Origin of the sequence: Clostridium sp. DSM 17811 (assembly GCF_018861905.1) — a bacterium.
Lineage (GTDB): Bacteria > Bacillota > Clostridia > Clostridiales > Clostridiaceae > Clostridium_AD > Clostridium_AD frigoriphilum.
This window is the reverse complement of sequence record NZ_JAHLDU010000001.1, coordinates 229,707-345,049: the sequence shown is the minus strand read 5'-3', so window position 1 is coordinate 345,049 and position 115,343 is coordinate 229,707. Positions and strand designations below refer to the sequence as shown.

General features: G+C 31.3%; 85 protein-coding genes, 1 other RNA gene, 1 riboswitch and 1 other annotated feature (2 of these 88 cut by a window edge). Of the genes, 72 read left to right on the top strand and 14 right to left on the bottom strand.

The window, feature by feature from the left end; genetic code table 11:
* Both KPL44_RS01610 and KPL44_RS01605 read left to right on the top strand, forming a co-directional pair.
* Positions 1-141, top strand: the final stretch of a protein-coding gene (locus KPL44_RS01610; protein WP_216246787.1) for an NADPH-dependent oxidoreductase. 609 nt of this gene lie to the left of the window's left edge; 141 of the gene's 750 nt are visible here — the last part of the coding sequence; its start codon lies off the left edge, out of view; its stop codon occupies positions 139-141.
* A gap of 506 nt (positions 142-647) precedes the next feature.
* Positions 648-1,286: a hypothetical protein gene (locus KPL44_RS01605; protein WP_216246785.1), complete on the top strand. Its 639-nt coding sequence runs from the start codon at positions 648-650 to the stop codon at positions 1,284-1,286.
* Between the two features lie 84 nt (positions 1,287-1,370).
* Here KPL44_RS01605 and KPL44_RS01600 read toward each other — a convergent pair whose 3' ends face one another.
* The gene (locus KPL44_RS01600) at positions 1,371-3,194 is read right to left on the bottom strand and encodes a MutS-related protein (protein ID WP_216246784.1); all 1,824 of its coding nucleotides are present in this window, start codon (positions 3,192-3,194) and stop codon (positions 1,371-1,373) included.
* A gap of 259 nt (positions 3,195-3,453) precedes the next feature.
* Between KPL44_RS01600 and KPL44_RS01595 the strand changes: the two genes are divergently transcribed.
* Positions 3,454-3,999: a cytidylate kinase family protein gene (locus tag KPL44_RS01595; RefSeq protein WP_216246782.1), complete on the top strand. Its 546-nt coding sequence runs from the start codon at positions 3,454-3,456 to the stop codon at positions 3,997-3,999.
* A 37-nt stretch (positions 4,000-4,036) separates the two neighbouring features.
* Here KPL44_RS01595 and KPL44_RS01590 read toward each other — a convergent pair whose 3' ends face one another.
* Entirely contained in the window at positions 4,037-4,492 is a 456-nt protein-coding gene (locus tag KPL44_RS01590; protein ID WP_216246779.1) for a DUF441 domain-containing protein, read from the bottom strand.
* 352 nt (positions 4,493-4,844) lie between these two features.
* On the opposite strand from KPL44_RS01590, the gene KPL44_RS01585 reads away from it, so the two are divergent.
* Both KPL44_RS01585 and KPL44_RS01580 read left to right on the top strand, forming a co-directional pair.
* A complete protein-coding gene (locus KPL44_RS01585) occupies positions 4,845-5,972 on the top strand; it encodes an ABC transporter ATP-binding protein (RefSeq protein ID WP_216246778.1) in 1,128 nt (375 codons plus the stop codon).
* Positions 5,972-7,564 (top strand): ABC transporter permease/substrate-binding protein, encoded by a 1,593-nt coding sequence (locus tag KPL44_RS01580; RefSeq protein WP_216103730.1) that lies wholly within the window; start codon positions 5,972-5,974, stop codon positions 7,562-7,564. The genes KPL44_RS01585 and KPL44_RS01580 overlap by 1 nt, the downstream gene beginning before the upstream one ends.
* A gap of 78 nt (positions 7,565-7,642) precedes the next feature.
* Here KPL44_RS01580 and KPL44_RS01575 read toward each other — a convergent pair whose 3' ends face one another.
* On the bottom strand, positions 7,643-7,975 hold the full coding sequence (locus KPL44_RS01575; protein ID WP_216246776.1) for a winged helix-turn-helix transcriptional regulator: 333 nt from the start codon (positions 7,973-7,975) through the stop codon (positions 7,643-7,645).
* A gap of 251 nt (positions 7,976-8,226) precedes the next feature.
* Between KPL44_RS01575 and KPL44_RS01570 the strand changes: the two genes are divergently transcribed.
* Positions 8,227-8,862 (top strand): flavodoxin family protein, encoded by a 636-nt coding sequence (locus tag KPL44_RS01570; protein ID WP_216246773.1) that lies wholly within the window; start codon positions 8,227-8,229, stop codon positions 8,860-8,862.
* A 336-nt stretch (positions 8,863-9,198) separates the two neighbouring features.
* On the opposite strand, the gene KPL44_RS01565 is transcribed toward KPL44_RS01570, so the two are convergent.
* Positions 9,199-11,001 carry a diguanylate cyclase gene (locus KPL44_RS01565; RefSeq protein WP_216246772.1) on the bottom strand — a complete coding sequence of 601 codons (1,803 nt, stop codon included), beginning with the start codon at positions 10,999-11,001 and terminating at the stop codon, positions 9,199-9,201.
* Between the two features lie 202 nt (positions 11,002-11,203).
* On the opposite strand from KPL44_RS01565, the gene yidA reads away from it, so the two are divergent.
* The 39 genes from yidA (at position 11,204) to KPL44_RS01370 (ending at position 61,808) form a co-directional block, all read left to right on the top strand.
* Positions 11,204-12,028 carry a sugar-phosphatase gene (gene yidA, locus KPL44_RS01560; protein ID WP_216246769.1) on the top strand — a complete coding sequence of 275 codons (825 nt, stop codon included), beginning with the start codon at positions 11,204-11,206 and terminating at the stop codon, positions 12,026-12,028.
* Between the two features lie 153 nt (positions 12,029-12,181).
* Positions 12,182-13,084, top strand: a complete 903-nt coding sequence (locus KPL44_RS01555; RefSeq protein ID WP_253201575.1) for an N-acetylmuramoyl-L-alanine amidase — start codon at positions 12,182-12,184, stop codon at positions 13,082-13,084.
* 209 nt (positions 13,085-13,293) lie between these two features.
* Positions 13,294-13,890, top strand: a complete 597-nt coding sequence (locus KPL44_RS01550) for a hypothetical protein (protein ID WP_216246767.1) — start codon at positions 13,294-13,296, stop codon at positions 13,888-13,890.
* A gap of 368 nt (positions 13,891-14,258) precedes the next feature.
* Positions 14,259-14,612 (top strand): DUF6514 family protein, encoded by a 354-nt coding sequence (locus KPL44_RS01545; protein WP_216246765.1) that lies wholly within the window; start codon positions 14,259-14,261, stop codon positions 14,610-14,612.
* 213 nt (positions 14,613-14,825) lie between these two features.
* Positions 14,826-15,242: a holo-ACP synthase gene (acpS, locus tag KPL44_RS01540; RefSeq protein WP_216246763.1), complete on the top strand. Its 417-nt coding sequence runs from the start codon at positions 14,826-14,828 to the stop codon at positions 15,240-15,242.
* Positions 15,243-15,366: 124 nt separating this feature from the next.
* Positions 15,367-15,981, top strand: coding sequence for a germination lipoprotein GerS-related protein (locus tag KPL44_RS01535; RefSeq protein ID WP_216246762.1), 615 nt, complete (start codon positions 15,367-15,369; stop codon positions 15,979-15,981).
* A gap of 37 nt (positions 15,982-16,018) precedes the next feature.
* Positions 16,019-17,179 (top strand): alanine racemase, encoded by a 1,161-nt coding sequence (alr, locus tag KPL44_RS01530; protein ID WP_216246760.1) that lies wholly within the window; start codon positions 16,019-16,021, stop codon positions 17,177-17,179.
* Between the two features lie 137 nt (positions 17,180-17,316).
* Positions 17,317-17,637 (top strand): CopG family transcriptional regulator, encoded by a 321-nt coding sequence (locus KPL44_RS01525; RefSeq protein WP_216246758.1) that lies wholly within the window; start codon positions 17,317-17,319, stop codon positions 17,635-17,637.
* Positions 17,597-17,944, top strand: a complete 348-nt coding sequence (locus tag KPL44_RS01520) for a type II toxin-antitoxin system PemK/MazF family toxin (protein ID WP_071614469.1) — start codon at positions 17,597-17,599, stop codon at positions 17,942-17,944. Before KPL44_RS01525 ends, KPL44_RS01520 begins: the two co-directional genes overlap by 41 nt.
* A 249-nt stretch (positions 17,945-18,193) precedes the next feature.
* Positions 18,194-18,880, top strand: a complete 687-nt coding sequence (gene ftsE, locus KPL44_RS01515; RefSeq protein ID WP_216246756.1) for a cell division ATP-binding protein FtsE — start codon at positions 18,194-18,196, stop codon at positions 18,878-18,880.
* Positions 18,870-19,754: a permease-like cell division protein FtsX gene (gene ftsX / locus KPL44_RS01510; protein WP_216246753.1), complete on the top strand. Its 885-nt coding sequence runs from the start codon at positions 18,870-18,872 to the stop codon at positions 19,752-19,754. The genes ftsE and ftsX overlap by 11 nt, the downstream gene beginning before the upstream one ends.
* Positions 19,755-19,947: 193 nt before the next feature.
* Positions 19,948-21,228: a S41 family peptidase gene (locus KPL44_RS01505; protein WP_216246751.1), complete on the top strand. Its 1,281-nt coding sequence runs from the start codon at positions 19,948-19,950 to the stop codon at positions 21,226-21,228.
* A 114-nt stretch (positions 21,229-21,342) separates the two neighbouring features.
* Entirely contained in the window at positions 21,343-22,731 is a 1,389-nt protein-coding gene (locus KPL44_RS01500) for a PDZ domain-containing protein (RefSeq protein WP_216246749.1), read from the top strand.
* 325 nt (positions 22,732-23,056) lie between these two features.
* A complete protein-coding gene (locus KPL44_RS01495) occupies positions 23,057-23,485 on the top strand; it encodes a hypothetical protein (protein ID WP_216246747.1) in 429 nt (142 codons plus the stop codon).
* A 216-nt stretch (positions 23,486-23,701) separates the two neighbouring features.
* Complete coding sequence (locus KPL44_RS01490; RefSeq protein WP_216246745.1) at positions 23,702-24,505, top strand: lipid II flippase Amj family protein; 804 nt, start codon at positions 23,702-23,704, stop codon at positions 24,503-24,505.
* A 185-nt stretch (positions 24,506-24,690) separates the two neighbouring features.
* Positions 24,691-26,676 carry an excinuclease ABC subunit UvrB gene (gene uvrB / locus KPL44_RS01485; protein WP_216246744.1) on the top strand — a complete coding sequence of 662 codons (1,986 nt, stop codon included), beginning with the start codon at positions 24,691-24,693 and terminating at the stop codon, positions 26,674-26,676.
* A gap of 54 nt (positions 26,677-26,730) precedes the next feature.
* On the top strand, positions 26,731-29,553 hold the full coding sequence (gene uvrA, locus KPL44_RS01480) for an excinuclease ABC subunit UvrA (protein ID WP_216246742.1): 2,823 nt from the start codon (positions 26,731-26,733) through the stop codon (positions 29,551-29,553).
* Positions 29,554-29,620: 67 nt separating this feature from the next.
* Positions 29,621-30,049, top strand: a complete 429-nt coding sequence (locus KPL44_RS01475) for an FHA domain-containing protein (protein ID WP_216246740.1) — start codon at positions 29,621-29,623, stop codon at positions 30,047-30,049.
* Between the two features lie 26 nt (positions 30,050-30,075).
* Entirely contained in the window at positions 30,076-31,320 is a 1,245-nt protein-coding gene (locus KPL44_RS01470) for an FtsW/RodA/SpoVE family cell cycle protein (protein WP_216246738.1), read from the top strand.
* Entirely contained in the window at positions 31,313-32,734 is a 1,422-nt protein-coding gene (locus KPL44_RS01465) for a peptidoglycan D,D-transpeptidase FtsI family protein (RefSeq protein ID WP_216246736.1), read from the top strand. Before KPL44_RS01470 ends, KPL44_RS01465 begins: the two co-directional genes overlap by 8 nt.
* A gap of 284 nt (positions 32,735-33,018) precedes the next feature.
* Entirely contained in the window at positions 33,019-34,884 is a 1,866-nt protein-coding gene (gene uvrC, locus KPL44_RS01460; protein WP_216246731.1) for an excinuclease ABC subunit UvrC, read from the top strand.
* A gap of 154 nt (positions 34,885-35,038) precedes the next feature.
* Positions 35,039-36,004 carry a UDP-N-acetylmuramate dehydrogenase gene (murB, locus tag KPL44_RS01455; RefSeq protein ID WP_216246717.1) on the top strand — a complete coding sequence of 322 codons (966 nt, stop codon included), beginning with the start codon at positions 35,039-35,041 and terminating at the stop codon, positions 36,002-36,004.
* Positions 36,005-36,288: 284 nt separating this feature from the next.
* Complete coding sequence (gene rapZ, locus KPL44_RS01450; RefSeq protein WP_216246715.1) at positions 36,289-37,173, top strand: RNase adapter RapZ; 885 nt, start codon at positions 36,289-36,291, stop codon at positions 37,171-37,173.
* Positions 37,170-38,495 carry a gluconeogenesis factor YvcK family protein gene (locus KPL44_RS01445; protein WP_216246713.1) on the top strand — a complete coding sequence of 442 codons (1,326 nt, stop codon included), beginning with the start codon at positions 37,170-37,172 and terminating at the stop codon, positions 38,493-38,495. The genes rapZ and KPL44_RS01445 overlap by 4 nt, the downstream gene beginning before the upstream one ends.
* A 57-nt stretch (positions 38,496-38,552) precedes the next feature.
* Positions 38,553-39,503: a DNA-binding protein WhiA gene (whiA, locus tag KPL44_RS01440; RefSeq protein ID WP_216246712.1), complete on the top strand. Its 951-nt coding sequence runs from the start codon at positions 38,553-38,555 to the stop codon at positions 39,501-39,503.
* Positions 39,504-39,510: 7 nt separating this feature from the next.
* Positions 39,511-40,815: a DRTGG domain-containing protein gene (locus KPL44_RS01435; RefSeq protein WP_216246709.1), complete on the top strand. Its 1,305-nt coding sequence runs from the start codon at positions 39,511-39,513 to the stop codon at positions 40,813-40,815.
* A 39-nt stretch (positions 40,816-40,854) separates the two neighbouring features.
* A complete protein-coding gene (locus tag KPL44_RS01430; RefSeq protein WP_216246701.1) occupies positions 40,855-44,436 on the top strand; it encodes a DNA polymerase III subunit alpha in 3,582 nt (1,193 codons plus the stop codon).
* Between the two features lie 406 nt (positions 44,437-44,842).
* The gene (pfkA, locus tag KPL44_RS01425; protein ID WP_216103759.1) at positions 44,843-45,802 is read left to right on the top strand and encodes a 6-phosphofructokinase; all 960 of its coding nucleotides are present in this window, start codon (positions 44,843-44,845) and stop codon (positions 45,800-45,802) included.
* A 71-nt stretch (positions 45,803-45,873) separates the two neighbouring features.
* Positions 45,874-47,634, top strand: coding sequence for a pyruvate kinase (gene pyk / locus KPL44_RS01420; RefSeq protein WP_216246700.1), 1,761 nt, complete (start codon positions 45,874-45,876; stop codon positions 47,632-47,634).
* Positions 47,635-47,883: 249 nt separating this feature from the next.
* Entirely contained in the window at positions 47,884-48,243 is a 360-nt protein-coding gene (locus KPL44_RS01415) for a DUF1540 domain-containing protein (RefSeq protein WP_216246698.1), read from the top strand.
* Positions 48,244-48,367: 124 nt separating this feature from the next.
* Positions 48,368-49,753 carry a 23S rRNA (uracil(1939)-C(5))-methyltransferase RlmD gene (gene rlmD, locus KPL44_RS01410; protein ID WP_216246696.1) on the top strand — a complete coding sequence of 462 codons (1,386 nt, stop codon included), beginning with the start codon at positions 48,368-48,370 and terminating at the stop codon, positions 49,751-49,753.
* A 234-nt stretch (positions 49,754-49,987) separates the two neighbouring features.
* Positions 49,988-51,235, top strand: coding sequence for a hypothetical protein (locus KPL44_RS01405; RefSeq protein WP_216246694.1), 1,248 nt, complete (start codon positions 49,988-49,990; stop codon positions 51,233-51,235).
* Between the two features lie 214 nt (positions 51,236-51,449).
* Positions 51,450-52,859: an alanine/glycine:cation symporter family protein gene (locus tag KPL44_RS01400; RefSeq protein WP_216246693.1), complete on the top strand. Its 1,410-nt coding sequence runs from the start codon at positions 51,450-51,452 to the stop codon at positions 52,857-52,859.
* Positions 52,860-53,052: 193 nt separating this feature from the next.
* Positions 53,053-53,568: a signal peptidase I gene (lepB, locus tag KPL44_RS01395; RefSeq protein WP_216246691.1), complete on the top strand. Its 516-nt coding sequence runs from the start codon at positions 53,053-53,055 to the stop codon at positions 53,566-53,568.
* A 633-nt stretch (positions 53,569-54,201) separates the two neighbouring features.
* Positions 54,202-56,124: an OPT family oligopeptide transporter gene (locus KPL44_RS01390; RefSeq protein ID WP_216246689.1), complete on the top strand. Its 1,923-nt coding sequence runs from the start codon at positions 54,202-54,204 to the stop codon at positions 56,122-56,124.
* Positions 56,111-56,461 carry a PqqD family peptide modification chaperone gene (locus KPL44_RS01385; protein WP_216246687.1) on the top strand — a complete coding sequence of 117 codons (351 nt, stop codon included), beginning with the start codon at positions 56,111-56,113 and terminating at the stop codon, positions 56,459-56,461. The genes KPL44_RS01390 and KPL44_RS01385 overlap by 14 nt, the downstream gene beginning before the upstream one ends.
* Before the next feature lie 342 nt (positions 56,462-56,803).
* A complete protein-coding gene (pepV, locus tag KPL44_RS01380) occupies positions 56,804-58,195 on the top strand; it encodes a dipeptidase PepV (RefSeq protein WP_216246685.1) in 1,392 nt (463 codons plus the stop codon).
* A 271-nt stretch (positions 58,196-58,466) separates the two neighbouring features.
* Positions 58,467-59,555: a dipeptide epimerase gene (locus KPL44_RS01375; RefSeq protein WP_216246683.1), complete on the top strand. Its 1,089-nt coding sequence runs from the start codon at positions 58,467-58,469 to the stop codon at positions 59,553-59,555.
* A 54-nt stretch (positions 59,556-59,609) separates the two neighbouring features.
* Positions 59,610-61,808, top strand: a complete 2,199-nt coding sequence (locus KPL44_RS01370) for a HelD family protein (protein WP_407934998.1) — start codon at positions 59,610-59,612, stop codon at positions 61,806-61,808.
* A gap of 262 nt (positions 61,809-62,070) precedes the next feature.
* On the opposite strand, the gene KPL44_RS01365 is transcribed toward KPL44_RS01370, so the two are convergent.
* Both KPL44_RS01365 and KPL44_RS01360 read right to left on the bottom strand, forming a co-directional pair.
* Positions 62,071-62,436 (bottom strand): DUF4363 family protein, encoded by a 366-nt coding sequence (locus KPL44_RS01365; RefSeq protein WP_216246681.1) that lies wholly within the window; start codon positions 62,434-62,436, stop codon positions 62,071-62,073.
* Positions 62,437-62,459: 23 nt separating this feature from the next.
* Positions 62,460-63,164: a DUF421 domain-containing protein gene (locus tag KPL44_RS01360; RefSeq protein ID WP_216246677.1), complete on the bottom strand. Its 705-nt coding sequence runs from the start codon at positions 63,162-63,164 to the stop codon at positions 62,460-62,462.
* Between the two features lie 224 nt (positions 63,165-63,388).
* On the opposite strand from KPL44_RS01360, the gene ssrS reads away from it, so the two are divergent.
* The 14 genes from ssrS (at position 63,389) to KPL44_RS01290 (ending at position 83,317) form a co-directional block, all read left to right on the top strand.
* A non-coding RNA gene (gene ssrS, locus KPL44_RS01355) (6S RNA) lies at positions 63,389-63,577 on the top strand.
* A 160-nt stretch (positions 63,578-63,737) separates the two neighbouring features.
* Positions 63,738-64,541, top strand: a complete 804-nt coding sequence (locus KPL44_RS01350) for a hypothetical protein (RefSeq protein WP_216246676.1) — start codon at positions 63,738-63,740, stop codon at positions 64,539-64,541.
* A gap of 14 nt (positions 64,542-64,555) precedes the next feature.
* Positions 64,556-65,674 carry an ATP-binding protein gene (locus tag KPL44_RS01345; RefSeq protein WP_216246675.1) on the top strand — a complete coding sequence of 373 codons (1,119 nt, stop codon included), beginning with the start codon at positions 64,556-64,558 and terminating at the stop codon, positions 65,672-65,674.
* A gap of 8 nt (positions 65,675-65,682) precedes the next feature.
* Positions 65,683-67,047 carry a vWA domain-containing protein gene (locus KPL44_RS01340; protein WP_216246674.1) on the top strand — a complete coding sequence of 455 codons (1,365 nt, stop codon included), beginning with the start codon at positions 65,683-65,685 and terminating at the stop codon, positions 67,045-67,047.
* A gap of 358 nt (positions 67,048-67,405) precedes the next feature.
* Positions 67,406-68,146 (top strand): tRNA pseudouridine(38-40) synthase TruA, encoded by a 741-nt coding sequence (gene truA / locus KPL44_RS01335; RefSeq protein WP_216246673.1) that lies wholly within the window; start codon positions 67,406-67,408, stop codon positions 68,144-68,146.
* 676 nt (positions 68,147-68,822) lie between these two features.
* A complete protein-coding gene (locus KPL44_RS01330) occupies positions 68,823-69,263 on the top strand; it encodes a MarR family winged helix-turn-helix transcriptional regulator (RefSeq protein ID WP_216246672.1) in 441 nt (146 codons plus the stop codon).
* Between the two features lie 29 nt (positions 69,264-69,292).
* Complete coding sequence (locus tag KPL44_RS01325) at positions 69,293-71,068, top strand: ABC transporter ATP-binding protein (protein WP_216246670.1); 1,776 nt, start codon at positions 69,293-69,295, stop codon at positions 71,066-71,068.
* Positions 71,065-73,068: an ABC transporter ATP-binding protein gene (locus KPL44_RS01320; RefSeq protein ID WP_216246669.1), complete on the top strand. Its 2,004-nt coding sequence runs from the start codon at positions 71,065-71,067 to the stop codon at positions 73,066-73,068. The genes KPL44_RS01325 and KPL44_RS01320 overlap by 4 nt, the downstream gene beginning before the upstream one ends.
* A gap of 253 nt (positions 73,069-73,321) precedes the next feature.
* Positions 73,322-74,164, top strand: coding sequence for a BglG family transcription antiterminator LicT (gene licT / locus KPL44_RS01315; RefSeq protein WP_216246667.1), 843 nt, complete (start codon positions 73,322-73,324; stop codon positions 74,162-74,164).
* Between the two features lie 198 nt (positions 74,165-74,362).
* Positions 74,363-76,204, top strand: coding sequence for a beta-glucoside-specific PTS transporter subunit IIABC (locus KPL44_RS01310; RefSeq protein WP_216246666.1), 1,842 nt, complete (start codon positions 74,363-74,365; stop codon positions 76,202-76,204).
* Positions 76,205-76,271: 67 nt separating this feature from the next.
* Positions 76,272-77,693, top strand: coding sequence for a glycoside hydrolase family 1 protein (locus KPL44_RS01305; protein WP_216246662.1), 1,422 nt, complete (start codon positions 76,272-76,274; stop codon positions 77,691-77,693).
* A gap of 255 nt (positions 77,694-77,948) precedes the next feature.
* Entirely contained in the window at positions 77,949-79,394 is a 1,446-nt protein-coding gene (locus KPL44_RS01300; protein WP_216246661.1) for an ATP-binding protein, read from the top strand.
* A 138-nt stretch (positions 79,395-79,532) separates the two neighbouring features.
* Positions 79,533-82,247, top strand: a complete 2,715-nt coding sequence (locus tag KPL44_RS01295) for a chemotaxis protein CheB (protein ID WP_216246659.1) — start codon at positions 79,533-79,535, stop codon at positions 82,245-82,247.
* Between the two features lie 86 nt (positions 82,248-82,333).
* On the top strand, positions 82,334-83,317 hold the full coding sequence (locus KPL44_RS01290; RefSeq protein ID WP_216246657.1) for a DUF3231 family protein: 984 nt from the start codon (positions 82,334-82,336) through the stop codon (positions 83,315-83,317).
* Between the two features lie 214 nt (positions 83,318-83,531).
* Here the strand turns inward: KPL44_RS01290 and asnB are convergent, their stop codons facing one another.
* On the bottom strand, positions 83,532-85,373 hold the full coding sequence (gene asnB, locus KPL44_RS01285; protein ID WP_216246654.1) for an asparagine synthase (glutamine-hydrolyzing): 1,842 nt from the start codon (positions 85,371-85,373) through the stop codon (positions 83,532-83,534).
* Positions 85,374-85,545: 172 nt separating this feature from the next.
* Positions 85,546-85,717, top strand: a riboswitch (Lysine riboswitch).
* Between the two features lie 165 nt (positions 85,718-85,882).
* On the opposite strand from asnB, the gene KPL44_RS01280 reads away from it, so the two are divergent.
* Both KPL44_RS01280 and lysA read left to right on the top strand, forming a co-directional pair.
* The gene (locus tag KPL44_RS01280; protein ID WP_216246652.1) at positions 85,883-87,082 is read left to right on the top strand and encodes an aspartate kinase; all 1,200 of its coding nucleotides are present in this window, start codon (positions 85,883-85,885) and stop codon (positions 87,080-87,082) included.
* A gap of 29 nt (positions 87,083-87,111) precedes the next feature.
* Positions 87,112-88,410 carry a diaminopimelate decarboxylase gene (lysA, locus tag KPL44_RS01275; protein WP_216246650.1) on the top strand — a complete coding sequence of 433 codons (1,299 nt, stop codon included), beginning with the start codon at positions 87,112-87,114 and terminating at the stop codon, positions 88,408-88,410.
* Between the two features lie 298 nt (positions 88,411-88,708).
* Here lysA and KPL44_RS01270 read toward each other — a convergent pair whose 3' ends face one another.
* Complete coding sequence (locus tag KPL44_RS01270) at positions 88,709-88,984, bottom strand: DUF2651 family protein (protein ID WP_216246648.1); 276 nt, start codon at positions 88,982-88,984, stop codon at positions 88,709-88,711.
* Between the two features lie 235 nt (positions 88,985-89,219).
* Entirely contained in the window at positions 89,220-90,404 is a 1,185-nt protein-coding gene (locus KPL44_RS01265; protein ID WP_216246646.1) for a cation diffusion facilitator family transporter, read from the bottom strand.
* Positions 90,405-90,577: 173 nt separating this feature from the next.
* Here KPL44_RS01265 and KPL44_RS01260 point away from each other — a divergent pair, with 173 nt between their 5' ends.
* Positions 90,578-91,879, top strand: a complete 1,302-nt coding sequence (locus tag KPL44_RS01260; RefSeq protein WP_216246644.1) for a M18 family aminopeptidase — start codon at positions 90,578-90,580, stop codon at positions 91,877-91,879.
* Between the two features lie 165 nt (positions 91,880-92,044).
* On the top strand, positions 92,045-100,675 hold the full coding sequence (locus tag KPL44_RS01255) for a GH36-type glycosyl hydrolase domain-containing protein (RefSeq protein WP_216246642.1): 8,631 nt from the start codon (positions 92,045-92,047) through the stop codon (positions 100,673-100,675).
* 125 nt (positions 100,676-100,800) lie between these two features.
* Here KPL44_RS01255 and KPL44_RS01250 read toward each other — a convergent pair whose 3' ends face one another.
* A complete protein-coding gene (locus KPL44_RS01250; RefSeq protein ID WP_216246640.1) occupies positions 100,801-101,007 on the bottom strand; it encodes a hypothetical protein in 207 nt (68 codons plus the stop codon).
* A gap of 260 nt (positions 101,008-101,267) precedes the next feature.
* On the opposite strand from KPL44_RS01250, the gene KPL44_RS01245 reads away from it, so the two are divergent.
* Both KPL44_RS01245 and trpS read left to right on the top strand, forming a co-directional pair.
* Positions 101,268-101,642 (top strand): desulfoferrodoxin, encoded by a 375-nt coding sequence (locus tag KPL44_RS01245; protein ID WP_216246638.1) that lies wholly within the window; start codon positions 101,268-101,270, stop codon positions 101,640-101,642.
* 623 nt (positions 101,643-102,265) lie between these two features.
* Positions 102,266-103,264: a tryptophan--tRNA ligase gene (gene trpS / locus KPL44_RS01240; protein ID WP_216246637.1), complete on the top strand. Its 999-nt coding sequence runs from the start codon at positions 102,266-102,268 to the stop codon at positions 103,262-103,264.
* Positions 103,265-103,419: 155 nt separating this feature from the next.
* Here trpS and KPL44_RS01235 read toward each other — a convergent pair whose 3' ends face one another.
* Positions 103,420-104,016 (bottom strand): YdcF family protein, encoded by a 597-nt coding sequence (locus KPL44_RS01235; RefSeq protein ID WP_216246635.1) that lies wholly within the window; start codon positions 104,014-104,016, stop codon positions 103,420-103,422.
* 216 nt (positions 104,017-104,232) lie between these two features.
* On the bottom strand, positions 104,233-104,361 hold the full coding sequence (locus KPL44_RS25670) for a hypothetical protein (RefSeq protein ID WP_301182907.1): 129 nt from the start codon (positions 104,359-104,361) through the stop codon (positions 104,233-104,235).
* 250 nt (positions 104,362-104,611) lie between these two features.
* Between KPL44_RS25670 and KPL44_RS01230 the strand changes: the two genes are divergently transcribed.
* Positions 104,612-106,207, top strand: a complete 1,596-nt coding sequence (locus tag KPL44_RS01230; protein WP_216246632.1) for a peptide chain release factor 3 — start codon at positions 104,612-104,614, stop codon at positions 106,205-106,207.
* 93 nt (positions 106,208-106,300) lie between these two features.
* Here the strand turns inward: KPL44_RS01230 and KPL44_RS01225 are convergent, their stop codons facing one another.
* Positions 106,301-106,456 carry a DUF5670 family protein gene (locus tag KPL44_RS01225; RefSeq protein ID WP_162855532.1) on the bottom strand — a complete coding sequence of 52 codons (156 nt, stop codon included), beginning with the start codon at positions 106,454-106,456 and terminating at the stop codon, positions 106,301-106,303.
* Positions 106,457-106,648: 192 nt separating this feature from the next.
* Here KPL44_RS01225 and KPL44_RS01220 point away from each other — a divergent pair, with 192 nt between their 5' ends.
* Positions 106,649-107,191, top strand: coding sequence for an ECF transporter S component (locus KPL44_RS01220; RefSeq protein WP_216246630.1), 543 nt, complete (start codon positions 106,649-106,651; stop codon positions 107,189-107,191).
* 84 nt (positions 107,192-107,275) lie between these two features.
* Here the strand turns inward: KPL44_RS01220 and KPL44_RS01215 are convergent, their stop codons facing one another.
* Positions 107,276-108,358 (bottom strand): endospore germination permease, encoded by a 1,083-nt coding sequence (locus KPL44_RS01215; protein ID WP_216246628.1) that lies wholly within the window; start codon positions 108,356-108,358, stop codon positions 107,276-107,278.
* Positions 108,359-108,519: 161 nt separating this feature from the next.
* Between KPL44_RS01215 and KPL44_RS01210 the strand changes: the two genes are divergently transcribed.
* The 5 genes from KPL44_RS01210 to KPL44_RS01190 all read left to right on the top strand — a co-directional run.
* Positions 108,520-109,926, top strand: a complete 1,407-nt coding sequence (locus KPL44_RS01210) for a spore germination protein (RefSeq protein WP_216246626.1) — start codon at positions 108,520-108,522, stop codon at positions 109,924-109,926.
* Positions 109,919-111,040, top strand: coding sequence for a Ger(x)C family spore germination protein (locus tag KPL44_RS01205; RefSeq protein WP_216246624.1), 1,122 nt, complete (start codon positions 109,919-109,921; stop codon positions 111,038-111,040). The genes KPL44_RS01210 and KPL44_RS01205 overlap by 8 nt, the downstream gene beginning before the upstream one ends.
* Positions 111,041-111,166: 126 nt before the next feature.
* Positions 111,167-112,312, top strand: a complete 1,146-nt coding sequence (locus KPL44_RS01200; RefSeq protein ID WP_216246623.1) for an AlbA family DNA-binding domain-containing protein — start codon at positions 111,167-111,169, stop codon at positions 112,310-112,312.
* A 110-nt stretch (positions 112,313-112,422) separates the two neighbouring features.
* Positions 112,423-112,641 (top strand) — a binding site (T-box leader).
* A gap of 59 nt (positions 112,642-112,700) precedes the next feature.
* Positions 112,701-113,921: a tyrosine--tRNA ligase gene (tyrS, locus tag KPL44_RS01195; protein WP_216246620.1), complete on the top strand. Its 1,221-nt coding sequence runs from the start codon at positions 112,701-112,703 to the stop codon at positions 113,919-113,921.
* A 177-nt stretch (positions 113,922-114,098) separates the two neighbouring features.
* Positions 114,099-115,343, top strand: partial view of a hypothetical protein gene (locus KPL44_RS01190; RefSeq protein WP_216246618.1) — the 5' portion only. It continues 1,074 nt past the right edge of the window; only the first 1,245 of its 2,319 coding nucleotides appear in the window; the start codon lies at positions 114,099-114,101; its stop codon lies off the right edge, out of view.

Genomic DNA, 115,343 nt, shown 5'->3' with positions numbered 1-115,343 from the left:
GTTAAAGATCATATGATAAAAGTAACGAATGGTAGACTTAGCAATTCATGGAGCCAAGATATATCAGGAACATATAAATATTTTTATTATCCAAAAGTGAAAGAATCACTTGAAAAACAAGGATTTAAAGGTAATAAATAAAAAATAAATTAAATATTTTAAAAAAATTGTATAAACTTCCCTTAAGGACAATTATATCCTTAGGTTAGTATATACAATTTTTTTAATTTTTTTGTATTTTATTGAATCATTCAGCTAAGACTAGATAAACACCATATTTATCTTTATAGTCTTTGGTTTTGCTGGCAAAATCGGATAAAAAGTAACCTTTAAAAAGAGCGATTATGGAAATTAGTATAATAAAATTTTTTAACTTTGAATTAATTTTCATAAGATTACATTTCTCCTTTCTCTCTATTACTATGTTACTATTTTGCTCTAAAATAATATTAAAAACCTATTGAAACATAGGTAAATTGCTAAAATATATACATGGTTAAATTGTTAATCAAAAATGCTTGTGGTAATTTTATTATTTAAAAAGTTACACTAAAACATGGATAAATTTTTTGTTAACAATCTGTAGCAAAGTGTAAAATGATTATAAATATGATAACATATTGATATTAAGCAGAAAAAGGGGAAATATGACGAAAAACAAAAGAATAAAAAAATATAATCAAAGAAAGAAAAAAATATTATCATTGTTTTTGATTATTTTATTAGGAGTATTTGTCGTCTTTTTATCTATAATATCAACTAATAGTAAAGTAAATCTTAGGAAAATCAATTCAACAGAGGGTTTAAATAAAAATAAGAATACCCTGGTAAAAGGTGGTGTTCTTAAGATAACTCAAAAGGATATAGATGAGAGTAAAAAAGCAGAAGATAAAACTTCGGGTATTGATAAAAAGAAAGAATTAGAAATTATAAGAGAGGAGGTTGAAAAGTCTAAATATGTTACTCAAGAAAAAGAAAAAAACACTAAAGATGTTCTAGTGCAAGCTGCAAATAAGCGCCTTTTATTAATAAAAGTGCATGGAAAGCTAAAGAACGCATATTCTTTAGTTGAGTCACAAAAAGAGAAACAGGTGATATCAATAATGATTTCAACTGTGGGCAAACTTGAAACTAATCCTTCCTATGATTTTAAGGCAAATCAAGCTAGTATTAAATCTACTTATAACAAGCTTGATTCCCATAGTAAGAGTAACATCAAGAATGCAATACTTTGCAATATTGATGGAGGTAGTATAACACAATTGAAAAAATCTTTCGGATTATAAAAAATAAAAAAAACTATCAAAATATACTACATGCATTTTGATAGTTTTTTTAAAAAGAATAATAAATATTAAAAAAAGTTGAGTTTATTTAGGAAGGTCGATATCGCTAGGAATTTCAAGTCCTGCCATTTTCATTAAGTATAATGCATTTCTAGTGGTAGAAACACCGGTTCGTAATTTATAGTCAAAGTATAGTTTGTCATCTTTATAATATTCACGAAGGTGATAATTCCTAACTTTTCTATTTGTCTTTTCTATGTCACCAAGTTCTAGGTCATGGGTAGATACAAAACCTAAAGCATTTTCATTACTTAGTTTTGAAACTAAAACTTTAGCACCAGTATGTCTATCAATAGAGTTAGTTCCTTTAAAAATTTCATCCAATAAGAAAAAAATGGGGGTATTATCTTCTGTTGCAGTTACAAGTTTTTTTATTCTTAAAAGTTCTGCATAGAAGGAGGAAATATTTTTTTCTAAATTATCACTTGTCCTCATGCAAGTATAAATATCCATTATAGAGCAGGTAAAACTTTCACAGCATACGGGAGCACCGGAATATGCTAAAACCAAATTAATGCCTGTTGTACGAAGTAGTGTGCTTTTACCTGACATGTTGGAACCTGTTATTAAAATAATGTTCTGTGACTTGTCTATATGAATATCATTGTATATTCTCTTATCTCCAAGTAATGGATGACCGAGTTTTTTAGCGTCGAATATAGGTGGACTATCTTGGAATTTTGGCATAGCCCAATCACTGTGTTCAAAGGCTATGGTTGATAAACTATTTAAAGCCTCCATTTCACCTATAACTTCAAGCCATGTTTTTAAAGAGGATGCACTAGCTTTTTTAAAGCGTTGTAGATTAATTAAACACTGATAATCCCATAGAGTAAGTATATTTATAGGAAAATAGTAAATATTTTTTCTGTCAGATATTACGGTTACTAGATTTGCCAACTTTTTAATCTGAGTGGAAGCTTTCATTCCATCTTTATTTATAAGCTTTTCTCTTAATTTTATTAAGTACTCTGAGTTAAACTTCTTCGTTTCTATGTGCTTAAGTAACCTATTATATATAAGAATAGAATCTTTATATTGATACACAGTGTCCAAATTCCTACTTACTTCTTTATATCCAACTAAAAGAAGTATTATCTGGAGGACTATTGCTAACATAAATATTCTATATGATATTAATGATAAAATAAAAGAGGCTACTAGAAGAGATAAAGTTATTATCGGCAATATTCTTATTACAGCAATGACTATTGGTTTTAGGAAAAATTCATTTTTATCCTCTGCCCACTTAAATAACTCGTCTGGGTCATGATTCTTATTTTCACTAAGTATTGCTTCTGTTTCGAATCTTTGTGTCCATCCAATATTTTTAGCGAGCTCTTTTACGGCTTGCTGCCTTTTGTATATCTCTTCGATATTATACTTAGGTTTTTGGAGCGTTTCCTTAAGTTTTTGACGTCCTAGGTAAGTTATGCAGGTGTTTATCCATTGAAAGATGGAGTTATCACCAAATATATCTAGGTCTCTTGAGTAGCTGTGAGTTTCATCGACGAAGTCCTGACCACTATCAGAAAAACCCTTCCAATTATTATCGAGACGTTTTAGGCAATTTTCATTAATTTCACATAAAATAGTACAGCGAATTTTATTATACTTTATTTTTTTATGTTTTATTGCAAGTGTTATGAATGTGATAAGTGTTGTAATTAATACAAAAACACTTAAGTAATAAGTAGCTCGCATATAGAAGAAAATTGAAAAACCTAGTCCGGCTACAAAGATTATTAATCTCAATAAGCTTATAAAACTTATGGTTTGGGTTTGTTTTTTTAATAAATCTTCATAATGTTTCTTTCGATTTGCGTAAGATGATTTTTGTCTTTCCATAATAACCTCCTAGATGATTACTTTATTAAATACATAATACCATATTAAAGGCTCAGTCCGCAATTTTCTATATTAGTATAATATTGTAAAATAAAGTGAATTTTTTTATTTGGACTTTAAAATATAGTAATTGTGGTAATATATAAGAATGAGAACAAGGAGGAGATAGGGCTATTTCCGCTGGTGACAAAAAGTATTAGAATTTAAGAAAATAAATTATTTGTCTTAATATTTCTTAAGTATAGGAGATGAAGTTAAATTGAAAATAACTATAACTGGGGACTTATATTCGGGAAAGAGCAGTGTAGCTAAGGGTGTATGTGAGGTAATGGATTATACCTATTTTAGTGTGGGTGAATTACAAAGAAAGCTTGCGGTAGAAAAAGGTATGTCTATTATGGAATACAATGATTATATGTTTTGCAACAATTTAGATCATGAGGTTGACAATAGAACTATGCAAATTGGGAGAGAAAGTGATAACTTTATTTTTGATGCCAGACTTGCATGGCATTTCATACCAAACTCCTTTAAGATTTATTTCAAAGTAGGTATAGATATTGCAGTAGAACGGGCTATGAAAAGTAAGAGAGGGAAGTCTGAGGATTATACTTCTAGGCAAGAGGCTAAAGCGAGGATAATTGGAAGAAGAAGACTCGAGGTAACAAGGTTTAATGAAATGTATAACATTGATATAGATAATGATAGTAACTATGATTTAGTTATTGATACTTCCCACATGACTATGGAAGATGTAATTGAAAAAACTATAGAGAAGTTGCGAGAATGTAGTGATAAAAAGTAATACGCGTATTTAAATAAATGCGCGTATTACTTTTTATTCATTTATGAATAACTTTCACAAATACTGCCAGCATTCCAGATGTAATAAGTGGTCCTACAGGTACTCCACCTAAAAATGATGCAGCTGCGACTGCTCCGACTATCATGGCAGGCATTATATCGCTATGACCCTGAACAGTAAGATAGTTTAAACCTTGTCCGCTTAAATATGTTGTTAAAAAAGAAAGAACTAAAGCTGTTATGCCTATCCAGGATGTAAATACACTTTTTATATTTACGGATGTAATGGTACCGTTAGCTATAGGTATCATAATGGCAGCTATAAGAAGTATTAATCCACATGTCATTCCGCTCTTTTGAAGAGGTGGATACACATATTTGTCTAATCCTAAAAGTTTTGCCATAAGTAAAAAACATGTTGCAATGGCAACCGAATTTGCTTTGCCGAATATGGCAGCGGCAAGAATCAACAATAAAATAATAGTTGGATTCAAACAAATCATCTCCTGAAATATATTTATTTCAATATTAAGATAAATTAAACATTAATAATATATTATTCCTTTCATGCAATATTAATTCTATAATGTTTTTTAAAATGAAAGAAGGTTTTCAAAAACACAAATTGACTATGAAAACGCCATATAGCCAATAAACGCACTAATACGTAGCATATGAACCGTTTTTATGTATATATCGACTGTACCCTAATATTGATAGAACTGCCACATCTATTCACAGTTTATGGAGTTTTCCAAACAGACACGCCTATGATATCATATAAGTTGTTAGTTCTAATTGGTGTAAATTAGCTAACGATGCATTATTATATTGAGGAGAGGTTATATGTTAGAGTTTAGGAATTTAAGGAAGGTTTTTAAGAATAAAACCGTAATTAACGACATTAATTTTACTGTAAATAAGGGAGAATTTGTAGTTATAGTAGGACAAAGTGGTTGCGGTAAAACCACAACCTTAAAAATGATTAATAAATTAATTTTACCGACATCAGGAAGTATAAACTTAGATGGTAAAAATATATTTAAGGAGGATACCATTAAGCTTAGACGGAATATGGGATATGTTATACAGCAAACAGGACTTTTGCCACATATGACTGTAGGGGAGAATATTGGAATAATACCAATGCTTGAGAAATGGCCAGAAGAAAAGATACTTGCAAGGACAAATGAACTCTTAGAAATGGTGGGAATGAAGCCAGAAGAGTATATAAACAGATATCCATGTGAGTTAAGTGGAGGTCAACAACAAAGAATCGGAGTTGCAAGAGCTTGGGCAACAAATCCGGATGTAATTCTTATGGATGAGCCTTTTAGCGCATTAGACCCAATTACCAGAAATCAGCTTCAAGATGAATTGTTTAATCTTCAACAAGAGTCTAAAAAAACAATAGTTTTTGTAACTCATGATATGGATGAAGCACTTAAGCTTGGCGATAGAATTTGTATTATGAAGGACGGAAACATTGTTCAGTATGATACTCCAGAAGAAATTCTAAATAATCCTGCTAATGATTTTGTTAAAGAATTTATAGGGAAAAATAGAATATGGCAGCAACCGGGGTTTATAAAAGCCAAGGATATTATGATTACGGAGCCAATAACAACTAGTGGAAGCAGGACAGTAGTACAAGCTTTAGAAATTATGAAGGCAAACAAAGTAGACAGTTTGTTAATTATTAATAAAGAAGATAAGCTAGAAGGAATTGTTACAATAAAAGATATTATAAGGAATTACACAGGTTCTCTAAAGGTAAATACTATTATGGGCACAGAAATTAAAACTGTTAATCTAGAGGACTCTTTAGTAGATATATTAAATCTAATGAATGAACTTAAAATCGGATATGTGCCAGTTGTAGATGATGGTTCAAAGTTAGTTGGGCTAATTACTGAGAGTAGTTTGTTAATTGTTTTAAGCAATCAGTATATTAACCAGGAGGATGAGGAGTAATGGGAATAATACGTTCAATAGTTGGTTTTAAAGATTTTGTATTTCAAACACATGGGCAGATAATAGATTTAACACTTCAGCATATAGAATTAACAGTATTTGCTGTGCTTATAGCAATAATTATTGGAATTCCTTTAGGTATATTAATATCTAGAGTTAAGAAGTTAGCGGGGCCAGTTATAGGTCTTGCTAATTTAATACAAGCGGTACCTAGTTTAGCATTACTCGGATTTCTAATACCAGTAATGGGAATAGGCAGTGCACCGGCGATACTAATGGTGTTTTTATATTCATTACTTCCTATTATAAAAAACACATATACCGGACTTATGAATATAAATCCAGATGTAATTGAGTCATCTAAGGGTATGGGAATGACGAGTAAGCAAATACTTAAGCTAGTTCAATTACCACTTGCGTTTCCTATAATTATGACAGGAATAAGAATATCAGCAGTTACAGCTGTTGGGCTTATGACAATTGCAGCATTTGTAGGTGCAGGTGGACTTGGATATATGGTATTCTCAGGTGTGCAAACTGTAGATAACAATATGATTCTAGCCGGAGCGATTCCTGCATGTTTACTTGCACTATTAATGGACGCTGTTGTAGCTAAAATCGAAGAAGGGGTTACACCTCCAGGAATTAGAAAAGCAGATGGTACAATTAAACTGTCTAGGAAAAAAAGATATAAATTTAACAAAACACAAAAAATCATAGCTAGTTGCTTAGTAGTCGTGTTAGTAGGTAGTGGTATATTTATGGCCACAAGAAAAACCGACACAATTGTGGTGGGGTGTTACAACAGTTCAGAACAAATTATATTAGGTAATATGTTAGCAACGTTAATAGAAAAAAATACAAAAATTAAAGTAGAAAAAAAGTTGAATTTAGGCGGTTCGGGGCTGGCATATACAGCATTAAAAACTGGTAAAATAGATATGTATCCTGAGTATACTGGAATGAGTTTGGTTGGTATTATGAAGAGAGCACCAATTAATGATCCAGCTAAAGCATATAAAGTGGTAAGTGATTATTATCTTAATAACTATGGTATAATCTGGCTCAAACCTTTTGGATTTAACGATACTTATACATTGTCAGTAAGACAAGACACAGCAAAGAAATATAATCTAGAGACTATTTCAGACCTTGCAAAGGTGGGAGATAAGCTTAAACTAGGTGCTACATTAGAATTTTGTAATAGAGCAGATGGGTATTCAGGAATAAGTAAAGTATATAATTTTAAATTTAAAGAATTTAATTCAATTGATGGGGGACTAAGGTATACAGCTATAGGGAATAAAAAAGTAGATGTTATAGATGCTTTTACGACAGAAGGATTATTAAAGTCATATAAACTTAAGGTTTTAAAAGATGACAAACAATTCTTCCCAAATTATGATTGTGTACCGATAGTCAACAGTAAAACCCTTCAGAAATATCCACAACTTAAGCCTTTAATTAACAAATTAGGCGGAAAAATTACTGAGGAAAAAATGATAGAATTAAATTATAAGGTTGACAAACAAGCGGTGCCTCCAGCAAAGGTTGCAGAAGACTTCCTTAGAGAAAATAAATTGATTAAGTAGTTTTAGTTTAAGGAAGATATAATTAAAATGGTCCGTTTCTACAGTTTATGTAGGGAGGGGCTATTTTAATATTAGCTATTATTTCAATAAGTGAGAATAATGATTGATAGACCAAGTTTCAATTTCTTTAATAATTTTAGTTAGCGCGTTTCCTCGATCAGTAAGATAATATTCAACTTTAGGGGGAATCTGCGCATATATTTTCTTGTTTACTAATTCATCATTTATTAATTCTTTGAGGTTTTCATTTAATACCTTTTGACTTATACCTATTGTTATTCTTTGAAGTTCTAAAAATCTTTTAGGTTCATCATATAAATGACATAACAAAACTGCCCTCCACTTGCCTCGTACAAAATCCATTGCATAATCTAATAAACATATATATTCTTTACCTTTACAGTATATCATTAGGGTACCTACCTTTAATTGTTTTTATATTTAGGATCTTCAATGAGAGTCATAACATATTAGAGCTAATTATATAGGAGCAATTTAATATAAGCAAACTTATACATAATGTTAAATAAGTATAGATATTTATAAGAATCTTACCTAAAGGTAAGGTAACTAACTAAATAGTGCGTACTAGCAAGTTAAATAGGGAAGCCTTATAATGAACACAGGTTTAAATAAATGAAGATTATATGGAGGTATATATTATGAAAGTACTTGCTTTTAACGGGAGTCCTAATAAAAATGGGAATACATATGAGGCTATCAAGGCTGTAGCTACAGAACTTAAAAAAGAGAATATAGAGGTAGAAATTATTCATGTAGGAAATAAAGAAATACGTGGATGTTTAGCCTGTGGCGGATGTAGTAGAAACATGAATGAAAAGTGTGTTATTAAGAATGACGAGGTTAATGAATGGATTCAAAAAATGAAAGAGGCTGATGGAATTATTTTAGGATCACCTGTACATTACAGTGCAATAGCTGGAACTATGAAATCATTTTTAGATCGTGCATTCCTTGTAACATCTACAAATGGAGGTATGCTTAGACATAAAGTAGGAGCTAGTGTTGTCGCAGTAAGGCGTGCGGGTGGAATTCCAACATTTGATCAATTAAATAATTATATTAATTATTCAGAAATGGCAATGCCTACATCTAATTATTGGAATGTAGTTTTTGGTACTGCACCAGGCGAAGCAACTCAAGATGAAGAGGGAATGCAGATTATGAGAGTCCTCGGCAAAAATATGTCATGGCTTTTAAAACTTGTAGATGCTGGTAAAGATAAGATAGAAGAACCTAAAGTTGAAGACAAGGTATTTATGAACTTTATAAGATAGTGACTAAAATTAGTCACTAATTTGTTCCACAGTCATTTACCGGAATAAAAAAGCATGAAATTTATCCGTAATGATTTGCAAATAGAGGCGAATGAACTATTGAAATTTAGTTTAGAAATTCTTCTTTTGCGATTATAAAATTCTCGTAAGCCTGACAGGTTGCATAACAATTAATAATTGTTATGTCCCCCAGAGAACTACCCAGAGGCCCAGGCTAATGAACTTGAGACAGGACGTCGAGTGTGAATGATAGAGAATTTTATATAAGCAAAAGATTAGAATTCCTTAATTAAATCTCTAGTTTAGAGCTCGATTGGCAAAGTATTACGGATTTCTTCATGCTTTTTTTTGTATTCGCAGATCTAAATTTATTGACATAACTTTATTTTTACCCATAGCTTTTGCTTGGTACATAGCTTTGTCTGCTGATGTAAATAAATATTCTAGATTCTCAGTAGTAGGAGTGATAGATGCAACTCCAAGGCTTGAGGTAATTGGTATTGTATCTGATTTTCTAATAATTAAAGGATTGTTTTCTATTGCATGTCTCAAATTTTCTCCAACCATTTCGGCCTTTTTAAAGGAGGTGCCGGGTAATAACACAATAAATTCTTCACCACCGAAACGCCCTAAAATATGACTCTCATCTAAATTCTGTGAACAAATTTTTGAAAGCCGTTTTAACACTAAGTCACCAGTATGATGACCTAGGCGATCATTTATTTTTTTGAAATCATCTATGTCAATCATAATGGAAGAAATAGGTTGCATTGATGATTTTGCTTTATCGAAGATTTTATTAGCAAGTTCAAAAAAACTGCGTCTATTATATAAGCTTGTTAGAGGGTCAATGCAAGCTAGTTGTTTTGTTTTACCATGTAATTTAGCATTTTCCACAGCAACACCTGCATTGAAGGCAAAGGATAAAGCTATGTCGCAGTGATTTTTAGTATAAATATTCTTTTTACTCGAATCTAAGGTTAGTAGGCCAACAATTTTATTATTGAAAATCACAGGTATTCCTAGCCAACTTTCAATATCTGTTAGATTTATATAATGATTAAAACGATTATCTTCTTTAACATTAGTAACTAATAATGTAGTGTAAGTTTTATATATTTCTTTAAATAGCAGGTCTTCGTCTTTATTTATACGAATCTTGTATATAGCATTTATATTTTTGAAACCATAGGCTGATTTAACAATAAATTGGCTATTTTCTTCCATAAAGAATGATGCACTGTCATATGGAATTATTTGTTTTAAACTTATAAGTAACTTGTCTAATACCTCGTCTAAATTTAAAGTCGAATTTAGGGAAAAAGTAGCAGAACAAAGTTTTTCTCTTAAACAATATTGTTCCTTTTGCTTAGCTAAGGTCTCGATTTTTTTATATGCTTTAGATTGATTTTTTGCTAGTATAAAAATATTTAAAAGTATAAAAAAGAAGAAGATTAGCAGTGAGTAATCATTGACATTATTTATACCTAAATAATGTAGCATGGACATAGAGATGATTACAATAGTTGTAAGAAAGGCAATTAGTATGATTATGATTTTTTGATTTTGGCTTCGATATGCCTTTAATATAATATAAGTAGCATATACAATGAGTAACATACTAGAAAATTGAAATATTATAAGCAACTTTGATGCAAGTATTGGGGAAATGAAAATAGTAGTAGCTATAAAGAATAAACAAAACAACTTGCATATATTATTAATAGTTTTTGAAGAACTTTCCTTAAAAAGTATAAACATAAAACTAAGTATAAAAAAAACTGCCAGATAGATGCTTAAGTATTGCAGTTTAATAACTAGAATGTAATTTAAGGTGGGATATAAGGATAAAAAATATTTGTTGCCAACAATTAAAGTCCTTAAAGACATAATTATACACAGGCAACCAAAATAAAGCTTAGAAATGTCCTCTGTTCTAAAAATATATAAGCATAGGTGATATAAAGCGACAATAAGAAATACGCCAAAGTATAAGAAATTAAGTACACCGTTTTTAGAATTAATATTTGAGGATGAAGTAGGCACATTCAATTTATTTAAGGAGAAAATAACATATAATAATGCTACCAAAATAATAGTGGATAGAATAATAGTCAATGATTTTTCTTTTTTTAGCATTATGTATATAACCCCTTTCATTATATTATTGTAATCATATTACCTTAGTATAACAAAAATGTCATTATTTATTTAAAAGGCGGAATTATTTGAGTCATATGTATAATCAATATAAAGTTTATAAAACATGTAATCCATTACTTACAAAATTCTATGATATACTATATTTAGTTTAAGAAAAGTGGTTACGTGGGGGTAAAAAATGTATAAATTAATAGCAATAGACATGGATGGAACCTTATTAAATAGCGAAAAGAAAATTTCAACAGCTAATTTTAATGCAATACAACAAGCAAAAGATATTGGAGTTAAGGTTGTACTGGCATCAGGAAGACCTCTAATTGGATTTAAAAGATATCTAGAAGAACTTAATTTAGTTTCAGAGGATAATTATGCAGTAGCATTTAATGGAGCACTTGTCCAGAACTGTGAAGGTAATGAGATAATATCTAAAACAACATTAACTCTTGAAGATTATAAATATATATATAGTTTAAGCAAAAAGCTAAATGTTAATATACATGCATTAACGGAAGATTCAGTAATTTCTCCCAAAGACACAACATTCACTAGGCACGAAGCAGAAATGAATCATATTCCTAATGAAATAATTGCTGTAGAGGATGTACCAGCAAGTACTACTATAGTTAAGGTTATGTTTGTAGACAAGCCAGAAGTTATAGAAGATGTAATGGGAAAGATTCCAGAGGAAGTAAGTGATAAATACACAGTAGTTAGAAGTGCAGCTTTCTACTTAGAGTTTCTCCCTAAATCAGTTAATAAAGGTGCGGGAGTGGCAGCGCTTGCTGAAAAATTAAATATTAAACAAGAAGAAGTTATATGCATAGGCGATGCAGGCAATGATATCCATATGATTAAATATGCTGGACTTGGAGTTGCTATGGGAAATGCATATCCAGAGGTTAAAAGAGTTGCTAATTTTATAACTAAAACTAATGATCAAGATGGTGTAGCATTTATTATTAACAAATTTATTTTGAATCCACAAGAAGAGTTTGCGGTATAATACTATAAAATAAAGCAAGCAAATTCCTTAGGAATTTGCTTGCTTTGTTTTTATAGTAAATTGTTAATAACAAAAATAAAATGTGTTAACAAAAAAATGGTACAATAAGCATACATTATTTATATTTTTACAGAAAGAATCCAGGAGGGTAAAATGAGTAAAACTAAAAAAATATTATTAGCTTTTATGTGTCTTGTTATTATAGGTGGAGTATTATATAAAGTAAATTATGTAGAAAAAGAACATGAAAAATCGGTACAAGCTATAAAAACAAATGAGCAAAATAAAAAGTTGAATAAGATCGCTAATGAAAAGTTGCTAGCAAAAGCAAAAGGAGTAAAAGAGGCAGAGGCAGTAAAAGATGCAAAGGTGCTGCTTAAAGTTAACAAAGATAAAGAAATTTTAAAAAAGCAAAAAGATTTGGACAAAAATTTGGCGAAGGTAGTTGTTATAGACCCAGGACATGCAAGTATTACTAGTTTCGAGCAAGAAAAGCAATCACCAGGCTCAACAATAATGAAAATAAAGGAGCCAGGTGGAGCTCAAGGAATTAATACAAAAACGCCTGAGTATGTGGTTAATATGGCGGTAGCAGTTAGACTAAAAGTTTTGCTTAGTAAAAAAGGATATACTGTAAAAATGACTAAGACAGAGAATAAACAAATGCTTGGGAATATTGCAAGGGCTCAGGTCGGAAACAATTCTAAGGCAAATTTAGTTATACGAATTCATGCAGATTCAAATGATAATTCATCTGTTAGTGGAGCGTCAATGCTTGTACCTACGGATACTAAAGATACAGATCCAATATATAAGTTGAGCAAACAATATGGACAAGTAGTTTTTAGAAATCTTATTAATGATGTAGGAATGAATGATAGAGGCGTTGTTGAAAGAGATGATATGACAGGATTTAATTGGTCTAAGGTCCCTGTTATTTTAGTGGAGATGGGTTTCTTATCGAATAGTAGTGAAGAAAGGCTTCTCATAACTGAATCTTACCAAGATAAGTTAGCAAGGGGTTTGGCAGATGGGATTGATGCGGCGTTAAAGTAAAGGTATCGAATCTCTTGAGTGACTTGCAATACGAACTCGAAACATGAAATTCCATTAAGAAATAAAAATTTTTTAAATGTTTTTTTATAAAAATTATTAGTATTTATTTTCATGTTATTTGGTATAGTTTATATGTATTATGCCACACTAAATGTAATACAATTGAGAGTTGTTTATTAATTTATTTTGGTGAAGAGAGAGATGTGATTATGAGAGATATGGAGAATAATGATAAAAAGCATTTAAAGAAAATTTATAAAAATTTTTCTGACTTAGTTTATGTTGTTGCTACAACGGAACTTGAGTCTTTTATTACTAAGGGTGAATTTACTAGTTTTTTCAATTATAGGATGAAACAAATACTTTCAGAGATTAATGAAAAAAGTGGGATTTTAGATGCTGGTGTTTTTTTTAATACAAAAGGTGAAATAACACTTATTGATGTGGGGGTAGTAGGCAAATTTATAGAGAATAATTATAATTTGAAAATGCTGGAATATTATAAGAATACTTTTTTAAATAACATTATTAGGGGAGTGGTTAATGGGTCCGAAAAGTCAAAAGTAGATTTTATTTTAATTTCATATTCAATATTATATGATACGCTAAATGAATTATATAAAACTATTAGTTGTAAGCAAGTGAATAAGATTATATATATAAATCGATATGCTTTAGAGGATTACAACAAAGAGGATTGCACTATGGTTCTTGCTACACTATTAATACTAGAAGATTTATGCAGATATATTGGTGTTGATAGACATAAAATGGTAAATGGATTAAAGAATAAAATTTACAAATAATAAAGTTAAATTAAAAAATAAATAAAATTACATGTAAAATTTTAAGATAATATGATAAATGTTTACAAAATAACAATATTTTGCATTGAATTGAGGGCTTTTTAAAAAACGATTATAATTTGTTTAAGAATATTCAATTTTATATAAAAAACTTTTAGCTATATTTATTATAATTTCGACAAATAAACTACTTCATATAAAATCTAACCTATTGCTATTCTTTCTTAATCGTGACTTTATGGGTGTATAGGGTTGAAGTTGTCATTAAAAAGAGATAAGATAATGTAAACGTATTTCACAAAATGACATATTTTTTTTGAAAGTAATGGTACTGTATTCTCATAAGAAAGTATGGGAGGCAAACGCATATGGTAATTATAGAAAATTTGTATAAAGAAATAACAGATGGTGATGTGAATTATAATTATGCTTACAGATTGGTAAAAGATAACATGTCTGTAGTGATGTATGGTAAGCTTACTGAAATACAAGCTTATGGCATTGAAATAGAAAGGCAAGATATTACCAATGGTACAGTTGTAAGAATACAAAGAGACTGCGCAAAACATATAAGTCCACAAAGGTATAAAGTTAAAAATCTTTTGAAAATATTATACGATAATACTGTATCACCTATTCATATGATTGACATATTGGGTGAGTATATTGATGAGTATACTAGTGACTTTGATGAAGTGTTAGCGAGTATAGCTTCTTGTTAATAATTTATGTTGACCTAACATATTGATGAGAATATTCCACCTTTAGAGGACGATTATTCTCTTTTTTCTATAATGGAAAATTACAAAATTATAGAGTATAATACTATAAATGGTCATAGTTATAATATAACGGTATACCATTGAAATATAATACAATAGCTTACTAAAGCTTTAAATTTGTAAACATAGATTAACAAGTGGGAGTTGATAAGTATGATTCTAGGTGTAGGTACTGATATAGTTGAAATCAGACGAATAAAACATGCAATGGAAAGCAACAATAAATTTTTAGAAAAAATTTTTACAAGTTCAGAACTAGAATATCTTAAAAGTAGAAATTTAAGGGCTGAATATGTGGCTGGAAGATTTGCTGCAAAAGAAGCTGTAGCAAAAGCTTTAGGAACAGGCTTTAGGGGGTTTGATTTTAAAGACATTGAAGTTGATCGGACAACCCTTGGAAAACCAGTAGTAATTTTAAAAGGGAAAGCAAAGTTAATAGCTAAAAAAGAAGGTCAATATAATATTCATCTTAGCATATCTCATGGGGAAGAAAGTGCAATTGCTTATGCTATATTAGAAGTTGAAAAGAAAAATGAAGAAGTTGTGGGAATAGCAAAGGTATCTGATTAATTATAATTAATTGTTTTAGTAATAGTATGTAATCATTAGTAATAGTATAAGTAGTAGAGTAAGCTAATAAGGCTTGCAACAATAATAATTGTTGTATCTCTAGAGAAATGCTAGGAGGATAACAATGAAAAAAGTATCGTTATTATTTTTAAGTCTTTTGTTCGTTTTAAGTTCGGTGCTATTTACTTCTTGTGATAAACCCCCAAAGGATACTAATGACATTACAACTTTTTTAAAAAATATGGATAGCTATACTACAAATATGAACATGGATATAAAGAATGATAAGCAGACAATTAACTATAAGGCAAAACAATCCTATTTAAAGGGAGGCGGATATAAACTAGAGTTAAACAAAAACAGGGTGTTTATATATAAATCAGATGATAAAATTTATATTAATGATAAAAATAATGGAAGGTCATATATACAAAGTAAAAGTTTTGATGAAGTACTTAAACTAAGTTTTATAGGTGAATACATAGGATTATTGTATACTAATGAGGAAATAAAATATGTTACTAAAAACGTTAATAATATTGAATACACAGTAATTAATTTATTTATACCTGGTAATAATAAAAATATTAATAATGCACTTTTATATGTTAATAATAAAAGTATGTTGCCAGAAAAAATGATTATTTATGATACTAGTGGTAAAGAAAAAATTAATATAACATATACTAATTTTATTGCCAACTTAAAGATTGAACCTAAAGAGTTTAATGTTCCATAATGTATATTAAATTTTAGTAACAAATGAGGTGAAGGTAATGTTTAAACATTTAAGACCAGCATGGGCTGAGGTTGATTTAGATAAACTAGCACATAACATGCGTGAGATTAGACGAATAACGAAAAGTAAAAAAATTATGGCAGTTGTAAAGGCAGACGCTTATGGGCATGGGGCTGTAGATGTAGCCCCAGTACTACTTGAAAATGGTGCAGATAGTTTAGCCGTTGCAATGTTAAGTGAAGCAATGGAACTCAGGCGCTCGGGTATAGAATGCCCAATAATGATATTAGGTTTTACGCCACCGGAACTTATAGACAATTTATTAAAATATGATATTGAACAAACTGTATTTTCATATGAATTTGCAAAACAATTATCAAAGATGGCTCAAGACGAAAATAAAATAGCAAAAATACACATAGCCCTAGATACAGGGATGGGTAGAATAGGTTTTTTACCAAATGATGAAAGTGTACAAGAGGTATATAAGATAAGTTTATTACCTAACATAACTTTGGAAGGAATTTTTTGCCATTTTTCAACTGCAGATGAAAAAGATAAGACATATACTAATATCCAAGTGGAAAAATTTGATGAGTTTTATCAAAAATTAAAAGCAAAAAAAGTTTACATAAACACAAGACATATTGCCAATAGTGCAGCTATCATAGATTTACCTGAAATCCATTATGAGGCAGTACGGCCAGGAATAATAATTTATGGTTACTATCCATCTGATGAGGTAAATAAGGAAAAGTTAGATTTATTACCAGTCATGACTTTAAAAACAAATGTTGTACATATAAAAACGTTGCCACCTGGAGAATATGTGGGTTACGGAAGAAAATATAAAACAGATAAAGAAAGTGTTATAGCAACACTTCCAATTGGTTATGCTGATGGATATACACGGCTTTTATTTCAAAAGGCAAAGGTTATTATAAAAGGTGAATTTGCTCCAGTTATAGGGAAAATTTGTATGGATCAGTGCATGATCGATATTACAAGGATCAATGAAGTAAAAGTTGGGGACGAGGTTATACTAATAGGTGAAGATGGAAATAATAAATTTAATGCAGACATTGTCGGCGGACTAATAGATACTATAAGTTATGAGATAGTTTGTATGATTGGGAAAAGAGTTCCGAGAGTATATATCAAGCAAGGTGAAGTTGTAAAGATAAAAGAGTATGTATAATAATACCATTTTATGTAAAATAACTTGTTGAAAAAAGGCGAAAAAACGAATAATTTCTTTGACAGATTGACATAGATTGAATTATAATAATTTTATACATATTGTTGTTTTACTAAATAGGAGGTATTAAATTTTCTATGTCGACTTCAAAGAAATTAGTAATAAACCTCTCGGAGGAACTTTACATTGAATTTAATAAGACACTTAAAAAAGATTGTAAAAAAAGAAGTGTATTTATTAGGGATGCTATAATACTATATATTGAGGAAAAGAAAAGACTTAATTATATAGATAGAATGAAACAAGGATATTTAGAAATGGCTGAGTTAAATTTAAAAATAGCTAATATGGGTTTTGAAAAAGATATTAAAGAGTTTAAAGAATACGAAGTTAAGCTTTCGGAGAGTGATTTGTCAAATGACAACAATAGTAAAAAGAGGAGATATATTTTATGCTGATCTGAGCCCGGTTGTAGGCTCAGAGCAAGGCGGGATTAGACCAGTAATTATACTTCAAAATGACATCGGCAACAAGTACAGTCCCACTATTATTATTGCAGCTATTACTTCTCAGATAAATAAAGCAAAACTCCCTACTCATGTTGAAATTTCTTCAGAAGAGTATGGTCTAAACAAAGATTCTGTGGTTTTGCTGGAACAAATAAGAACATTGGATAAAAAAAGATTAAAAGAAAAAATTGGTCACATGACTGATGGTGATATGAAAAAAGTAGATACAGCACTTTTGATAAGTGTAGGTTTATAAAATAGATAAGGGTATTTAATGCCCTTATCTATTTTATTGAACTATATAGAGGTTATTAAAATAGAGAAATAATAAAATAATGTAGAAGTTCTTATCATAAAGGGTGAGCTTACTACTAGAATACATAATAATTTAAAGAATATTCACGAAATTTTTATATTAAAATTTATTAAGGCATTGTCATTATGTTATAATGTTATTAATGATTTTACTGTAATGATTATATAAACGTGGTAAGGAGATTTTAATATGATACAAGTGAAAAAAGTAACTAAGATTTATGATAATAATGTAATAGCTTTATCGAATATTGACATTACGATTGAAAAGGGGGAATTTGTATTCCTTGTAGGACCTAGTGGAGCGGGTAAATCTACTTTTGTTAAAATACTTTTAAAAGAGGTAGAACCAACTACAGGTAGTGTTATTATAAATGATGTAGATATAACAAACATACTTAGAAAGAATATACCGTATTACAGAAGAAAGATTGGAGTGGTTTTCCAGGATTTTAGATTAATTGATACCTTAAATGTTTATGAAAATGTGGCATTCGCACTCAGGGCTACAGAATGTTCTGCAAAGGATATTAGAAAAAGGGTACCTTATGTCTTAGATTTAGTTGGACTGTCGAAAAAACATATGGCTTTCCCTAATGAAATTTCAGGTGGAGAAAAACAAAGAGTTTCTCTTGCAAGGGCTATAGTAAATAATCCCACTTTGCTAATAGCAGATGAGCCAACAGGAAATTTAGATCCAGAAACTGCATTAGGAATTATGGATATTTTAAATGATATTAACAAAGCAGGTACCACTGTAGTTATGGCAACGCATGCTAAGAATATAGTGGATGCTATGAAGAAAAGAGTGCTCGCTATAGAAAAAGGTGTTTTAGTTAGAGACGAGCAGAGGGGAAGATACGGTTATGAAGATTAGTACAATTAAATATTTTATCATGGATGCTTTAAAGAGTTTAAAAAGAAATAAAACCGTTAGTATAGCGTCGGTAGCTACAGTTGCAGCTACGCTATTTATTTTAGGCGTATTTTTGCTAATTGTTTTTAATGTTAACGCAGGAGTTCAGGAGTTAGGAGCTAAGCTTGAAGCTACGGTTTATCTTAAAGATAATATAACAATAGCAGACAAGTCAGCTGTAGAAAGAACTTTGAATGGAGTAGAGGGAGTTTCAAGTATTAAGTTTGAAGATAAGAATGATGCACTAAACAATGCAAAGAAACAATTTGGTAAGGAAAACGAATCCTTAACTAAAGGAATGGAAAAAGTTTTTCCAACTGCATATGTTGTAAAGGTAGAAAAGCCTGAGATGATAAGTAATGTTGTTAAGGCTGCTACTGGATTAAAAGGTATAGAGAAAATTAAGGATGGACGGGAAATCGTTGATAAGGTTATAAAAATAACGAATACTCTTAAAATTGTAGGGAGTGTATTATTTGCAATCCTAATAAGTGTATCTTTATTTTTAATTGGAAACACAATTAAACTTACAGTATACTCTAGAAAAAAAGAAATAGGAATTATGAAATTCGTTGGTGCAACTGATTGGTTCATAAGATGGCCGTTTATTATTGAAGGAATGCTTCTTGGCATATCAGGAGCAATTATTTCTACTGGGGTATTGTATTATGCTTATAAACTAGTTTTTGAGAAGGTTACTAGTGCGTTACTCGGAATTACATTAATTAATCCTTATATTATATTAAGCACAACTTTATGGCAGTTTATGTTAGGTGGCTTAATTATTGGAGCGTTAGGAAGTTCTATATCAATAAGAAAGTTCTTGATTGTATAATATTAAAGTTTAATTTGTAAAGTTTTTAATGATATGCGAAGCTATTTATATTATAGAAACTTTAAAACTAACGATTTTAGAAGGGAATTAGTTCCCTTCTAAAATGTCGTTAAATATGTTTATTTAATATTAGTGTTATAAATTATATATAATTACATAATAATATATAGAGAATCACAAAGAGGTGTATAAAATGAGTGATGAAAATAAGTTTAATAGTTTTAAAACTGTTGGAAATGATAGTGAAGGATTTAAAGGGAGAAAAAAGAAACAAATTATATGGATTGTAGTGTTACTTATTATTACTAATTGTATAACTTTGTTTGTTTCAAATCAGATTTCTTTAGGAACCCCAAACGGTAAAGTAATAATTGCAAGAGATGATTATGAACAAGTATTAAAGTTCCAAAAACTATTTTTAGTCAGGAATAAATTATATCAGTATTATGATGGTAAAATTAGTGATGATGTTTTAGTAGAGGGAGCTATAAAGGGTATGACTAATTCCTTAAATGATCCTTATACAGTTTTCATGAACAAAAAAGAGTATACAGATTTTAATACTACAACAGTAGGTGCTTACACTGGTCTTGGTCTACAAGTGGGAGTTAAAGACGATAACATAGTTGTAATTTCAACATTTGATGATTCACCAGCTAAAAAGGCAGGAATAATTTCTGGGGATATCATAAAAAAGGTTAATTCAACTGAAGTGACTGGGAAAGAATTAGAAAAGGCAGTTGCTATGATGAAAGGTAAAGAAGGCGGGGCAGTTACATTAACACTTAGTAGAAAAGGAAAAGCTAATTTTAATGTTAATATGAAACGTGCTACTATCGATTTAGTAACAGTTAAGGGTGAGATGTTACCAAATAAAATTGGATATATCCAACTTACAATGTTTGATGAACATACTGCTGCTAATTTCAATAAAAAATTAGCGGAATTACAAAGTAAGGGAATGAAGAGTTTAATAGTAGATGAAAGAGGGAATCCAGGCGGACTTTTAGATCAGGTTGTAGAATTAACATCTAATTTCGTACCTAAGGGAAAGAATATAGTATATACAATAGACAAAAACAAGAAAAAAACTGAGTATAAGTCAAAGGGTGGCATAGCAATAGGAATGCCATTAACTGTACTAACGGATTCGGGATCAGCAAGTGCTTCAGAAATTTTTGCAGGTGCTATAAGAGACTATAAAGTTGGTACGCTGGTTGGAGAAAAAACCTTTGGTAAGGGTATAGTTCAAACTATGCTTTCTGGAAGTAATAGTGGGTTTAATGATGGTACTGCATTAAAGGTAACTATATCAAAATATTATACTCCAAATGGTGAAAATATACAGCATATTGGAATTAAACCAGGAGTGGCAGTAGTGTATCCACAAGCACTTAAAGAGAAGGTATATAATAGAGCTTTAGATCCACAATTTAAAAAAGCTTTGGAGATAGCTACGGATAAAATCAAGTAATAATTAACAAATATCTACCAATAATATGGTAGATATTTGGTTTTTAAGAACATTTTTGTTAATGAGGCTATTACTTTAATAAACTTCATTAATATGGGAGGAGAATTTTATCCAATGGAGATTGCAATACATACTTTAAGAGCAGTTGCATATGCAATTGCGGACCCTTCAAATGCGTTTATTTTAATAATGATTGCATTGATTTTTTATAATAAAAACAAGAAAATTGCTGCTATGCAGAAGATGATAATGGGAGAAAGTTTAGACTCACCATTTGAATTAACTATTTCTCAAATTGTAATAGGTATTTTTGCTGGGGCTGCAGCTAGTCTAATATTTACGTACGCAGGATTAGTTTTTGATGAAAACTCAAACATTTATTTATTGTTTATGGTTTCGTTATTTTTTATGGCATTTAAGCCTAGATTTATTTGCTTTTCTTATTCTGGTGCAATACTAGGTATAGCCAGTTTATTGTTTAAATATGCAGCCAATAAATTAAATATGCCACAATTAGATGTTATAAACATTGATATTTTGACTTTAATGACACTGGTTGGAATATTACATATTGTAGAGGGAAGTCTAGTAATGATAGATGGTTCAAGAGGAGCTATTCCGGTATTTACCAACAGAGATAACAAAATTGTTGGTGGGTTCGCATTAAAAAGATACTGGGCGTTACCGATTGCACTACTTATACTTTTAAGTGCAACTTCATCGAATTTAGTGGTTGGACAGAGCGTAATGATCCCTGAATGGAGACATTTAATAAAGGGTGATATAATAGATCAAATTGTGAAGAATTCGGTTATAGCCTCGATTGCATTGTATGGGGTCATAGGTTATAGTGGCATTACGTTTACTAAGAGTAAGAGGGCGAAGACTCTTACTTCAGGTGCTTTAATTATGGTTTATGGATTATCGCTAACAGCCGTAGCACAACTCGCAGTATTAGGTACGGCGTATAAATTTTTTATTCTAATATTTGCGGCAGTAGTACACGAGGCAATGCTTAGACTAGAAAAGCATATGGAGTTCACGATGAAACCTAAATTTAGCAGTAGTGATGAGGGAATTATGGTTCTTGCAGTAGCCCCTAAATCTCCTGCTTTTCAAATGGGAATTGAAAGTGGAGACTTGATAGTTGAGCTTAATGGTAAAGCAATAGAGGCTGAGGAAGAAATCTTTAATATAATTAAAGGGAATTTTAGTTCGCTATCTTTAAAAATTAAGAAACCCTTTGGAGATCTTAAAAATGTAAATTATAGCAATATAGCTTCGAACAAAAGGCTAGGAATAGTAATAGTACCTAGGGAGATACCTAAAGATACCGCTATAGTTAATATGAATGATGAGACATTTAAAGAGGTAATTGACAAAATAAAAAATAAAGATAAAGATAAAGACATAAAACAAGATAAAGACATAAAACAAGAGGAAGATCAAAACAAAGGTCAAGATCAAAATCAAGACCAAAATCAAGATCAAGACAAAAAATAAAGATGAGTTTTAAATCTTTCATAGAGAATTCTACAACTAAAAGTATATATTGCTGAAATACGTTCACATCGCTAAGTAATTCTAAAATTCATTTTGTTTTCAGTTGCTAAAAAATGCAAACTCGCTTCACTCAAACATGCATTTTTCTTCACGCATCTGAAAATAAAATAAATTAAGAATTACTAAGGCTTGTTCAAACGTATTATGCGCAATATATACTTTTGTTAGCATTCTCTAAGAAAAGTATAGAATTCATAATAAATATATATATGTTATTGCAACATATATATATTTATTATGGGGATATTAATAACGGGTGATGTTTATGAGTAAAAAAATATTAATAATTATGTCCTTATTTATTATGTTATTGCATTCAACAGTGGCTTCTGCTATAGGATTTAAATATGTTCAAATTTTTGATCCAAAACAAGATAAGGTAGTAAAGGTAGTTCAGTTAAATGATGAAATTCATAATATGGTTGTAAGCTCGATAAAGGATGTGGATAGTTTATATGCTAAAAATAACCCTCTTACGGATGATGGGTATGCAATTAGAGTTCCGATTTACCCTGCTGTTATGGTACAGGGAAAATGTTTAAACGCACTTGTAGATAATGTTTTTATAATAATTCCACAGCATGATGCACCATTTTTTATGATATTTGAAGATGATAATAAACTACTTTGTTTCCCTTTCAAAGGCAATGTAAATAATTTGTCAAAAGTTCTAGATTTTAAATTGAAAGGTTAATAAAGTTTCTTTTGATTGCAGTATTAATATTGACGCAATTATGAAAGCAGTACTAAATGATAGAATAGGGGCCTAGTACCCTATTCTTTTTATAGATTTTATTTATATTAGAGTGGATAATTAGTAATATATACTTGGTAGGTGTGTTATTATGAAGTTTATAAATAACGATAATTAAATACGTAATTGTATTCTAAAGTTGATGGAGGAATATAAATGTCTACACAAGTAATAATAGTTTTAATACTTACAACAATCATTTCTATAATTTCAACGTTAGCTTATTCCGTTAGAATTGTTGGGGTAAGAACAGGGAGAATAGCAGTATCTTTTGCGGTATTTAATATTTTTGCATTGGTTTCTAGAACTGCAAACAGCATTCAAGCGCCGTTACTTGCTAAAACAATTGAAAGTACTATAAAAACAGGAAACCCTCAGAGCTTATTATCTACATTTAGGTGGATACTATTTTCTACAACGGTTGCAACAATTATTGGTTCAGCACTTATGCCAACGTTTATAAAGGTTTTTGGAAAAGTAGTAGAATCGTTTAGTATTAATCGTTCTATACCTAAATTATTACTGCATGCTTTCTCAAAATCAGGAATAGAGCAGTTCAAAGGTAGCGTTACAAAACCTAGAAAAGAAAATTTTGCACAATTGAAAAATTTCAAAACAATGCCTAAAAAAATAATATTACTTAATACTATAGCTTTTTCTATATCGACTGTTGGTGTCTTGGCATCATTGTATGCAGGATGTTTAAATCCAGAATTAAGAACCACATGCAGCACATTATCAGCTGTTATAAATGGTAGTGCAACAATACTTATGGTTATATTTATAGATCCATTTATATCAATTTTAACGGATGATGTAATAAATGGAGAGTGTAGTCAGGTACAGTTTGATAGATGTATAATTTTTATTGTTGGAGGATTAATAGTAGGAACAATATTAGCTCAGTTTTTATTAATCCCAGCAGCACAGGTAATATCTTTTATAGCAAAATTAATTTAGAATTGTGTATGGATTCTACTTCGTAATGGACACTAAACAATTATTAATTGATTGATATCCTATATGTCGAACTGACATGCGCTAATATAGAATTACAAATACTATATTGACATATTAAAAACTTATAGTTAAAATATAAAGTAACGAACAAACGTTCATATAATGATAAACAAGGCGGTGATTTTATGTATGAGTTTAAGTTACATTCAAAGTTTAAGCCAACAGGTGATCAACCACAGGCTATTGATAGCCTCGTGAAAGGAATTGAAGAAGGTGAAAAGTTCCAGACACTTAAAGGGGTAACTGGTTCAGGTAAAACTTTTACCATGGCTAATATTATTGAGAGAGTTCAAAAACCTACTTTAGTGCTGGCTCATAATAAAATCCTAGCTGCACAACTTTGCTCAGAGTTTAGGGAGTTTTTTCCTGACAATTGCGTTGAGTATTTTGTGTCATATTATGATTATTATCAGCCTGAAGCTTATATCGCACAGACAGATACATTTATAGAAAAAGATTCATCCGTTAATGATGATATTGATAAATTAAGACATTCAGCTACATCTGCATTACTTGAGCGTAATGATGTTATTGTGGTTGCTTCAGTTTCATGTATATATGGTCTTGGTAATCCAGAAGAGTATAAAAAACTTACAGTGTCGCTTAGGGAAGGTATGGAAAAGGATAGAAATGAAGTAATAAGACATCTTGTAGACATACAGTATGAAAGAAATGATATGAATTTTATTCGTGGAACTTTTAGAGTACGAGGAGACACTATTGATATATTCCCTGCATCGTCATCCAGTGAGGGGATTAGGGTAGAATTTTTCGGAGATGAAATAGAGAAAATTAGAGCATTTGATGCGCTTACAGGAGAAACTATAGGAATTCGTAAACATGTATCTATTTTTCCGGCTTCTCATTTCGCGACATCGAAGGATAAATTAGAAATCGGTATAGCTCAAATAGAACAGGAACTTGAAGAGAGATTAAAGGAACTTATTTCGGAGGATAAGGCGCTCGAGGCGCAAAGGCTTAAACAAAGAACTAATTATGATATTGAAATGATGAGAGAAGTTGGTTACTGCACTGGTATAGAGAATTATTCTAGAATTTTAGATGGTAGACCTTCAGGAACAGCGCCTCAAACATTGATGCAATATTTTCCAAAAGATTTCTTGATGTTTATAGATGAGAGCCATGTAACTCTTCCACAGGTTAAGGCTATGTTTGGGGGAGATAAATCAAGAAAAACTAATTTAATTGATTATGGGTTTAGACTTAAATCAGCTTATGATAATAGGCCATTAACTTTTCCGGAGTTTGAGAAGAGCATGAATCAAACAGTATTTGTAAGCGCGACTCCAAGTGTTTATGAGGAAGAACATAGTGGAAATATTGCAGAACAAGTAATAAGACCTACAGGATTATTAGATCCTGAGATTCTTATAAGGCCAGTTAAAGGACAAATAGATGATTTATATGCTAGAATTCAGGACACAATAAAAAAAGGCTTTAGAGTTTTGGTTACAACGCTAACTAAAAAAATGTCAGAGGATTTGACTAAATACTTTAGAGAAATGGATATGAAGATAACTTATTTGCATTCGGATATTGATACAATAGAAAGAATGAAAATCATTCAGGATCTTAGGCTTGGCAAATTCGATGTGTTAGTAGGTATAAATCTTTTAAGAGAGGGATTAGATATTCCAGAGGTAGCACTTGTTGCGATACTTGATGCAGATAAGGAAGGATTTTTGCGTTCTGAAACATCATTAATTCAAACAATAGGAAGAGCCGCAAGAAACTCAGAGAGTAGAGTAATAATGTATGCAGATAGAATTACAAAGTCTATGAAAAAGGCTATGGATGAAACTACAAGAAGGCGAAAACTTCAGATGGAGTATAATGAAGAACATGATATAGTGCCAACTACTATAGTAAAAGATATTAGAGATGTAATAGGATCTATAACGGTAGCCGAGGATGAAGAGGTATATGAAACTCTTGAGGCGGCTAAAGAAGCAAATTATGATGAAACTAAAAAATTAATGGATAAGTATGAAAATGAGATGAAGCAGGCAGCTAAGGATTTACATTTTGAAAAAGCTGCTCAACTTAGAGATATAATTTATAAACTTAAAAAGCAGATTAAAGATATTTAAATTTAATTTAAAAAAATATGAGGATTTGATTGTTTTGTTACTGAGGAGGAGACCATGAGAGATAAGATTTTTATAAAAGGCGCTAAGGTTCATAATTTAAAAAACGTTGATTTGGAGATACCAAGAGACAAGTTAATAGTGTTTACTGGACTTTCGGGATCGGGTAAATCATCTCTTGCTTTTGATACATTATACGCAGAGGGACAAAGACGATATGTAGAGTCATTGTCGGCTTATGCAAGGCAATTTCTAGGCAATATGGATAAACCAGATGTCGAATATATAGAAGGATTATCCCCTGCTATTTCTATAGATCAGAAAACTACTAATAGGAATCCACGTTCTACTGTGGGTACTGTAACTGAAATTTATGATTATTTGAGACTGCTTTATGCTAAAGTGGGAACACCACATTGTCCTAAATGTGGCAAGGAGATTTCTCAGCAGACTGTAGATCAAATGGTGGATAGAATAATGGAGATGCCACTAAAAACTAAGATTTCGATCTTGTCTCCAATCATAAGGGGAAAAAAGGGCGAACATGTTAAAATTATAGAGAACATTAAAAAAAATGGTTTTGTTCGTGCTAGAATAGATGGCACTACTGTAGAACTTATGGAAGAGGATATAAAACTTGCGAAAACTAAGAAACACAGTATAGAGATAGTAATAGATAGAATTTCTGTAAAAGAGGAAGTACGTAGTAGACTTACTGAATCTTTAGAAAGTGCATTAAAACTAGCAGAGGGTACTGCAATTGCTAGTGTTGTTGATGGTGAAGATATACTCTTTAGTGAGCATTTTGCTTGCATAGATTGTGGTATTAGCATTGGAGAGTTGGCCCCTAGGATGTTTTCTTTTAATGCTCCTTATGGTAAGTGCGACAATTGTGATGGACTTGGTACCCTTATGGAAATTGATGAGGATCTTATAATACCAGATAAAAGCAAGAGCATTAAAGGCGGGGCAGTTATGTCTTTTGGGGAAGGTAGCCTTAAGGAAGATTCATGGACTTTTTCAGTACTAAGGGCTTTAAGTGAAAAGTACAAATTTAGTTTAGATACACCAATTGAGGAATATGATCCAGAAATTCTTAAAATACTATTATATGGAACAAATGGCGAAAAAGTTAAGGTTAATTATGTTAAAGAATATAGATCGGGTACTTTTAATCATGCATATGAAGGCATTATAAATAACTTGAAAAGAAGATATTTTGAAACATCTTCTGATTATATAAAGAGAGATGTAGAGCAATATATGGGTGATAATGCATGTCCTAAGTGTAAGGGCGCAAGGTTAAGCCCAGAGGTTCTTGCAGTAACAGTTGGTGGTAAAAATATAAGTGAATTTTGTCAATTATCTATTATAGATGAGGTTATATTTCTAAAAGATATAAAATTATCAGAGAAAAATAAAATTATATCTAATCAAATATTTAAAGAGATAAATGATAGACTTAATTTTTTAAAGGATGTGGGTCTTGATTATTTGAACTTAGCTAGATCAGCAGCTACATTATCTGGTGGAGAAGCACAGAGAATAAGACTTGCAACCCAGATAGGTTCTAGTCTAATGGGCGTTTTGTACATATTAGATGAGCCAAGTATTGGTCTACATCAAAGGGATAATGATAAACTTATAAAGACATTAAAACACTTAAGAGATATAGGGAATACTGTAATTGTTGTAGAGCATGATGAGGATACTATGAAGGCATCAGATTTTATTGTAGACGTTGGTCCAGGCGCTGGTGAACATGGTGGAGAAGTTGTCGCTACCGGAACAATCGAAGATATAAAGAATTGTGAAAGGTCTATTACAGGTCAATATTTAAGTGGCAAGAAAAAGATTGAGGTTCCAAGCAAAACAAGAGGATCGAATGGCCACTGTATAAAAATACTTAATGCAAGGCAAAATAATCTAAAGAATGTTAGCATAGATTTTCCATTAGGTGTATTTACTTCAGTTACTGGTGTTTCAGGCTCTGGAAAGAGTACTTTGGTAAATGAAATTTTATTTAAAGGTCTTAATAAAAAATTGAATCATTCTAAAAAAAATCCTGGACTTCATAAAGATATCTTAGGATGGGAAAACATAGATAAAATTATTAATATAGATCAAGGTCCTATAGGGCGTACTCCTAGGTCAAACCCAGCTACATATACTGGCGTTTTTGATGTGATTCGTGATGTTTTCTCCATGAGCTCTGAGTCGAAAATCAGGGGGTATAAACCAGGAAGATTTAGCTTTAATGTGAAGGGTGGAAGATGTGAAGCCTGCCACGGTGATGGAATAATTAAAATAGAAATGCAATTTTTATCTGATGTTTATGTTCCCTGCGAAGTTTGCAAGGGTAAAAGATATAATAGAGAAACTTTAGAGGTTAAGTATAAGGGGAAAAACATTGATGATATTTTAAACATGACGGTTGAAGAGGCTGTTAAGTTTTTTGAGAATATTCCGAGAATTTATAGTAAACTTAAAACACTAATGGATGTTGGTCTTGGTTATGTAAGACTTGGGCAACCTTCAACACAGTTATCAGGTGGCGAGGCTCAGAGGATTAAACTTGCTTCAGAATTATCTAAGAGGAGCACTGGTAAGACGTTTTACATTTTGGATGAGCCAACTACAGGCCTTCATATCGATGATGTTAGTAAACTTATTATAATACTTCAAAGACTTGTAGATTCAGGAAATACAGTTGTTGTAATTGAGCATAATCTAGATGTTATAAAGTGCTCAGACAACGTTATAGACTTAGGACCTGAGGGCGGAGACAAGGGTGGGAGCATTTTATGCACTGGTACACCAAAAGAAATATCTTTAAATGTAAATTCATATACAGGACATTATCTAAAAAAAATGTTATAATTTATATAAGGCTAGCATAAAGTGAATGCTAGTCTTTGACTATTTTTTAAAGAGGAGAAAGTGTATTATGGCTGAGATAAGCAAGATTATGAAATATGCTATTATAGCGATTATTTACATTATAATAATATTTGCATTAAGAATAATGTATAAGGACATAAAAGGTGGTGCAAAAAAGAAACCAGTTATAAAGAAAACTATGGGTCTTGAAGTTATGGAAAGAGGAGACAATCTTAATTTAAGGGTCGGCGCAGTTATACCTTTAAATGATCAACTTTCAATAGGCAGAAAGGCAGATAATCTTTTAATTCTGGGAGACAAATATGTGTCTTCTCAGCATGCAAAAATATATTTGAAAAATACAAATTATATTTTGCAGGATTTGAGAAGTACTAATGGTACTATAATGAACAACAAAGCGGTTAAGGATACAGTGTATATAAAAAAAGGTGACGTAATTAAAATAGGAACTTCAACCTTTAAGGTTATAGGGTAAATTATGAGTGCAAGCGGGGTGATATTATGGATAGTATAAAACAAGAGAGAAAGCTGCTACGGTATACCTATCTTTTATGTATAGTTTTATTTTTGAATATGTATCTTATTGGGAAAAATGAGTTTGATAAAAATGCTTTAATAATGGGCGGGATAATATGCTTTGTTTTTGCAGCTTCACATTTTATTATAAGAAGATTTTTTCCGGATGGTGATAAATATATTTTACTGTTTTCAAATGTACTGGCGGTTATAGGTATAGGAATGTTATATAGGCTGGACTCACCTGTTGCGGTTAAACAACTTATTTTTTATGCAGTTGGAATAGCTGTATTTATTCTGGTGGTAGTTCTTTTCCCAAGCTTAAGTAAATTTGGAAAGTATAAATATGCTTATATGATATGTACTCTTATTCTTATGTCTTTGGGAAGTATAATGGGAGCTAAAACCTATGGAGCTAAAAATTGGGTAAAAATAGCTGGGTTCACTTTTCAACCGACAGAATTTGGTAAATTATCTTTGGTGGCGTATTTAGCAGCGTCACTGCAGTATTATGGAATAAAAACCGATGGGAAATCAGAAATTTCTAAATTTAAGGCATTAATTGAACCTGGAATAGTAGTTATGATATCACTTGGACTTATGGTAGTTCAAAAAGACTTAGGTTCGGCCCTTCTATTTTTCGCTATATCAATAACCATGTTATATATTGCTACTTCGAATTTTAAATATATTTTAATATGTTTAGTATTATTTATGATAGGTGGATTTATAAGTTATAAAATGTTTGACCATGTGCAATTGAGGTTTATGATTTGGGGAAACCCCTGGAAATATGCTACTGATCAAGGACTACAAGTAGTACAATCTTTAATTTCTATAGCTTCGGGTGGTCTTTTCGGAACAGGTCTTGGCCTTGGACATCCTGGAATGGTTCCCGTAGTTACTACAGATTTTATTTTTGCTGCTATTTGTGAGGAAATGGGACTTGTTACTGGATTTGCTATTCTTATTTTATATTTTTTATTGTTTTATAGATGTATGAGGGTACCTATTTATAGCAAGGATAACTTTACAAGGTTACTCGCTGTGGGATATAGTACAATGTTAGCTGCTCAGGTATTAGTTATAGTAGGGGGAGTAGTTGGAGCTATTCCACTAACGGGTATAACGCTACCATTAGTTAGTGCTGGCGGGAGTTCTATGTTAATAACTTTTTTTTCACTAGGTATACTTCAAAAAATTTCGGAGGACGGTCAAAATTATGAATGATTTTGTAAGTAATATAAAAAAGGTCCTGTTGGTATTTTTAATACTCTTTATTGCTTTGATTACATATATAACTTATGTATATATGTTTAATAGTCAGAAAGCGGTAGCTAGTACATTTAATCGAAGGCTTTGGGCAGAGCGAAATAAGGTATTAAGGGGAACAATTTATGACAAGGATATGGTGGCGTTAACGAAAAGTACTAAGACAAGTGAAACATCTCAAAAACAGAATTATTTACAAGGTGCAGTTTTTGCACATGCTATAGGATATATGGATCCTGTTTATGGACTTAGTGGCCTTGAAAAAAAATATGATGCACAACTTATGGGCAATAACGATACACCTCTTTCAAAATTTGTCTTTTTTAATAAGGACACTGAGCAAAAGGTTGGTAATGGTTTAAGGACTACGCTTGACTCTAAACTCCAAAAAAAAGCTTATGAACTTTTAGGTGATCATCGAGGTTCTATAGTAGCAATGAACCCTAAAACTGGAGAAATTTTAGCTATGGTTTCTAAACCTTCTTATGATCCTAATAATTTAGAGGAAAATTGGAAGAGTATAGTTGCAAATAAGGAAATGCCTCTGCTTAATAGAGCAGTATCCGGACTATATCCACCAGGATCTACATTTAAGACTGTTACGGCAGCAAGTGCTTTAGAAAACATAGCCAATGTTTACAATAGTAGCTTAAATGATAATGGTAGTTTAATTGTCAATGGAACAAAACTCTTGGAAGATTATAATGGTGAATCTTTTGGAAATATAGATTTTAAATCTGCCTATATGCATTCTAGTAATGTGTTTTTCGGATCATTAGGTCTTGATTTAGGAAATAAGGCATTAAAAGATACCGCAGAAAAGTTTTATTTTAATAAGAATATTCCAACCATAGGGTTAACAATAGAAAACAGTGTGTTTCCAAGCTACAAAAACAATGAAAAAGGTAATATTGCTCAGAGTGCTATAGGTCAGGCGGGGGATTTAGTTACGCCTATGCAAATGGCATTAGTTGTGAGCACAGTTGCTAATGGTGGTACAATGATGGAACCGATGCTTGTTAAAGAAATATTAAGTAGCAAGGGTAAGTCTATAGAGAAATTACAGCCCAAGCAGCTTGGACAAGTGATGACAAAAAATAATTCTGATATTATGAAGGGTTTAATGAAGGAGGTAGTGTCTCAAGGAACAGGCACTAGTGCAGCTCTTTCTGACATAGTAGTTAGCGGTAAAACGGGTACTGCAGACCATGATGACCCGAGTAAACAAGAAGCCCCACATGCTTGGTTTACTGGATTTGCACCTTATGATGATCCTCAAATTGCTATAGCGGTAATTGTAGAGGAAGGCGGACAAGGTGGAGTTAAAGCTGCGGAGATAACTAGGGAACTTGTTAGAACTTATTTGAAATAAAATTCTAACTTTGTTAATTCTAAAAAACGTGCGAAAGCATGGGCATAATGTTAAAATATAAAGTCAAATATTATAATAATATTTGACTTTATATTTTATATACCATGATTTATTTAGTAGTATAATTAGAGATAATGACGTATAAAATGAATGCAGTATAGAAAAAAATAATATATGTAGTAACTTGTAATAAATTGCCCGGGAAATTTAAACGTATTGGTATAATTTTGAATATATATGTTTAAGTGAAAATAATTATAATCTTAAAGGGGAGGGGTTGTATTATGTTTGACTTTAATTATCAGCTAAAGACTCTTCCAGATGCACCAGGAGTATATCTTATGAAAAATAATCTTGGTGAAATAATATATGTTGGAAAGGCTAAAATATTAAAAAATAGGGTAAGACAGTATTTTAAATCATCAAAAAATCATTCTGTAAAAGTTATGGCTATGGTGAAAAATATAGCTGAATTTGAATATATAGTAACTGATTCAGAGATGGAGGCATTGATACTTGAGTGCAATCTTATTAAGAAATATAGCCCAAGATATAATATTTTGCTTAAAGATGATAAGCATTATCCATTTATAAAGATAACTATTAATGAGGAGTTCCCGAGGGTATTTGTAACTAGAAATATTGCAAATGATGGAGGGAGATATTTTGGACCATACACAGATTCTGCAGCTGTATATAGTACCATTGAACTTATCAAACAGATATTTCCGCTTAGAACATGCAGAAGAAATATTAAAGAAGGTGTCCTATATGATAGACCATGTTTAAACTATCATATAGGATTATGTAAAGCCCCATGTACAGGGTATATTAGTAAAGAAGATTATGGGAAAATTATAAAAGGTGCTTTGGATCTACTTACGGGAAAAGATAAAAGTATAAAGGAAGATTTAAGAAACAAAATGGAAAGTGCATCGGAAGTTTTGGAATTTGAAAAAGCAGCAATGCTTCGGGATAAGATTATGGCTATAGAAAAAATAAATGAGAAACAAAAGATTATAATAGGAAATTGTGAGAATGAAGATTTCATTAATGTGTATGTTGATGAAAAAGATGTTTGTATTCAGGTGTTTTTTCTTCGTGATGGTAAGATAGTAGGTAGAGAACACTTTATTTTAAATGATGAAGCAGAAAATGTAGAAAATGAACTTATAGAAGAATTTATAAAGAGGTTTTATGGCGGGACAGCATTTATCCCTAAAACAATATATGTACCTTTTATAAGTGAGGTTGAAATCTTAGAACAATGGCTTAGCGCTAAAAAAGATTCGAAGGTAACTATTAAGATTCCTCAAAAGGGAGAAAAGAAAAAAACTTTAGAGATGGTTGCAAATAATGCAAAGATAACTCTTGAAAATTTTAAATTAAAGGATATGCAAGATAAGGAAATTCATAAAATAGCAATGCAAGAAATTACAGAATTATTAAAACTTGATGAAATACCTGATAGGATTGAATCATATGATATCTCAAATATAATGGGGGTAGATTCTGTAGGAAGTATGGTGGTTTTTGAAGGTGGAAAGCCTAAAAACAGTGATTATAGAAGGTTTAAGATAAAGTCAGTAATAGGAGCTAATGATTATGATAGTATGCGGGAAATCTTAGAACGGAGGTTTCGTCGTGGCCTGGATGAAGTGGAGAGAATAAAAGAGAGAAATTTAGAACTTAGTAAGGGAAAGTTTTGTGTGTTCCCGGATTTAATTCTTATGGATGGTGGGAAAGGGCAGGTTAATGTGGCCCTTGAGGTTTTAAATAATCTTAATATTGATATACCGGTATGCGGAATGGTTAAGGATGATAGGCACAAAACTAGAGGTTTAATATATAATAATATAGAGCTATTTATGAAGAGTAATTCCCAAAGTATGCATTTGATTACTAGAATACAAGATGAGGTCCATAGATTTGCAATTACTTATCACAGAACACTTAGGGATAAAAGAACATTATATTCTATATTGGATAACATACCCAATATAGGCGAAAAAAGAAGAAGAGAGTTATTAAAAAAGTTTGGTAGTATAGATAATATAAAAGGTGCTGGTGCAAAAGAACTAATGGATACCCCATCTATGGATAGCAAGTCCGCAGAGTGCGTTATATCATATTTTAAAAATAATAAATAACCTTATTAGGAATATTTATATTATGATAAATTTAAACTGTTGAAATATTGTAGTAAAAAGGGTAAACTAAAAGAACTATATCTTGCATAACATAAATAATATTATTTATGTTATGCAAGTATATAAATATATTAATATTTTCAAGGAGTAGGATATGAAATTATATGCGGAATTATTTAAACAAATAAATAAAGTAACAGAAAATTCTAATATAAAGGTAGACGAACCAATGGAAAACCATACTTCTTTTAGAGTGGGTGGACCAGCTGATATTTTAGTAACACCAAGTGATGTTTTAGAAGTTCAAGCTTTAATAAAAATTTGTAAAAAATATAAAGTTAAATATTATTTAATAGGAAATGGTTCTAATTTACTAGTTAAAGATGGTGGGATTCGCGGTGTTGTTATAAAACTGTGTAATCTTAATAAAATTGAGGTTGAAGGAAATAAAGTAACCGCACAAAGTGGAGCTAGTTTATATGATGTTACAATGGCGGCATTAGATAAAGGGCTTAAAGGTATTGAGTTTGCTAACGGAATTCCGGGTAGCATTGGTGGGGCAGCAGCTATGAATGCAGGAGCATATAACGGCGAAATGTCTATGGTTCTAGATAGTCTACTCGCAATAGACCAGAATGGAGAATTATTAACAATAGACAAAGACGTTATGGAGCTATCTTACAGAAGTAGTGCTGTTCTTAAATATGGATATGCAGTTATAAGCGTTACTCTTAAATTACAGCCTGGTGACAAGGAAGTTATAAAAGCTAGAATGGATGACCTTGCAAAAAAAAGAAGTGATAAACAACCTTTGGAATATGCATCGGCAGGTAGTACTTTTAAAAGACCTGAAGGTCATTATGCAAGTGTACTTATACAAGATTCAAATTTGAAAGGAACTCATGTTGGTGATGCAGAGGTATCTGTTAAACATTCTGGTTTTATTATCAATAAAAAGAGTGCAAGTGCGACAGATATTTTAGATTTAATCAAGCTTGTACAGGATGAAGTGCAAAAAAAATTTGGTATAAAGCTTGATACCGAGGTAAAGATTTGGGGAGAGGACAAAGAATCTTTTGAGGGAACATCTCCCTGCGAAGCTGGGTCATCTTCTTACTAAATTATTTTATCTTATAGGTAAAAAAGTGAGTTTAATATTTAAAAAAAATTATAAAATAAATTGAATTTTAAAACGCACAATAGGATAAATCTTTGTGCGTTTTTTTATACTTACATATCTATAATTATGATTATTTGTGTTATAATTAAAAATGAAACTGTATTAGTACAACTAAGTAGACAAACATTTAAAGTGAATAATTGATAATATTAAAATATTAGTAGTAATATTTTAATATTTAGTATAATAGAAATTCTTGATTTTTGTAGAGGGGGTTTTTTTTGATGAGATTTGTTATATTGACGGGGTTATCGGGAGCTGGAAAAACACAAACGGTACGAAACCTTGAGGATTTAGGTTTTTTTTGTGTGGATAATTTGCCACCTGTTTTAATTCCCAAATTTGCTGAGGCATGTTATAAATCTAATGGCAATATTGACAGAATTGCTTTAGTTATAGATATTCGTGGTGGAAAGTTTTTTGATGATTTATTTGAAAGTTTAACATACCTAAAAGATGAAGGGTATGAGTACGAAATATTATTTCTAGAGGCCTCAGATAAAGTGCTTATTAAAAGATATAAAGAGTCAAGGCGGAAACATCCCCTAGCGCCAGAGGGAAGAGTTGTAAATGGAATTGAAACTGAAAGACGCAAACTTAGGGAGGTACGTGAGCGTGCTGACCATATAATTAATACATCTAAGCTTTCTGCAAGAGAACTTACAGAAGAAATAAATAATATCTATGGTGAGGAAGGTCAGATAGAAACTAAGCTTGTTATAACTGTGCTTTCGTTTGGATTTAAATATGGAATACCTGTGGATTCGGATTTGGTATTTGATGTGAGATTTTTGCCGAATCCTTTTTATATTCCAGAGCTTAAGAAGTATTCAGGTAATGATCAACCGGTTCGTGATTATGTATTAGAATTTGAAGGGACTAAGGTATTTATAGAAAAACTTCAAGATATGCTACAGTTTCTTATCCCAAATTATAAAAAAGAAGGAAAAAGACAACTTATAGTTTCTATAGGATGTACAGGGGGAAGACATAGGTCAGTTGCTATAGCAAATAGAATTTATGAAATACTTGGGCGTAATGGATATGATGTTAATATAGATCACAGGGACATAAATGAAGATGTAAATAGAGGTGATGGTAAGCTATGATGCTAAGGAATTTGCTGAAGCCTGGAATTAATATAAAAAGGTGGATTCTTCTAGGTATTGTAGGTGCTTCTATTTTAGTATTTGGAATTTTCGAACTAATAAATAAAGAATATCACTCTCTGCCAAAGATAGTTTTATCAGCGCTGATTATAGTGCTTGGAGCTTTGATAATATATGTTGCTATAATACAAATTATAAAATTTTTTATTATATTAGTTAATACAGGTAGTATTGATGTAGCTATAAGTTCTAGAAAATTGGAAGATTTAATATATGAAAAGAGAGTACTTATAAAGGGACCTAAGATTGTAGTAATTGGTGGAGGCACTGGTTTATCTACAATGCTTAGAGGGCTTAAAAAATATACTAATAATATAACAGCGATAGTTACAGTAGCAGATGATGGTGGGGGGTCAGGTATTTTAAGAGAAGATTTAGGCATCCTTCCTCCTGGAGATATTAGAAATTGCATTTTGGCGTTAGCAGATACGGAGCCGCTAATGGACGAATTATTACAGTATAGATTTAAAGATGGAAGACTAAAGGATCAAAGTTTTGGTAATTTATTTTTAGCGGCGATGGATGGGATTTCAAATAATTTTGAAGAGGCTGTACAGAAAATGAGTTCGGTACTAGCTGTAACAGGTAGTGTTATCCCCGTTACTTTAGATAATATGATATTAAAGGCAAAGCTTAAAAATGGAAATATAATTGATGGAGAATCAAATATTCCTAGAGGCGTAATAGAAAATAAGAGTCCTATTGATGAAGTTTTTATAGAACCTAAAGATGCTAAGGCACTTAAGGAAGCTTTGGTTGCTATAAATGAAGCAGATGCAGTAATCTTAGGACCTGGAAGCCTTTATACTAGTATTATTCCTAATCTATTAGTAAAGGAAATAAGAAATGCATTGTATAAGACAAAGGCAATAAGGATTTATGTGTCAAATATAATGACCCAACCAGGTGAGAGCGATAATTATACTGTTGATGATCATATAAAGGCTATAAATCGGCATGCTAAAGGCAAAGTTGTTGATTACGTTTTAGTAAATACAGGGAAAATAAGTAGTGAACTAGAACTAAGATATCATAATGATAATTCTAATATGGTTATTGTAAATGAAGAGGAAATTAAAAAGCTTGGTGTAGGAGTGATTAGGAGTGATTTTGTTAAAATAGGAAAAGGTCATATAAGACATGATACAGACAAGCTTGCAACCATTTTAGTAGAAACAATTATGGAGAAGAAGTTATTTAACGATAAAAAGAAAATAGTTGAGTACTTTTATTTATCACAAAGGCTTAAGGAAAATAAATAGTAAAAATTATTTAATTTTATGTTCCTTTAGAAAATAAACGCAGTAAGGAGTAGAATAATGTCATTTTCGTCTAAGGTTAAAAATGAAATTTGTAGATTTACAGATATGAGTAAGAAAGAGGCCATGGCTGAAATGGCGGCTATAATGAAGGTTAGTGGAACTATTGGACTTGGATCAAACAAACAAATAAATTTTCAAATAACAACTGAAAATCCTGCGATAGCAAGACTTATTTTTAAATTATTAAAGGAACATTTTGGTATTCACGCTAGATTATTAGTTAAGAGAAGTAACTCCCTAAAGAAAAAAAATGTATATGTTGTTATAATTACGGAAGAAATGGGTGTTAAAGACTTATTAAAGCAAGTGGCAGTCCTTGAGGATGAAAACTTTTTTTCAATAGATTATACTATACCAAGCAGGTTAATTGATGCTGAGGAATGCAAACGTAAATATATAAGAGGGGCCTTTTTAGGTGGTGGAAGTATTAGCAACCCTGAAAAAAATTATCATGTAGAGTTTGTGACTCATGATAGTGATTATGCACAGGAATTAAGCACACTTATTAATAGCTATGGATTATTTTCAAAAATAATACAAAGAAAAAGCAGTTTTGTTATTTATATTAAAGAGGGTGAACAAATTGTTGATCTTCTTAACATAATTGGAGCACATAATTCATTACTATTCTTAGAAAATGTAAGAATAATGAAAGAAATGAGGAATAATGTAAATAGACTTGTGAACTGTGAAACGGCTAACCTTAGTAAAACAGTAAATGCATCAGTAAGACAAGTAGAAAGTATAAAATTAATACAAAAAGAAATAGGGCTTAAGAGATTACCTAAGAATTTGAGAGAGATCGCTGAGCTAAGGCTTGAGTATCCTGACGAATCTTTAAAAGAACTTGGAGCAATACTTGAACCACCAGTAGGGAAATCTGGTATTAACCATAGATTAAGAAGAATAGAAAAAATTGCTGAAGAATTAAGGAAAGAAGGAAGGTAAGGAGAGAATGTCAAAACATGAGGAGATAGTCAATCATATTCTTGCCCTGCAAATTGGAACTAAGATATCTGTAAGAGGTATCAGTTCTGAACTGGGCATTAGTGATGGTACGTCTTATAGAGCGATAAAAGAAGCAGAAAATATGGGTATTGTTAATACCGTTCCTAGGGTGGGAACGGTAAGAGTTGAGAAGGTATATAAAAAAAACATTGATAGTCTTACTTATGCTGAAGTTATAAGAATTCTTGATGCTACTATTTTGGGTGGCAAAGAAGGCATAAATAAAAGTTTAAATAAATTTATTATAGGAGCAATGGCTGTTGAATCAATAATTAGATATCTAAAGCCAGGATACCTCCTTATTGTTGGAAATAGGGAAGAAGCACAACTGCTTGCCCTTGAAAATGAGGCTGCAGTATTGATTACTGGAGGGTTTGATTGTAGTGAAAAGGTAAAGAGACTTGCGGATGAAAAAGGAATTCCTGTATTATCCTCAACTTATGATAGCTTTACAGTAGCTAGTATGATAAACAAGGCGCTTTATGAAACTATGATTAAAAAGGAAATTATTTTAGTTGAAGATGTTATGGATACCAATACTACTTGTCTCATGGGTACCGACACTGTGGCTACCTGGAGGCAACTAATGCTAGAAACTAATCATGAGAGATACCCAGTACTCGATGAGAATATGAAAATTATTGGGATAGTTACATTAAGAGATTTACAAGGATGTAATGATGATGACGAACTAATTAATAAAATTATGAATAAGAATCCTGTATGTGTAACACCTAAAACAACTATAGCTTATGCTGCTCATATTATGGGTTGGGATGGAATTAAAATTTGTCCTGTAGTTGATAAGAAGAAGCTTGTAGGGGTTTTAACTATAGAACATGTTATAAAAGCAATGGAGTTTGCACTAAGGCAACCACAAGTAGCTGAAACTTTAGAAGACCTTATTTTAATGAATTTTACATGTGTGCACGATGATAATAGCTTACATTTTAATGGCCAAATTATTCCTCAGATGTTAGATCCTTTTGGAACGGCCTCTTGGAGTTCACTAAATATGCTCCTATCAACTATGGGGATAATGTCATTAAGGCAGAATAATAACATTAATATCTCAGTGGATAGTATTATGTCATACTTTATGAAACCTGTGCAAATGGGTAGTGATATAGATATATATGCAAAAATTGTTGATAAAGGTAGGAGTTTTTCTAAGGTAGAAATAAATATGTACAATAAGAATAATGAGCCTATTGCAAAGTCTATGATTTCTGCAAAAATATTTGGTAAATAATATATATAATTAAATTATGGTTTGAGAGGAAGTGAAAAAATGACGGAGAAACTAAAGATAAAAAAGCGGGATGATTTAGGGGATTTTGTACATCTCCATGTGCATACAGAGTATAGCCTTCTTGATGGTTCCGGAAAAATTAAAGAACTTATAGCTAAGACCAAAGAGCTAGGCATGAAAAGTATTGCTATAACAGATCATGGAGTAATGTATGGATGTGTGGAATTTTATAAACAAGCGAAAGAACAGGGAATTAAACCTATTATTGGTTGTGAAATATATGTAGCTGCTAAATCTATGAATATAAAGGAAACTGATAGAGACAATGCTACCCACCACTTAATACTTTTAGTTAAGAATGCTAAGGGTTATCAAAATTTGATGCACATAGTGTCGGCAGCGTCCATTAAAGGTTTTTATTATAAACCAAGGGTTGATTATGAATTCCTATCAAAGTACAGTGAAGGAATAATTGCTAGTAGTGCTTGTCTTGGTGGAGAGGTTCAAAGCCTTCTTCTACGAGGCAATTACGAAAAAGCAAAAGAAATAGCATTGAAATATAGAGATATATTCAAGGATGGCTATTATTTGGAGCTACAATATCATGGTATGCAAGACCAGTTTAAAGTTAACGAACTTTTAGTAAAATTATCTAAGGATACGGGGATTCCACTAATTTGTACAAATGATACTCATTACATAATGCAGGAGGATTCAAAAGCTCATGATATTCTTTTATGTATTCAGACAGCAAAAACTGTTGATGATGAAAATAGAATGAGGTATCCATCAGATCAGTTTTATTTAAAGTCCCCAGAAGAGATGCAAAAGACTTTTGCCTATGTTCCAGAGGCGCTTAGTAATACAGTCAAAATAGCAGAGATGTGCAATTTTGATTATGAATTTCATGTATCGAAACTTCCAAGGTTTCCACTGCCTGGCGGGGTAGATCCTTATGAATTTCTAAGAGAACACTGTTACGAGGGGTTGGCACCTAGGTATGAGGTATTTAGTGATGTAATTACCAATGGTTTCTCTATAGAATACATAAATGAAATAGCTAAAGCGAGTCCAATTGCTAAGATGTATGTGGATAGACTTGAATATGAGCTTAATATAATAAAACAAATGGGATATGTAGATTATTTCCTTATAGTATGGGATTTTATTAAGTTTGCAGTAGATCATGGTATTCCAACAGGCCCTGGGCGTGGATCAGCAGCAGGTTCAATAGTTGCTTATACTTTAGATATAACGAAGATTGATCCTATTAAGTATAGTCTTATTTTTGAGCGTTTCTTAAATCCAGAAAGAGTATCTATGCCAGATATAGATTCAGATTTTTGTTATGAAAGGCGTCAAGACGTAATTGATTATGTTGTTGAAAAGTATGGATCTACTAATGTATCACAAATTATAACATTTGGAACAATGGCTCCTAGAGCTTGTATAAGAGACGTTGGACGTGCTATGAATTATTCGTATGCAGAGGTGGATAGAATCGCTAAGATGATACCATCTGTGCTTAATATAACTATAAATAAGGCTCTGGAAATGAATGCAGAACTTAATTCCTTATATAAAGATGATTCGCGTGTTGAAGCACTTATAAATATTGCAAAGGCACTCGAGGGGCTTCCAAGACATAGTTCTACCCATGCGGCGGGAGTAGTTATTGCGTCACAGCCATTAGTAAACTATGTGCCTCTTCAGAAAAACGATGAAATGATAGTAACACAATTCCCTATGGGGACCCTTGAGGAACTTGGTCTTTTGAAGATGGATTTCCTTGGACTTCGTACACTTACAGTTATGAGGGATTGTGTAGATTTTGTAAAACAAAACAGAAATGTATCTATAGATATAGATGATTTGGATATTGGAGACCATAAGGTTTATAAAATGATTGGAGAAGGAAAAACCGTAGGTATATTCCAGCTGGAGTCTGCAGGAATGACTAGCTTTATGAAGGAACTAAAACCTGACAATTTGGAGGATATTATTGCTGGTATAAGTTTATACAGACCGGGCCCAATGGCTGAAATTCCACGTTATATAAGAAATAAAAATAGTATGGATAAGGTGGAATATGTTACTCCACAGCTTGAGGAAATCCTTGGCGTTACTTATGGGGTAATGGTATATCAAGAGCAGGTTATGGAAATAGTTAGAAAACTTGCTGGGTACTCAATGGGAAGGTCGGATCTTGTTCGTCGTGCTATGTCTAAAAAAAAGCACAAGGTTATGGAAGAAGAACGTTATAACTTTATCCATGGAATAGTGGATGAGGTTGGAAATATTGAAGTACAGGGTTGTCTTCGAAATGGCATAACTGAGGTGGCAGCAAATAAGATATTTGATCAAATGATGGATTTTGCATCTTATGCATTTAATAAATCACATGCTGCGGCGTATGCTGTTGTAGGTTATGAGACTGCATATTTAATGTGTTATTATCCTACAGAATTTATAGCTGCAATGCTCAATAGTGTAAAAGGAAATGCTGAGAAAATAGCCTTTTATACTAGGTATGCAGTTCAAATTGATATAGGGGTGTTGCCTCCTAGTATAAATGAAAGTTTTGCTGAGTTTACTGTAAAAGGTGATACTATAAGATTTGGCCTGTCAGCACTTAAAAATGTAGGGGTAAATGTAATAGAGAGCATTGTACATAATCGAGAAGAGAAAGGCGAGTTTTCAGGCTTTATGGATTTTTGCAATAAAATAGACACATCTTGTGTAAGTAAACGAGCAGTAGAAAGTCTTATTAAGGCAGGAGCATTTGATGATTTTAAAGTTCATAGATCACAACTGCTAGCAGTTTACGAGAAGGTATTAGACGGAGTGAATAATGATAGAAAGAGAAATATTTCAGGACAAATAAATCTATTTTTAGATTTTGATAATGATTATAATAATTTTGAAATAGAGTATCCTAATATCAAAGAATTTAAAAAGAAACATATTTTAGCTATGGAAAAGGAAATGACTGGAATATATTTATCCGGTCATCCGCTAGATGAATACGAAGAAACCCTTAATATACAGACCAATACTAGAATATCTGATATTGTGGTAGATGAGAGTCTTGAAGAAGATAATGAAATGCTTAGTGAAAGTTTTAAACTTCAAGATGGTGATAAAGTTATAATTGGTGGTATAATATCATCGGTTAGTAAAAAAGTTACTAAAAATAATGATATGATGGCATTTATTAATTTAGAGGATTTATATGCTAGTGTTGAAGTAATAGTTTTTCCAAAGACATTTGAAAAATATAAGTCACTTGTTGAAGAAGATGAAATAGTAATAATTAAAGGCAGAGTTAGTATTCGCGAAGAGGAACAACCAAAGATATTATGCGAAGATATTAAGCCACTTGTGAAAATTAACAGCGAAAAAATTTATATCTTAGTCCAAAATGATGTTATGATGAAAGATGCATTAAAGAAAATAAAGCAAAACTTAGCTATTTATAGGGGAAGTACTCCTATATATCTGTGTACAAAAGAGCCGAGAAAAATGTATGCTGTGGATAAAGCTTTATGGCTCAGTGAAGAAATTGATGTTATGGAAATTTTAAGAAAAATGTTTGGCCAAGATAATATAAAAATACAATAAAATATTTTTGTATAATTATAGGGGTAGTTATTAAAGGTAATATTGTTATCTTTAATAACAATATTATCTTGATAAATGGTAATATATATATATTTAGCTTAAATATAACCATTAAAAGGATTACATTACACTAGTAATAGGTCGTTTATTAAAAAATAAATATTTATTTCTATAAACCGTTGAATGTTTCGAGAATTTTGTATAATATTAGAGTATAAAGGGTATTTTTTAATAATAGTTATATTTTTGTTGGTAACATGGACATATTATGACCACGGTGGGGCAGATTTATCCCGATGGTACAGAAATGGAAAACAATTAATAATTGTTTTATACCTCAAAGAATTATAAAGGGGAAAAAATTAATAATTGTTTATTCTATAGAGAGTTATAAGGAGGAATAGTTATGAAAACAATAGCGGTATTAACAAGTGGAGGCGACGCACCAGGAATGAACGCAGCCATTAGAGCAGTAGTTAGGATGGCTATATTCAAAGGGATAAGAGTTATGGGTGTACAAAGAGGGTATAGTGGACTTATAAATGGTGAAATATTTGATATGGATAGACATTCGGTTTCAGATATAATTCATAGAGGTGGAACTATTCTTAGAACTGCACGCTGTGAAGAATTTAAAACTGAGGCTGGAAGAAAAAAGGCAGTTAATGTACTAAGAGTATTTGGTATTGATGGACTAGTAGTAATTGGTGGGGATGGTTCCTTTGCAGGAGCACAACTTTTATCAGACCTTGGTATTGCAACTGTAGGTATACCAGGAACTATAGATAATGACCTTCCATATAGTGAATATTCGATAGGGTTTGATACAGCACTAAATACAGTGCTTGATGCTATAAATAAAATAAGAGATACTTCAAGTTCTCATGAGAGAATTAGCGTAGTTGAAGTAATGGGAAGAAACTGTGGAGATATAGCTTTATATGCTGGTATTGGCGGAGGAGCTGAAGAAGTAATTATACCTGAAAAAGGGTATGAAATAGATTCTTTGTGCAAAACTATATTTGAAGGTAAACTAAGAGGCAAAATGCACAATCTAATAATCCTCGCTGAAGGTGTGGGCGGTGCCAATGAACTTGCAAAGCAGGTTGAAGAAATAACCGGAATTGAATCAAGAGCTACAATACTCGGTCATATTCAAAGAGGTGGAAGTCCAAGTGCATTTGATAGAATGCTTGCATCTAAAATGGGCGTAGCTGCTGTAAAAGTACTTATAGAAGGCAGATCAGGAAGAGTTATTGGTATGAAAAATGGCAAAATAGTTGATGAAGACATCAATGAAGCACTAGAAATACCAAGAAAATTTAATGAAGAACTTTATGAAATATCTAAAATTCTTTCTTACTAAAGGGATTTAATAAGAAAGCTTATATATAAAAGCTAAATATAAAATAATATACAATAAGAGGAGAATAATTAATGAAAAAAACTAAAATGATTTGTACAGTAGGACCAGCTAGTGGAAGTATGGAAACTATAAAAGCTTTAATAAATGCAGGAATGGATGCTTCAAGACATAATTTTTCACATGGTGATCATCAAGAACATAAAGAAAGAATTGATAAAGTAAAACTAGTTAGAGCAGAAATGAATAGACATATTGCTATAATACTTGATACTAAAGGACCAGAAATAAGAACAGGAAATTTTTCAGCTGGTAAAGTTGAATTACAAGAAGGATCTAAATTTACTGTTGTTTGTGGTGAAGAAGTTATTGGAGATGAAACTATATGCTCTGTAACTTATGAAGAATTATATAAAGATGTTGTTGCTGGCGATACTATATTAATAGATGATGGTTTAGTAGGACTCACAGTAGAAAGCGTTGAAGGTAAAAAAGTACATTGCGTAGTTGCAAATACTGGTATGGTAGGAAATCATAAAGGCGTTAATGTTCCTGGAGTTGCAATAAATCTTCCTGCACTTACAGCAAGAGATATTGATGATTTGAAATTTGGATGCGAAATAGGTGTTGATTTTATTGCAGCATCATTTGTAAGAAAAGCATCAGATGTACTTCATATAAGACGTGTTCTTAATGAAAATGGTGGAGAAAAAGTACAAATAATTTCTAAGGTTGAGAATCAAGAAGGTGTTGATAACATTGATGATATTATTAAGTTATCTGATGCTGTCATGGTTGCCAGAGGAGATTTAGGAGTTGAAATTCCAACAGAGGAAGTTCCAATAGTTCAAAAAATGATGATAGCTAAATGTAATGCTGCTGGTAAAGCAGTTATAACAGCTACTCAAATGTTAGATTCTATGATCAGAAACCCAAGACCAACTAGAGCAGAGTCTTCAGATGTTGCAAATGCAATATTTGATGGTACAGATGCTATAATGTTAAGTGGTGAAACTGCTAATGGTAAATACCCAGTTGAAGCAGCTACTATAATGGCTAAAATAGCACAAACTGCTGAAAATGCTCTTAACTACAAAGAGAATTTAAAGAATAAGGGAGCAGTTCATATTCCTAATGTACCAAATGCTATTAGTTTAGCTACTTGTACTACAGCTATGGAATTAAACGCTTCAGCTATTATTACTGCAACTCAAAGTGGTACTACAGCAAGAAAAGTTTCAGCTTATAGACCAGAATGTTCAGTTATTGCAGTTACTCCTTATGAAGTAGTAGCTAGAAGTTTAGCATTAAATTGGGGCGTTGTTTCAGTATGTGCTGATAAAATAGAATCTACAGATAAACTTATAGATAATTCTGTAGCTATTGCATTAAAAGCAGGGTATGTACAAAAGGGAGATTTAGTAGTTATTGCTGCTGGAATTCCTGCCAATTTTGTAGGTAGTACAAACATGATGAAGGTTCATATTGTTGGTGATATATTACTTCAAGGTAAAGGAAATATAAGCGCATCAGCTTGTGGTACAGCTTGCTTTGCACAAAATGCAAAAGAGGCAAATGAAACTATGCGTGATGGTGATATTTTAGTAGTAAAAGCATTAACTAAAGAATATACTGATTTATTAGATAGAGTTTCAGGAATTATTGTTGAAGAAGATGCAACAAGATCAGATGTTGTTGTTGAGGGTACTGCAAAAGCAGTTCCAATAATATACAATGCAAAAGGAGCAGTTGATATTATTAAAGCTGGTTCTTTTATAACAATGGATGCAGCTAGAGGCCTTGTGTATAGTGGTAGGGCTAATGTAAAGAACTAAAAAAATATTAAGGATTGTCATATAATTGGCAATCCTTTTTCTTATTTATAAGAATATAAAATATTTTAAGTAATTATGTATAAATAAAAAAAACTTGGTTACAATTATAAGTACAAGCAAACAACATGGCAACTGATTTCTTTTAAAGCACCTATATGGTGCTTTTTTTTTATCTGTAGTATAATAAAAAGTAAAGCAAGGAATTATAATTAAATATAATAGTAAAATTAAATAGTTGGAGGGGTAGATATGAGAGGGACTCTAAGTTGTACTGCCACAAATTGTGTTAATAATATGTCGGGGATATGCTCAGCTAGTACTATTAATATTTTAGGGTCAAATGTTCATAGCAAAGAGGAGACACAGTGTGAAACATTTGCTGAAAAGGGACTAAAGAATTCATTTAATAATGTACTTAATATGAATGTTATTGGAGAAATTAAACAAGCATTTAATAATGACAAAATAGAAATGAGTCCCAAAATTGAATGTGAAGTTATAAACTGTGTGCATAATAGGGATGAAGAATGTGTTGCTCATAATATTATGGTAAATGGTAGAGATGCTTTAAGTAGTGAAAAAACAGAATGTCAGACGTTTAAAGAATAAGAAAAATTTAAGATTGTGGAATAAGCATTTTTTCTTTGCATTTGTTATAAAGGCATCTAGAAAAAAATCTAGATGCCTTTAGCATGGGAAAAATAGCAGTAGATAGAAGGTTGGAGGAGAATTTATGAAAAGAAAACTTGAGAATTATGTTATTCCTGTTAAAAAAAATGAAGATTATATAATAACTATAGATAATATGGGGTATGAGGGTGAAGGTGTAGGTAAGATTGATGGATTTACCGTTTTCGTTGCGGGTGCAATAGTAGGAGAAAAGGTGTTAATAAAAATTGTTAAGATATCTAAAAATTTTGGCTTTGGAAAGTTGCTCGAGATAATTGAGAAATCGATAAGCAGAATAGAACCAGTATGTGACATATATAAAAGCTGTGGAGGGTGCAACTTGCAGCATATAGATTACGCATCCCAATTAGATTTTAAAACCAATAGAGTAAATCAAGTTATAAATAGAATAGGGAAATTAGAGAAAGTAATTGTGCATCCAACACTCGGGATGGAGTCTCCATATAATTATAGAAATAAGGTTCAATTACCCGCAAGCAATAAAAATGGGGAAGTGAAAATTGGGTTTTATGCGGCAAGAAGTCACGACATAATTAATATGGAAAACTGCTATATTCAAGACAGCGTAGCAGATATTGTAGTAAAACTTACAAGAAAGTGGATAAAAGAGTTTAATATACAATGTTATAACGAGGAAAATCATCAGGGAATTTTACGTCACGTTATGATTAGAAAAGGATCTAAAACAGGACAGGTTATGGTTGTGCTAATTACAAATGGTAAAAGCCTTCCTTATAAAGAAGAATTTATAGCGATAATTACTAAAAAGATCAAGGGTATTGTGAGTGTAATACAAAATATTAATAGTGAAAAAACTAATGTAATACTGGGAGAAACTTGTGTTACGTTATGGGGAAAAGATACAATAACTGATTACATAGGAGAATTTAAATTTGAAGTTTCTCCACTATCATTTTTTCAAGTTAATTCAGTTCAAACAGAGGTACTCTACGATAAGGTTCTAGAGTATGCAAATTTAAGCGGTGGAGAAGTTGTGCTGGATGCTTATTGTGGTACAGGCACTATCTCATTGTTTCTATCTCAGAAGGCTAAAAAAGTTTATGGTGTTGAAATAGTACCACAGGCTATTGAAAATGCTAAAATAAATGCTAAAGTAAACAATGTAGGAAATACAGAATTTTTAGTAGGAGAAGCAGAGGTAATTATTCCAAAACTTATAAATGATGGAGTAATTGCTGATGTAGTTGTAGTTGATCCACCAAGAAAGGGTTGTGATAAAACTCTACTAGAAGCCATAAGTGATATGGGCCCTAAAACTATAGTTTATGTTTCTTGTGATCCAGGTACATTAGCTCGTGATTTAGGAATTTTGAATGAACTTGGATATATTACTAAAGAGATCCAGCCCGTAGATATGTTCCCTCAGACGGCGCACATAGAAAACGTTGCAAGGATAGAAAAAAAATAAGGTGTCACCCACGTGGCAAGTGGCATGTTAAAGATTTTAAGCAAAATTGAAGTGTCTTTTATGTTCCCGCAGACGAGAGTTTGGGGGAATTTTTTAATTTAAGAGTAGTTATATATAAAACATGTCCTAGAAGAAATGCTTTATCAATAAACCATAATAAATATTATATGTATTAATTATGGTATAATATAATAGTATGAATATTCGTATTTTACATAGAAAGGGAGCGATTAAGTGCAAAAGATTAATGAAATTAAAGTTGGAATAGGTTTTGCAACTGGAAGAAAAAGCTTCCAGAAGGTACTTAGAACTAACATAAGCAATTGGGAAGAATCTGGTTTGGTGGAAAACGAAAGGATAAGTTTAAATGTTTTTGTGGCATATGATCTTCATTATAATAAAACTAAAGTAACTGATTACACAAACATACATCCTGATTTAGTTAAGAAAATTGATAGTAGCACTTTTATTGGAAGTGTATCAACACAAGAAGAAATTGACTATTTAATTAGGGAGAATGTTCTTACCCTTGAAGAAACTAAAAAGATATTTGGTAGGGGGTATGCAGCTAAACGTAATGCTGTGCTATATAATGCAATAAAAAAGAATATGGATTATTTAGTGTTTCTAGATGATGATGAGTACCCAATGGCAGTAACTAATACACGTGATACTGCAATTTGGGGAGGGCAATTTATTTTGTCAGAGCATCTTAAAAATATTAAGAATGCTGACATTACCCACGGACATCACTGCGGGTATATATCTCCTATACCGTATATGGAGTTTAATGATATTATGACTGAAGGAGATTTCAGATCATTTATCGAGGCGATAAGTAACGATATTGTTAAGTGGGATAGTTTAAAAGCAGTTATGAAAAATGGAGGAATAACTTATGCCGATACAAGTATACTTACTAGCCATGATGCTGTAGAGGTTGTGGAAGAAAATCATTCTAAATTTATATCAGGGGCGAATTTATGCATTAATCTTACAAATCCTAAGCGCGTTTTCCCCTTTTACAATCCACCCGGAGCTAGAGGAGAAGATACTTTCTTAGCTACATGTCTAAGTGATAGAAAAGTTCTACGCGTGCCATGTTACACATTTCATGATGGATTTTCTACATATAATAGTCTTTTAGAGGGTGTTCTTCCAATAAGACTTAAGTTTATTAGGGCTGATAATGAGAAGGTTACTACAAGGTTTTACAATGCGTGTATAGGGTGGATTCGTTATAAACCATTATTGCTATATATAACACATCCAGACCGTTATGAGGAAAAAATTAAAGAAATGAGAGAGGAATTGAAAGTTACGTTGCCTAAAATTTGTGAATATTTTGGAAAACCTGAATTTATGAACATTTTGGTAGAACTTGAAAAATATAATAAAAATGTAGAAAAACATTACGGTGAATTTCTTGAAACACAATGTATTTGGGCGAAGATTATGGGCCACTTTGCAAAAAGTGTATGATAATGTGTGGATAAACTTATATATATAAAATTATAAAACTTAAAAAGCTCCTAGGCATAACGTCTGGTGGCTTTTTTATGATGTTGTAAAAAAGATAGCAAATAAGAGGAAATGAATGACGGTGCATTATTAACGTCAATTGTGAAAAAAATTATAATTGATAAAAATTTACAAATGACATATAATTATGAAATAGTAAAAAGGGGGAATATATATGGAGTCATTTGCAAAACTAATATCTCAAATTGATGGATGGGTATGGGGCATACCACTTATCGCTTTATTATTTGGAACGCATTTATTTTTAACTTTTAGGTTAAGATTTATTCAAAAATATATATTCAAGGCCATAAAAATTTCAGTAACAAAAGATGATTTTGGTGATGGTGATGTAAGTCAATTTAGTGCGTTAACAACAGCGCTTGCGGCGACTATTGGAACTGGAAACATAGTTGGTGTTGCTACAGCAGTTGGTCTTGGAGGACCAGGAGCAGTTCTTTGGTGTTGGCTAACAGGCGTTTTTGGAATAGCTACAAAATATTCTGAATCCTTACTATCTGTTAAATATCGTGTTAAAACTAAGGATGGTACCATGGCAGGTGGACCAATGTATGTTCTAGAACATGGGCTCGGACAGAAATGGGCTGGAATATTATTTGCATTATTTACAAGTGTTGCAGCTTTTGGTATTGGGTGTATGGTACAAGCAAACTCGGTATCATCAATGGTATATGAAACATTTAAAATTCCAACTTGGATTACTGGACTTGTAATAGCTATATTAGTAGCAATTGTTATATTAGGTGGAATAAAGAAAATAGCTAAGGTTTGTGACATTCTAGTTCCATTCATGGCTATATTTTATGTGCTTGGATGCATTATAATTTTAATAATAGGGTATAAAACAATTGGGAGTACAATAGTATTGATATTTAAGGATGCATTTTCACCTCAGGCTGCAGTTGGTGGATTTGCCGGAGCAGGAATTATGATGGCAATGAGATATGGTGTTTCAAGGGGGCTTTTTTCAAATGAGTCAGGTCTTGGTAGCGCACCAATTGTTGCAGCTGCAGCAAAAACAAGAAATCCAGTCAAACAAGCTCTTGTTTCTTGCACAGGGACCTTTTGGGACACCGTTGTTGTATGTGCAATGACAGGTTTAGTTATTGTAAATTCAGGCTTGTGGCAGGAGGGGTTAAAGGGTGCTGCACTTACTAAAGGAGCATTCGGTGCAATACCAGTTATAGGACCTATAATTTTAACTGTAGGACTTCTTACGTTTGTATTTTCAACTATACTAGGTTGGTCATATTATGGGGAAAAAGCAATTGAATACTTATTTGGTAAAAAAGCAATTGTTCCTTATAAGATATTTTGGGTTATATTTGTTTTTGTTGGCTCAGTGTTCTCGCTTAATCTAGTTTGGGATCTAGCAGATTTGTTTAACGGGTTAATGGCTATTCCAAATTTAATAGCTTTAATATTACTAAGTCCTGTAATTGTTAGTGAAACTAAGAAATATCTATGGAATGATAATCTTGATGGAATAGACAATGATCAAATAAAGATAATTGATGAAAATGGAAAAGTTATTAATGAAGAAGTGAAAAATATTCAGATGTAATTAAATTTTATATTTATGAAAAAAGCTCCTGACATGTTAAAATGTTAGGAGCTTTTGCAATTTCATTTGTACATATTCCTAAATTAAATCATTCAAAGTTTATCAAATGTTAACATATAATAAACTTTTAATAGAGACTATATATATATATTGTGATAAAATATTAATGTATAATATTTGAGAGGGGATAAAAATGAATTTAGCAAAAAAGATATTTCAAGATTGGATATTACCGATATTAGCAGCAGTTATAATAGCGTTTATTATAAATAAGGTCATTTTCTTTAATGTAACTGTTCCGACTGGTTCAATGCTGCCAACAATAAATCTAAATGATAAGATTTTAGTAACAAGAGTTCATAACCGAAATAATCTTAAACTTGGAGATATAGTAGTATTTCACTCCTATGAACTAGGCGAAGATCTAATAAAGAGACTTATTGGATTGCCAAATGATTTGGTGGAAGTTAAAGAAGATGGATCTGTGTACATAAATAATAAAAAAATAGATCAAAGTTATGTTAAATATCCAGGTGGTAAAACAGGTAAATATAAAGTGCCGGCAGATAGTTATTTCTTTATGGGAGACAATAGAATTAATTCTTTAGATGCAAGGTACTGGGATAAACCTTATATACCTGGGAAAGATATAATGGGTAAGGCAAGAATTAGAATTAGTCCTTTTAGCAAATTTGGAAAATTAAAATAATAAAATAGCGGAGTGTAAATGCAAGTTTACATATCCGCTATTTTAATTTTTTGAAAATTCAGTACTGATCGATTTATACTATGATTTAACTGGTGTTAAATGGTAATTTTATATGAAATTCCCCTTGTAAAAGCCACTGTAAGGTTAAAATAAACTTATGGTATATCTGGAAAAAAACTATTAGTATTTTTATGAGAATTAGGAAAGAATATATATACATGACAAAAATCATAAAAACGAATGAGAATATAATTGTACTTTCAAAAGTCATAATATAGTAGTGAATTGACTATGCAACAACGGTATTAAATCGTGATAAATGAAGTATTGTGTAGATATTTGAGTAATAAACAAAGATAATATGGAAATTTCGTAAAAAACAACTAGTTTTATATTTAGACATTTTTATAACATATGGTATTATAAATTGTTAATTGAATTTATTAATTATAAGGGGGAATATTATGGAGAAATCTAAAAAGTTTCTCATATAGCGTATGGTGGAATCAAAGGTGAAGATTATTTGACATTTGTACCAGCTAGTCAAGCAATTCCAAAAATAATAGCAATATCAATAATACTAGGTAAATTAGGTTATGATTATGGTCAATAAATATAAAGGAGGTACATCTTATGAATAATAAATTGTCAAAGGGTGCATACGGTGGCGTATCTGGTAAAGATTATGTTCCATACGTTTCAACTGGTTCTAAATCTGGTGGAAACGTTGTCGTATTAATAATTGGTATTTTTTTAGCTGCTTTGTTCGCGGCATCAACTGCCTATTCAGGTATGAAATCAGGGCTTACAGTTGCGGCTGGTATACCCGGATCTATAATAGGTTCAGCATTTATAGCTTTATTTGCTAAGCAAAAGGGTATACTTGGGAAAAATTTATTACAAGGCATGTCAAGTGGTGGAGAATCTGTTGCTAGTGGTATAATATTTGTTTTACCTGCAATTCTTTTAATAGGTTCTAAAGTTACTTTCCTCGAAGGTTTGGTTGTTGGTGTGGGCGGAGTTCTATTCGGTATAGGGATAGCTTCTCTTGTTCACAATTACTTAATGGTTGAAGAACACGGTAAATTAATGTACCCTGAATCAATGGCTATATCTGAAACACTTGTTGCTTCAGAAGGAACTGGCGAAACCATGAAGTACATGGGAATAGGCTTTGGAATAGGAGGTATTATAACTGTTGTAACTAGTTCTTTTTTAAATGTAGCTAACAACGTTATAAGTTATGTAAATGAATCTTTCTACAAGTGGAAATTTGAAGTCGAAGTTAATCCTCTATTATTAGGTATAGGATTTATAGTCGGCATAGATGTTTCTTTAACTATGTTTGCTGGTTCTATATTATCTAATTTCGGTATTATGCCTTTAATAGGATATTTCATTAATCTTGGAAGAGATGGAGCAACTGTATGGAATGATCCTAGCGTTGCTATAAATGCTATGCAAGTTAAAGATATAGCAGGTAGTTATGTGAAATATATCGGTGCTGGTATGATGCTTTCTGGTGGATTTATAGGTGCTATAAAGCTTATACCTACCATAATATCTTCCATAAAGGAGACTATGAATGCTAAGACTTCAAAGGGTGCTGGTAGTTCATCTGCTGGAAACATTATATTAATTAGTGGTATAGTGATAGCTTTTATAGGAGGATTCATGATATCTGGTGGTAATATATTAATGGCGATAACTGCTTCTATTTTATCATTATTCTTATCATTACTATTTGCTATAGTTTCTGGTCGTTTAACAGGTACTATAGGAACTTCAAATCTTCCTGTATCTGGAATGACTATAGCTTCTATAGTTGTTGTAACATTATTATTTGTTGTAATGGGATGGAAAAATCCTGCAAACAACAAATCACTACTTTTATTTGGTACATTTATAGTTACTGTTATATCTGTAGCAGCTGGTTATTGCCAATCACAAAAAGTTACTTACATAGTAGGTGGCGACAAAAATGAAATGCAAAAATATTATGCTATAGCTGGTATAGTAGGTGTTGTAGTAGTTATTGGTACTATATTATTACTTTCGAGTAAACTTGCAATGACTGGAGATAACGTTTCGTTTGCATTACCTCAAGCTAACTTAATGGCAACGTTAACTGCTGGTATAATGTCAGGTAAATTACCTTGGGTTATGGTAATTGCTGGTATTGTTATGGGAATTGTTTTATATATATTAAAGCTTCCTGTAATGACAATTGCTATAGGATTCTACTTACCGATAGCTACAAATTCTATAATATTAGTAGGCGCGTTAGTTCGTTTATTTATAGAGAAAACTTCTAAATCTAAAGAAGAAAAAGAAGTTAAAATTGAAAATGGTATAGGATTATCGTCTGGTCTTGTTGCGGGTGGTTCAATAATTGGACTTATAGGTATAATACTTCAAGTATTGAAAGTTATAAAAGGAAATGGACCAAGTGGATTTGCGGCTTCTAATGGAATGGCATTTGTAATATTAGCAGTTCTAGTAATTGCTACTATAATACCTATAATGAAAAGTAAGGTAAGTAATGCTGAAAAATAATGAAGATGTTTTAAATATAATATTTAAAATTTTTGATGATTTAGAGTATGAAATAAATAAAGAAAATATTGTGACTATACTTGAAAAACAAGATCATAAAGTCCAAAAGTTCTTTAGAAAACTTAATTTCAGGATTCCAGAGTATAAAAAAACTTCTTTAGATGAATATGGAAGTTGTGTGTTTTTACAAATAGATGGTAAGAAAACTGTAAAAGATATTGGAGAAAATCTAGAATTAAAGTATGGAGATAAAGCTCACCCACTTTATGAAAGATTATTGTTGTTCTTAAACCATATCGATGTTAATTGTCACTATATAGAAAAAACAAATGTTTAACGACATTTTAGAAGTTGTTGCAGTGACCCAGGAGATGATTTAATACAAAAGATGGCACTGCATTGTAGTTGCCATCTTTTGATATTAGTAATCTAGGACATGGTTGAAAAAGACAGCTTAGAAAGTTTAAGGTAGAAGAAGAGACGTGTATGCTACAAAAATAGACATGAAAACTATTTAATGTTATAATTTAACTACGGAATAAATAATAGATTAAATAATAAATATAAAATATAAGTTAAGAGCCGTTATGGCTCTTAACTGTTTTTTAGGAGACATTTATGTTTAATAATAAAAACAAAAATAATCTACTTAATAGATTATTAAGAGAGGGGAAAGAATATGGAATTAAATAAATTAATTGATGGCATGAAAGAGGACATTATTAAATCAACACAAGAAATTATAAAAATTAAAAGTGTAGAAAGTGAACCTAAACCTGGGATGCCATTTGGTGAGGGTGTAGCTAAATCATTAGAGTGTGCGTTAGGCATTGCAAAGAGATTAGGACTTCATACGGTCAATGTAGATGGTTATGTAGGGTATGCAGAATATGGCACCGGTGATGATTATGTTTTGGCACTGGGGCATTTAGATATAGTTCCTGAAGGTGATGGATGGATTTACCCACCTTATGGCGCAGAAATTCATGATGGAAAAATGTATGGACGTGGAACTACGGATGATAAAGGACCAATAATGGCAACGCTATTTGGGTTAAAAGCAATAAAAGATGCAAAATTACCTGTATCTAAGAGAATTAGAGTTTTATTTGGTACTAATGAAGAAACAGGAAGCAAGGAACTTGACCATTACTTAGAAAAAGAAAAACCACCAGTTGCTGGTTTTACACCAGATGCGGATTATCCAATAATTAATGGAGAAAAGGGTATAACTATTTTTGATATTGTAAAAGATTTTAATAACATAAATAAAGGTGAAAACGTTATAAAATATATCAAAGGTGGTCAAGTTTCTAATATGGTACCTGATTATTGTGAAGCAGGAATTATTTCTACTAATGCTAATGTTATAGTTAAATTATTAAGGACTTTTATAAAAGATACTGATTATAAATTATCAGCAGTGGTTAACACAAATCTTATAATAATTAAATCTATAGGTGAAGCAGCTCATGGAAGTACACCAGAGTTTGGTAAAAATGCAATAATGCAATTATTACAATTTCTAGGAACCATAAATCTTGACTCAAATGATGCATCAGAATTAGTAAAATTTTTAAATGAAAATATAGGGACGGAGACGCATGGTGAATCTTTTGGTGTTTGCCTTGAGGATAAGATTTCAGGAAAGTTATCATTTAATGTTGGAGTTATAAATATGGATAAGAATTCTGCTACGGTAACATTGAATTTAAGGTATCCTGTAACAAACAAATTGGAGGATATGATGACTCCATTTAATGAAAAAATAAAAGGAACTGGATTAAGAGTGGAGAAATTTGTACACCAAGAGCCATTATATTTTCCACCAGATAGTCCAATTATAAAAACACTCCAAAAAGTTTATACTGAGCAAACGGGAAAAGAAGCCACATTGGTATCTATAGGTGGAGGCACTTATGCTAAAGAAATGCCTAATATTGTAGCTTTTGGACCAATGTTTCCAGGAGAACCAGATACTATTCATAAACAAAATGAATATATTACAATAGATAATTTAATTAAAAATGCTAAAATATATGCCCATGCATTGTATGAACTCGCAAAATAAATATATACATTATTTCACAAGATATATATCTTAGTAAATAATAAATAACCTTTAAACCTATGTCTTATAAAATAAGATATAGGTTTTAGTATTCTTATAAGGTTGAATTTTATAAAACAAATTAATTGTGAATTTATATAAAGCCATAGAATTAAACTGTACATAGAGGTATAATAGAATATTATACTATAAATAATTTTTATAACATTGTATAAATAAGTTAAACAATATAAAAACTATAAAAAATATAGATTTTTAGCGAGGGATAATTATGAAAATACAAGATATTAAGATGGGTAGAATTAGTACTCCGCTGAAACACGGATATAAAGTAGGCAAGAGAATACTTACATTTTCCGATGAGATAGTTATAAAAATGATTACTGATACTGGGGAAATAGGTTATGGTAGCGCCGCACCAACACCGTTTATAACTGGAGAAACAGATAATTCAATAATTGGAGCTATAAATTATATTAAACCTGAAATTATAGGCTTAGATATTGAAAATATTGAAGAAATTATGAAGGTACTTCATAATTCTATTCACGGTAATAATAGCGCGAAGGCCGCTATTGATATAGCTATATATGATTTGCTTTGCAAGAAATATGGAATACCACTTTACAAATTTTTGGGCGGATATAAGACTTCGTTAACTACAGATCTTACTATAGTAAATGATACAGTAGAGCAAATGGTAGGGAAATCTTTAAAAGCTGTAATGGATGGTTATACTTGTTTAAAGGTTAAAGTTGGGAACCATGTGGATTTTGATATAGAGAAAGTTAAATCAGTAAGAAAAGCGGTAAGGCGTGGGATAAAGATAAGGGTAGATGCTAACCAAGGCTGGAGACCTAAGGAAGCTGTAAGTATAATTAGAAAATTTGAAGATATGGGGCTTGATATTGAGTTTGTTGAGCAACCGGTTAATGCCTGGGATATAGATGGACTAAAATATGTTACAGACAATGTTTCTACAAAGATTCTTGCAGACGAAGCAGTTTTTGGACCATCAGATGCCTTTAAGATAATTGAAAAAAGAGCAGCAGATCTAATAAGTATAAAACTTATGAAATGTGGAGGCATTAATAATGCAATAAAGATATATAATATGGCAGAAAATATGGGTATAAGATGCATGATGGGATGTATGTTAGAAAATAGGATAGGCATAACGGCGGCAGCTAGTTTTGCAGCATCAAAGTCTAACTTGGTTAAAGCGGATTTGGACACTATGTTGTACTTTGATAAGTGTGCAATAGTTGGTGGTGCAGCTGTAGAAGGTAATACTATAACTATTAACGATTCCCCGGGTCTTGGAATTTCAGATATCATTGGATGGAATGAAATTTCTTAGATATATGTATATTTATTTTAGAGTTAAGTAGATAAAAAATAACAAGCAAATGAGGTGGTAGTTTTGAATAATAATGAATATGATATAGAGACTGGTTCGGTGGAAGTCGAATTAAAGAAGCAGTTAGAGTTCAATATAGAAGAAGATAAATTAAAGTCTGTTGTTGATATTATTAGTGAAGAAATTTTGAAATATATTGAGAAGAGGAAGGAAATCACAAAATATATTTTAGAATATAGGAAAAAAGTAATTGAAGACTATAGAGATGATGAAGATATGGTAATAGAGTATTTTGATCATGAGATATATGTGAAAGAAGAAGCGTTTAAAACTATTGATAGAAGACTTAAGGAGTTAACGGCACTTAAAAGCTCTCCTTATTTTGGAAGAATAGATTTTTCTGAAGAAGATTATGGTATAAATGAAATGTATGTAGGAAGATTTGGGGTTACGCCAGACAATACTTATGAACCTTTAGTAGTAGATTGGAGGGCTCCTGTTGCATCTCTATTTTACACTGGGTCTCTAGGAGCGGCATTTTATGACGCACCAAAAGAAAAGATAGCAGTTAATATTTTAGCTAAAAGGCAATATATAATAAAGAAAGAAAAGCTTAAAGGAATGTTTGACTCAGCACTAGATATAAAGGATGAAATACTACAAATGGTGCTTAGTGGGAATGCGGGTGAAAAGCTCAAAGATATAATAATGACAATACAAAAGGAACAGGATGATTTAATAAGACAACCAAGAACGAAAACTATTGTAGTTGATGGTGTTGCTGGTAGTGGAAAAACAACTATAGCACTTCATAGAGTTGCATATTTACTTTATAATTATAGGAAAATACTTGAAGATAAGGTTTTAATATTAGGGCCTAATAATGTATTTATAGAGTATATATCAACAGTCTTACCAAGCCTTGGTGAATCAGGGGTTAAGCAAACAACATTTAGAGACTTTGCTTTTGATATCTTAGAACTTAAAGAAGTAATGAGTCTAAAGGAATACATGGAAAAAGTACTTAGTGGAGAAAAGGAATTTGCAAAGGACATAACATATAAAAATTCTATAGATTATAAGAATTTTATTGATAGAGCTGTAGAAAAATTGGATAATGAATATTTTAAGATGGAAGATTTAATTTTTATGGATGAATTAATAGTATCTAAAGAAGATATTAAAGAAATGTTCCACAATGATTATAAAACTATGCCTTTATTTAGGCGAAGTAAGAAAATTAGAAGGATTATTTATTCTAAAATTAGTGATGCTAGGGATAAAAAAGTTAGAGAAATACAAAAGGAATATGAAAAGACTGTTTTTGCTTTGTCTGCGCAGGAAAAGGATTTAAAAATAAATGATTTAGATTTTAATAGAAGACTTAATATTAGAGCAGTCATAAAAGAAGTACTTTTGCTAAAAAGAAGCCTTACTTGGCTCAATAATGGAAACTGTGTTGAGTTATATAACAATATTAATGGAAATAAAAGATTAACTGAAAATGATTTAGGTGGTATCTTATATTTCAAGATTAAGCTTGAAGGAACAAAAGTATCTGAGCAAATAAAACATGTAGTAATAGATGAAGCGCAGGATTATAATGAACTTCAGTTTTTAGTCATAAAGGAATTAACAGGGTGTAGTTCTTTAACTATAGTTGGAGATAGCAACCAAAGGTTAATACCATTTGATGGAGAATTACCTATGCATGATATGAAAAATATACTTCCCAATTGTAATGTTCAGGAGTTTAGATTAAATACTAGTTATAGATCTACAAAAGAAATTATGGAGTATGCTAATAAATATTTAGAGGCTGATCCCATTGTTCCAATAGTAAGAAGTGGTGAACCCGTAAGAGAAATATTAATTTCAAACAGAGATGAATTTAAAAAATTTGTACTAGATAAAATTGATGATTTTAAAAATAAAACTTACGAAAATATTGCGATTATATGTAAAGATATAAAAGAATCAGAAGATATATTTGGGCTGATTAATGAAAATACAAATGTTAAAATTATAGATAAGGAAAATGACATATATCATAGCGGAATTGTAGTGTTACCATCATATTTTGCTAAAGGACTCGAGTTTGATGCAGTAATTATGGTCTTAGATGAGCCTAAAGATGTCAGTGAGCATAAAGTAGATAATACCTTAAGTGAATATAAACAAGAAGATAAACTTAGGTATGTGATGGCAACTAGAGCATTACATGAACTTCAAGTGATTAAGAAAAACTTTTAACTTTTTTTCTTAGAGAATGTTAACAAAAGGATATATCACGTAAAATGCGTTTGAACAAGCTTTAGAAATTCTTTATTTAATTTATTTGAAGATGCGTTTAAAAAAATACATGTTTGAGCGATAGCGAGTTTGTATTTTTTAGCATCTGTAAATAAATTAAATATTAGAATTTCTTAGCGAAGCGAAAGCAGTTATAGCGATATATCCTTTTGTTGCTATATCCTCTAAGAAAAGTTGATAATCTATAATTCGAGGGTACATATTATTTTGTAAGTTCATCCCAGTTTTCAACCATTTCATTTAATTCAATTAATGTACTAGCTTTATCTTTACTAGCTATAGATCCACGGAGACTAGCAAGGTTTAAACTTATATTATACATTTCATCTCTTTCAACACTAAATTGTATGCGGGGAATAACTTTTTTCCATGCAATATCAATACTAGCGATATCTTGTTCAAGTTTACTCCAATTTTCAACTTCTGCATGTTTTATGGATAGATTTACAAAAGTGATTACATCTTCTGAAGGATTCTGAGGCTTTTTTAAATAGTTACCCCCAAGCATAATTAATACAAAAACTGTTAAAGTAACTATAGGTATAAAGTAAGTTATAAATTTTTTCATAGTTTAAGTTACTCCTTTATATTTTATTTTTTTGTCTGCTTTATATGATCGTTATAAAGATCTACATGTAAACCACTTGTTTGATTATATATAGCTAAAAATACTTCAGAGACATCAGTAATATTTTGTTTTTTTAGTTTGTTCATTAACCATCTTTCATTCCTATTAATAATTATTAAGTTGTTTTGTACAATGCTGCCGTCATGTATGACTTCATAATCAATACAAGCAGCAGAAGTTTTAATATTTAAATCTTTTGGTGTAACTGGATCACTTTCAGTCTTTTTTAAAATTGATAATTGACCATCTTTCTCGAGTACTGCATAAGCAACATCGTTTACGTCAAAAATACCTTTATCTCTTAACTGTGCTAGAAGGTCACCTATGGTATAACGGTATTTTTTCATTGACTCCTCTAGTATTTTTCCATTTGTTATAATAATGGAAGGCTCCCCATCTAAAAATTTTTCGGCAGTCTTTGATTTGATGGTTATCAATTGAAGGATAAGGCATAAGACAGTCCAGGTAATTAAGCCTACCCAGTGAGGCCAAGCTCTACTAGTTAAATCTGTAGTTAAAGTAGAAGCTGTGGAACCTATAGTTATACCAACTACATAATCAAAAAAAGTTAGCTGACTAACTTGTTGTTTTCCGAGAACACGAGTAAATATCAATAACGTAAAAAAGCCGATGACTCCTCTTACAAGAACCATTAGACCTTCATTCATAATAACACCTTCTTTAGTAGTAGTATCTCCATATTTATAATTTGTATTTATGTAGAAATTATAATTATTATTGTGATATAAAATTAGAAAGCGCGATTGATGAGGAGTATTTTACCAAGTAAAATTATTTTTAAAAAATCATAAAATACTATTGAATTTTAATTTAATTCTGATATAATAAAATTAACAAAACAAATTAAACGTATTCAAATATTTTAAAAATTAGATTTCTGGGGTATTCGTCAAGCTCTTATTTTCAACCTACAATATTTATACGGGAGTTCGAGATCTAGATGTGCATTTGGCTTATAAGACCAATTTTTAATTGGCAAGGACTGTTATACATCTCTGAGGACACCCACCTATCATAAAGATAGGTGTAAAAATTGGGGCAACGGTATTTTGGATTAATGATTTTAAAATTTTGATTAATTTATAAAGAGATAGAAATATCTCTTTTTTTAGTGTCTCTTAAATTATAATTTAATTTTTTTATGTTATAATTAATATAAAGTAATAAGACATTTTGAAAAAGCAGTAAGTGCACAATGTCTTGCAAAGAGGTGCAGTAATATGAGAGAAGACAAAGTTCTTGAGATGATAAAGATTAACCCAATTGTTATAAAAAATATTGAAAATCCCAGTGATGAGATGAAACTTATGGCGATAAAAAAAGATGGTATAATGATACGCTATATAAAAAATCCTACAAGTGAAATGGAATATTTAGCAATACAAAACAATCCACGGGTGATTGAGTTTATAAAGAAACCAACATATAATATGAAAAAACATGTTGTGTCAAAGCTATGGAATGCTCTAGAATTTATTGAAAATCCTTCAGAAGAATTGATAATAATAGGTATGAAGCAAAAGGGATATGCAATAAAATACGCTGAAAATCCAAGTGAAAAACTTCAAAAAATGGCTATAGAAAAAGATTATGATTCTATAAAATATATAGAAAACCCAAGTGAAGAAATACAATTTTTTGCTATAAGAATAAATTATGTTGCTTTAAGGTATATAAAAAATGCAACATTAAGTGCTGAGATATTGGCAATACGCGAAAATGAATCAGCTATAAGGTTTATTGAAAATATAGATGATAATAAAAAGATATTGTTTTTAAAAAGCAACGCATTTGTAATGAAATATATTATTAATGATCTCTCAAGGGATAGTGTAGAGATGGCTTTTAAAGAGGTGTTATCTAAAGAAACTGTATCAGACAAATATGTGAGAGATTTCATAAATTGTGATAGTATAAATGAGAGATATGGCAACATATCTATGGATAAAATAGTCTTTATTTATAAATATGGTAGTAAAACATGCAAAAAAATAGCAGTTGATGAAAAACTGAATATGATGTAAGAAGGGATGAACTAATGAATTTAAAAGATACTATGTTAAGTGTAGAACTTGTTATAGAAACGAATGAAGTGCCTTTAATTGTAGGAGAGAGTGGTATTGGAAAAACTGCACTCGCGAAAACACTTTCAAAAAATAAAGGGTGGAGCTTGGTTATTATAGATGGTAACCTATTAAAAGAAGGAGAGATAGGCGGCCTTCCAACAGTTGAGGATTATAGTTTTAAGGATATAAGTGGCAAGGAGGTTCAATCAAAAAATACTGTTTATGCAGTTCATACAAAACTGCAAGAAATAGATAAATTAGTAAATGAAGGCAAAGAAGTGTTTTTATTTATTGACGAGATAAATCGTTGTGAACACACAGTGCAGCAGGAACTTATGAACCTAATATTAAATAGAGAGATAAATGGATATAAACTAGATAAAAAAGTAAAAATATTAGCAGCAATGAACCCTTCTAGCAAGTATGGTGAAGATTTTGATTATCAAGTAGTTGATATGGATGCCGCGCAAGAAAATAGATTTGTTTTATTACATATGGAATGTGACTCAAAAGCTTGGATTTCATGGGCTATAGAAAATAACTTAGAGCAAAAGGTTGTAGAATTCATAGCTACATTTCCTGAATATTTACTAAATAATCAAAAGGATGAGCAAATAAGAGCGACCCCAAGAAGTTATGAGCGGGTTTCTAAAGTTTATAAAATATATAAGGAAAATAAAGATACTATTCCTAAAAGAATATTTCTTAATATAATAAAAGGAAATTTAGGTAATAGAATAGCGAATGAGTTTATGTCATTTACACAGGAAGATAATGAGCCATTAATTTCTTTTGATGATGTGTTTGCAGGTGAGGTATTATCACAAGAAATAATAACTAAGGTGGAAAATGAAACCCACACTAGATTATATTTAACATCAAAAAATATTATATATACATTGGATAATAAAGTGATTCTAGACAGCGATATAAGGCGGTTTATAGAATTATTGGGCATTTATCCTGTGGATTTAGGGGTAGGAATTATGCAGGATATTAAAGAAAGCAGTAATAATGTTTATAAGCTGTGTTTGGAAAATGAAGCCTTCGTTGAAATGTATTTTAAGGCCTATAATCAAATAAAAGGCTAGGTGAAATTATGGGAAAAAAATTTGAAATCCTTAAAAGTGAGCTTTATGATGAAATTTCTAATGTGAAAAGCATAAGGGATATGCCAAGCAATTTTACAAATGACTTCTTGAAACTCGTTACAATGGTTAATTTTATGTTAATAGAGGATAAGGACAATTTTTATGGCTATTTTTTGCTTCAAATGTCTAGAGAGATAAAATATGATATAAGTTCTCCAACAGCTGTGAATTTTAAATTATCTAGGTATGTTATTTACTTTAATCCATATATTTTCTTAAACCTCACAGCAGAGCAGATGAAGAGCGCTATAAAACATGAGATTTATCACATATTATCATTTCATTTAAAACGTGCAAGAGGCCTTAAAACAAAATACAGCACCTTGGCTATTAATATGGCAATGGATATAGTAGTTAATCAATATTTAAACTATCTTCCACCATTTTCTATAACGATAGACAGTATAAATTCAAAATATAGATTAAATCTTCAACAATATATGGGTATGGAATATTATGCAAAGGAGATTCAGAAAGCTTTGGATCTTTTAGAGGAAGATGATGAAAGTCAAGTGGATGACTCTAAGGATAAGCATATAGAAAAAGAATATGATGCTAGAAAAACTCATGATTTATGGGAAGAATCTATAGAAGTAGACGAGGAAACTCTTGAAAATTTTACGCAGAAATATGCCATGCTTTCAGAAAAAGGCAAAGTACCTCTTTATTTAGAGGGTATTTTGAAGGGGCTAAAAAACGAAAAAGGTGAAATTCCTTGGAATTTGTATTTGAAAAAGATTATGGGGACATTGGAAAGTGATAAAAAAAAGACTGTTGCAAGAAGAAGTAGGCGTCAACCTAATAGATTGGATCTAAGAGGAGAACTTAGGGGGCATACTGCTAGAATTACCTTGGCTATAGATGTAAGCGGTAGTATAAGCGATGAGGAGTTTAAGGGAGCAATAAAGGAAGTGTTTAATATAGTGAAAACTTATAAACATGAAATAACTCTGATTGAATGTGATACGCAAATAAGGCAGGTATATAAGGTTAAATCTATTAATAGCATAAGAGAGCGATGTACTAGTCGTGGTGGTACGAAATTTACACCTGTGTTTAAATATGTAAATGGTACAGATACTAATATACTAATATATTTTACAGATGGAAAAGGTGAAGAAAAACTGGATGTATTACCAAAGGGTTACAAAACATTGTGGGTTATATCGGGACGTGGTGATAAACTATCATTAAAGGAACCTTTTGGAATAATAAAAAAACTAAAGCCTGTAGAGATAATAGAGGATATGCAGGAAAGATTAGATATAATGGTTGATGGGTTTTCTATGCAAAGTCAAGAGCCAATACATTAGCATGATAAACCCTGAATTTTTTCTATGTGACTTGCAAACGAACTTTAAACTGGAAATTTGACTAAGAAATTCTAATGATTTACTCATGGAAAATTCTCTATCACTCACATTCGGCGTCCTGCCTCAGGTTCGCTAGCCTGCCTTCCTGGCAGGCTTACGAGAATTTTACATTTATAAATCAAGAATGTCTAAGTCGAATTTCAATAGTTTCGTTGTTTCGTATTGCAAGTCACTTCGTAGAAATTTGCGCTTAATATGTTCATAAAGAAAGTAATTTATACTTGAACGTGCAGAGGAAAAGTAAAACAACTTAAAATAGGAGAGTTGGTTAAGAAATAAGGTAAAGGTGGATATATATATGAGAAATTTAAAAATGATATTAGAATTTGATGGAAGTAGATATAAGGGATGGCAGAAACAACCAGATAATGATTTAACGGTTGAAGGTAAAATTGAAAGTGCTTTATCTAAAATGGTAGGGGAACCTATAGAAGTTACAGGTTGCGAAAGAACAGATATAGGTGTGCATGCCGAGAACTATGTGGCAAATTTTCATACCGACTGTGATTTAAGTATAGAAGCTATTATGGATTATCTTAATGGAGATTTACCAGATGATATAGCAGTGAAGTCTATGGAGTGTGCAAGTGAAAAATTTAATTCAGGATATAATATAAAATCAATTACTTATGTGTATAAAATAAGTAATAGTGAATTAAGAAACGTGTTTAATAGAAAATATGTTTATAACTCCGAGATGCTACTTAATTTAGAAGAAATGAAAAATACAGCAGAATATTTAGTTGGTACTCATGACTTTCAGTATTTAGCCACAGTACCTATAAATATTAAGTCTACTATAAGAACTATTAATTATATTAATATAATAGAATTAGAAGAAGGTATTATTGAGATAGAAATTAATGCTGATGAATTCCTCTGGAATATGGTAAGAATTATTGTGGGTAGTCTTCTAGAAGTAGGTAAAGGGAATATAAAACCAATTGATATTGAAAATTTATTAATTGATACAGAAGCATCGGCATATATACCAATGGCTAAATCTAAAGGATTAGCTTTAAGAGGCGTTGAATACTAAGATAACAAAGCAAGAAATCACCTGTGTGAATTGCATAAGAACTAAAAACTAGAAATTCAATTAACAAATTCTAATCTTTTGATTATATAAAATTCTCAACCTCTGGGTAGTTCTCTGGGGCGCATAACAATTATCAATTGTTATGTACTCACATTCAACCTCCTGGCTCAGGTTCGCTAGCCTGACTTCCTGTCAGGCTTACGAGAATTTTATATTCTCAAAAGAAGAATTTCTAAATGAAATTTAATAGTTTTGTCGTTTCTTATTGCAAGTCACTCCGGTGGGATTACTATGCTTATTAAGATATGAGTGTTACACTGATATAACTATAAGTAAAAAAAGATAATACTAAGGGCTTACCCCCAAGGTATTATCTTTTTTTGTTAAGTGTATTAATAACGTCGAACATAATTAGAAATTATTACATAATATAGTTTTAGAGGATTAAAAGGAAAGCTTAAAATAGTTATTTATGATTAAAAAATCTCGATGAAATGTTTGGAAATGTTTACAGTATATAGCTGTAAACCGTTTGATGGGCAGACGTTAGCGTGTGTCCATTTATTTTTTTAAAATGTATTGACATGAGATATTTATGGGATTATAATATACTTCGTAAGCTAAATATACGTACACGAAACATTTGTATTCGAAATATATTCAAGGTGGTGATTAAGTGGAAATATTTAATGAAAGTATAGAAGTTGCGAGGCTTTTTCAAGAGGTTATGCAGTTATTTAAACATAGTATGACTAAAGTATTATGTGATACAGGCATGTCTGCACCTCAAGGTATGGTTTTAGGACTTTTAAGTAAAAAAAAGAAGATGAAGATAACTGAACTTAGCAATGATCTTTGTCTATCAAATAGTACAGTATCTGGAATTATAGACAGGCTTGAGAAGCAGAAAATGGTAGTACGTGAAAGAAGTGAGAAGGACAAGAGAGTAGTTTATGTAAGTATAGCGCCAAATTTTGAAGACATGCATAAAACTTTCCATAAACAGTTTGAAAAAAATATTGCAGACGTAATGAGTAAAGGAGATGCACAGGAGATTCATAAAATATTTGAGGGCTTAGACGTACTAAAAAAACTTTTAAAAGACCAAGAAAAATAAAACAATAACAATGAATGGAGATGACACTTTTGATTAAATTATTTAGATTTCTTAAACAATACACAATACACATAATTGCAATAGTTATATTAATTTTTATTCAGGTACTTGCGAATCTTTATTTGCCAACATTAATGGCAGATATAATAGATAAAGGTATAGTTCAGAAAAATGTAGTTCAAAATATTTCATTCCTAGGATATAGTGGAGCTTATAAAGGGATAGAATATATTATGAGAATAGGTGCTATTATGCTGATAATTTCAGCAGGTGGTGTTATATGTTCAATTATAGCTGCATTCCTATCGTCTAAAACTTCTGTTGGACTTGGTAGAATTGTTCGTAATAAATTATTTGCTAAAGTCGAAGGATTTTCGCTACATGAGTTTGATAAGGTTGGTACTGCAACACTTATAACAAGGACTACGAATGATGTTACTCAGGTTCAAACAGCAACCGTAATGATTTTTTCAATCATGCTTTTTGCACCTTTAACTGCAATAGGTGGTATTGTTATGGCTTTAAGAGAAGATGCAACTTTAACTTGGATTTTTGCAGTTGTAATTCCGCTTCTTGGAATTATTATTGGAATAACTCTTAAATTCGCTATGCCGTTATTTAAATTAATGCAAGTTAAAATAGATAAATTAAATCTTGTATTACGTGAATCACTTACTGGTATTAGGGTTGTGCGTGCATTCAATCGTATAAGGACTGAAAAGGCTAGATTTGATGATGCTAACACTGATCTTATGAATAATGCTGTAAAGGTAAATAAGATCATGGCTTTTTTATTGCCAATAATGATGTTTATCATGAATGTTACAACAGTTGCTATTATTTGGTTTGGTGCTAAAAGAATAGATACTGGAGGCATGGAGGTTGGTTCATTAATAGCATTTATACAATATGGAATGCAAATTTTATTCGGATTCTTAATGCTTGCTATGGTATTTATAATGATACCAAGGGCACAAGCCTCTGCAATAAGAATTAATGAAGTATTAGATATGGAGCCAGAAATAATTGATCCAAAGAATACTAAATTAGCGGATAAAAAAAGTGGATATGTTGATTTTAAGGATGTAACATTTAGTTACCCTGGTGCAGATCAACCAGCCATTAGTAATATAACATTTAGTGCAAGACCAGGTGAAACAACCGCTATTATTGGTGGTACTGGTTCTGGTAAGTCAACTCTTATAAACTTAATACCACGTTTTTATGATGTTACTAGTGGTGCAATATTAGTTGATGGGGTAGATGTTCGCGAAATGAGTCAGGAAAGCCTAAGATCTAAAATAGGGTTTGTTCCTCAAAATACTGTTCTCTTTTCTGGAACTATTGCAGAGAATATTAAATATGGTAAAGATAATGCTACTATTGAGCAAATTAAGCATGCAGCTACAGTAGCACAAGCTACTGACTTTATCAATGGAATGAAAGAAGGGTATGATCATCCTATTGCCCAGGGCGGTACAAATGTTTCTGGTGGACAAAAACAACGTCTATCTATAGCGCGTGCCTTAGTTAGACAACCTGAAATATATATATTTGATGATAGTTTTTCAGCACTTGATTTTAAAACTGATGCAAAACTGCGAGCAGCACTTAAAAAAGAAACATCAAAATCTACTGTAATAATTATTGCACAAAGGGTTGCAACGGTTATGGATGCAGATAGGATTATAGTAATAGATGACGGCTTAATTGCAGGCATAGGAACTCACAAGGAACTTTTAACCAGTTGTAAGATATATCATGAAATTGTATCTTCACAGCTTTCAGAGGAGGAATTATCATGAGTGAAAAAAATAAGAACAATAAACCAAGTGGAGGTATGGGTGGTGGACCAATGGGATCTTTTGCAGGTCCTAAAGTAAAAGCCAAAGACTTCAAAGGTACATTAAAAAGGCTTTTAAGTTACTTAAAACCTCAAAGAACCAATTTTATCTTAGTTTTTATATTTGCAATCTTCAGTACCGTTTTTACAATAGTAGGACCCAAGATTTCAGGAAAAGCTATAACTAGATTAGTTGAAGGTATGATGAATAAATATGGATTGCTTCAGTTGCATGCTCAGCAAGATAAAATAGCAGCTGTAATAAAAGCTAATCCAGGGGCCGCAAACAGTCCTAAGGTAATTGATGGTCTTGATAAAATTAAGGCTGGAGTATCTAAAATAATGGATATAAATGGTGGAATGATAGATTTCACTTATATACGAAACATTATTCTTTTATTACTTGGATTATATGTAATAAGTACGATTTTTGGATTTCTTCAACAATATATAATGGCTGAAGTTGCACAGAAAACTGTATACAATTTACGTAAGGAAGTTGAAGATAAACTTTCAAGATTACCACTTAAATTCTTTGATTCAAAAACTCATGGTGAGATATTAAGTCGTGTAACAAACGATGTTGATAATATATCAACAACGCTTCAACAGAGTCTTACTCAGCTTATTACGTCGATTGTTACAATAATTGGTATTGTAGTTATGATGCTTACAATAAGTCCACTTATGACTTTAGTTGTAATTTTAACATTACCATTATATATTGTTGTGACAGCTTTTGTAGCAAAACGATCACAAAAATATTTTGCGTCGCAACAAAAGGAAATTGGAGAACTTAATGGTCATGTTGAAGAAATGTATACTGGTCATAAAATTGTTAAATCTTTTGGACATGAGAAAGACTCAGTACAAGAGTTTAGAAATATTAATGATAGGTTATACAATGCAGGGTGGAAAGCTCAGTTTATTTCTGGGATAATAATGCCTATGATGAGATTTGTTAGTAATATAGGTTATGTAGTAGTTTGCGTTGTTGGTGGATATCTAGCAACACAAGGAAAAATCACAATAGGTAATATTCAAGCCTTTATTCAATATTCTAATCAATTTACTCAACCAATAGTTCAAACTGCAAATATAGCTAATATTATTCAATCAACAGTAGCATCTGCTGAACGTATTTTTGAATTACTAGATGAAGTTGAAGAGATTGAAGAAACTGCGGATTCTAAGGTAATTGAGTTTCCCAAAGGCGAAGTTAAGTTTGAGCATGTTGATTTTAGTTACAAAAAAGAAGAATCACTTATTAAAGATATGAATATTGATGTAAAGAGGGGCCACACAATTGCAATTGTTGGACCAACCGGGGCTGGTAAAACTACACTTGTTAACTTGCTTATGAGGTTCTATGAGATAGATGCTGGTAAAATTTCGATTGATGGAGTTGACATAAGAGATATAAAACGTGGAGAGTTACGTAGTATGTTCGGTATGGTACTTCAGGATACTTGGTTATTTAATGGGACTATAATGGAGAACATTGCTTATGGTAGAGAGGGAGCAACAGATGAAGAAGCTATGCAGGCAGCAAGAGCTGCTCATGCACATCACTTTATTAAGACTCTTCCTGAAGGGTATAATACAATACTAAATGAAGAAGCTTCTAATATATCACAAGGTCAAAAACAGCTTCTTACTATAGCTCGCGCAATACTTGCTAATCCAACTATTATGATATTGGATGAGGCTACAAGTAGTGTCGACTCAAGAACAGAAGTTTATATACAAAGGGCTATGACAGAACTTATGCAAAATAGAACAAGTTTTGTAATTGCACATAGACTTTCTACAATTAAAGATGCAGAGTTAATTTTAGTTATGGATAAAGGAAGTATCATTGAGATGGGTAACCATAATGAGCTTCTAGCTAAAAATGGATTCTATGCAGATCTTTATAATAGTCAGTTTGCTGGTGCAAACTTAGATAATGAAGTAATGTAAACAAGAATACACTGTAGAGAAAAATTCTACGGTGTATTTTTATGTTGACAACCTTTACATTAAGTGATAATATAAGTTTATAAACTAAATAATGTCTAACAGGATTGTGACTGATAATTCAGGCAAGACCTAGGTTAATGTGAAACATACGTATAGAGAGTCTATAAGTGTTTTATTTTAATTTGGGTTTTTTATTTTTAAAATTGTAATGCTAAAAAACAATTAAATATAATTATATAAAGTGGTGTTAATAATGAAAATAAAAAAAGTATTGAATAATAATGCAGTTACTGTAATGAATAATGATAATAGGGAAATAGTTGTTATGGGTCTAGGACTAGCTTTTAAAAAAAGAGCTGGAGATGAACTTGAAGAGGATAGAATTGAGAGGGTATTTACACTAGAGAATAAAGAGGTATCTGAAAGATTAAAAAATCTCATTAGTGAAATTCCTGCAAAGTATGTGGAAATTTCAGAAGAAATAATAAAATATGCAGAAGAAATCTTAGGGAAAAAACTAAATGAAAATATATATTTAACATTAACAGATCATATTAGCTTTGCAATTACTAGGAACAAACAAGGGTTAAACATAAAAAATCCTATGCTTTGGGAGATAAAAAGATTTTATAAACAAGAATACGAAATTGGACTTATTGCACTTAATATTATAAAAGAAAACTTTGAGATAACATTACTAGAGGATGAGGCAGCCTCGATCGCTCTTCATATTGTGAATGCAGAACTAAATCAGGATATGCCGAAGGTTGTAGCTATGACAAAGGTTATTCAGGAAATACTTAATATAATTAGATATAACTTTAAAATGGATTTTGATGAAGAGTCATTAAGCTACCATAGATTAGTAACTCATTTAAAGTTTTTTGCTCAACGAATGATGAATGAAACTACATCTAAAGGTGATGATGAATATTTATATGAAATTGTAATAGAAAAGTATGACGATGCGTATAAATGTGTAAATAAAATAAAGACTCATTTAAAAAAAGCTTATAACTTAATATTGTCAAAAGAAGAAATGACATATCTTACTATTCATATTCAAAGAGTTGTCAATCGAGATGTAATTAAATAAAATATCAATATAAATAAAGTAAATAAATGAGGATTGTGACTGAGATTCAGGCAAGACCTAAAATGTTTACTAAATAATCCATTTAATATTATTAGCTTTTAGAAATCAAAAGGCATGATAATTACTTGGAATGTTTAGTTTACAGTTTAGGTCTTTTTTTTATAAATTTTAGAAAAATTAAATTAAGGGGTGAATTAAATGGACTATAATAATTTAGCAAGTCAAATTCTTAAGTTAGTTGGGGGAGAAAAAAATGTATTAAGTGTTGTTCATTGTGCTACCAGATTACGATTTAAATTAAGAGATAAGAAAAAAGCAAATAAGATTGAACTCGAGAAAACAAATGGTGTTTTAAGTATAGTTGAAAGCGGAGGACAATTTCAAGTAGTTATTGGAAGTGATGTTTCCGATGTTTATAAAGAACTAATGAAAATTGCAAGTTTTGGCGTGAAGTCTGATTCAGAAGATGTAGTAACAGAAAAGGAATCAGTTTCTTCAAAGATTTTTGGAGTTATTTCAGGGAGTTTTTCGCCGCTAATTCCAGCACTTGCTGGTTCAGGTATGTTGAAGGCATTACTTACAGTTCTTACAATGACAGGTTTGTTATCTGTTCATAGTGGAACTTATAGTATTTTGTCTGCAGCAGCAAATGCTATATTCTATTTTTTACCAATATTCCTCGGAATTACTTGTGCTATTAAATTAGAGGCTAATGCATATGTGGGAGGAATTATTGGAGCAGCTCTTTTAGAACCTAATATTACAGCATTGCTCCTTGTAGGTAAAACGACTTCGTTTATTGGAATACCTGTTGTATTAATGAATTATTCATCTACTGTGTTTCCAATTTTTATTGCTGTTAGTATTTTTGCAGTGTTTGAAAGACTACTTAAGAAAATTATACACAAAGATGTACAGATGTTTTTAGTGCCTATGATATCTATGATGGTTATGGTACCTTTAACTGTAATAGCCTTTGGACCTTTTGGTGTTTATGCTGGAAATGCTATTGGAGCAGGAGTTACATTTTTAAGTGGTAAAAGTGGCATATTAACAGGGGCTGTTATGGGAGCTGCTTGGACATTCTTAACTGTTCTAGGCCTTCATTGGGGGTTAGTACCTATTATTTTAGCAAATATTGCATCTGGTGGTGATCCAATTATTGCAATGGCCGCAGCTGCTGTTTTTGCTCAAATGGGTTTGGCTTTTGGTGTGTTTGTAAAAACAAAAGATAAAAAATTAAAAACTCTTGCAGGATCTACATTGCTACCGGGGTTACTCTCTGGAGTAACAGAACCTATTGTTTATGGATTACTTTTACGTTATAAGCGTACAATTCCATACGTTGCAGTTGCTGGAGCTGTTGGTGGAGCAATTAGTGGAATTCTAGGAGTACAGGAAAAAGTTTTTGCGTTTCCTAGTGCGTTATCAACTCCAGCATTTTCGCCGATGTCTATGTACGCAATTGCTATGGCAGTTCCCTTTATTATAGTAGCACTTCTTACTATAATATTTGGATATGAAAGTAAAGATAAAAGAATTAAAGCTAAAGATGAGTTAAATAATGGAGATGAATCATTGTTATTAAAGAAAGAAGTTATTGTCAGCCCATTAACTGGAGAAGTAAAATCGTTATCATCCGTGAATGATCCTGTTTTTTCAGCAGGAACAATGGGAAAAGGGATTGCTATAGAGCCAACAATTGGTGAGGTTGTATCGCCTGTAAATGGCATTGTTAAAGCAATATTTCCAACAAAGCATGCTATTGGAATTATGTCTGATGAAGGTGTAGAGATATTAATCCATATTGGAATAAATACGGTTCAATTAGAAGGAAAATATTTTACTCAAATAGCTAAACAAGAAGATCGAGTGAAACAAGGTGACATATTAGTTAAATTTGATATAGATAAAATAAAAGAAGCGGGATATGAAGTTATAACGCCTATTATTATAACAAATACTGGCAATTATTCAGATGTTTTGGCAAGTAACATAAAACAAATTAAAAAGGGTGAAACACTATTAACTATTGTATAGTTAAAAAATAATTTGAAATATACAAAATGAGTAAGTAAAAAATAACAAATAATAGGAGGAACTAAAAATGCAAAGTAATACAGAAAGATTTCCAAAAGGATTTTTGTGGGGTGGAGCAGTTGCTGCTAACCAATGTGAAGGGGCATATAATGAAGATGGTAAGGGATTGTCAACACAGGATATAGCACCAAGAGGCATCATTGGGAAAATCACAAAAGAACCAACAGAAGATAACTTGAAATTGATAGGTATTGATTTCTATCATAGATATAAAGAGGATATCAAATTATTTGCCCAGATGGGATTTAAGACATTTAGAACATCTATTGCATGGTCTAGAATATTTCCGAATGGTGATGATGCCATGCCTAATGAGAGAGGGTTACAATTTTATGATGATTTATTTGATGAATGTTTAAAATATGGAATGGAGCCACTGGTTACAATTTCTCATTATGAGACGCCTCTTGCCTTATCTAAGAATTATGATGGTTGGGTAAACAGAAAGCTTATAGGATTTTTTGAAAACTATTGCAAAACAATCTTTGATAGGTACAAGAATAAAGTGAAATATTGGCTTACATTTAATGAGATTAATTCAGTATTGCACCAACCATATATGAGCGGTGGTATATTTACAGATAAAGAAAAGTTGACAAAACAGGATTTATATCAAGCAATTCATCATGAGTTAGTAGCAAGTGCAATGGCAGTTAAAATTGGACATGAAATGATGCCTGGTGCAAAAATTGGGTGTATGATTCTTGGAGTACCAAATTATCCATTAACTCCTGATCCTAGTGATGTAATTGAAGCAATGAAACAAGATAGGGAAAACTTATATTTTGCAGATGTTCATGTAAGGGGAGTATATCCTAAATATATGGATAAATATTTTAAAGATAATAATATAAAAATTATTATGGAACCCGGAGATGCTGAAGTTCTAAAAAATACAGTAGACTTTGTTTCATTTAGTTACTATATGAGTTCTTGTGCAACCTCAGATTTAACAAAGGCAAAAGGAGCAAGTGGAAACATAATCTCAGGAGTTCCAAATCCATATTTAGAATCTTCGCAGTGGGGATGGCAAATAGATCCAAAGGGATTGCGATATATTCTCAATCTTTACTATGATCGTTATCAAAAACCACTATTTATTGTTGAAAATGGGTTAGGTGCTGTTGATGAATTGGTAATTGGTAAAGATGGTAATAAAACGGTTGATGATGATTACAGAATTAAATATCTAAATGATCATTTGGTTCAGGTAGCCAAGGCAATAGAAGATGGGGTAGATGTAATGGGGTACACCTCATGGGGCTGTATTGATCTTGTTAGTGCATCAACTGCAGAATTTAAGAAACGCTATGGTTTCATATATGTAGACCGTAATAATGATGGAACGGGTACTTTAGAAAGATACAAGAAAAAAAGCTTTAATTGGTATAAAGAAGTAATAAGAACAAATGGAAAAAATTTAATATAAGATTTATGCATTGAAGGTCATGTTGAAATTAATTTCGACGTGGCTTTTTAAATTTAAAAAAGTTATATATCCTGGCTTTATATACGCAGAGTTTGACGAAAGTTGCGAATGAATTATAGTGGTAAAAGCACTATAATTAAAGGAAGTTATGTATATTTGTAGAAATATATATATTAAAGAATAAATAGACTTATGTTATGATTAATAATATGATTAAAATCATCATTTAAATAATAAAAAAAGGAGGTGCGCATCATGAAAAATATAATGCCAAGTATAAGTCTAGATTGTATGGATCACAATGTAGATAAATATGAAGATATAAACAAATATGATTTGGAAAAAAAATTAAATGAAAAAATCATGAGACTTGAAAATGAATTGCAGCATACTAAAGAATGCCTTCAATCATCAAATGAGGAACATCTTGTTTATAATGAAGAACTACTGAGTGCAAACGAAGAATTTAAAGCAGTAAATGATGAATTACTAAAAATCAATACCCAGTATCAACATAAAAATCAAGAATTGTCCGATCTATATAGTGATGTGACAAACTATTTAAATAGTACAGATATTGGAACTATTTTTCTTGATGAAAAACTTTGTATAAGAAAGTTTACGCCTAGCATTACTAAAGAGATAAATCTTAAGGTGCAAGATATTGGGCGTCCAATGCAGGATATATCAAATAATCTCATCAATGATGATTTAAATATAGGTGCAATTGAAGTATTAAGTAGTCATATGTTATATGAGAAGGAAATTCAAAGTAAAAATGGAAGCTGGTATTTACTGAAGTGCGCACCATACTGTACATGTGAGAATTTAATTAAGGGGGTAGTCTTATCTCTTGTGAATATAACAAATAAGAAATTATTAGATGAAAAAATTTTATCCGAAAATTTAATGACGGAGTTTTTCAGTAATCTTTCCCATGAACTGAGAACGCCACTAAATATAATTTTATGTACCTTGCAGCTTTTGGATACATATACAATGAATGGTGAACTCAATGATAAAGAAAGGAAATTTCAAAAGTATAGCGGTATAATGAAGCAGAATTGTTTCAGACAATTAAGACTTGTAAATAATATGATTGATATTACAAAACTTGATGCAGGTTTTCTTGATCTTAATTTACAGAACTGCAATATTGTAAATGTTATTGAGAGCGTTACTATGTCAGTGGCCGAATATATCAAAACTAAGTCCATAAAATTAATTTTTGATACTGATATAGAGGAGTGTATAATGTCCTTTGATCCAGAAAAGATTGAAAGAGTGATACTAAATCTACTTTCCAATTCAATAAAGTTTACAAGAGCAGGTGGAAGTATGATGGTAAATATGTACGATAAAGGAGAAAACATTATAATATCCGTAAAAGATACAGGCATAGGTATTCCAAAGGATAAGTTAAATATTATTTTTGATCGATTTAGACAGGTAGATAGGTCAATTACAAGAAGACAGGAAGGCAGTGGTATAGGGCTTTCCATAGTAAAATCACTTGTCGAGTTACATGGTGGCACAATTTCAGTACTTAGTGAATATGGCAGGGGGACAGAGTTTATCATTGTACTTCCAGTAACAGAACTTACTAAAGAAAATGATATATGTGGAGTGTTTGAAACTCAATCACAAGAACGAATTGAGAAGATACATATTGAGTTTTCCGATATTTACTCTTTAAATTAGACAGAATTGTGTATATGTCATCAAAACAGATTATTTTAAAAAATATAGAAGTTTAAAGACTATTATACTTTGGTTACAAACAATTTGTTATAATAAGATATAATAATATGTACATAAATCTGTTAATGGAGGGCTAGTATGAAAGAAAATGAGAACACTTACGCAAAAGTAGGGACTAAAAATTATGGTAGTGATGCTATTAAAATAGATACATCAAAAACAGACTTTTCAATTGTTGGCATAGGTGCCTCCGCAGGGGGATTGGAGGCTCTGTCAGATTTTCTTCTTAATGTGCCTGAAAATAGCGGCTTGGCTTATGTTATAGTTCAGCACATGGAGAATGATAGTAAGGATATTTTGGTGGAGTTACTTCAGGGTGAAACAAGTATGGAAGTGGTACAGGCCTATGAAAACGTATTTGTGGAGCCGGACAAAGTCTACATAATTCCACCAAATAAGGATATGACTATTAAACATAACGTGATACATATTTCTGATTATAGGCAGTCTCACGCTCTGCATCTGCCTATAGATTTCTTTTTTTGCTCTCTTGCGAATGATAAGCGGGAGAGGAGTATTGGTGTTATACTATCAGGTATGGGTAGTGACGGTACAGTAGGAATTAGAGAGATTAAGGAAAAGGGCGGAGGCGTATTTATCCAGGAACCGTCTTCTGCTAAATTTGATGATATGCCTCGTAGTGCAGCCCAAGTAGGTTTAGCAGATGGTATATCGACTGTAGAGACAATGCCTTCAAAGATTATTTCTTATATAGAACACAAGACAAATATGGTTATGGAAGGTCAGGACCAGACAGAAAAACTAAATGGTTACTTCGACAGTATTATAGCTATGTTACGATCACACACAGGGCATGATTTTTCTTCGTATAAAAGAAACACTATACAACGTAGGATTGAACGATGCATGGGTATTCACCAATTTGATGATATAGCTACATATGTGAGCTTTTTAAAGAAGAATCCTCAAGAATTGGAAGTGCTATTTAAAGAATTCTTAATTGGGGTTACCAATTTCTTTCGTGAACATGTGGAGTGGGAATTGCTAAAAGACAAAGTTATACCGGCACTCTTAGCGCAGAGGTCACCAACTGATACGGTTCGAGTTTGGATCTCTGGCTGTTCTACCGGCGAAGAGGCTTACTCTTTAGCAATTGTCTTCAAAGAGGTGATAAACAAATTAAAGCCTTTCAAAGACTTTTCTATTCAGATTTTTGCTACTGATCTAGACTCCAAAGCTATTGATAAAGCACGGGAAGGGGTTTTCTTTGCAAATATCACAAAAGATATGTCGAGCGAACGCCTAAGTAAGTATTTTAGCAAGGTGGACCATGGCTATCAGGTTATTAAGGAAATTCGGGATATGGTCATATTTGCTCAGCAAAACATGATTAAGGATCCTCCATTTACAAAGGTTGATATAATGATTTGCAGGAACTTACTTATCTACTTGACACCAGAAATTCAGAAAAAGTTAATTCCTCTTTTTCATTACAGTCTTAATAGTGGTGGATTTTTATTTTTAGGAAGTGCGGAGTCAGTAGGGAACTTTACTGATCTTTTTAAACCACTTGATCTCAAATCGCGAATTTATCAGAGGCTTAGGCCTTTAATTCAGAAGGAGCCTATAGAATTTCCTAACTCCTTTGCACCGTATCAACCAGAAGCGAACCAGCCGTCGGAAGAGGTTCAAAATATGCAGTCGCTAGCTGATAAACTGGTTTTGCAATATTATTCACCAGCTGCAGTGCTTGTTAATGGTAAAGGTGATATCCTCTACATTACTGGGCGAACGGGTAAGTACCTGGAACCTGCTGCCGGTAAGGTTAATTGGAATATTTTTGTCATGGCCCGTGAAGGGTTAAACTATAAACTGAATGATGCTTTTTACAAGGCTGTTCGTGGAAAAGAAGTGATTACGTCCAAGAATGCTGTTGTGCTAAATGAAGGTGGAGAGCTGAGGGTAGATATCACAGTAAATCCGCTTAAAGAGCCAGAGACGCTGCGAGGAATGGTAATGATTGTTTTTACCGACGTAGTAACTCCTACTGTATGCGAAAAAATAAGCGCAACAGGACAAAAGCCTATCAGTAATAAGCGGGATGGGGAACTAGAGCTAGAACTACTACAAGCTCGACAAATGTGGCAAGCTACCAATGCAGAAATGCAGATATCTAAAGAAGAATTTAAATCAAGTAATGAGGAACTGCAGTCATGCAATGAAGAACTTCAGTCGACGAACGAGGAACTTACCACAACCAAGGAAGAAGTACAGTCCTCAAATGAAGAGCTGAAGACAATCAATTTTGAACTACAGGATAAGTTAGACGGCCTGTCACTTGTCACAAATGATATGAAAAATCTAATGGATAGCACTAAGATTGCCACCTTATTTTTGGATAATGAGTTGCTTGTTAAACGCTTTACCAATCAAATGACTGTAGTCTCAAGGCTTATACCCAGCGACGTAGGAAGGCCAGTTACTGACATCGTGTCAGATCTTATTTATACGGAACTAACAGAGGATGTTAGGCAGGTGCAAAGCACGCTGATTTCAGTTGAAAAACAGATATTGTCTCGCGATGGTAGTTGGTTTAATGCGTCCATCCTGCCTTATCGCACGTTGAATGGTAAAAGTGATGGTGTAGTAATCACTTTTGTAAATATCACTAAATTAAAAACGATAGAGACGGAGCTCAGTAAATCGAAATTGGCTTTGCAAAAGCGTATTGAGGATCAAGATGGCGAGCTGTTAATTGCAAATAATAGGCTGATGGATCAAGAAGAACGATGTCATAGAGAAGTTGCTGCGTCTATTGATCAGGAGCAGTAAGTTATAAAAATTTCATCCCTCGAGGTATATATATAAGTTATTTTACACATAGTAATAACAATATTTAAAACTGAGGGGTGAAGGTATTGGATATAATTTCGTTAATTAAGAAAGTTCATAAGAGAGAAGATGTTGTAGATATCCAGGAGGCATTTAATATATATAGTCTTTTAAGAGCAAGATATGTCAGCACTCAAACAGTTCAATTATTTAAGAATTTTGTTCATGACGTAGATTGGGAAGTAATCCTAGGTGGATTTCAGAAAAATTTTGAAAATCAAATAAATAATTTAGAAAAATTAGGTGAAAAATTCCGTATCATTATGCCAAATAGACCTCCGGTAGACGTCAAATTTGCAACTCGGATTAATGACATAACAGATGATTATATATATAAAAAGATATACCATGACCTTGTAGCACAGTTAATGTCTCTTAGCCATGCGGTTCGTTCAACCAGTACAAATGACAATTTAAGAAGTGTTATTATAGAAGATCTAAAAATTCACTTTCAGGATTTTGATACCCTTTATAAGTTTGGTAAATTGAAAGGCTGGGAGGAGACGTATCCTACTTACAAAACCGCTATTATTCAGGAAAAAGAACAGCTTTCCACTTCAGAAGCGTTTCATATTTGGGATCATATTGTTATGAGGTATGAACAAATTGAAATAATTGGTATATTCTCGGGTTTTGCTCATGATACTGAGTTTAAAGTGATACTTCAACATGGGGTATATATTTACAACAAGCAGGTCAACAAGCTTGAAAAATTAGCACTAAAGCTTAATATACCGTTGCCTAATAGATCGGCACTACCGGTAGAGACTCCAATAGACCCAGAAATGATTACGGATAAGTTTATGTATCGAATTATTTTAAGCTGGCAATTATCTGCATTGGATGCTCATCTTAGAGCAATAATTGAGACTATTAGGAACGAATCCTTGCGTAAGTTATGGACTGATATACTTGATGCCGAGCTCGCGTATTACGACAAATATCTTAAGTATGGAAAAATGAAAGGCTGGACGAGAGTAGTCCCAATTTACGGGGAGCCAGTTACATAAAATTTTAAAAAGTATATATTACTATTAATGCACTCAACTCGCTAAGAACTACTAATTTTATTTCTAATTAATTTGCTAAAAAACATAAACTCGCTATAACGCTCAAACATATGTTTTTCTTAACGCAACTTAATTAGAAGTAAAATAAGAAGTTCTAAAGCTTGTTTCAATGCATTATACGTAACATATACTTTTTTTGCGTATAATAATATTTTTATTTTAGTATAACGTTATACTCTTTAAGCCAAGTATTTACTTGAATTAAATATGCTATAAGCTGAGGCCCTGTCATAAGTTGACCATACCAAGGATTTTTATAGGCATTACCACCAGAATCAACTATTTCTTGAACATGCTTCTGGTCTATTAGTTGTAGTATTGGTGATGATTTATCCTTTAGTATATTATTCATAAGCTTTTGAACTGCCATAGTATAAGCTGGATTATGAGTTTTTGGATAAGGACTCTTTTTCCTCCAAAGTACATCATCTGGAAGAAGGCCCGTGAGAGCTTCGCGTAGCACTCCTTTTTCACGTCCTTTATAATATTTCATATCCATAGGAATATTATAGGCATATTCTACAAGTCTTTGGTCTGCAAAAGGAACTCTTACCTCTAAGCCATTCGCCATACTCATTCTATCTTTTCTTGTAAGCAAGGTTATCATGAACCATTTTATATTTAAATAGAATAATTCTCTCATTCTATGCTCTCTTTGACTTTCACCAGGAACACCTGGAACCTGTCTTAAACTTTCATCATATTTATCTTGAACATACTCTTCTAGTGGAAGACTCTGAAGATCAGGAGAGAGTATGCTTTTTCTATCACTTACGAATTTTGACCATGGGAATGTAGTTGCATTAATATCTTCTTCACGTCTAAACCATGGATAACCACCAAAGAGTTCATCAGCACATTCACCTGAAAGAGCAACTGTAGAATTTTTTCTTACCTCTTTGCAAAAGAGATATAATGATGAGTCTACGTCAGCCATGCCGGGTAAGTCTGTAGCAATAACAGCTTCTTTAAGATATGATGTTAGCTCGGGTGTATCAATTAATATATCGTGATGATCAGAGCCGATATAGTCTACCATTTTATAAATCCAGTCTGCATCTGTATTTGGTTGAAATTCTGTAGGTTTAAAAAACTTTCTATTATCAACATAATCTATAGAATAGGTGTTCAAGTTAGGCATATTATTTTTCTTGAAGTAGGTAGAGGCTACTGCCGAAATTATACTTGAGTCAAGGCCGCCAGATAAAAATGTGCACACTGGAACATCAGCAACTAGTTGCCTTTCTATTGAATCTACAAGCAATGAACGTATGTGCTCTGCAGTTGTAGATAAATTCTCATCATGTGTTTTAGCAGTAAGCTTCCAATATTCTTTTGTTTTAATACCCTCCTTATTATAAATTAAGCTATGCGATGGTGGTAATTCTTTTATATTTTGAAAGATACCACTACCGAGAGGTCTTGCAGGTCCAAAGCCAAATAGCTCAGTAAGGCCTTGTTTATCAAGAATCGGTTCTACCAATGGATGAGCTAAAAGTGTTTTTATCTCTGAACCAAAAATTAATGAATTATCTTTGAGTGTATAAAATAGTGGCTTAACCCCTAGAGGGTCTCTTGCTAAAAATAATGTTTGATGTGTTTCATTCCAAACTCCGAAGGCATAAATGCCGTTTATATGTTTAACACATTCGGCTCCCCAGAAAATAAAGGCTACTAGAAGCACTTCAGTATCAGAATATGAGGTAAAACTAAATCCATTATCTCTTAGTACTTTTCGTACATCTTCTGTATTATATAGCTCACCATTATAAACGATAGTATAGGTATTACTGCCTATTTTTCTCGTCATAGGTTGTGATCCACCTTCTGGGTCAACAACCACAAGGCGCCTATGACCTAAAAGCGCATGCTTTGAAAAATGAAAACCGCCGGCATCAGGTCCTCTTTGTTTCAATGTATCGGTCATTTTAAAAAGAATTCTATTTTCTTTTTCAATATTAGCGTACAAATTAATCCATCCTGCAATACCGCACATTTTATCATCTCCTAAATTTAAATAACATTGTCATATATATGTTATGTTATTTAGTTTAAATGGTGTATACAAATAGTATAGGTTAATTTAGAATTCAGTAAAAACTCAGATAATTGACACTTGTACTTCTAAACATACTATGATAAACTAAAGACTAATTAAATAATAAACTACCTAGGGTAGAGGTGCTGTGTCTATTAGTACTTATTTGGAGCATGCAAGCGAGGATGAATAAGAAAAGGAGTTATGGCCGAAGAAAATATATTTGGTAAAATTATTTTCTGGTTTTACACATAATATGTGTAGGGTTGTCACTAATTTATTAGTGGAGAGCTACAAGGTACACGAAGTTTGTGTAAAAATATAAATTTTATGCAGCAAGGGTGTTCCTTTGCTGCATTATTTTTTTTTGGAGACATGTATTAATAGTGCAAAAGAGAAAAATAAAATATTAGCGACAGATTAAGGAATACATAAAAGTTGTAAATTATATTAGGGGTGATTTAATAATGTCAGTAGTTGTCCAAAAGTATGGGGGTTCATCTGTAGGTACTACAGAAAAAATTAAAAAGATCGCACAAAGTATAATAAAAAGAAAAGATAAAGATACGGATTTAGTAATAGTAGTATCAGCTATGGGAGATACTACAGATGATTTATTATCCTTATCAAAAGGGATAGGAGAAGAGCCAGATAAAAGGGAATTAGATGCATTACTCTCAACGGGAGAAATAATTTCAAGTGCATTACTTGCTATGGCAATTAAGGGTCTTGGATATGATGCAATAAGTTACACTGCATACCAAATTGGAATTAAGACTAGTGGGCAATATGGTAAGGCATTAATTGAGGATATACATGGAAACAAAATTAAAAAAAGTTTAAAGGATGGTAAAATTGTAATAGTTGCCGGCTTCCAAGGAATAAATGGAGAAGGTGATATTACCACTCTTGGTAGAGGTGGTTCTGATACTACCGCGGTTGCGCTTGCAGTAAAGCTTAATGGAAGATGTGAAATATATACAGACGTTTCCGGTATATATAGTGTAGATCCTAGAGCTTATAGCGAGGCTAAAAAATTAGATGAAATAGAATATGAAGAGATGCTTGAACTTGCAAGTTTAGGGGCTCAGATAATGCATTCAAGATCAATCGAACTTGCTCAAAAATATGGTATACCTATATATGTAGGATTAAGTGATAGTGATATTAAAGGAACTGTAATTAAGGAGGTAAAAAACGTGAATATGGAAAGTAAACCAGTAACTGGTATTGCGACAAGTGATGATGATGTTGCAGTAACACTTAAGAATATACCTAAAGATGTAAATATATTGTCAACGATATTTGAAGCTATAGGAAGTAAAAGGGTTAATATAGATATGATAAGTCAATCATCACCTGTAGATGGAATGGTGAGTGTGTCGTTCACAATTCCTAAAGAAAGCTTAAAAGATAGTTTGAAAATCATAGAAAAATTAACAGTTGATAATAAAGTTATAGTTGATGAGGATATAACTAAATTTTCTATGGTGGGTCTGGGGATGAAGACAACCTCTGGAGTAGCTGCTAGAATGTTTAAGGTTTTTAGTGAAAATGATATCGAGATTAAAATGATTACTACATCAGAAATAAGAATTACTTGTGCAATTAAAACTAGTGACAAACTAAAGGCTATAAAGCTTGTTGCAAAGGAATTTAATCTATAAATAATATATTGATATAAGGAGGGATTTATGTGAGATTTTTCGGCAACGTAAAAAATGAGAATAATACGTTAAGTATTGCAGGTGTAAGTGCACAGGTACTAGCAAAGGAGTATGGTACTCCACTTTACATAATGGATGAACAGCTTATACGAGATAATTGTAGAAGATTCTATAAATCTTTTAAAGCTAAGAGCGAACATAATAAGGTAGCTTATGCAGGGAAAGCATTTTTAACTATTGCAATGTGTGAAATTATAAAAGGTGAAGGTTTATATTTAGATGTAGTTTCTGGAGGAGAATTATATACTGCTTATAAGGCTAAATTTCCACTAGAAAACATATATTTTCATGGTAATAATAAAACAATTGATGAAATTAAAATGGCAATAGAACTTGGAGTTGGAACCTTTGTGGTAGATAATCTTCATGAAATGGAAATTATCAATGAAAATGCAAAGGAAAAAGGTATTATTCAACGGGTTATTCTTAGAGTAACTCCTGGTATAGAAGCCCATACTCATGATTACATAAAAACTGGACAGATTGACTCAAAGTTTGGATTTACTATATTAAAAAATGAGCTTGAAGAAGTTATAAGGATTGCTTTAAGTTTACCTAGTATAAAACTAGCAGGACTTCATTGTCATATAGGGTCTCAAATTTTCGAAGTAGAACCTTATAGAGAAGCAGTAAATATAATGACAACTGTAATTAAACATATAAAAGATAAGTTTAATTATGATATAGAAGAATTAGATTTAGGTGGAGGATTTGGCGTTTATTATGATGAGGGTGATGAGCCTAAGGAAATAGAAGAATTTTGCTCAGTTATACTTGAGGAGACTAAAGTTTGTTGCAAAGAATATGGAATAAAACAGCCCATTCTTGTTATAGAACCTGGTAGATCAATTGTAGCTAATGCAGGGATAACACTATATACTGTAGGTGCTATAAAGGATATTCCAGACGTTAGAAAGTATGTGGCAGTAGATGGTGGAATGACTGATAATATAAGACCAGCTTTGTATAATGCACAATATCAATGTGTGCTTGCAAATAAAATAAGTGGACCATGTATGGAGGTAGTTACAATTGCAGGTAAGTGCTGCGAAAGTGGGGATATACTCCTTGAGGGTGTTAATCTACCAAAGGTGGATAGTGGAGATCTTATGGCTTTATTATCAACTGGTGCTTATGGCTATTCAATGAGTAGTAATTACAATAAAATACCTAAGGCTCCAGTAGTTTTAGTTAATGAAGGTAATCACAAAATAATATGCAAAAGACAAACATACAAAGAAATGATTAGTAACGAAGTATGTTTATAGATAACAAAAGTATCTAAATTCTCCAGCATGCATTGCAATACGAGCTCGAAACGTGAAATTTCATTAAGAAACTCTAATCTTTTGCTTATGTAGAATTCTCTACCGCTCACCCTGGTTGTCCTGTGGGTTCGCTAGCCTGAACCTCTGGGCAGTTCTCTGGGGGACATAACAATTATTAATTGTTATGTGTCCTGTCAGGCTCACGAGAATTCTACATTCGCAAAAGAAGATAATAATATGAAAAAATCAAAGGAACCCATTTTGGGTTCCTTTGATTTGTATTTCAGCATATTATAGTTTATTTTCTTTTTCTAATAAAGTTATTTTTGGTTTTAAGAATTACATCTCCTAGAAGGGTTCCAAGTAATGAAATCAATGTATATATAAAACAGTAAATTAAAAAACTTGAATTAAACATAGTAAATGTAGCAACTAAACAGCATACAAAGGTAGTAAATAAAATAACTAATCTTTTTTTAAATATAAATTGCATTGCTATAGATAGTACAAATATTAATAGTGGTAAAGTAAATAGGACTAATCCCATTGGGTCAACATTATTTAAATTAGGCATTTTGTAAAATAACCTCCCTTTAATTTGTTAGGTAAACACAGATGGATGTTAAATTATACTTTGTTATGTACTGAATATAACATAATTTAAATTAAAAGCAATATAATTATATAATATAAGAGTGTGTAGGATTCGCTATATATATCTGTCATAACTGTATAGGAATAATAATTCAAAACGCAAAAAAGGTATAAATTACGTGAAATGCATTTGTAGCAAAATATATCTTTTGATTTTATACACCTATATAATCTCTATCAATTGTCATAACAGCATTATAATAAGGGTAAGATTTTTTAAGAGCTACATTAATATCATCTTGAAGTTTAAGCTCATCACTTTCTGAAAATTTAGGATCGAAATCAATTACGACATCAAATATTAAATTTTTATGATCGCCTTCGCCTACAATTCTAAAGTCATGAATTGATTTTATTATAGAAAAGGATTTTAATATATTTAAAAGCTCTAATCGCGATGCGTTAACTTCCTTGTCCGTTTTATTTATAGGATCCATGTGAATAACTAAATATAGACTAAATTCATCAGAAATTTCTTTTTCAGCTTCGTCTATAATTTCGTGGATTTTCACTATAGACATATCACAAGGAACTTCGGCATGAATAGATCCCATACATCGGCCGGGACCATAGTTATGGATAACTAAATCATGGCAACCTGTAATATGATCAAAGGATAGTAATTTTGATCGAATACCGTTTACTAGTTCTATATCAGGAGATTCACCAAGAAGCGGGTTCATTGTCTTTTTTATAAGCGAATATCCGGCATATATTATAATAAGGGATACCAGGATACCTATGTATCCATCTATTGAAAAATCAATCCAAATAGATAAAAACAGTGATATTGCAACGCAGCTTGAACTTACTACATCGCTTAATGCATCAGTTGAAGAGGCTTGTAGTGCTGAGGAGTTTATAGCTTTGCCCATAATCTTATTAAACCCACTAATCCATAGTTTAAAACCTATTGAGGCTAATATTAATATAAAGGGTACAATATTAAAAATTACTTTGGATGGATGAATTATTCTATCAAAAGAGGTTTTAATAAATTCAAAACCTACTAGAATTACTATAAACGACACTATAAGGCCAGAAATATATTCGAGCCTTCCGTGACCAAAGGGATGTTCTCTATCTGCTGGTTTACTAGCGAGTTTAAAACCTAGAATTGTAATAACTGATGAAGCGACATCCGATAAATTATTAAAGGCATCTGCTGTAATTGCTATACTATTTGATATTATTCCTATAATTAATTTTGTAGTGAAAAGTACTAAATTTAGTATAATTCCAACTGAGCCACCTAGGTAACCGTAATCATCTCTTACTTTTTTATTAGTAGTATCTTGATAATTTTTTACGAATTTTGAAATTAAAAATTTTGATAACATATTTACACCTCTAGTTATATTGTATAATTTGAAAAAAAATTCAAATATAATTCTTACAAGCAATTATAGCAGTTATTTAGCTTTTATAGAAATATTATGCAAGAAATTTGTTATACTAATAATAGAGATAAGCAAGGTGCTTATATGTCTTAGCATTAATTGGAGGAATATATATGTCTAAAGAATTAAAATTTGCCCAAAATCTTATTAATTATATTTATGATAGTCCAACAGCATATCATGCTGTATCAAAGGCTAAAGAGCATTTAAGCAAAGCCGGATTTGTGGAAATTAAAGAAGAAGATAAATGGGAGCTTAAAAAAGGTGGAAAATATTTTGTGACTAAAAATGATTCTGCACTAACTGCGTTTGTAGTTGGAAAGGGAGAAATTGAGGAAAGTGGCTTTAAAATTATTGGAGCACACACAGATTCACCAAGCTTTAGAATAAAACCGAGCCCCGAAATGGTAGTAGATAATGTGTATGTAAGATTAAATACAGAAGTTTATGGTGGTCCTATATTAAATACATGGATGGATAGGCCACTATCAATAGCTGGTAGAGTAACATTAAAGAGTGATGATATTTTGCATCCTGAAACTAGGTTAGTAAATATTAAAAGACCAATTATGATAATTCCTAATTTAGCTATTCATATGAATAGAAATATTAATACTGGTATTGAGCTAAATAAGCAAAAGGATCTATTGCCATTACTTTCAATGGTTAATGAAAATCTAGAAAAAAACAATTATCTTATTAGTGCCATTGCGAAAGAATTATCTGTAGATCTTAAGCAAATTATAGATTTTGATTTATTCCTTTATGAGTACGAAAAGGGATCAATTATCGGACTTAATAATGAATTTATATCAAGCTCAAGGTTGGATGATTTAGCGATGGTACATGCTGGGATAAGTGCGATATCTAGGGACTCGTCTGTCCAGGCGACAAATGTAATAGTTTGTTTTGATAACGAAGAGGTGGGAAGTTCAACAAAGCAGGGAGCTGACTCAAATATGTTGGTTGATATTTTAGAACGTATTACAATTTCTCTCCATAAAAATCGTGAAGAGTTTTTTAGAGCTATATCTAAATCATTTATAATATCTGCAGATAATGCACATGCTGTTCATCCTAATAGTCCAGAAAAAAATGACCCAACAAACAAACCATATATTAATAAGGGTCCAGTTATAAAAATTAGTGCCAGTCAAAGTTATACAACTGATAGTAACTCAGATGCAGTTTATGAATTAATTTGCGAAAAGGCAGGCGTTCCGATTCAAAAATTTGTTAATCGTTCTGATGCTAGGGGAGGTTCAACTATAGGGCCGATATCTTCAACTCATTTAAATATACGGTCAGTAGATATGGGAAGTCCAACTTTGGCTATGCATTCAATAAGAGAATTAGGTGGGGTATTAGATCATTTTTATGTAACAAGATCTTTTGAAGAATTTTATAAAATCTAAGATTAATTAGCTAATTAACATCCATATAAAAAACTCACAATATTTAATTGTGAGTTTTTTTGTTGTTTTTACTAATAATTGAACAATTAGTTGGAGATAATAATTTCAACTAGTTCTAAAACTTTACAAAGATTATTAACAAAAAGTATTAAAGGGGTGTTTATAATGCCATATGTTATATTAGGGGCAATAGTTGCAATAAGTATTTTAGTTTATATAGTTGTAAGAAAAAATTTAAATCATTATGAAGAAGAAAATTTATTGAAAGATGTACCAACCATAAATGTTAATAGAGAAGATTTGGAAAAACATGCTTTCGAAATAGCACGTCATTACTCTGATGTAAAAAATACTAATTGCAAAAAAAAGCTTATTAGTAATTTAGATGGAAGCTACGCAAAAATTTTAGAAGGATACGAGAAAATAGACAAAGAATGTAAAAATAAAAAAGAGGTGTTACCTGCTGCAGAATGGCTTTTGGATAATCTTTATTTAATAGAAAAAGAATACAAAAGTATAAAATATAATATGCCACAAACATATTATAAAGATTTACCGGTAATATACAAGGGCGTTATTAAGGGATACCCAAGGGTTTATCATATTGCCATTGAAATAGTATCTCACACTGATGGTAGAATGGATGAACATGTAATTGAAGACTTTATTCGCGCATATCAAAAGAATACCATACTGGCATCTGGTGAACTTTGGGCTATACCTATAATGCTACGAATAGCATTAATACAAAATATTAGTAAGATAACTGAAAAAATTGTTAAAGCAGAGGAAGATAAAAAAGAGGCAGAATTAGTTGCAGAGAGGTTAATTAATGCTTTTAACGAAGATAAAATAAATATAGAGTTATCGCTTTTAAATAGTAAAAAAAATATATTTACATTGCACTTCACGGAAAGATTACTTAAATTGTTAAGGGACAATGGGATTGATTCTAAGGAGGTTTATGATTTTATAGATGAAAGACTTGGAGCGCAGGACACAAGTTCGGACAAAATCATAGCATTAGAACATCAAATAGAGGCTAATTTTGAAATTTCTATGGCAAACTCTATTAACAGTATAAGAGTTATTGAAGGTTTAAATTGGAAAAAATATTTCGAAAAGTTAAGTCCTGTAGAGGTTATTTTAAGAGAAGACCCTGCACACATTTATAGAAAAATGGATTTTAAGTCAAGGGATAAATATAGACATGAAATAGAAAAATTATCTAAACATACAAAACTTGCAGAATCTTATATAGCAAAAAAAGCAATTGAATGTTGTTATGATACGGAAATGCCAGAAAATAATACTTATAAAAACCATGTAGGTTATTATCTAATAGATGATGGACTAGATGAATTAAAGAAAAAAATAGAGTATAAAAGTACTGGTATGGAAAAACTGATAAATTGCAAAAATAAAAATATAGATAATGTTTATATAAGTACTATTGGTATAGTTACTTTATTAATAGTGGGTTTAATTATTTTAAGCAGCTTATTAAATGATAATGATAAAGAGTTATGGAGATATATACTAGCTGTAATTGTTATATTAGTACCATGTAGTGAAATAACAATCTCAATTTTAAACTGGAGCATAAGTCTTCTATGTACGACCTCATTTATTCCTAAAATGGATTTCGAAGAGGGGATACCAGAAAAATATAGTACAGTTGTAGTAATTCCTACTTTATTAAATAATGCTTCTAGGGTAATTGAATTAGTAAAGGATTTAGAAATATACTATTTAGCGAATTCGCAAAGCAATCTATTCTTTGCACTTCTTGGTGACTTTAAGGATAGTGATACTAAAGATGAAGTATCCGATAAAGAGATAGTTGATGTTGGACTTTTAGAAATAGAGAAATTAAATAAAAAATATTGTATCTCAGGTAAAAAAATATTTTTCTTTTTAAATAGATTAAGGCAATATAATGAAAAAGAAAATAAGTGGATAGGATTTGAGAGAAAACGTGGAAAACTTATGGAGTTTAATGAGTTTTTAAGAGGTAAGCAGAATACTAGTTACAATGTAATGAGTAATAATGCAGAGGATCTCAGAATGGTTAAATATGTTATTACTTTAGATTCAGATACAAAACTTCCAAGGGACTCTGCGAAAAAACTAATAGGGGCTATGGCACATCCACTTAATAATGCTGTTATAGACAATAATAAAAAGAGAGTAATCAGAGGATATGGTCTAATGCAACCAAGAATAGGAGTGTCTATTCTTAGCGCAAACAAAACTATATTTTCAAAGATTTTTTCTGGTGAAACAGGTATAGATATTTATACTACCGCGGTCTCTGATGTATATCAAGATTTATTTGGGGAGGGCATTTTTACTGGTAAAGGTATTTACAATGTAGATGTCTTTAACTATATGTTAAAGGATGAAATACCTGAAAATGCTGTATTAAGTCATGACCTGCTTGAGGGTTCATATGTTAGGACCGCATTAGTTACTGATGTGGAATTTATAGATGGATACCCATCTTATTATAACGCTAGTGCTATGAGGTTACACAGATGGACTAGAGGGGATTGGCAATTATTACGTTGGCTTAAAAAGTCTTCACCATTAAACAAAATATCTAAATGGAAGATATTCGATAACTTAAGAAGAAGTTTAATTGCACCTTCCGTTACGATTTTGCTTATACTTGCTTTAGGCGGAGTATTGCCAGATAGTACGGATAAATGGGTTATTGCAGCTTTCGTAGCTATTTTAGCACCTATACTTTTTGACGTAAGCGAAGCTGTAGTTTCTCCTGCTTTAGGGGTAAGTTTATCTGGCAAAATTGAAAATAGTAAGATGGCTATCGAACAGGTATTTTTGATTTTTTGTTTTATACCTTATCAAGCATATATGATGACGGATGCTATAATTAGAACACTATACAGAGTACTAATAAGTAAAAAAAACTTATTAGAGTGGCGGTCAGCGGCGGATGTTGAAGTAAAAGTTGGTAAGAAACTTAAAAATTTCATAGAAGATATGTGGGTTGGTAGTGCAATTTCAGTTTTAATTCTAGTTATATCATTTAATGCAAGTATGAGTGTTGGATTTCTTAGCATACCTTCTTGTGTGATTTGGTTTTTAAGTCCCGTAATTGCCTATGTTATAAGTCGTGATAGGGAGTTTGAATCTTTTGAAATTACTAGTGAAGAAAAGAATTACTTAAGAAAACTTAGCAGGAAAACTTGGGCTTATTTTGAGGATTTTATAAATGATGAAAACAATTGGCTTGGGCCAGATAATTACCAAGAAGATCCACATAATGGAGTGGCGCATAGAACTTCGCCAACCAATATGGGAATGGAATTAACCTCAAATTTAGTTGCATATGATTTAGGGTATATTGGAATTAATAATGTAACAAGCAGAATAGATAAAATTATGATGTCGATGGAAGAATTGGATATGTACAAAGGCCACTTTTATAATTGGTATGATACTAAAACTAAGACCCCACTTTTTCCTAGATATGTGTCTACTGTTGATAGTGGTAATTTAGTTGGGTACCTTTGGGTAGTTTCACAGGCGTTAGATGAATATTTGAAGGCTCCATTGTTTAACCATGCTCAAATTAAGGGATTGGAAGATACTATGAGGCTTGCTTCTGAAGAAGCAGAGGTATACCCAAAAGTTAAATCGTTATATCAGGGCGTATTAAATAGAATAGAGAGTGAAACAATAGATTTTAATTGTTGGAAAACTATGCTTAGGGATTTATCTAATAATATTGCAGAGATGGAAAAAAATGAATATTGCATGGAATCATATTGGAATAAAAAACTAAAAAGTGATGTAGGTGGGTATTTAGAGGAAATAAGTGAACTATTTTCTTGGGGTGATTATGTCTTTGACAAAGAATCCGATTTGGAACTTACTAAGTCTATGAGGTGTTTGCTTGAGGGAGCAGCTATAATTAGTATCCCAGAAAAAACAACAAACATATTAAATATGTTAGGTGACAAAGTGAAAAATGATAAATCGTTATCAAAATTAAAAGATTTGTTACAACAAACAAAAGAGAAAACTCAAGCTGTTATTAGCAAGATAGAGGGCTTAAAAGAAAAACTAAATTCTATGGCGGAAGCTACTGATTTTAAGATGTTATATGATGAGGAGAGGGAACTATTTAGAATTGGATATGATGTGGAGAATGATAATCTAGGTAAGAGTTATTATGATCTATTGGCTTCTGAGTCAAGGCAAGCCAGCTTCGTTGCTATTGCAAAAGGAGATGTTCCTAAAAAACATTGGTTTAAACTTGGAAGAGCTATGACTAACATGGGAAAAAGTAAGGGTTTAGTTTCCTGGAGCGGAACAATGTTTGAGTACATGATGCCACTGCTTATAATGAAAAATTATCCAGGCACAATGCTTGATGAAACTTATAATGCTGTAATCGGTGCACAAAAGCAATATTGTAGTGAAAGAGGGGTACCTTTTGGTATATCTGAATCTGCATTTTATAAATTTGATTTAAATTTAAATTATCAATATAAAGCGTTTGGAGTAGCTGGAGTAGGATTAAAGTCAGGACTTGAAAATGAATTGGTTATTTCACCATATTCAACTGTCATGGCACTCCAAACTGACTTTAGAGGAGCTTACGATAATCTTAAAAGACTTACGCGTGAAGGCCTTGAGGGGAATTACGGATTTTATGAGGCTGTAGATTATACTAAAAACAGAATGTCTAAAGATGATACTAAGGCTATAATCAAGTGTTTTATGATTCATCACGAAGGTATGAGTTTGATGGCTTTAGATAATGTATTATTAAATAACATTCTACAAAAAAGATTTCATGCACTACCAAAAGTAAAAGCTACAGAGTTATTACTACAAGAGAAGATTTCTAAGAGGGTAGTATATGATAGGGAACGTAAATTTAAGGTATTAGGCACTCCGGTAGGAAAACAAAAGATCATAGTTAGAAAATACACTACAGCAAAAACGGAAACTCCGGAAACACATTTAATTTCAAATGGAAATTATTCACTAATGATTTCTAATAGTGGAGCAGGATATGCTTTGCGTGATAAAACTATGATTTATAGATGGAAGGAAGATGTTACAAAAGACAATACAGGTATGTTTGTTTATATCAAAGATACTGACGAAAATGAGTTTTTTAGTGCAGCTTATGAGCCCTGTAAAAAGCCAAGTGATAGTTATGAAGTAACATTCGCATTAGACAAGGCTGAGTTTGCAAGAAGTGATAAAAATATTGCCACTCGTATGGAAATTACTGTGGCTACAGAGGATAATTCAGAGGTAAGAAGATTATCAATTGTAAATAAAGGCACCAAAAGTAAAAATTTAGAGATAACAAGCTATTTTGAGGTAACTCTAGCTCATTACGATGCTGATATAGTACATCCAGCATTCGGAAATTTGTTTGTGAAAACGGAGTATGTTGATAATCCTAGTTGTATCATTGCAACGAGAAGGCCGAGGTCTAAGGGAGAGAAACAGCCTTGGCTTATGCAAACTGTAGCAACTCAAGGGAATACTATTGGAACTATTCAATATGAGACTAGTAGGGCTAATTTCATAGGGCGTGGTGAGAATACAATACATCCTATATCAATGAGGGGAGATTCAGTATTATCTAATACTGTTGGAGCTGTACTTGACCCTATAGTAAGTATAAGAAGAAGAGTTAAAATTAAACCTGGTGAAACATGCATTATAGCATTCACTACGTCAATAGCTAATACAAAAGAAGAAGTGATAAGTCTAGCTAAAAAATATAGTGAATTTCATAACATAAATAGGGTATTTGAACTAGCTTGGAGTCAAACTCAGGTAGATATGAAATACTTAGGCATAAAATCTACTCAGGCAAATTTATATCAAGTTATAGCTTCCAAAATTTTATTTTTAAATTCTACATTTAGACAAAGAGAAAAGTATATAAAAAATGTAAAAAAGGGACAATTCACTCTTTGGGGATATGGTATTTCAGGGGATTTACCTATAATTCTTCTAATAGTTCGTGAGAGTAAAGATAAAGATTTAGTTCGCCAACTTATAAATGCTCATGAATACTTAAGTCTTAAAGGATTAAGGGTTGATTTGGTGATAATAAACCTTCAAACGACGACCTATGATCAGCCACTACAAGCCGATATTAAGGATTTAGTAGGTGGAAGTCACTTAAGAGATAAAGAAAACAAACCGGGTGGATTATTTATACTTAATAAGGCTAATATTAAAGATGAAGATATAGAGCTATTAATAGCTATAGCTAGGTTGGTTATAGATTCATGTAAGGGAATGTTAGTATCTCAGATTCAAAATAAGAATAAGAGAGTACAGAAGTTACCATTACTTCAAACTTTAAAAAATGAATTCAGGTTTAAGGAGCATAAGTTCAATATAAAACCATTAGAGTATTTTAATGGGCTCGGTGGTTTTGATGTCAAAGGTGAAAATTATACTATCCTACTTAAAGATTTTAATAATACCCCAGCACCATGGATAAATGTAATTTCAAATGGTAATTTTGGATTTCATGTATCAGAATGTGGATCACCTTATACATGGAATAGTAATAGTCGGGAAAATAAAATTACTACTTGGTCCAATGATTGGATAAGTGATGAGTGCTCAGAAGCTATATATTTGAGAGATGATAATAATGGGAGTATATGGAGCATTACACCTAGACCTATAAGGGATGGTGGAGAATACTTAATAGAACATGGTTTTGGATATTCAAACTTCAAACATGAGGTTTTTGGTATTATGGGTGAAGTAACTATGTTTGTGCCAATGTCGCATAATGTTAAGTTATGCAAAATAAAATTAAAGAATAATAGTGATATAGCTAGAGATATAAGTATAACTTATTATGCTGAACTTGTTATGGGCGTAGTACCTCAGCATACGGCTCAGCACATAGTTACTTATATTAATGAAGAACAAGAATATATGTATGCAACAAATTGTTATAATCAGCATTTTGGTAAATTAAAGTCTTATTTAAAGTTATCGGGAGGTTATGAGCAAAGCTTCACTGGTGATAGAAGTGAGTTTTTAGGAAGAGGAGGAAGTGTTGAGAATCCGGAAGTTCTAAAGAGAATAGGACTCTCGAATAATGTTGGAGCGGGCCTGGATCCATGCCTTGCAGTTACTTCGAAAATTCATCTAGAGCCTAACATGGAAATAGAATTAGTAGCGATGCTTGGTGAAAATGAGAATTTGGATAATATTTCAAAGGTAGTAAAGGAATTTGAAGATTATAAAAAAGTGGATACTGCACTAGAAAACGTTAAAAGATATTGGAACAAAATACTTCATACGATTCAGGTTAAGACACCAGATAAGAGCATGGATTTAATGCTTAATGGATGGTTAATGTATCAGACTATAGTATGTAGATTATGGGCAAGAACTGCTTTTTACCAATCCGGTGGAGCATATGGATTTAGAGATCAACTCCAGGATGTTATGTCACTAAGCATGATTGAGCCTAGCATGACAAGAAAACAAATTTTGTATAGTGCTTCGAGGCAATTTGTTGAAGGGGATGTACAACATTGGTGGCACCCCGTTGTAGATAGTGGAATAAGAACAAGATTTTCCGATGATTTATTATGGCTACCATATGTCACTATGGATTATATAAAAAATACAGGCGATTTTGATATCCTTAATGAACAAGCGGAATATTTAATGGATACACCACTTGCAGATGGAGAAGATGAAAGATATAACATTTCGGGAAGGGCAGATTTTACAGGTAGTATATATGAACATTGTATAAAAGCTATAGAAAAAGCCCTTAAATTTGGACCTCACAATATCCCTCTTATGGGAAGTGGAGATTGGAACGATGGAATGAGTACTGTGGGTAATAAGGGAAAAGGTGAAAGTGTATGGTTAGGATGGTTCTTATATGATATATTAGAAGATTTCTCAAAGGCGTGCACATACGAAAATGATGATGAAAAACTTAAGAAATATAAGGATATGCAAGAGTATATAAGGAAAAATCTAGAGGATAATGCGTGGGATGGTAATTGGTATAGAAGAGCATATTTTGATGATGGAACGCCACTTGGTTCATCGCAAAATGAAGAATGCAAGATAGATTCTCTATCTCAATCCTGGGCAGTAATATCTGGTGCTGCAAATAAAGAAAGGGCGACAGAGGCTATGAAGTCATTAGAACGTTATTTAATAAAAGAAGATAATGGTATGATATTACTATTGACCCCACCTTTTAGCAAATCTTCTTTGGAGCCCGGTTATATTAAAGGTTATGTTCCTGGAGTTAGGGAAAATGGTGGGCAATATACACACGCAGCGACTTGGGTAATTCTTGCTTTTGCTAAACTATATAAAGGTGATACAGCAGCGAAGCTTTATAATATGATAAATCCTATAAATCATACAAAAACGCTGCCTGAATGTGAGAGATTTAAAACAGAGCCATATGTAATGACTGCTGATGTATATGGAAAAGAACCTCATGTAGGAAGAGGCGGCTGGAGTTGGTATACTGGAACTTCAGGATGGATGTATAGAATCGGAATAGAAGCTATTTTAGGTCTTAAATTAAAGGAGGGAAAAGGATTTACTATTAAGCCTTGCGTCCCAGAGGAATGGCCGAATTATGAGATTATTTATAAAAAAGATAATTATGAATATGTAATTGAGGTTAAACGTATTGGAGAAAAAGGGATATGGCTTGATGGTAAGTTATGTATTGATGGGTTAGTACCATTTATTGATGGGGTTCATAAAGTTGAAGTTATAATTTAAAAAAACAGATGACTTCTAAAACGAAGTCATCTGTTTTTAACATTTTATAGCTTTATAAAGTTAAATGTTTGTATAAAGAGGATAGTCTTTTTTACAAAAGAAATTAGTCTTCTTTTAGAAAGAAGTTAGTCTTCTTCATCAACAAACTCCACTCCACCATAGTAAGTATAGTCAAATTCTACATTAGATATATTCATAGCAACTATGGGGTCAGTTACTGGATCGGGGAGCATAGTAGAATCAGTTTCGGAATAAGATCTTATATCAGATGGTTCTTGATCATAAAAATCTCTTTCATATGGTACATATGGTTTTACTTGATTTTTTGACATATTAGTACCTCCCTTATATTGATGTTATATAGTGTTCCACATAAAAGAAAAATAATGAAGGTAATATTAGGAATACTATATATAATATAAATGTATATAATAAATTGAGTTAGGATAAAATATAAATAAAATTTTCTATAAAAGAGGAGATTTTAAAAGAATGTAGAATACTATATATAATAACTATCAATAAATAATTGTTATGAATAAATAAGCATAATTATCATTTGTTGAGTTCTAAATTTAAAGGAGGAATAATAATGACTGAATTAAGACAAATTTATAAATGTGAAATATGTGGTAATATAGTTGAGGTAGTTCATAATGCTGGAGGTACTTTGGTTTGTTGTGGAAAAAATATGACACTTCAAGTAGAAAACACTACAGATGCAGCAGTTGAAAAACATGTTCCTGTATCAGAAAAAATAGAGGGTGGAATTAAAGTTAAGGTTGGAGCAGTACAACATCCATCACTTGAAGAACATCATATTGAATTTATTGAAGTACACACAGAAAATAAAGTATATAGAAAATTTTTAAAACCAGGTGAAAAACCAGAAGCTGAATTTAAATTAGAAGAAGAAGTGTTATTCGTACGAGAATATTGCAATTTACATGGTCTTTGGAAAGCATAAAATTGACTTCTATTGACAGTTCAATGAAATAAGTATAATATTATTTAAAGAGATTTTAAATAATGTTATAGTCTTTGATGAGAAGCAAGTAAATTTAAAAACAGATTTTTAGAGAGTCGTAGAGGGTGTGATTACGATAATTATGTTTAAATTGAATGGGTCTCTAAGACTCAGGATGAAGTATAGTAGTCCTTGACGTAAGCCTTGCGTTATAAAGGTAGGATATCGTAGTGTATCTGTTTGAGCAGAAGCCTTAACATAGTTTCTAAGTATTAGGTGGTACCGTGTATATTCGCCCTATGGATTTTATCCATAGGGCTTTTTTGTTTTCATTTAGCACACTTAAAATAATGAAAAAATCAGATGTTGAGTAGAAAGCATATGAGCAAGTTTTAGTAATTCATAATTAATTATATTTATAGATGCGTAAAGAAAAACACATGTTTGAGCACATAACAATTGAGAATTGTTGTGCGCCCATGAGGAATACTAAGGGGATAGCGAGTTTGTGTTTTTTAGCAGATGTAAAAATAATTAATTTTAGAATTACTTAACGATGTGAATTGCATTCGAATCAATATACGATTTCCGTTCATTATTTACATTTTTAGGAGATGATCATATTGGAAGATAATAAGAAAGTAATATTTAGTGGAATTCAACCTTCGGGTGACTTAACCCTTGGAAATTATTTAGGAGCAATAAAAAATTGGGTTAAATTACAAGATGAATATGAATGCTATTTTTGTGTGGTGGACTTACATGCAATAACAGTAAAGCAAGAACCAAAGGATTTGAGAAGAAGAACTCTAGAATTACTAGCTATTTACTTAGCTGCAGGTATTGACCCTGAGAAAAACACCATGTTTATTCAATCACATGTTCCTGCTCATAGTGAAGCAGCTTGGCTTTTAACTTGTTCTACTTATATGGGAGAATTAAGCAGAATGACTCAATATAAAGTTAAATCACAAAATAGTGCAGGAAGTATAGGAGCAGGGTTACTTATCTATCCTGTGCTAATGGCTGCAGATATTTTATTATATCAAAGTAATTTAGTGCCTGTAGGAAAAGATCAACTTCAACATCTTGAAATTGCTAGGGACATAGCTGAGAGGTTCAATAAAACATATAGCGATACATTTGTAATACCTGAATCATATATAGGGAAAGCAGGAGCTAAGGTAATGGACTTACAAGAACCAGCTAAGAAGATGTCTAAATCAGGAGAAAATGTTAATGGATTTATTTTAATAATGGACCCACCAGAAGTTATAAGAAAAAAAGTAAATAGAGCAGTTACAGATAGTCTAGGGGTAGTTAAGTTTAACGATGAACAACTAGGTGTTAGAAACTTAATGACAATATTAATGACTATAACTGGAATGTCTATTGAAGAGATAGAAGCTAAATATGAAGGTCAAGGTTATGCTCAGTTTAAAAAAGATGTAGCAGAAGCAGTAGTTTCAGAGCTTGAACCCATACAGATTAAAATTAAGGAATATATAGGTAAAAAAGCATATCTAGAAGAAATTTATAAAAAAGGTGCAGAAAAGGCTAATTATGTTGCAAATAAGACATTAAGAAAAATGCAAAAGAAAATAGGGTTTATTCCTAGATAATAGTAAAAGTAATCTAATATTAAGGAAAAAGGCATATAAGAACCGACTTATCTATTAAAGAAGAGTCGGTCTTTTTTTATGTTTTATTATAATGAAATTTTAATGTGGGGCAAATGATATTTTGAACTTGAGACGTTTTATTCGAAAATAGCGTCTTAACTTACTTGCTTAACTTTATAATAACGAAAAATGTTTATGAACATCTGTGTGTAATAATAAAGATAAATCATTGCAACCCCTATTATTAGATATTCATATGGAAATTTAGATTTCTCCACGGTATGATCAATATCAAGCTTAAACGCATACGTACTTGCTTTTCTCAAATGCCAAGGTGAGGAAACAATAACAGCAGTGTTAAATTCTCTGCTTTGCATAATTTCTCTTGAATTTATCAAATTTCCATATGTATTTTTTGAAAGTCTTTCACGAATTATACTGTAATCAGGAATCCCTAATTCTATTAAGGCTTTTGCCATAACATCAGCCTCAATATGCTCATTACCAACGGCTGCACCGGAACATATTATAGTCTTGGCAATTCCATCATGATATAACCTTGAGGCTTTGTTTATTCTCTCTCTTAAGATTGGCGATACATTTCCGTTTTTTTTTGCATGGTAGCCAAGTACAATAATCACATCACTTTTTTGTCCATTATTATAGACCGATTTCTTAAAGTTATAACATATTACAATATATAAAATCATAAAATACAATAATATTAGGCATAAAATATATAATAGTATCATTTAACATAATCCCTCTCACATGTGTTCATTATTACTCTTAGCTAACAACACAATAATCTATTTATAACTTCTTTTACCATTAAATTTATATAGTCTCTCCAACATAATTCGACCAAACCCACACTAAGGATATAAATGGAAATAAAACAAGGGTAAAAATATTCTTGTTTATGAACAATATTTTACGGATGCGTCATAACATAGTAATGTGTGCTGTTATGAATTCTTTTTAATATATATTTTTAAAGCTTTGATCAATAAGACCATTGTATATATACCTAATCCTAGAACTACTACAATAATTGAAACGTTAATAAAACTGAATGCTGAGCTTATAAGCATCATATTTTATCCCCTTTAGAGTTAATTATAAATGTTTTACACAAACTCATACATAATAAATTCTACATAAAAGAATTTTATCCTGCTACAATTTATAAGTACAACCTTAGTTGACAGATATGTGTATAAAAGCTAAAATTAATAGGTAGAGATTTGATAGGTGAAATTTTAGAATCACTAGGAGTTAAGCAAGTGATTGTAGGAATATATATGCATTTACATAACTTAAAACATAAAAAAGGAGAGCGATACCTTGGAGGATTACATAAAACAGATTAAAAAGAGAAGAACGTTTGCTATAATATCTCATCCAGATGCAGGTAAAACTACACTAACGGAAAAGTTATTATTATATGGTGGCGCTATAAGGCTTGCAGGTTCAGTTAAGGCTAGAAAAGCTTCTAAACATGCAGTTTCTGATTGGATGGAAATAGAAAAACAAAGAGGTATTTCTGTTACGTCTTCAGTTATGCAATTTAATTACAAAGATTTTTGTATAAACATACTTGATACCCCAGGGCATCAAGATTTTAGTGAGGATACATATAGAACGCTTATGGCAGCAGACAGTGCAGTAATGATTATAGATGGTGCAAAAGGTGTAGAAGCACAAACAAGAAAACTATTTCATGTATGTAGCATAAGAGAGATTCCTATCTTTACCTTTATTAATAAGATGGATAGAGAAACTAGAGATATATTTGAGCTTATGGAAGAAATAGAAAATGAATTTGGTATTAGATCTTATCCAATGAATTGGCCTATAGGTTGTGGGGTAGATTTTAAAGGCGTTTATGATAGGCGTACAAAGGAAATTATTGTTTTTGATGATGGAAAACATGGTCAAATAGAAGCTAAAGAAACAAAAATTAATGCTTTCGATGAAAAGGCAATCCAGCTTATTGGAGACGATTTATATAAGAAGCTTATGGAAGATATGGAACTTCTAGATGTAGCTGGTGATGATTTCGATTTAGAGAAAGTAGCTAATGGGGAGCTTACACCAGTATTTTTTGGTAGTGCCTCAACTAATTTTGGTGTTGAACCATTTTTAGAAAGCTTTTTAGAATTAACATCACCTCCATTACCAAGAAATTCGAGCATAGGGAAAATTGATGTTTATAGTAAAGACTTTTCTGCATTTGTTTTTAAAATTCAAGCTAATATGAATAAGGCTCATAGGGATAGAATTGCTTTTATGAGGATTTGTTCTGGAGAGTTTGAAAAAGGCATGGATGTTTATCATATGCAGGGTGGTAATAAAATAAAACTTGCACAACCTCAACAATTTTTAGCACAAGAGAGAGAAATAGTAGATACAGCTTATGCAGGAGATATTATTGGAGTTTTTGATCCAGGTATATTCAGTATAGGAGACACTATATGTTCGTCCTCAAATAAATTTGAGTTTGAAGGAATACCGACTTTTGCGCCAGAACATTTTGCAAGGGTGAGAACTGTTGATACTATGAAGAGAAAGCAATTTATAAAGGGAGTAACACAAATAGCTCAAGAGGGAGCAATCCAAGTATTTAAGGAACTACATATAGGAATTGAACAAATTGTAGTTGGAGTTGTAGGAGTGCTTCAGTTTGAGGTATTAGAATTTAGACTTAAAAATGAATATAATGTAGATATTAAAATTGATAGGTTAGCATTTAAAAATATAAGATGGATTGAAAAGAGTACAATAGATAAAGAAAAACTTAACTTAACTAGTGATGCTAGATTAGTTAAGGATTTTAAGGATAGGGATCTATTATTATTCCAAAATGATTGGGGTATTAGTTGGGCATTAGAGCATAATAAAGGTTTAATCTTATCGGATGTTAGTAAAAATAATGATTAAGTAGATGATAAGGTATTTTAGGTAACTTAATTAAAAATAAATAAAATGAAAAGTCTCTTGAAAATATTTCAAGAGACTTTTCTATATTAAATTTTATAAGTTTTTTCTTTTACTAAATAGAATGTCAATTATAAATACAATTGCAGCAACTATTAGTAATATATTAATTAAACTTCCACCTTTACTGAAAAGCACTCCCATTAACCAGAATAAAACCACAAATCCACCGAGCCATCGTAAAAAAGTCATATGAATACCTCCGTTTATTAAAATAACTAAATATTATATAGTATTTAGTATTTCGACAATGTATATACAATATATATAAATTATTATTTTGAAAAGCGTATGGATACATTTGAAAACTAATTAATATTGTATATAATGTTATTAGAGAGAATTTTAAAAACATATTTAAGAGAGAATTTTAGGGGGAGAATGATGGAAAGTAGTAACACATCTATTAAAACTATTGATATAGTACAAATTAGCCTTATGGCAGCGATTACGTTTTTAGCCACGACTGTTATACATGTACCAACTTTTATGGGAGTGCTTCATTTGGGAGATAGTATGGTATTTTTATCAGCTATATTATTTGGAAGAAAAAAATCAGCTATAGCTTCCGCTGTTGGCATGTGCTTATTTGATTTAATGAGTGGATATACCATGTGGGCACCATTTACTTTTGTTATCAAAGGACTAATGGGCTATATTGCTGGAACTATTGCTTATAGAAAAAATTACAATGGGAATAACACTTTAAATAATATCTTGGCTTTTGTTGTAGCAGGAATATGGATGATTGTAGCCTATTATATAGGAGGAACTATCATACTAACATTTATTTCTAAAGACTTTGCAATTAAGCAAGCATTAATTATTTCTTTAAAGGATATACCAACTAATATCATTCAAGTAGTTGTAGGTGGTGCTTTAGCACTACCATTGATAGCATCTTTAAAAACGAAACTAAATATATAATATAATTTAAAAGAGAGTATTATGTTAAAACTACAGCTCAGCAGGAGATGATTTAACGTAATGCTCTTTTTATGTTTTAGTGACCTAGTAATTTTTATCCTTTTTTTTAGCATTAAACAAAAATATACTGAAAACTATTGTTGGTATTAATATGAAGCTTATCACAGAAAAATATACGTAAAGGTTTAAAAATTTATATAGTAATAGTACTTTAGCAGAAATGAAATAGGAAATTATGAATACAAATAAAGTAATAATGTAGATCATGTATTTATTAAAAAAAGAAATATTTTTTAATAAAATGAGTATAGCGTTTAGCGCTAATACATATTTTATAAACCACCCACCTACCATTTGAAGCATTACAAAAAACTCTCCAACCTCTAAAAAATCAAAATAACTAACTAACTGAGTTTGTATTAGTTTGGGATAATTAATGGTCAAGACTCTAGTTACGTCAAAGGTGCTTAAAAGGCCGATACTTGCAAAAATCTCCATTTGTATTACAATCAATAAAGCAATAACACAATGTTTTATTATTTTTGACTTATTAGTTACTCTGGACAAAAATGGTATAGAAATAGCTATACTTCCATAACATCCAAGTGCTTTTATAACTGATAAAATAAAAGAAGTTGTTATGCCATTGGCCATTACAGGTAGTAAGTATTTAAGCTTTTTATATTTAGCTGTAAGCATTGCTAGATTTATTCCTGCCATCATTATGAGAGATATACCGATAATAGTAATTATAATTATTGCTCTAGTACCCTTCTTTGTTATATAAATGGCTGGTATTACTATGAATAGCAGAAAAAACCAAACAGGAGTATCTGTAAGCATATTTACATGCAAGGCATTTGCTTCTACTGAAGAACTTTCTATTAAGCTTACAATTAAAGTTATGATAAATAAAATCAAAAAAATGTTTCCCATAGTTTTACCTAGTGCTTTGTGGTATATTTCGCCCATATTATAGCATTTTGTTTTTTTACAAACGGATATTAAGAAAATGAAATAAATAAATAGAATAATAGAGGCGATAATAACTGAAATCCAAGAATCTCTACCTCCATTTACAATGAATATATTAGGGTAAGTTTTCATTGCTACAATTGAGGTTCCCCAAATTATGAATATTAAATGTTTTGTATTTAGCTTATCCATGTTGTTATCGCACCTCCTATTTGTTTAGAGTCTATAATTATTGGTAATAAAACTTTGCATATATTAGTATTATTTACCTATTTATTAAATGTTAAACTCCAAAATAAAAAATTACAGAATAATTAACTTAAACATGACAGATAATAAATTAGGTGATTAAAATGAGAAAAATAGATATAAATTACATTAGAGAAAAATTAAAAAATAGTTATGATGTTAAATATAGAGAGATACAGTGTGATGTAGGAACAATAACTGGCATATTTATTGATGATTTATGTGATTCCAAATTTATTAGTGAGTATATATTTAATCCTCTAATAAGACATAAGATATCAACTGTAGATTTAGAGTATATAAAAAAAGAGGTATTACCAGCTAATAGCATTGGGGATATTAATAGTAATGAGGAGGCTATAGTACATATTTTATCTGGAGACTTGGTGCTTATATTTTCTTTTGCAGATAAATCAATATTTTGTGAAGCGAAGGGTTATGTAAGACGGAGTGTTGGAATTCCAGTTACAGAAAATGTAATCAAAGGACCGAGAGAAGGGTTTACGGAGGCATTTATAGATAATGTATCACTCATTAGGCGAAAAATAAAAAATCCAGATTTGAAATTTGAACCTTTGTTTTTAGGAAATAAATCTAATACAGTAGTTGTAATAGCTTATATAGAAGGTGTTGCCCCGAGGAAACTTGTGGATTATATAAGGAAAAAGGTAACAAATATAAAATTAGAATTTATATTAGACACAAATTATATTGAAGAGAAATTAAAAAGTAAGAATACGACGTTTGATACAATAGGAACTACCGAAAAGCCTGATGTTGTGGCATCAAAGCTTTTAGAAGGAAAAATAGCAATAATAGTAGATGGAACACCGTTTGTAATTACTGCACCATATTTTTTTATAGATAATTTCCATACACCGGATGATTATTATTCCAATGTGTATTTTGCTAATGCAACAAGACTTATGAGGGTGGTTGCTTTCTTCTCAGCGAGTTTATTGTCAGGCTTATATTTGTCTATTGCGACTTACCATTTTTCGATTATTCCATCCGTACTTGCTGTAAAGTTTACAATGTCTAGAGCGGATGTGCCTCTACCTACAGTAATAGAGTTATTATTAATGACTTTCTTTTTTCAATTACTTAGAGAAGCAGGAATAAGATTGCCACAGTCAATAGGCCAGGCAATGAGCATTGTTGGAGCTTTAATTTTGGGAGATGCGGTTGTTGGAGTAGGGTTAGCCTCCCAAAGTACTGTAGTGATCGTGGCACTTTCGTCCATTTCTTCTTTTTTAGTGCCTAAGCTTTATGGTGCTTTATCCATATGGAATATAATAATAATTATTTTTTCCTCGGTTTTGGGGCTTCCAGGGTTTTATATTGGTTTTTTTATTTTTATAGCACATATGGCAGGACTAGAAAGCTGTGGATATCCATATTTATTTCCTATGGGTACACTAGAGAGTTTTAAATTTAAGGATGTATTATATAGAAGGGATCTTAATGAAATCTCTAATAGTATTTTTGATGAGGATGATTATAATGAATAAGTATAAAAAAACACTAGTTATAATATGCTTAATAATAAGTTGTTTGAATATGTCAGCATGTTTTAGTTATAGAGACATTAATAGACTTTTATTTGTTACTTGTATAATAATAGATGTGGATAGTAGTGGTAATCCTATAATATATTCAGAAGCATATAAAGGTGTAAGAGGAGGAACACCGCAAGGGTTGGATGAGAGAATCTTATTTAAGGGAAAAGGAAAAACAATCTTTGAAGCTGTTAGAAATATGAATTCTACTTCCAGTTATAAATTGAATTATACACAGAATAAGGCTATAATATTTACTCGAAATGCCGCAGAAATTGGTCTTGAAAATTACATAGATTTTTTAGATCGAGATCAGGAATTGCTTATTAGACCATATATTGCAATATATCTAGGGGATCCAGAGAAACTCATAAAGATAAACATTCTTCAAGAAAAGTATATTGGATTTTTTATAATGCATCTTGAAGAAAATGTTGGTTCATCTTCAAGAGCTTTGAAATTAAGTCTTAATGATTTTTATAATCAAAGGAATATGGGCGATAAAACAAATGTAGTAACAATAATAGATATTCCAAAAGATAATTTAGAGCAAAGACTCGAAATAAATGGTGGAGCAGTGATTAAAAACGATAAAATGGTTAGCATAATAAAAGCAGACGAAGGGCAGGGATTTAATTTTTTAATGAACGTTGTCTCGAGTGGTACTTTAGAAATAACTAACCCCTGTGATATTAATAAATTTATAACTTTAGAAATTTTAAAAAGTAAAACTAAGACAGATATAACTTATGATGGTAATATTATTCACCTAAAAAAGCGGATTAAAGTTAATGTAGATTTTGCAGAAGCTCAAAAAAAGATTGTTTTTACAAAAGAAAATGTAAATAAAATTGTGGAGAAATCAGAAAAAAATATTGTAGAATCTTGTAATACTCTATTTGCAAAGTACAAGACTATGGGGATTGATATATTTGACATAAGTGAACAATTCTACGATAAATATCCAAAAATTAAAATCCCAAATAATATTATTAAAAAAACTGAGTTAAAAGTTGAAGTAGAAGTGCAAATAATGAATACGGGTGATCAAAAGAACTTCCAATAATTTGTTTTGCCTTATTAAGGCGATGGTATTCCATCGTCTTTTGTTGTAAACTATAAACATAATAATTTTAAAAAATCTATAACTACAAACATAGTATATTATTTCAGTTCATTTGGGGTGAAATGTATGAATTTAAAAAAAATTAGCATCTTGCTCAAGAGGGATGAGGGCACAAAACTAGATTATAAGCAAAAAATAGATATATTAATAGAAAGTGGTAAAAAAGAATTAGCTAAAGATGTATCTGCTATAGCAAATTCCCGTGGAGGACGTGGATATATCATAATTGGGGTAGAGGATAAAACAAAAAGAATTATAGGTATTGATGCCAATGAATTTAAAGAAGAACAAATTCAACAAATAATTAGTTCAAGATGTGAACCACCTATTCCAGTATCCATAGATTTTATAGTATATCAAAGCAAAAACCTGGCAATTATAACTATATATGATGGTGGCCAGAAACCTTATCAATTAAGGGAAAATGGGGCATTTTACATAAGACGAGGGTCCACAACAGATACAATGAGGAAAGAAGAACTAATTTCTTGTTTACAAGAAAATTTTAATCTTAATATTGAGACTATGCCTATTATGAATAGTGATATTAATAGTTTGAATTTCAATATCATCAATAAGTATTTTGAAAATAAAGGCATCTCAGTAAATAACGATAATAGGTTAGAATTTATGGATAATACAGGGATAACTTTTATAGAAAGAGATTATAATAAAAGGGTAGTTACCCTGGGTGGATTATTGGTATTTTCCTCAATAAATAGCATTTATTTACCTCATAATATGATAAAGATAATAAATAAGGTAAATAATAAATTCGATGAGGTCATACTTGTGCAAGGAAATTTATTAGATATGTTAGATAGAGTAGAAGAAATTTTAAAAAAGATATTCCCATCAAATTATCCTATAAGTGCAGTTCATGAAGCCGTAAAGAATGCAATACTTTATAGGGATTATACTATGTTTTACAAGGAAATTGAATTAGTAGTAAATTACAACAGTGTAAGTGTAATTAGCCCTGGTAATCTATTATTTTCAACTGAAGTTAATACTCATAATTATTTAAAAAGAAACATGTGGATATATGATAAGCTAATAGCTTTAGATGACAAAAAAAGATTTATAAAATCGGGGAAAGGATTTGCACGAATGAAAAAGGATTTTATTAAGTATGGTAAAGTAATATTTGCGGATTCAAAAGATGATAATACCTTTAAGTCTATTTTTCCAGGAGTTAAGCATTTTATTTGAGGTTAGCTTTAATAATGTCTATATATTAAATATATATTTAATATATAGGGGGAAAATAGTTGAAAATAAACGTAATAAATGGTTAAATAGATATAAGTTAAAAAAATATATATAAAGTTATGAAAGAAAAAAGTAACTATAGGAATTATTAAGAGAGCTAGTGGTAGGTGTGAACTAGTTAAGGAATATGGTGAATTACATTCTGGAGCTTTAAGCTGAAATAAAGTTATTTTTAAATTAAGCTGAGACGGGTTGACCTTACGTTATAAGGAAAAAGCGGATTGTTAAATCAATTTGGGTGGTACCACGGAAATTATTTCGTCCCTTTCATAGGGGCGTTTTTTTTATCCCCAAAAATAAGTAGAATTAAAATAGGGAGGAACAAATCATGGAAAATGTATATGATACACTTTTAGAACGAGGATATTTAAAGCAACTTACTCACGAGGATGAAATCAAGAAAATATTAGGGAAAGAAAAGGTAACTTTTTATATAGGTTTTGATCCAACAGCAGATAGTCTACATGTTGGTCATTTTATTGCTATGATGTTTATGGCACATATGCAAAGGGCAGGGCATAGACCTATAGCATTAGTTGGTGGAGGAACTGCGATGATAGGTGATCCATCTGGTAAAACAGATATGAGGAAAATGTTATCAAAGGAAGAAATTGATCATAATATAAGTTGTATAAAAACTCAGCTTTCAAGACTTATAGATTTTAAGGATGACAAAGCAATACTTGAAAACAATGCAAACTGGTTATTAAACTTAAATTATGTAGAATTTATAAGGGATATAGGAGTACATTTTACAGTAAATAAGATGTTAGCTGCTGAGTGTTATAAACAGAGATTAGAAAAGGGTTTGTCTTTCCTTGAATTTAACTATATGCTTATGCAAGGATATGATTTTTTAATGTTAAATCAGAAATACGGATGCACTATGCAATTAGGTGGAGACGATCAATGGTCCAATATTATTGCTGGTATGGAACTGATAAGAAGAAAAGAAAGTAAAGCTTCTTATGGAATGACTTGTGCATTATTAACAAATAGTGAAGGTAAGAAAATGGGAAAAACAGAAAATGGGGCTTTATGGCTTGATGCAAACAAAACATCTCCTTATGATTTTTACCAATACTGGAGGAATATAGAAGACTCTGTTGTGGAAAAATGTTTAGCCTTACTTACTTTTGTACCAATGGACGAAATTAGAAGGCTTTGTGCTTTAAAGGGTGAAGAAATTAATGAGGCTAAAAAAGTTTTAGCTTTTGAGGTTACAAAACTTATTCATGGAGAAGAAGAAGCTATGAAGGCTCAAAGCGCAGCACAAGCATTGTTTGGTGCTGGAGTTGATATGAGTAGCGTGCCGACAGTATCTATCACACAAAGCATGTTAGGCACAGGATTAATGGACATATTAGTCTACACTAAAGTATTACCTTCAAAAGCAGAAGCTAGAAGGCTAATAGAACAAGGTGGATTAACTATCAATGATAAAAGGATTGAAGATAAAAATGCAACTCTAGTAGATACTGATTTCAAAGATGGTAAAGTACTTATTAAAAAAGGAAAGAAAAAATATTACTCATTGATCATTGAATAAAACACTCTAAAAGACAAAGTTAAAATTTATATTTTAGCTTTGTCTTTTGATTTTGAAGGGAAAGTTAATATTTATAGAAAATTATTAATATCCCCTTCAAAAAAATGGTTTATATACGATAATAAAATATTGATGACTTTTTAAATATTAGTAACTTAAACAAATGGGAGGTGGCTTATGGCGATAATTAGCAATAATCCAATTTTGCAAAATCCTTTAGCTAAAAAAGCTTTTAGTAAAATATCATTCGAAGCTGGAGAAAAATTTAATGCAAGAATAGTAAGTGTAGACCAGCAAAAGGGAGAAGTTAATTTAAAATTATTAGATGGATGGCAATTTTCAGCTAAGCTAGATAAGCCACTAGAACAAGGGACTAGCGGTAGTGTGTTGAATTTTGAAGTAGAAGGATTCGAAGAGGGAAAGCTTAAAATAAAGCTAGTATATGAGGATAGTAAAAACGTAGAAAATGACATTTTAAAAGACAATCATAGTGGAAAATCATTAAGTACTGATAAAACAGATGCTTTACTTTTTGAAAAAATGATAAAACATGATATGCCTCTAACTAAGGATAATATAACTGATATAAAAAACTTAGTTGATTTCAAAGGGAAAATATCTTTAAATGGGGAAAAAGAGGATGCTTTTATAACTAAATATATTGAAAGTAGAAACATTGATCCAAATAGTGCTAAAGCAAATGAAATAACAAAAGTTTTAAAAGATTTTTTTGTAGTTTTAAAGAACCTAAATGTTGATGAGATATTATTATTTAAAGAAAATAATATTGGTTTTACTAAAGAAAATCTTGAAAGCTTTATAAAGTTATTCAAGGGCGATTCAGCTATATATAACAATTTAAAAGAAATTAACAACTATCTATTTAGCAGTGGAGAAAATAAAGATATGCAAGGTTTGATTAAGCCTTCCGCAGTAAGCCAAAATCAGAATGGTATTACAATGGCTAAAAACAATGAAAGAACTAGTACAGAAGAATCATTTATAGATAGTAAGCTTAATAATAGTAATTTTAAAGAAATAGTTAGTCTAATAAATAAAGAACTTAAAAATTTAGGTATAAATCATACAGTTTCAAGTTCTGTTATTGAAAGTTTAGTATCAGGTGAAAAGTTGGGACAAGGTGAAAATTTACAGCAAGATAAAAACTTGGAACCAAGTAAGAATCTTAAATTACAAAATGAAAGTTTTAATAAAAGTGAAATTAAAACTTTGGTGGACAAAATTTTAAAAATAGAAAATATAAAAATAAGCCCAGATAGTAGTACTAAACTTATAAGCAATTTAGAGAAAAAATTAAACACAAGTGAAACATTTTTAGATAACAAGTCTGATAATAATTTTAAAGAGGTAGTTAGTCTAATAAATAAAGAACTTAAAAATTTAGGCCTAAATCATATAGTA

Bases quoted from the DNA above. Each gene is read 5' to 3' on its own strand.
- KPL44_RS01435 (WP_216246709.1), top strand. From the start codon at position 39,511: ATGTCAAAACATGAGGAGATAGTCAATCATATTCTTGCCCTGCAAATT.
- pfkA (WP_216103759.1), top strand. From the start codon at position 44,843: ATGAAAACAATAGCGGTATTAACAAGTGGAGGCGACGCACCAGGAATG.
- KPL44_RS01415 (WP_216246698.1), top strand. From the start codon at position 47,884: ATGAGAGGGACTCTAAGTTGTACTGCCACAAATTGTGTTAATAATATG.
- KPL44_RS01580 (WP_216103730.1), top strand. From the start codon at position 5,972: ATGGGAATAATACGTTCAATAGTTGGTTTTAAAGATTTTGTATTTCAA.
- KPL44_RS01200 (WP_216246623.1), top strand. From the start codon at position 111,167: ATGAATTTAAAAAAAATTAGCATCTTGCTCAAGAGGGATGAGGGCACA.
- KPL44_RS01490 (WP_216246745.1), top strand. From the start codon at position 23,702: ATGTCTACACAAGTAATAATAGTTTTAATACTTACAACAATCATTTCT.
- rapZ (WP_216246715.1), top strand. From the start codon at position 36,289: ATGAGATTTGTTATATTGACGGGGTTATCGGGAGCTGGAAAAACACAA.
- KPL44_RS01235 (WP_216246635.1), bottom strand. From the start codon at position 104,016: ATGATACTATTATATATTTTATGCCTAATATTATTGTATTTTATGATT.
- KPL44_RS01495 (WP_216246747.1), top strand. From the start codon at position 23,057: ATGAGTAAAAAAATATTAATAATTATGTCCTTATTTATTATGTTATTG.
- KPL44_RS01585 (WP_216246778.1), top strand. From the start codon at position 4,845: ATGTTAGAGTTTAGGAATTTAAGGAAGGTTTTTAAGAATAAAACCGTA.
- KPL44_RS01520 (WP_071614469.1), top strand. From the start codon at position 17,597: ATGACAACAATAGTAAAAAGAGGAGATATATTTTATGCTGATCTGAGC.
- KPL44_RS01430 (WP_216246701.1), top strand. From the start codon at position 40,855: ATGACGGAGAAACTAAAGATAAAAAAGCGGGATGATTTAGGGGATTTT.
- murB (WP_216246717.1), top strand. From the start codon at position 35,039: ATGAAATTATATGCGGAATTATTTAAACAAATAAATAAAGTAACAGAA.
- uvrC (WP_216246731.1), top strand. From the start codon at position 33,019: ATGTTTGACTTTAATTATCAGCTAAAGACTCTTCCAGATGCACCAGGA.
- KPL44_RS01500 (WP_216246749.1), top strand. From the start codon at position 21,343: ATGGAGATTGCAATACATACTTTAAGAGCAGTTGCATATGCAATTGCG.
- KPL44_RS01310 (WP_216246666.1), top strand. From the start codon at position 74,363: ATGGACTATAATAATTTAGCAAGTCAAATTCTTAAGTTAGTTGGGGGA.
- ftsX (WP_216246753.1), top strand. From the start codon at position 18,870: ATGAAGATTAGTACAATTAAATATTTTATCATGGATGCTTTAAAGAGT.
- KPL44_RS01210 (WP_216246626.1), top strand. From the start codon at position 108,520: ATGAGAAAAATAGATATAAATTACATTAGAGAAAAATTAAAAAATAGT.
- KPL44_RS01525 (WP_216246758.1), top strand. From the start codon at position 17,317: ATGTCGACTTCAAAGAAATTAGTAATAAACCTCTCGGAGGAACTTTAC.
- KPL44_RS01220 (WP_216246630.1), top strand. From the start codon at position 106,649: ATGGAAAGTAGTAACACATCTATTAAAACTATTGATATAGTACAAATT.
- KPL44_RS01570 (WP_216246773.1), top strand. From the start codon at position 8,227: ATGAAAGTACTTGCTTTTAACGGGAGTCCTAATAAAAATGGGAATACA.
- KPL44_RS01600 (WP_216246784.1), bottom strand. From the start codon at position 3,194: ATGGAAAGACAAAAATCATCTTACGCAAATCGAAAGAAACATTATGAA.
- whiA (WP_216246712.1), top strand. From the start codon at position 38,553: ATGTCATTTTCGTCTAAGGTTAAAAATGAAATTTGTAGATTTACAGAT.
- asnB (WP_216246654.1), bottom strand. From the start codon at position 85,373: ATGTGCGGTATTGCAGGATGGATTAATTTGTACGCTAATATTGAAAAA.
- truA (WP_216246673.1), top strand. From the start codon at position 67,406: ATGAGAAATTTAAAAATGATATTAGAATTTGATGGAAGTAGATATAAG.
- KPL44_RS01300 (WP_216246661.1), top strand. From the start codon at position 77,949: ATGAAAAATATAATGCCAAGTATAAGTCTAGATTGTATGGATCACAAT.
- acpS (WP_216246763.1), top strand. From the start codon at position 14,826: ATGATTCTAGGTGTAGGTACTGATATAGTTGAAATCAGACGAATAAAA.
- KPL44_RS01475 (WP_216246740.1), top strand. From the start codon at position 29,621: ATGGCTGAGATAAGCAAGATTATGAAATATGCTATTATAGCGATTATT.
- KPL44_RS01205 (WP_216246624.1), top strand. From the start codon at position 109,919: ATGAATAAGTATAAAAAAACACTAGTTATAATATGCTTAATAATAAGT.
- lepB (WP_216246691.1), top strand. From the start codon at position 53,053: ATGAATTTAGCAAAAAAGATATTTCAAGATTGGATATTACCGATATTA.
- uvrB (WP_216246744.1), top strand. From the start codon at position 24,691: ATGTATGAGTTTAAGTTACATTCAAAGTTTAAGCCAACAGGTGATCAA.
- KPL44_RS01260 (WP_216246644.1), top strand. From the start codon at position 90,578: ATGTCTAAAGAATTAAAATTTGCCCAAAATCTTATTAATTATATTTAT.
- pepV (WP_216246685.1), top strand. From the start codon at position 56,804: ATGGAATTAAATAAATTAATTGATGGCATGAAAGAGGACATTATTAAA.
- tyrS (WP_216246620.1), top strand. From the start codon at position 112,701: ATGGAAAATGTATATGATACACTTTTAGAACGAGGATATTTAAAGCAA.
- KPL44_RS01375 (WP_216246683.1), top strand. From the start codon at position 58,467: ATGAAAATACAAGATATTAAGATGGGTAGAATTAGTACTCCGCTGAAA.
- KPL44_RS01465 (WP_216246736.1), top strand. From the start codon at position 31,313: ATGAATGATTTTGTAAGTAATATAAAAAAGGTCCTGTTGGTATTTTTA.
- KPL44_RS01365 (WP_216246681.1), bottom strand. From the start codon at position 62,436: ATGAAAAAATTTATAACTTACTTTATACCTATAGTTACTTTAACAGTT.
- ftsE (WP_216246756.1), top strand. From the start codon at position 18,194: ATGATACAAGTGAAAAAAGTAACTAAGATTTATGATAATAATGTAATA.
- KPL44_RS01280 (WP_216246652.1), top strand. From the start codon at position 85,883: ATGTCAGTAGTTGTCCAAAAGTATGGGGGTTCATCTGTAGGTACTACA.
- KPL44_RS01535 (WP_216246762.1), top strand. From the start codon at position 15,367: ATGAAAAAAGTATCGTTATTATTTTTAAGTCTTTTGTTCGTTTTAAGT.
- KPL44_RS01345 (WP_216246675.1), top strand. From the start codon at position 64,556: ATGAATTTAAAAGATACTATGTTAAGTGTAGAACTTGTTATAGAAACG.
- uvrA (WP_216246742.1), top strand. From the start codon at position 26,731: ATGAGAGATAAGATTTTTATAAAAGGCGCTAAGGTTCATAATTTAAAA.
- KPL44_RS25670 (WP_301182907.1), bottom strand. From the start codon at position 104,361: ATGATGCTTATAAGCTCAGCATTCAGTTTTATTAACGTTTCAATTATT.
- KPL44_RS01225 (WP_162855532.1), bottom strand. From the start codon at position 106,456: ATGACTTTTTTACGATGGCTCGGTGGATTTGTGGTTTTATTCTGGTTA.
- KPL44_RS01550 (WP_216246767.1), top strand. From the start codon at position 13,294: ATGAGAGATATGGAGAATAATGATAAAAAGCATTTAAAGAAAATTTAT.
- KPL44_RS01385 (WP_216246687.1), top strand. From the start codon at position 56,111: ATGCTGAAAAATAATGAAGATGTTTTAAATATAATATTTAAAATTTTT.
- KPL44_RS01390 (WP_216246689.1), top strand. From the start codon at position 54,202: ATGAATAATAAATTGTCAAAGGGTGCATACGGTGGCGTATCTGGTAAA.
- KPL44_RS01295 (WP_216246659.1), top strand. From the start codon at position 79,533: ATGAAAGAAAATGAGAACACTTACGCAAAAGTAGGGACTAAAAATTAT.
- KPL44_RS01470 (WP_216246738.1), top strand. From the start codon at position 30,076: ATGGATAGTATAAAACAAGAGAGAAAGCTGCTACGGTATACCTATCTT.
- KPL44_RS01360 (WP_216246677.1), bottom strand. From the start codon at position 63,164: ATGAATGAAGGTCTAATGGTTCTTGTAAGAGGAGTCATCGGCTTTTTT.
- KPL44_RS01350 (WP_216246676.1), top strand. From the start codon at position 63,738: ATGAGAGAAGACAAAGTTCTTGAGATGATAAAGATTAACCCAATTGTT.
- yidA (WP_216246769.1), top strand. From the start codon at position 11,204: ATGTATAAATTAATAGCAATAGACATGGATGGAACCTTATTAAATAGC.
- KPL44_RS01555 (WP_253201575.1), top strand. From the start codon at position 12,182: ATGAGTAAAACTAAAAAAATATTATTAGCTTTTATGTGTCTTGTTATT.
- alr (WP_216246760.1), top strand. From the start codon at position 16,019: ATGTTTAAACATTTAAGACCAGCATGGGCTGAGGTTGATTTAGATAAA.
- pyk (WP_216246700.1), top strand. From the start codon at position 45,874: ATGAAAAAAACTAAAATGATTTGTACAGTAGGACCAGCTAGTGGAAGT.
- licT (WP_216246667.1), top strand. From the start codon at position 73,322: ATGAAAATAAAAAAAGTATTGAATAATAATGCAGTTACTGTAATGAAT.
- KPL44_RS01545 (WP_216246765.1), top strand. From the start codon at position 14,259: ATGGTAATTATAGAAAATTTGTATAAAGAAATAACAGATGGTGATGTG.
- KPL44_RS01505 (WP_216246751.1), top strand. From the start codon at position 19,948: ATGAGTGATGAAAATAAGTTTAATAGTTTTAAAACTGTTGGAAATGAT.
- KPL44_RS01215 (WP_216246628.1), bottom strand. From the start codon at position 108,358: ATGGATAAGCTAAATACAAAACATTTAATATTCATAATTTGGGGAACC.
- KPL44_RS01400 (WP_216246693.1), top strand. From the start codon at position 51,450: ATGGAGTCATTTGCAAAACTAATATCTCAAATTGATGGATGGGTATGG.
- KPL44_RS01270 (WP_216246648.1), bottom strand. From the start codon at position 88,984: ATGCCTAATTTAAATAATGTTGACCCAATGGGATTAGTCCTATTTACT.
- rlmD (WP_216246696.1), top strand. From the start codon at position 48,368: ATGAAAAGAAAACTTGAGAATTATGTTATTCCTGTTAAAAAAAATGAA.
- KPL44_RS01250 (WP_216246640.1), bottom strand. From the start codon at position 101,007: ATGTCAAAAAATCAAGTAAAACCATATGTACCATATGAAAGAGATTTT.
- KPL44_RS01245 (WP_216246638.1), top strand. From the start codon at position 101,268: ATGACTGAATTAAGACAAATTTATAAATGTGAAATATGTGGTAATATA.
- KPL44_RS01340 (WP_216246674.1), top strand. From the start codon at position 65,683: ATGGGAAAAAAATTTGAAATCCTTAAAAGTGAGCTTTATGATGAAATT.
- KPL44_RS01255 (WP_216246642.1), top strand. From the start codon at position 92,045: ATGCCATATGTTATATTAGGGGCAATAGTTGCAATAAGTATTTTAGTT.
- KPL44_RS01565 (WP_216246772.1), bottom strand. From the start codon at position 11,001: ATGCTAAAAAAAGAAAAATCATTGACTATTATTCTATCCACTATTATT.
- KPL44_RS01445 (WP_216246713.1), top strand. From the start codon at position 37,170: ATGATGCTAAGGAATTTGCTGAAGCCTGGAATTAATATAAAAAGGTGG.
- KPL44_RS01575 (WP_216246776.1), bottom strand. From the start codon at position 7,975: ATGATATACTGTAAAGGTAAAGAATATATATGTTTATTAGATTATGCA.
- KPL44_RS01305 (WP_216246662.1), top strand. From the start codon at position 76,272: ATGCAAAGTAATACAGAAAGATTTCCAAAAGGATTTTTGTGGGGTGGA.
- KPL44_RS01320 (WP_216246669.1), top strand. From the start codon at position 71,065: ATGAGTGAAAAAAATAAGAACAATAAACCAAGTGGAGGTATGGGTGGT.
- KPL44_RS01605 (WP_216246785.1), top strand. From the start codon at position 648: ATGACGAAAAACAAAAGAATAAAAAAATATAATCAAAGAAAGAAAAAA.
- KPL44_RS01265 (WP_216246646.1), bottom strand. From the start codon at position 90,404: ATGTTATCAAAATTTTTAATTTCAAAATTCGTAAAAAATTATCAAGAT.